The organism is Microbacterium sp. NPDC028030, assembly GCF_040637855.1.
Classification (GTDB): Bacteria; Actinomycetota; Actinomycetes; order Actinomycetales; family Microbacteriaceae; genus Microbacterium.
Map to the genome: position 1 here is coordinate 507,706 of NZ_JBEZXF010000002.1, position 112,717 is coordinate 620,422.

Genomic DNA, 112,717 nt, shown 5'->3' on the forward strand with positions numbered 1-112,717 from the left:
CACCTGCGGCCACGTCACGAACCTGATGTTCGCGGCGGACGCCGAACCGCCCCAGACCTGGGAGTGCCGCGCCTGCGGTGCAGAAGCACGTCTGAACGTCGACGGCCAGGCCGTGACGCTCGAGGCGAGCGACGAGAAGGCAGCACGAACGCATTGGGACATGCTCATGGAGCGTCGCACCCGCGCGGAGCTCGAAGAGCTTCTCGAGGAGCGACTCGCCTTCATCCGGGCCCGCCGAGGTGCCGGAGAAGACCCGACCCGCGAGAAGATCGGGGCTTAGCGCCTCCTGGCGCGCCACCACCCGACCGCCAGCGCGCCCAGCCCGCCCCACAGCAGCACCTGCTGGACCCAGGGCCCCAGAACCACACCAGCCGTGAGGCCGGAGCGGAGCTCGACATCCTCGAGCATCGCCCCGGCCTCTCCTGCGTCCAGGCTTGTCACCGTGGTGCCGTTCGCGCGGATCACCTGGCTGGTGCCGACGGTCGAGACGTTCACGACGCTGCGTCCGGTCTCGATCGCGCGCATCCGTGCGAAGGCCAGCTGCTGCAGGTTCTCGTCCGTCCCGCGGAAGTCGGCGTTGTTCGTCTGGAACACCAGCACCTCAGCGCCGTCACCGAGACCTTCCCAGATCACATCGTCGTAGATGACGTCGAAGCAGATCGCCAGTCCGATGGCGACACCATCGACTTCAACGGTCGGCGGGTTGGAGCCCGGCGTGTATTCACGCTGGATGAGACCGATCAGGTCGGGCGCCAGGGCGTTGAAGAAGGCGCGATCCGGCACGTACTCTCCGAACGGCACCGGGTGCCGCTTGTCGTGCAGTTGATCCGCTGTGCCGTCGTCCTGCCACAGCATCGACGTGTTGAAGTACAGCCCGTCCCGGCCGGTCGCCGCGTTGGCGAGCACGGGCGCGCCGATACGGTTCGACACCAGAGTCAGGCGCCGACCCATCCGCTCGTCCTGAAACGGGTCGCTGTCGAGTGATCCCTCGGGCCAGACCAGGAGATCCACATCGTCCCCGTACAGCGGAGCCGTCGCCTCGGTCTGGGCGTCGACCACAGCGAACGGCTCGCGCTCATCGAAATACCCGGTCGGCCCGTTCCCCTGCACCGCCGCGATGCGCATGGATCCTGCCGAAGCGGTGGGGTACAGCGGGGTGAGCAGCAGCACCGCCACGAGCACGGCGGGAGTCACCAGCAGCAGCGGCCGACGCCACGCGCGCAGACGCACGACCTCGACCGCCATCGCGACGAACAGCACCATGAGGAAGCTGAGTCCACTCACTCCCAGCCACGACGAGATCGGCGCGAGCGGACTCTGGGCCTGGCTCATCCCGATACGGGCCCAGGGGAAGCCTCCGTAGGGCCAGGAGCCGACGAACAGCTCTCGCCCGACCCACAGGGCCGCCACAGTCACGGGAAGCCCGAGAAGGCGTCCCGCGGTGCCGGGGAAAGCGCGGGGCAGCCAGCGGTAGGCGAGCGCGATCGGGATGAGGCCGAGCGCCGTGAGGGTGCCCTCCACGACACTCAGCGCCGCCCACGGGATCGGTCCGAGGTAACGGGAGGTCCAGGAGACCAGAAGCGCGAAGAACACGATGCCGTACGCGAGTCCGACCAGCAGCGCTCCTCCCAGGCGTCGTCCGATCAGGGCGATCAGCAGGAGCGCCGTGGCCGGGAACGCCAGCACCCAGACGGCCGCCTCCGGGTATGCGGAGTCCATCATCACGGCGGCGAGGGCCGCGCTCAGAACTGCCGCCCACAGCGGGAGGATGACGCGCTGTGGCGCGCGGGAGTCCGGCATCGTCATCCTTCTCACATCGACGAGTACGCCACGATGCCGCGCCGGACGCCGTCGAGTGCGCTGCGGGCGGTACGGGCGAGCGCTGCGTCTTCCGCGACGATCGAGAGTTGATCGAGCAGGTCGATCGTCTGCTTCGCCCACCGCACGAAGTCGCCTGCCGCCATGTCGGCGTCGATCAGCACCCGTTCGAGCATCCCGCCGCGCGCCCAGCTGTGCATAGCACCGGCGAGACCCGCTGCGAGCGGTTCACTGCCGGGAAGATGATGATCCTGCTCCAGGTCGTCGAGCTCGGCCCAGAGTGTCGTGGTCTTCTCGTAGGCGGAGCGGAACGCCCCTCGGGGAAGGCCACGCTCCCCCGTATTCGCCTCGTCGCGTCGAGGTTCGTATACCAGGCAGCACGCCATCGCTGCGAGCGACGGCGCATCGAGGCCGGCCCAGAGCCCCTGCCGAAGCGATTCGGCCACGAGGAGATCTCGCTCGCCGTAGATTCGACGCATCGTGCGTCCGGCATCCGTCAGGGTGGTCTCTCCGTCGCGCTCGGAGAGGTAGTCCAGGCTTTCGAGCACCTCCACGACGCGGTCGAAGACCCGAGCCACCGTTCCGGTCCGGGTCTCGATCTGGCGCCGCGTCCGATCGGTCTGACGCTTGAGCTTCCAGTACCTCTCGGCCCACCGGGCATGCGCCTCGCGGTCGGGGCAGCGATGACACGGGTGACGCTGCATCTGCGTGCGCAGAGTCTGTATGCGCTTCATCCGCTTGTCCCGTGCCGCCCGAGGGGCGTTCGCGTCCTGCCTGTTCTTCTTCTCGAGATCGCTCAGCTCGCGACGGATGGCCGCGTACGCGGGAAAGTCCCCATGGTCGCAGGCCATCGCGCTCTGGTAGCCGGCAAGGGACTCCTCGGCCTCGCGCACCTGTCGCGCCAGCCCGACGACCGCGCGGTCGGCCTGGAACTGCGCGAAGGACGATTCGAGGATCTGCCGTGCTCTGGCTTTGCCGAACATGTCGATCAGGTTCACGGCCATGTTGTAGGTCGGCCGGAAGCTCGAGTTCAGCGGATACGTGCGACGTGACGCGAGTGCGGCCACGGCCTGCGGGTCCATCCCCTCGGACCACTGCACGACCGCGTGGCCCTCGACATCGATCCCCCGCCGCCCCGCTCGTCCCGTGAGTTGGGTGTACTCCCCCGACGTGATGGCGACACGCGCTTCGCCGTTGAACTTCTCCATCTTCTCGAGGACGACGGTGCGTGCCGGCATGTTGATGCCGAGAGCGAGCGTCTCGGTGGCGAAGACCACCTTCACGAGCTTGCGCTGATAGAGCTCCTCGACGACCTCTTTGAATGCGGGAAGCAGACCGGCATGGTGCGAAGCAACACCCCGTTCGAGGTTGTCCAGCCACTCCCAGTAGCCGAGGACGTCCAGGTCCTCGTCCTGGAGCGTCCTGGTGCGGTCTTCGACGATCTCGCGGATCTCCGCGCGCTCCTCCGCCGAGGTCAATCGGAGGCCCGCACGCCGGACCTGCTGCACTGCCGCATCGCAGCCCACGCGACTGAAGATGAAGAAGATCGCCGGCAGCAGGTTCGCACGCTCGAGCAGGTGCACGACCTCCGGACGGTCCATCCGCTCGATGCGGCGGGCGTTGGCTGCACGGACCGGGCGCCGACCGCCGCGCGGCGGTCTCTGAGCCTGGCGCCCTGCGTGCCTCGCGCTGCGGTACGACTGCGCCTGACGGTTGTTGTCGTAGTTCGAGCCGGTCGACGACCGGATGCGCATCAACTCCTGATTGACCTGCGCGGTCGCGAGCCCGGCGCGGTCGTCGAAGAGAGGCAGCAGGTCGTCCCGCACGAGGACATGCTGTTCGAGCGGCACGGGCCTGACCTCGGAGACGATGACCTCGGTGTCGCCGCGTACCGTGTCGAGCCAGTCGCCGAACTCCTCCGCATTCGAGACCGTGGCGCTCAACGAGACGAGCCGCACCCGCGGGGGAAGGTGGATGATGACCTCTTCCCACACGGCACCCCGGAAGCGGTCGGCGAGGTAGTGGACCTCATCCATGACCACGAACCGCAGGTCGCGGAGTGCCGCCGAGTCGGCGTAGATCATGTTGCGCAGCACTTCGGTGGTCATCACCACGATGCGCGCGTTGCCGTTGATGTTGGTGTCACCGGTGAGCAGACCCACCTGATCGGCGCCGTACACCTCGACCAGTTCACGGAACTTCTGGTTCGAGAGCGCCTTCATCGGAGTCGTGTAGAACGCCTTGTCGTTCGGCGTCTGCATCGCGAGGTGGATGGCGAACTCGCCGACGATCGTCTTCCCTGCGCCCGTGGGTGCGGCCACGAGCACGCTGCGCCCGTTCTCCAAGGCGTGGCATCCGGCGATCTGGAAGGGATCGAGCTGGAACTTCTGCAGCGCGGCGAAGGCCGTCGACTCCGGATGCTCGGCTGACTGCTGCGCCTGCGCGTACCTGTCGGAAGGCGAGGTCATACCGGATCCGGCAGCAGCCCGGTCGCCTCGTCGCGCTTGCGCTTGCGTCGGTCGAAGATCAGCGAGAGCCCCGCCGCCGCGAAGAAGAGCACGATCAGGATTCCTGCGAGCATCAGCATGCTGACCACGTCGGCCGCGGGGGTCGCGAGCGCTGCGAACACCGTCGCGATGATGATCGCGATGCGCCAACCCTTGAGGATCGCGCGCCCCGACATGACTCCGGCGAGGTTCAGCGCGACAAGGAACACCGGAAGCACGAAGGAGACGCCGATGACGATCATCAACTTGAAGACGAAGTCGTAGTACTCCTGCGCATAGTAGAAGTTGGTCGCCCCGTCGGGCGTGAAGCTCCACATGAGCTCGATCACGTGAGGCATGATCATCACGCCCAGGTAGCAGCCGGCGAAGAAGAGCGGGACTGCGGCGACCACGAAGCCGATCGTGTATCGGATCTCCTTGCGGGTGAGACCCGGCATGATGAACGCCCAGATCTGCCAGAGCCAGACCGGGGCGGAGATGAACAGGCCGATCGAGAACGCGATGCGCATGCGCATGTCGAAGGCGGCCGTGACGGTGCCGAAATTCAGTGCACTGAAGTCATCGCCGCGCTTCTCGGTGATGATGCGGATCGGCTCGGTGATGAAGTGGATGACCGGATCCGCCACGATGAACGCGACGACCATTCCGACGACCAACGCCAGCGCCGCGTACATCAGGCGCTTGCGCAATTCGACGAGATGCGCGCCGAGCGACATCCGCCGATCCCGATCCGCCTTCGGCATCACGGTCGGTTCGATGGCTGCCACGGCCGGTCAGGCGCGAGGCGGAGTCTCAGGGTCTGCGCCCGAGTCCTTGACCGACGTGGGATCCACGGCGGTCGAGTCGGCGCGAGACGCGTCCTCATCCTTCATCGCCTTCATCTCGCCCTTGAAGACGCGGGCGGACTGGCCCATGCTCTTCGCCAGTGCCGGCAGCTTGGCGGCACCGAACAGAAGGAGGATCACGGCGAGCACGATGAGGAGGTGCCAGCCTTGCATTCCAGCGAACATGTCAGGATTCCCGTCGTCGGTGAGCGTTCGGTTCAGTCTACAGATCAATTCTCTGCATCGGGTCGGTGATAGAGCGCGAGTCCTGAAGCGGCCCACTCTCTCGTCGCGCAGCGGGCGATGCCAGGATCGAGGACCTCCATCGCGCCGCCGAAACGGCCGGCGAGCCGCTTGACGCCGCGCGGATCCGCGAGATGGAGTTTCATGGTGACAGCGCCGTCGACGACGTCGATCGTCTCCGTGGGTACGAATCCGCTCAGCAGCGGAGCCAGCCGCTCGGCGACGCGCACCGTGACCTCACGCTCGTCGCCCAGGCCGGCGAACGCCTCGGGGACCTGGTCGCCGCCGTGCGTGATCGGGATCTCGGTCAGCGTCGGTTCGCTGACCCGGTCGAGGTGGAACGTCCGCATGGCCTGTCGCATGTGGCACCACCCCTGCAGATACCACTGACCGTTCGTGATGAGGATCTGAATCGGGTCGACGGTGCGGGTCATCGGAGCGGCGTCAGGCGCCTGGTAAGTGAACGAGATGGCGACACCCTCATGCAGACCTCGCGCGACCGCCTCCCGGACTTCATCGACGGCGCTGGGCGCCACGACCACATCCGCGGGCGCATCGGCTGCGCCCCGGGACAGCTTCGAGATCAGCCCGGCGACGAGGCCGGAGTCCGAGACCGCCGGCACTGCTGCGACCATCTGCAGACCGGCGAGCAACGCGGCGGCTTCACGCGCCGTGAACCGGGGAACGCGGCGGAGTGCGACGTCGTTCGTGATCTCGATCACGTCTTCGAGGTCGAGAAGGTCCCAGTTGATGTCGAACATCTCCTGGGGCTGCTGCCAATAGCCCGCCTCGCCGGGGAGTCCGATCACCGTGAGCTTCTCCACCATCCCCCGCATCTCCTGCGGGGTGACGCCGAACTCCTCAGCAGCCTCGGCGAGCGACACCTGTCCGTGCTCGAGGAGATACGGCACGAGGGTCAGGTAGAGCCGGACGCGATCCGCTGCGAGAAGCGGCTTCGACTTCGTACTCATCGCGTGCCTTCCGGGTCGGTGTGCGTCTGAACGACGGCCCGGAGGCGGGCGATCACGGCCTCACGCAGAGGTTCCGGTTCCACGACACGGACCTCGGGACCGTAGGAGGCGAGCTCGTCGGCGAGGATATGCAGATCGACGAAGGCGACACGGATGCCCTGCGCCGCCGATGTGGCACGCCTGCCGAGGCGCAGCGCGGCCTCGGTGCCCGGGGTGACCTCCAGCAGCGCGGAGTTCTCGGCAGCGACACGCTCGAGACCGGAGAGAGCCCTCTCCCCCGCCCCATCCCTGAGGGCGGAGTCGAAGGGCGTCGAGGTGACCCTGACATCGCCGACGATGCGACTGAGCAAGAAGGTGCGGTCCTCGTCGATATCCACGTCCACGCCGAACACGTGCCAACGGGCTTCATAGTCGAGCAGTGCCAACGGGCGGATCCTGCGACGCCGAGGGGCGTCCTCTCCCGGCTTGAGATAGTCGAACGTGACGACTCTGCATCGCTCGATGGCGTCCTGCAGCGGTGCGAAGGCGGCGTCACGAGCAGTGATACGCGGGGCGAAGCCGATAATCGGTTCGTCGCCGTCGATGCCGAGAGCACGGATCTTGCGGACTCCCGATTGTGCGTCCCCGGAGACGGACTCCGCACTCCAGACGCTGCCGGCGAGTCGCAGCACCGCCAGTTCTGCCGGGGAGAACTCGATGTCGCTCGGGAGATCGTATTCCGCCTGGGGAATGCGGTAACGGGCTTCGCGGAGGTCATTCGGGTCGGCCGCATCCCCGATGGTCTCGATGGGCACTCCGAGGGTTCGCAACTCGTCCTTGTCGCGCTCGAACATCTTCTCGAGCGCGTCGGACCGCGTTCCGGCATCCGCGCGCTGGCGGTACCCGGAGACATTGTCGAGGATCTGCTGCTTCGTCAGCCCGATCTCCGTGGCCATCAGCGCCACGACGAGATTCGTCAGGCGCTCCTCCGCGGGGATCCGGGTGGCCATCACTGCGTCGGCGCCGTGACCGCGCCCAAGATGTCGACCACATAGGCGACGGCGGGACCGGAGTCGCCTGCGGGCGTCACGACCAGGATCTGTGAGCCGACCGTCTTGCCGACGATCGCCTCGGCGACGGTCGGAGCGGACGACAGGTCGCCCGTCGGTCCCTGGCCCCAGGTGCTCGTCACGACCTTCTTGTCGTCCCAGCCGACCGCCATGACGTTCAGCAGCGGCACCTGCCTGGCCGCCACCTCTTCGCCCTCGCCCTTGATGAGCGTCTGCTCGACCTGCTTTTCCGGAGCGGCGCTGTCGGGGATGATGACGCCTGGCGTGCCGTCGGAAGCCCGCACGACGGTGGGCATGCCCTTCGCGTCGTTGAACTGGAGAGCACCCTCAGCACGCGAGAGGAACACATCCACGACGTCGATCACGAACACGACGTTGTCGTCTGCTGCCAGGCCGAAACCCTCGAGGTTGTTCGCGCCGAAGTCGTCCGGCGTCAGGCCGACGACGATCCGGGAGCCCGCCGTCGCGCATTCGAAGACCGTGGCGAGCCCCGGCGACTGCGTGGCCCAGTAGCCGGCAGTGGAGACCTGGCCCTTGGACTCGTCATACGACGTCGCGAACACCTGCTTGCCCGTCTCCCCGCTGAAGATGGAGATCTCGGCGACGATCGCCTGGTTGTCATCCACGATCGTCCGCCCGTCGCCGACAGTGGCGTCGGCGAAGGTCGACTTCTTCAGATGCAGCGGGCTGAACACGCTGACGTCCGGGGCGGACCCCACCTCACCGTCGATCGTGACGGCGTCGCGGATCTCGGTCGAACCGTCACCGCGGTCGCAGGTCAGGCTGCTGTCGGACCCTGCGGCAGTGCACCCGGTCAGGGCGAGAACGGCAAGGCTGAGGGAGGCCAGAACGGCGGACGTTTTACGCACGCGCTCCAGTCTATTCCGTCGTGTGCCTCGAATCGCGCGCAGCGGCTGCCAGGCGCGCCCCCTCCGCGGCCTTCTCCGCCTCCCGTGCGCGCTTGCGCAGGTTCTTGTCGCTGATCTCACGGTCACCGACAGCCCCTGGAGTCCACGCCTCCACATCCTCGTCGCCGTAGCTGCTCTTGGAAGCACGGCGCTTCACCGACGGTGCGACTGCACCCGGCGCGAGCCTCCGCGCCGTGAGCAGGAAGCCGGTGTGGGCGACCATCCGGTGATCGGGCCGTACCGCGAGTCCTTCCACATGCCAGCCGCGGACCATCGTCTCGGAGGCGTCGGGGTCGGTGAAGAGGCCGGTGCCCCGGATGTACTCGGCGACTCGGGAGAGCTGGGTGGCTGTCGCCACGTAGCAGAGGACGACGCCCCCCGGCGTGAGCGCCTCGGCGACGACGTCGATGCACTCCCACGGGGCGAGCATGTCGAGCACGACGCGATCGACCGAGCCGACGCCGACCTCTTCCGGGAGTGCGGCGACCAGGTCGCCGACGACGACGCGCCACGTGTCCGGCTGCTCGCCGAAGAAGGTCTCGACGTTGCCACGTGCGACGTCGGCGAACTCCTCGCGTCGCTCGAAGGAGATCAGCGACCCCGCCGACCCCACGGCGCGCAGGAGTGCGAGCGAGAGCGCACCGGATCCGACCCCGGCCTCGACGACGACCGCTCCGGGGAAGATGTCGGCCTGCATCACGATCTGGGCCGCGTCCTTCGGGTAGACGATCGCCGCGCCGCGGGGCATCGACATCGCGAAGTCCCGCAACAGTGGGCGCAGAGCCAGGTACTCGTGACCCGAGCTGTTGGCGACGACGGAACCGTCCGGGAGCCCGATCAGGTCGCGATGACGAAGGACCCCCTGGTGCGTGTGCAGCTCGCCGTCCTCACGGAGGGTGACGGTGTGCAGGCGCCCTTTCGGCCCGGTGAGCTGGACGCGATCGCCCACACGGAAGGGGCCGCGCGGGCCGCGCGTGGCGGAATCACTCATCGATCGGCTCCTGTCTGGGTGGTCACCCGGTCGAAGAGGCCGGTGAGATCTTCGGCGCCTCTCCCGGCGAGGGTGGTCCAGAGCTCGTGCGCTCCCAGGTGCTCCAGCGGCAGGATGTGCGGCACCGCCAGGGTGAGCGCTCCCGAGGCGATGCCGGCACGGACACCGGTCGGCGAGTCCTCGATCACGATCGCCTCCGTGATGTCGATGTCGAGGAGCGCGGCACCTTGGAGGTACGGCTCGGGGTGGGGCTTGGGATTGTCGACGTCGTCACCCGCCACCACGATGTCGAAGGCCTCGAACTCGATCAGGTCGACCACGCTCAACGCCATCCGGCGGAGGGACATCGTCACGAGGCCTGTGGGTATGCCCTCGTCGCGCAGATCGCGCAGCAGCTCCCGCGCACCCGGTCGGAACGGCACGCCCTGAGTGCGCAGCGAATCCTGCACCGCATCCGTCAGGTGCGACACGATCGCCACGGCGTCCATCGTGACGCCCGCCTTCTGCAGGATCGCGGCACTGTCGAGCAGCCCGCTGCCCACCAGTTGCAGAGCATCCTCGTGGCTCCAGGTTCCGCCGAAAGACTCGACGAGTGCCGTTTCGGCGGCCATCCAGTACGGCTCGGTGTCGACGAGTGTTCCGTCCATGTCCCACAGGACTGCGCTGGGCTTTCTGCTCACTGAACCCATGCTAGCCGGGGCACCGCCCGCATCCCGCCGTCGCGGACTAGCCTGGAAGGATCACGTCCGCGATCTCGAAGGGAGCCCTCGATGGATGTTCTCGGTCCGCGCATCGTCATCGCCGCCTTCGACGGCTGGAACGATGCAGGGGAAGCAGCCAGCGGTGCGGTCGAGGCACTTCGTGCCGCGTCGGATTACGACCTGGTGCACTCGGTCGATCCCGAGCTGTACTTCGACTACCAGTACACGCGCCCCTCGACCCGCATGGATGCCGAGGGCCGGCGTCAGTTGAGATGGCCGGAGGCCGGACTCTGGCGACCACGCGATCCCGGGCCCGGTCCGGAGTTCTGGCTGCTGACCGGCGCCGAGCCTGCGCGCACCTGGCAGGCGTTCGCCTCCGAGTTCATCGATGTCGCGCTCCGCGACGACATCACCGGGTTCGTCACCCTCGGCGCCATGCTCTCCGACGTCCCCCACACCCGCCCGATCTCGATCTTCGCGTCCAGCCAGAACGAGCAGGTTCGCGAAGCCCACGGCCTCGAGCGCTCGCTCTACGAGGGTCCGGTCGGGATCCTCACCGTCTTCGAGCACTTCGCCGAGAACGCGGGAATCCCCACGGCGAGTCTGTGGGCGAGCGTGCCGCATTACGTCGCCTCGGCGACGCCCTCTCCGAAGGTGACGCTCGCGCTTCTCGACCGCCTCGAGGAACTCACCGGGGTCGACGTCGACCGCCACGCGCTCCGCACCGAGGCCGCCGCGTGGGAGGCCTCGATCGACGCCGCGGCGTCAGAGGACGAAGACATGGCGGAGTACATCCGTCAGCTGGAACGGACACGAGACACGTGGGACTCCCCCGAAGCTTCGGGTGACGCGATCGCCCAGGCGTTCGAGCGTTACCTCCGTCGGCGCGACGACGGTCCGGGCGACCGCAAGCGCTGAGGGGCCTCAGGCCGCGATGACGCCGGTGCCGAGCAGAACCAGCAGCACCGTGCCGAGCAGGATCCGGTAGATCACGAACGGCAGGAAGCTCCGCTTCGAGATCCAGTTCATGAAGAACGCGATGACCCCCAGGGCTACCACGAAGGCGATGCCTGTCGCCGCGAGGGTGTCGCCGAACGAGAAGAACGACGGCTCGTCCCAGCTCTTGAACACCTGGTAGAAGCCGCTGCCGAACACCGCGGGGATCGCGAGCAGGAAAGCGTAACGGGCGGCGGCGGCGCGCTCGTAGCCGAGGAACAGCCCCATCGTGATGGTCCCGCCCGATCGGGAGACACCGGGGATCAGCGCGAGCGCCTGGGCGAACCCGAACGCGATGCCGTGGGGGTACGTCAGGTCGTCGAGTTTGCGACGCTTCGCCCCGACGTAGTCGGCCACCCCGAGCAGGATGCCGAACACGATCAGCATGATCGCCACGATCCACATCGAGCGGAACACGGTCTCGATCTGGTCCTGGAACAGCAGCCCGAGCACGACGATCGGGATGCTGCCGATGATGATCATCCACCCCATCCGCGCATCCGGGTCGGTGCGCGGCGTCTTCCCGACCAGGGAACGGAACCACTGCGTGATGATGCGCACGATGTCACGCCAGAAGAACACCACCACGGCGGCCTCGGTGCCGATCTGCGTGATCGCCGTGAACGCTGCTCCCGGGTCTTCTCCCAAAGGGAGGAAGGTGCCGAGGATGCGCAGGTGCGCGCTGGACGAGATCGGGAGGAACTCGGTGAGTCCCTGGACGATGCCCAGGATCAGTGCTTCGAGCAGGTGCATGGAGAGGCCTTCGGTGTTGTGGCAGCGCGGAGCGGTCGCGCTCAGTACGTGCGCAGCAGATCGGCCAGCACACGCTGGCCGAAGACAAGCGATTCTACGGGTACTCGCTCGTCGACTCCGTGGAACATGCCTGTGAAGTCGAGGTCGGCCGGAAGGCGCAGCGGTGCGAACCCGTAGCCGGTGATCCCCAGCGCGGCCAGCGCCTTGTTGTCGGTTCCCGCCCCGAGAAGGTATGGGATCACAGGGACACCAGGGTCGTGACGCCCGATGCTCGCGACCATGGCCTCGACGAGCTCGCCCTCGAAGGGCGTCTCCATGCCGATGTCGCGGACGACGGTCTGGATCTCGATGTCGTCCCCGACGACGCTCTGCAGCTCCGCGAGCACCTCGTCTTCGGTGCCGGGGATCACACGGACGTCGATGAGCGCCTCGGCGCGCTCCGGGATCACGTTGTGCTTGTAGCCAGCGGTCAGAGCAGTCGGGTTGGTCGTGGTGCGGAAGGACGAACGCAGGAACGCCTCCGCAGGACCGGCAGCGGACGCGAGAGCGTCAGGGTCATCGGTGCTGCGGCCGCTGAGCGCCCGGAGCCCTTCGAGGAGAGCCTCGGTGGTGGGCGTGAGCCGGAGGGGCCAGCGGGTCCGCCCGATCGCCGCGACGGCCTCAGCGAGTCGCGTCACCGCGTTGTCCTCGTGCAGACGGCTCCCGTGTCCGGCGCGCCCCCGCGCGACCAGGCGGATCCAGATCAGCGCCTTCTCACCCACCTGGAGCAGGTACGCGCGTCGGTCGTCGACCGTGATCGAGTATCCGCCGACCTCGCTGATCGCCGCTGTGGCACCGGCGAACCACTCCGGACGCTGTTGGACGACGAGCGCCGACCCCTCGACACCGCCGTTCTCCTCATCGGCGAAGAACGCCACGATCAGGTCTCTCTCCGGCTGCTCCCCCGCGCGGAGGATCTCCGCCACGGCGGTGAGGATCATCGCGTTCATGTTCTTCATGTCGACGGCGCCGCGCCCCCAGAGCATCCCGTCGGCGACGGTGCCGGCGAACGGGTCGACGCTCCAGTCCTCCGCCATGGCCGGCACGACGTCGAGGTGTCCGTGTACGACGAGCGCCGGCTTGTCCCGATCACGGCCGGCCACGCGCGCCATGACGTTCGTACGGCGCGGGATCGGCTCGAAGTACTCGACCTCCAGACCGAGTCCTTCCAGGTAGGCGCCGACGTACTCTGCGGCTTCGCGCTCCCCCTTGGCATTGCCGCCGCCGAAGTTGGAGGTGTCGAAACGGATGAGGTCGCTCGCGATGCGCGCGACCTCCGGCAGCGAGGGATCGATCATGTGCTCCAGGCTATCGAAACCAAACGCCACGCCCGGGCGTATGCCTCGGTTCGAGAGGCTGCTGAGGACGTGGTAATGTCATTCTTCGGTCGGCAACGATCATCCAACACCTGCGCGGGTGGCGGAATGGTAGACGCGCTACGTTGAGGTCGTAGTGCCCGTAAGGGCGTGGGGGTTCAAGTCCCCCTCCGCGCACAGGTAATGAGAAGGCCCCGGATCTGAGGCTCCGGGGCCTTCTTCGTCGTGTCCGTCGATGTCAGACCGCGCCGACGCCGAAGAGCAAACCGAGGGCGTAGGTGATCGCAGCGGCGCCGAAACCGATCGCGAGCTGACGGAGCGCGCGGCGCAGGGGCGGACCACCCGAGAGGACGCCCACCATGGCGCCCGTGCTCAGGAGCGCGACTCCGACGAGCACGAGCGCGACGATGATCGCCGTCGCCCCCTGCAGGCCGAAGATCCAGGGCAGCACAGGGATGATCGCCCCGGAGGCGAACAGCAGGAAGCTCGAGATCGCCGCCGTCCAGTCGCTGCCGACGATCTCATGGTCGTCGCCGCCCTGGACGTCGACCGGTCCCGTCGCCGCGCGCCGCACCCCGGCCCGCGCCGCCGTCACGATCCGTCGAGCGCGGGCCAGGGACTCCTCCTGCGCCATCCCGCGCGCTCGATACACGAGCGCGAGTTCGTTCTCATCGATGTCGAGATCCCCTGCCGCGGCGGCGGCATCTTCGTTCGCCTCGGTCGCGGCGAGCAGCTCCCGTTGGGATCGGACCGAGACGAACTCGCCGGCCCCCATGGAGAGCGCACCCGCGAGGAGCCCTGCGATACCGCTGAACAGGACGAAACCGGAACTGACCCCCGTCGCACCGATGCCGAGGACCAGCGCGAGGTTGCTCACCAACCCGTCGTTCGCACCGAACACCGCTGCGCGGAACGACCCGGAGAGCCGTCTCCTCCCCCGGGCGGCGAGCCCGCGCACGACCTCGTGGTGGACCTTCTCGTCGGCCCGCATCGCCGGTGTCGCGTACTGCTCCGCATCGTAAGGGGATCGCGCCTCTGCGCTCTGCGCGAGCGCGAGAACGAAGATGGAACCGAACCGGCCGGCCATCCACGCCAGCATGCGCGAGCGGAGTCCCGCGCGGGGCAGCCGTGCAGGTTCCGTGCCGAGCAGGTCGAGCCAGTGCTGCTCGTGTCGACGCTCGGCATCGGCGAGGCTGAGCAGGATCTGACGCTCTTCCCCTTCGCGGCGCATGGCCAGGTTCTGGTAGACCGCACCCTCGGCGCGCTCCTCGACGAGGTAACGGGCCCAACGGCGGCGATCGGCGGGTGTGGGGGCGGCAGCAGGCGCTGTCATGGGTCCTCCAGGAAATGATGGTGCCCGATGCGCGGGCAACCGTTCCACGCTATCCGCGCACGACCACGCGAGCCCTCCTCAGACGCGGATTGACAGCATTTCGGGAATCCTAAGCGCGTCCTCGAAAGGTGCGCGCACGGCGGAGGTTCCCGCGCTCAGGAGCGGACGCGCTTGCGCAGGACCTCGATGCGCGACTGCAACTGCGTCACCGTCGCCTGAGCCACCGCTGGTCCGCCGCAGATGCGTCGCAGCTCCGCGTGCACCGCCCCGTGGGGTTCTCCGCGTTGACGCGCGTAGAGCCCCACCAGGCTGTTCAACAGCTGGCGTTGCTCCTTGAGCGTGCGGTGCAACGGCGGCGGCAGGGTGGTCGACTCGGTCGGTCCCGCCGACGCCTCCCTCGCTTCGCGCAGGCGGGATTGGCGGCTCTGGCGTTGCATGAGCAGCTCGTGCACATGTTCGGGCTCGAGCAGGCCGGGGAAGCCGATGAACTCCTCCTCCTCGGGGGTGCCCGGCTCGGCCAGTTGTCCGAACTCGTGACCCTCGAACACGACGCGATCGAAATGCGCGACGGACGAGAGCGCCTGATAGCTGAACTCCTGCGTCAGGGCGTCGGAGGTCTCCTCCTCACGGTTCGCGCTCTCCAGCAACGAGTCGTCGAGCCCGTCGTCTTCCTTCGACTGCCTGTCGAGAGCGTGATCGCGCTGCTTGTCCATCTCGTTCGCGAGGCCCATGAGCACCGGTACCTGCGGCAGGAAGACACTAGCTGCTTCGCCGCGCCGACGAGCCCGCACGAATCGGCCGATGGCCTGCGCGAAGAACAGAGGCGTGGACGAGGAAGTGGCGTACACCCCGACAGCGAGCCGCGGTACGTCGACGCCCTCCGACACCATGCGCACGGCCACCATCCACCGCGCATCGCTCGCGCTGAACTTCTCGATGCGCTCCGACGCCGTCGCGTCGTCGGACAACACGATGGTCGGCTGCTGGCGCGTGATGCTGTGGAGGATCTTGGCATATGCACGAGCGACCGTCTGATCGGTGGCCAGCACGAGGCCGCCCGCGTCCGGGACGTGGTGACGGATCTCGGTCAACCGGCGATCGGCCGCCGACAGCACGGCGGGCATCCAGTCGCCCTCGGGGTCGAGTGCCGTCCGCCACGCCTGGGACGTGACGTCTTTGGTGTTGTCCTGCCCCAGATGAGTCTCGAGTTCGTCACCCGTCGTCGTACGCCAGCGCATCTTGCCCGCGTACATGTGGAACAGCACCGGACGGACGACGCCGTCGGCCAGTGCCCGACCGTACCCGTAGTTGTAGTCGGTGCGCGAGATGCGCGCACCGGACTCGTCGGGGTGGTACTCGATGAACGGGATCGGCGCGGTGTCGCTGCGGAACGGGGTGCCGGAGAGCAGCAGACGCCGCTTCGCCGGCCCATAGGCGTCGCGGATGGCGTCGCCCCAGCTCAATGCGTCTCCGCCGTGGTGCACCTCGTCGAGGATCACGAGGGTCTGCGCGTCTTCCGTGAGGTGCCGGTGCACCGAGGACTTCGCCGCGACCTGCGCGTAGGTGACGACCGCTCCGTGATAGTGCCGCGCCGGAGCCCAGTCGCTGTTGCGGAAACGAGGATCGAGGCGGATGTGAACCCGCGCCGCGGCATCGGCCCACTGGGTCTTGAGGTGTTCGGTCGGGGCCACCACGATGATGCGATTGACCTCGCCGATGCGCATCAGTTCGACCGCGAGGGTCAACGCGAACGTCGTCTTGCCTGCACCGGGGGTCGCGGCGACGAGGAAGTCCCGCTGATCGTCGCGGAAGTACTGTTCCAGCGCCTCCTGCTGCCAGGCACGCAACTTGCTCGCGGTTCCCCAGGGGGCACGTTGAGGAAAGGACGGAGAGAGCATCGAGTCAACGATAATCGGTGCCGGCGACACCGGCTCACCCGCCACGACTCCCCCGCGCGCCCCTCCCTCGTGCACGCCGCTGCGGGTAGGCTCTGTCACTGCGTCGCGGCCACCGCCGCGACGCGCACGTTCGCGAAGGAGAGCTGGATGACCGACCAGGATTCGACTCGGACCCCGTACGTACCGAACGAGAGCTCGCACCCCTGGCGCCGTTTCGTCGCGGTCGGCGACTCGTTCACCGAGGGCATCGGCGACCCCGATCCCGCCAACCCCGGGAACCACAGAGGCTGGGCCGATCGGGTGGCGGAAGTCCTCGCCTCTCAGGTCGACGACTTCGCCTACGCGAACCTCGCCGTCAGGGGCAAGCTGATCGCGCAGATCGTCGCCGACCAGATCGAGCCCGCGGTCGCCCTGCGACCAGACCTCGTGTCGATCTGCGCCGGCGGAAACGACGTGATCCGACCTGGTACCGACCCCGACGCGATCGCGAGCCAGCTGGAGGACGCCGTCGCGCGGCTGTCATCGACGGGGGCGGCCGTCGTCCTCTTCACCGGAATCGACACCGGATTCACACCCGTGTTCCGTGCATTCCGAGGCAAGGTCGCCATCTACAACGAGAACGTCCGCGCCATCGCAGAGCGCCACGACTGCATCGTCGCGGACCAGTGGGCGCTCAAGGTCGTGCAGGACATGCGGTTCTTCGACGACGACAGGCTCCACTACAACGCGCTCGGTCACCACGAAGTCGCCCGAATGGTCCTCCGTGCCTTGAATGTGCCGAACGACCTCGAGGCCATGCAGCCGGAACCGCTCCCCCTGCGCACCTGGAGGGAAGCGCGCTCCGAAGACCTCGGCTGGGCGCGCGAGCACCTGGTGCCGTGGGTTCTGCGCCGGCTGCGCCACCAGTCGTCCGGTGACAACGTGATGGCGAAGAGGCCCGACCCTTCGCCGATCATCCTGCCGGGCAAGGACTGAGGGCGTCAGCGACCCACCGCCCAGAGCGCCACGGCCGCAGCCGACGCGACGTTCAACGAGTCGACCCCACCGGACATGGGGATGGTGACGACCGTGTCCGCGCTGTCGATGGCCATGCGGGAGAGGCCGTCGCCCTCTGAGCCCATGACGAGGGCCACGCGCTCCGGTCTGTTCGCGACGTAGGCGTCGAGCGTCACGGCGTCATCGCTCAGCGCGAGTGCAGCGATGTCGAACCCCGCATCGTGCAGGTCGGCGATGGCGGCGTCCCAGTCGACGATGCGGGTCCACGGCACCTGGAAGACGGTTCCCATGCTCACGCGAACGCTCCGTCGATACAGCGGATCCGCTCCACGAGGAGCGACCAGGACGGCATCCGCTCCGAGTCCTGCCGCCGCACGGAACGCAGCGCCGACGTTCGTGTGGTCGCCGATGTTCTCGAGGATCAGGACGACCGATGCCCCCTCGATCACGTCGCGGACGCTCGGGAGCTCCGGCCGATGCATCGACGCGATCGTCCCGCGGTGAACCGCGAAGCCCGTCACCGCTTCCGCCACGTCATCGGGGACGACGTACACGGGCACGTCGAGCTCACCGACGATGGCGCGGATCTCGTCCACGCGACGCTCCTGAACCAGAACCGAACGCGGCAGATGGCCTGCCGCGACAGCGCGGGCGATCACCTTGGTCGACTCGGCGATGTAGAGTCCGCGCCCGGGGTCTCCGAGCGATCGCAGGGCGACGTCGGTGAGTCCGCGATAGTCGTCGAGGCGTCGGTCCGCGGCATCGGTCACAGTCTGCAGGTGCACGGCATCCACTCTGCCACCGGCTCGACGGTGCTGCGACCGCGAGTGACGACGATGAGGGCCGGCGTCGTCCCCACGCCGTAGACTCGCTCGAGGAGGTCCTGTGAGCGTGTCGAACACCGCCGAGCTGTCGGGCACCATCGCCCACGCCGCCGAGCTGCTGCGAGAGAAGCGCATCGCCCTGCTGACCGGAGCCGGGATCTCCACCGACTCCGGCATCCCCGCCTATCGCGGAGCGGGTGCACGCACGCGCAGCGACCCGATGACCATCCAGACCTACTTGGGCGACGAGGCGGCTCGCAGACGCTACTGGGTCGGTGGACATCTGGGCTGGCGCGCATTCGCTCAGGCCGCTCCGAATGCCGGTCACATCGCCCTCGCCGAGCTCGAGGCGGCAGGGCGCGTGTCGGGAGTCATCACCCAGAACGTCGACGGCTTGCACCTCCGCGCCGGGAGCTCCCACGTGATCGAGGTGCACGGCACGATGCGTCGGGTGCTCTGTCTCCAGTGCGGACAGGTCTTCGACCGCCGCGACGTCGCCGTGCAGATCGAGGAGCTCAATCCCTGGATCACCGTTCCCGAGAACGTGGCACTCGCGCCGGACGGCGATGTCCTCCCCGAGACCACAGACGGATTCGTGGTCCCCGTGTGCACGGTGTGCGGCGGGATGCTGAAGCCCGACGTCGTCTTCTTCGGCGAGTACGTCCCTCAGGATCGCTTCCGTGCGGCCGAGTCGCTGCTCCGCTCCAGCTCTGCGCTCATCGTCGCGGGTTCATCGCTCGTGGTGAACTCCGGCGTGCGTCTGGTTGAGCGCGCGCGTCGCCGCAGCATCCCTCTGATCATCGTCAACCACGAGCCGACGCGCGCGGATGCCTGGGCGGATGTCACCATCGCCGCAGGCACCAGCCATGTGCTCCCCGCCCTTCAGGAACTGCTCACGTGACACATCTCACTCTCGTCCGCCATGGTCAGACCGACTGGAACCTCGCCCGCCGCATTCAGGGGTCCACCGACATCCCGCTGAACGCGACAGGTCGCGAAGACGCCGCGCGGGCTGCCGAGCAGCTCGCGACGAGCACCCATCACGCCGTGTACACGAGTCCCCTGCTGCGCGCCAGGGAGACTGCGGAGATCATCGCCGACCGACTCGGACTCGAGGTCGCCGGTGTCGTGCCCGACATCCGCGAACGAGAGTTCGGCGAGGGCGAAGGCATGCTCGTCGAGGACTACATCGGCACGTACGGCGACTGGCACGCCGAGGTCCCCGGCGCGGAGAGCCTGCAGCAGGTCGGAGAGCGCGCGATCGCCGCGCTGCATGCGATCGCCCGGCAGGCACGTCGGCGGTCGGCCCCCCGAGCGGAATCCGTCCTCGTGGTCGCGCACGGAGGCGTTATCCGCGCAGTCATCGACCATGTCTCCGGGGGCACGCTCCCTCGAGAGGGCGACGTGCTGCGCAACGGATCGGTTCATCGCTTCGTGGCGGCTCCGGGCTATCTGCGGCTGCTCGAGGAATCCCCGGTCGGCTGACACCCTCGGCCGGTCCGATGGCGCGGTCCGCTGACGGCGAACTCGCCGAGATCCCCGGCCACGACGGCATATCGTCGATGCCATGAACGGCGACGCGTTGACGGAGTGGCTTCGGCTCGACGCTCATCCTCTCGCCGGCGACGACCCCGAGGATGTGTCCGACGCCGCTCTGGCGCCTGTGCTCGACATCATCGGCGACAGCCGTGTGGTCGCCCTCGGTGAATCGATGCACCGCACGCACGAGTTCCCGGCGTGGCGTCGGCGCCTGTTCCGATTCCTCGTCGAGAACGCGGGGTTCTCAGCGATGGTCATCGAGAGCGGGTTCCCGGAAGGCGCCCTCGTCGACCGATGGGTGTCGTCCGGGACGGGGTCGCTCCGACGTGCCCTCACCGAGGGGATCACGTATCACTTCGGCAAATGCCAGGAGGCGCTCGACCTCGTCGTCTGGATGCGCGAACACAACGCCACCGCGGCCGCTCCGCTGCACTTCTACGGCATGGACATCCCTGATTCGGCCGCCTCTCCCCTGCCGGCGCTCATCACGGTCGCCGACGCCCTCGACGGCATGGATCCCGCGTACGCCGAACACCTGCGCCGCACGTTGATCGCGGCGCACGACTTCCTCCCCGCCGACCGTTCCGGGCTCGCGCGCGCCGCCCCCGCGATCCACAGCTATCTGGCTCTCGACGCCCCGCGGCGTCACACCATCACGGCGGGTATCGCCGCCCTCGTCGAACGGCTACGAGCGCGCCGCACCGACTACCTCGCAGACGGCGCCGATGCAGACACCGTCGATCACATGATCCGTGTGGCGGAGACCGCACGGGGTGCGGACGCGTTCCTCTCCGCCATGCTCGACGGGGCGACCCGCACCTGGCCTGCGGCGAACATCCGCGACCTGACCATGGCCGATACCGTGCAGTGGATCCTGGAGAGGGAGACGCGGATTCTCGTTTTCGGCGCGAACGGACACGTGCGCAAGACGCCCTACGTGGCGCCGCCCTTCGTGACGCAGCCCCTGGCTACGGTCGGCACGCACCTGCATGCCCGTCTGGGCGACGACTACACCGTGATCGGCACCACCTTCGGCGAGGGCGAGGTCTGGTTGCACAGGCCATCGCCCGATGACCTTCCCGGGCACTCAACGCCGTTCCTCCAGGAGGTCGGCACCCTCCGTCCGGAGAGCCTCGACGCGCATCTCGCGGGATCCGGACTCGGCGCCTTCCTCGTGGATCTGCGAAGAGCATCCCCCGCGGCTTCGGCAATCCTCGACCGGGCCCACGGAACACACAACGGACCGGAGCTGGAACCGGCCGACATCAGGCGATCGTACGATGCGATTCTGCACGTCGAACGTGTCTCCCCGTGGCACACGTGGGTAGACGAGCGCGGACGCTGGAGCTGATGCCGTCAGGTTCCGCGCGCGACCACGGATCGTGCGTGGCGGAGGACGGGTTCGTCGATCATGCGCCCCTGGAACCGGAACACGCCGCGCTCGTCAGCGGCCGCTTCGAGCACGGCAGTCGCCCAGGCGACCGTCTCTGCGTCGGGGCGGTACGCGGCTCGGATGACCCCGACCTGATCAGGATGGATGCACGCCGTGGCGTGGAATCCGGAGGCGGCGGCATCCGCCGCCTCCCGCCGAAGTCCGTCGAGGTCGGCGATATCGATGTGCACCGCGTCGATCGCCGCCTTCCCGTGCGCGCCGGCCTCGAGTAGAACGCGCGACCTGGCGTAACGCGCGATGTCGCGGTAGCCGCCGTCGGCGTTTCGAGACGAGGTTCCGCCGAGGGACGCGACGAGGTCTTCGGCGCCCCACATCATCGCTGAGACCAGCGGATGGGCGGCGATGCTGTCCGCCTCGTGGACGCCTCGGGCGGTCTCGCACAGCGCGATCAGCGTGTGGCGTTCGTCGAAGACCGAGAGAGAGTGCGCGCTCTCGGTCTTCGCGACCATCACCGTGCGGAACCGGGTGCGGGCGAGCGCATCGAGATCGGCGGCGAACGCCTCGCTGGAAGGAGCGTTCACGCGCACGACGACACGCTCGGGGTCGAGATCCGCACGGACGATGTTCTCGCGGGCGGCGGCTTTCGCGTCGGGGAGGACGGCATCTTCGAGATCGAGGATGATCGCATCCGCCCGCTCGAGCGCCTTGTCGAAACGCTCCGGCCGGTCCGCCGGACAGAACAGGAGTGCGGGTCCGAGACTGAAGGTCATGCGGGCGATCCTTCCGGAAGACAGTGCACGAGAACCGACCGCACAGCGGTGGCGACGACCATGTCGTCCTGATTGCGGCCCGTGTGCCCGATCGTCACGATCCCCTGCCCCGGCCGCGACGATGACAGACGCTTGTCCGCCACGACGCTCTCGGTGTACAGCGTGTCCCCCGCGAACAACGGGTGCGGGAAGGCGATCTCGCCGAAGCCGAGCTGCGCCACCAGAGTCCCCTGGGTCAACTGCGCGACCGATGCCCCCACCATGGTCGACAGCGTCCACATCGAGTTCATCAACCGCGCGTGGAACGGTGCCTGCGCGTCTGCGAAAGCCGCATCGAGGTGCAGCGCCTGTGTGTTCATCGTGAGGGTCGTGAACAGCACATTGTCCGCCTCGGTGGCCGTCCGGCCGGGCCGATGCAGGTACCGGGCGTCGACGACGAACTCCTCGTAGTACAACCCCCGTTGAAGGATGTCGTGCGTGGTCATGGGGCCCACGCTACCCGGCGAGTCCGAGCCCGCGCGCGATGACGAGGAGCTGCACCTCGGTCGTGCCCTCGCCGATCTCGAGGATCTTCGAATCACGGAAGTGCCTCGCCACGGGGAACTCGTTCATGAAGCCGTTGCCCCCGAAGATCTGGGTCGCGTCGCGCGCGTTGTCCATGGCCGCTTCACCACCGACGAGCTTCGCGATGGCTGCGGCCTCCGCGAAAGGCCTGCCCGCATCGCGCAACCGCGCGGCGTGATGCCAGGCGAGTCGTGCGGTGTGCACGCGTGCCCGCATGCGCGCGAGCGTGAACTGGGCGTTCTGCCTCGTACTGAGCGCCGCCCCGAAGATCGTTCGGCTCTTCGCGTACTCCACGGCCGCCTCCAGGCAGCCTTCCGCAGCGCCGGTCGACAGCGCCGCGATCGCGATGCGACCTTCGTCGAGGATGCTGAGGAAGTTGGGGAACCCGGTCCCTCGCTCGCCCAGGAGATTCGATGCGGGCACCCGCGCGCCGTCGAAGGTGAGCGGGTGGGTGTCCGACGCGTTCCATCCGACTTTGTCGTAGGGAGCCTCGACCGTGAAGCCGGGAGTGCCGTTCGGCACGATGATGGTCGATATCTCCTTGCGACCGTTGTCGTTCCCGGTCACGGCGGTGACCGTGACGAAGCGGGTGATGGGCGTTCCCGAGTTCGTGATGAACTGCTTCGAGCCGTCGATCACCCACTCGTCGCCGTCGAGGCGCGCCGTCGTCCTGGTCGCGCCCGCGTCACTACCCGCCTCGGGCTCGGTCAGTCCGAACCCCGCCAGTGCCCGCCCCGCGAGCAGGTCGGGAAGGAATTCCTGCCGCTGGTCTTCGGTGCCGAAGCGGTAGATCGGCATCGCGCCGAGGCTCACCCCTGCTTCGAGCGTGATCGCGATGGACTGGTCGACCCGGCCGAGCGCCTCGATCGCGATGCCGAGCGCCATGTAGTCCCCGCCCTGACCCCCGTACTCCTCCGGGAAAGGCAGACCGAACAGCCCGAGGTCGCCCATCTGCGCCACGACGTCCATCGACAGCGTGTGCGTGCGATCGGCCTCGTACGCCTGCGGCGCCACGACGGTGTCGGCGAACTCGCGCACCATCGCCGCGAGGTCACGCTGCTCCTCTGACAGGTCTTCCATCGTCACTTCTCCTCCGTGGTCACTCGGGCGACCGGCTGGTCGCGCCGCACCTGATCGCCCACCGCGACCAGCAGTCTCACGACCCCGTCGTGCGGGGCGAGCACCGGGTGCTCCATCTTCATCGCCTCGATCGAGACGAGCGGCTCCCCCGCAGACACGGAATCCCCGTCCGACACATGCACTGCGACCACGCTGCCCGGCATCGGCGCCCGCCCCTCCGGCTCCGTCGTCGCCGATCCCGCGTCGCGCGCAGAGAGTCGGAGCCGCATCCGCTGCTTCCTGTCGAGGGGACGCAGCCGTACCGTACGACCATCCTCAGCGACCCACACCGCCCCGTCGCCGTCACGAGCGGAGTGCACAAGAGAGAGCGGCCGCGTAGCGGAGGGGTCGTCGAGCTCGACGAGTTCGTCGGCATCGGTGAGCGCCGTGAAGGGCGCGCGGGCCGCGGCGTCGGCTCCCAGACGCCAGCCGGGAAGATCCCGCCACAGCGCACCGGCGTGTGTCGGCTCCCCGGTCGTCGCTGCAGCGTCCCGAGCCGCGGCGAGCTGCGCGGGCGACGGCCGCTGAACTGCGAGGGGAAGCAGCGACTCGATCAGCCCCGTATCCAGGTCGCCGCGGATGACGCGGGAGTCCTGGCAGAGGGTTCGCAGGAAAGCGATGTTCGTCTCGACGCCCAGTACGACCGTTCGCGCGAGCGCCTCATCGAGCCGTGCGAGCGCCGTCTCACGGTCGTCCGCGAAGGCGATGATCTTCGCGATCATCGGATCGTAGAACCCGGTCACCTCGCTGCCGCTCTCGATCGCCGCATCGACGCGGACTCCGGGCGGCGGATCGAACAGGAGCACCGTTCCCGTGGACGGAAGGAATCCGCGCTCCGGCGATTCGGCGTATACCCGCGCCTCCACCGCATGGCCGCGAAGACGCGGTGTGACATCCAGGGGAAGCCCGTCCGCGACGCGGAGCTGCAGCGCGACCAGGTCCAACCCTGTGACCTCTTCGGTGACGGGATGCTCCACCTGAAGACGCGTGTTCATCTCGATGAAGAACACCTCGTCGGGAGCATCCGCGTCGATCAGGAACTCGACGGTGCCCGCACCGACGTAGTGGACGCTCTCCGCGGCGAGCACAGCCGACGACAGCAGCCGTTCCCGCGTCTGCGCGGGGATTCCGGCCGACGGTGCCTCTTCGATGACCTTCTGGTGACGCCGCTGCAGCGTGCACTCGCGCTCCCCCAGGGCGATCACCGTGCCCTCCACATCTCCGAAGACCTGGACTTCGATGTGTCGCGGGCGTCTGATCAGGCGTTCGAGGATGAGCGCGTCGTCTCCGAAGGCTGCAGCAGCGATGCGACGGGCCGACGCGAGAGCCCCGGCGAGACCGGCGGCGTCCGCGACGACCTCCATGCCTTTGCCGCCTCCTCCGGCGCTCGGTTTGACGAGGAGCGGGTAGCCGACGCCGTCCGCCTCCTCCGCGATCTCGATGTCGGACAGCCCGTTGGCGTCGAACCCCGGGACGACCGGGACACCGTATCGGAGCACGTGATCCCTCGCGCGGGCCTTGTCGCCCATCACCTCGAGGGCCTCGACGGACGGCCCGATGAACACGATGCCACTCTCGGCACACGCCTGCGCGAGTCCGACGCTCTCCGAGAGGAAACCGTACCCGGGGTGGATGGCGTCCGCCCCTGTGGCGCGGGCAGCGGCGATCACCGCATCGATGTCGAGGTAGGACTCGGCCGCCGGCGCAGGACCGATCCGCACCGCAGTGTCCGCTTCGCGGACATGGGGCGCGTGTGCGTCGGCGTCGCTGTACACCGCGATGCTGCGGATACCGAGCGACCGCAAGGTCCGGATGACCCGGCGCGCGATCTCACCACGATTGGCGACGAGGACGGTGCGGAAGGAGATGGTGCTCGAAGACATGGCGATCACATCCGAAAGAGGCCGAACCGTGGTTCGGGAAGAGGGCTGCGCGAGACGACGTCGAGGGCGAGTCCCAGAAGATCCCTGGTCTGTGCGGGATCGATGATCCCGTCGTCCCAGAGCCGGGCGGTCGCGTAATAGGGCTCACCCTGGGTCTCGTACTGGTCGCGGATCGGCGCTTCGAACTCGGCACGAGCCTCGGCGCCCCAGGACTCGCCTCTGGACGAGAGCTGATCCTCCTTGACGGTTGCGAGCACGGAAGCGGCCTGCGCGCCTCCCATCACCGAGATGCGACTCGCCGGCCAGGTCCAGAGGAAGCGCGGCGAGTATGCGCGCCCGCACATGGAATAGTTGCCTGCGCCGAACGACCCGCCGATGATGACGGTCAGCTTCGGCACCCTGGTGCTCGCGACGGCGGTGACCATCTTCGCTCCGTCCTTGGCGATTCCCCCGGCCTCCGCGTCCGAGCCGACCATGAATCCCGTGATGTTCTGCAGGAACAGCAGGGGGATGCCCCGCTGATCGCACAGCTCGATGAAGTGCGCGCCCTTGAGGGCTGATTCGCTGAACAGGACTCCGTTGTTCGCGACGATGCCGATCGGATGCCCATGCAGACGTGCGAATCCGGTGACCAGGGTCGTGCCGTACTCGGGCTTGAACTCGAGGAACGAGTCTGCATCGACAAGGCGCGAGATGACCTCGTGCACGTCGTACGCGGCGTTCACGTCGACCGGCACCACGTCGTACAGGGACGAGAGGTCGGACGGCGCGCGGCTGCTCAGCATCTCCCAGGCAGGAGACGCGGGAGGAGGCAGGGTGGCGACGATGTCGCGGAGGATCTCGAGCGCGTGCTCATCGTCCTCGGCCAGGTGGTCGACGACCCCACTGCGCCGCGCGTGGAGTTCTCCCCCGCCGAGCTCTTCCGCGGTCACGATCTCACCGATCGCCGCTTTCACGAGCGGCGGTCCGCCGAGGAAGATGGTCCCCTGACCGCGGACGATGACAGTCTCGTCGCTCATCGCGGGAACGTAGGCCCCACCCGCGGTGCACGACCCGAGCACGGCTGCGAGCTGCGGGATGCCCTCGGCCGACATCCGCGCCTGGTTGAAGAAGATGCGTCCGAAATGCTCCCGGTCCGGAAACACCTCGTCCTGCTTGGGGAGGAACGCGCCGCCGGAGTCGACGAGGTACAGACACGGCAGCCGGTTCTCCAGAGCGATCTCCTGCGCGCGCAGGTGCTTCTTCACCGTGAGCGGATAGTAGGTGCCGCCCTTCACCGTCGCGTCGTTGCACACGACCATGACGTGACGCCCGTGGACCAGTCCGATGCCGGCGATGACTCCCGCGCCCGGAGCCTCTCCCCCGTACAGTCCGTCTGCGGCGAGGGGCGCCACCTCGATGAACGGGCTCCCCTCGTCGAGGACTCGGGCGACCCTGTCTCGTGGGAGCAGCTTCCCGCGCGCGACATGGCGTTCGCGAGAAGCCTCCGGTCCCCCGCGTGCTGCCGTCGCGAGTCGCTCTCGCAGCTCCTCCGCGAGAGTCTCCTGGGTTGCGGCCATCGTGACGTCCTCCTCGACTCACGTTCGCGCGGGCGAAGCCCTGGCGCGGTGCAGGCATTCTCGGTTAGTGTTCACTAACCCGTTGATTCAGGTTAGCGAGGATTAACTGAGATGACAAGCCCGGTCACCGCCCGAGACCGCGCCAAAGCCGAACGGTCCGATGCGATCCTGCACGCCGCCGCGCGGCTCTTCGCCGCGCGCGGCTACAGCGGAGTCAGCCTGGAAGACATCGGCGCCGCTGTCGGGGTCTCAGGACCCGCCGTCTACCGACACTTCGCGGGAAAACAGGCTCTGCTCGGCGCCGTGCTCGTCAAGGTGAGTGAAGACCTGGTCAGCGGAGGGCGTCGCGTCGCGGCGGCCGCCGACGACCCCGGAGAGCGGATGCGCGCGCTGATCGAGTTCCACGTCGAGTTCGCCCTGGGGAACGCCGAGGTCATCCAGGTGCAGGATCGCGATGTCGCGTTCCTCTCCGAAACGGATCGCGCGGAGGTTCGCCGGCTGCAGCGGACCTACATCGACCTCTGGATGGACACGCTGGCGCCCCTGCATCCGATGCCGGAAGGCCCGGATCAGGACGAGTTGCGCCTGCGCGTCCAGGCCTGCTTCGGGCTGATCAACTCGACGCCGCACAGCACCCGCACCGCAGTCAGACGACGCGCCGCCACCGCGGCCGTGTTGACCGCGATGGCAGATGCGGCGTTGCGGGCGACTATCTGAGGAGCATCGCGCGACCGGGTTCCTCAAGGACATCGGCGACGTCCTTGAGGAACCGTGCGCCTTCTGCCCCGTCGACCAGCCGGTGATCGAACGAGAGGCTCAGGGTCATCAGCTGCCGCAGGGCGATCTCGCCGCGGTGCTCCCACGGCTGCCGACGCACGGCCCCGACGGCGAGGATGCCGGACTGTCCGGGCGGGAGGATGGGAGTACCGGCGTCGACGCCGAACACACCGATGTTGGAGATCGAGAACGTGCCGCCCGCGAGCTCCGCTGGCGAGGTCTTGCCGGAACGCGCGACCTCCGCCAGCGACCTCACGGCGTCCGCCAGACCGACGAGGCTCAACCCGTCCGCGTCTCGGATCATCGGCACGATGAGTCCGCGATCGGTCGCCGCGGCGATGCCGAGGTCCACGTAGTTGTGCTGGACGATCTCACCGGCCGCCTCATCCCACCGCGAATTGAGACCCGGCGTCCGGGCGAGAGCGAGACACACGGCCTTCGCCACCACCGCGAGCGGACCGATCCGGTGCTCCGCGAGTGCGCGATCCTCGCGCAGGTTCGCCAGCAGGTCCATCGTCGCCGTCACATCGACAGTGTGGAAGACGGTCACGTGAGGAGCGGTGAAGGCACTCTGCACCATCGCCGCCGCCGTGTGCTTGCGGACACCACGGATCGGGATGCGTGTCTCCCGTTCTCCGTCGCCGAGGGCGGCCGGACTCGAGGGCACCGGGCTCGACCCGGACCGGTTCGCGGCCGTGGTCGATTCGATCGTCGGGCGCCCCACGTCGCCTCGGCCTCCGACGCGTTCCGCATACGCGTCCACATCGCCGCGCGTGATGAGCCGGTCGCCCACTTCCGCAGCGACGAGCACCAGGTCGATGCCGAGACGCTTCGCGTGCGCGCGCACCGGCGGAGTGGACCGGGGTCGCTCCATCACCGCGTCGACGGCAGCAGACGACACGGCGTCGTGTGGCGCCGCCTCGAGAACCGCGGTGTCCGCCCCCGCCTGGGGTCCTCGGGTTCGACGCACGCGCCGCGCAGGCTTCCCCGCGGTCGAGGGTGCGGCACCGTATCCCACGAGGTTCGGCTGCGCCTGCTCGCCGGTGCCGGACGTGGGCGCCGCCGTGTCCTGCTCCTCGCCGATCACATCGAAGGCGATCAATGGGGCGCCGACGGCGACGGTCTGGCCGGCTTCGGCGTGCAACGTCGACACCGTCCCCTCATAGGGCGAGGGCAACTCCACGATGGCCTTGGCGGTCTCGACCTCTGCGAGGGTCTGATTGAGGGCGACCGTGTCGCCGGGTGACACGAGCCAGGTCACGACCTCGGCCTCGGTCAGCCCTTCCCCGAGATCGGGAAGCCGGAACTCCGCGATCATGCTTCTGCTCCCGTCAGACTGTTCGGCCGGTCCAGCACCCGATCTACCGCGTCGAGCAGCCGATCGAGGTCCGGAAGGTGATACTTCTCGAGCTTGGCCGGCGGATAGGGGATGTCGTGACCCGTGACCCGCAGCGGAGCGGACTCGAGATACTCGAAGCAGCGCTCGGTGATGCTCGCGATCACCTCCGCAGCGACGCCGGCTTCACGGGACGCCTCGTGGGCGACCACGACCCGCCCGGTCTTGCGCACCGACGCGGCCACCGAGTCGTAGTCGACGGGCGAGAGCGAACGGAGATCGATCACCTCGAGGGAGATCCCCTCGTCTTCCGCGGCTTCCGCGGCCTGCAGGGCGGTGGCGACCATCGCGCCGTAGGTGATCACAGTGGCGTCCGTCCCGCTGCGGACCACACGCGCCAGCCCCATCGGTGGCGCATCCGCGAGCGGGGCATCCAGGTCGACATCGCCTTTGTGGTGGTAGAGCCGCTTCGGCTCGAAGAAGATCACCGGATCGTCCGAAGCGATCGCCTGCCGCAGACTGCGATACGCGTCCTCGGGGTTCGAGACCGCGATCACGCGCAGACCTGCGGTGTGCACGAAGTAGGCCTCGGGCGACTCCGAGTGGTGCTCGGCAGCCCCGATCCCGCCCGCCCACGGGATCCGGATGGTGATCGGCATCTTCACCCGGCCCTGGGTGCGGTAGTGCAGCTTCGCGACCTGAGCGACGATCTGATCGAAAGCCGGATACACGAACCCGTCGAACTGGATCTCGACCACGGGCCGGTATCCGCGGAACGCGAGGCCCACCGCGGTGCCGACGATCCCGGACTCGGCGAGGGGCGTGTCGATCACGCGCGCTGCACCAAACTCGTCGAGGAGCCCGTCTGTGATGCGGAAGACGCCGCCGAGCTTGCCGATGTCCTCGCCGAGCAGGACGACCCTGTCATCGTCGCGCATCGCCTGGCGAAGCCCCGCACCGAGTGCCTTCCCGAGAGTCATCTCGGTCATGATCAGGCCTCGCTCTCGAAGCTCGCGAGGTACGCGGCGTACTCGCCGCGCTGGCGCTCGAGACCCGTGTGGGACTCTGCGTAGACGCCGTCGAACACGGCGAGCGGCGGGCGCGTGACCATCCCGAGGCATGCAGCGCGCATCTCCTTCGCCACGGCGTCCGCCGCGGACTGCGTCTCGGCGAGATGTTCTTCCGTGAGGTCGCCGGTTGCGCGCAGGTGCGCTTCCAGGCGCGCGATCGGGTCGCGTCGACGCCAGGATTCGAGTTCGGCCTCGTCGCGGTAGCGCGTCGGGTCATCCGCCGTCGTGTGGGGTCCCATGCGATAGGTGACGGCCTCGATGTACGCGGGCCCCTTCCCCGATCGCGCGTGCTCCAGCGCCCAGCGCATCGCTGCCATGCAGGCGAGGACGTCGTTGCCGTCGACCCGGACGCTGGGGATGCCGAACCCGGGCGCTCGTCCGGCGATCGGGTACTGCGACTGCACCGTCACCGGCTCGGAGATCGCCCAGTGGTTGTTCTGGCAGACGAAGACCACGGGAGCCTGGTAGGAGGCGGCGAAGATCATCGCCTCGTTGACGTCACCCTGACTCGTCGCTCCGTCGCCGAAGTAGGTCACCGCCACTTCGTCGGCACCATCGTGCTGGATGCCGAGCGCGTAACCCACCGCATGGAGCGTCTGCGCCCCGATGATGATCTGCAGCGGCGCGACACCCAGCACCGCCGGGTCATAGGCTGCGCCCTCCTCACCGCGCCACATGCGGACGTAGTCGCCCGGCTCGGCACCTCGTGCATAGATGACCCCGGTCTCGCGGTAACTGGGGAAGATGTAGTCTCGCTGCGCGATCGCGCGAGCGGTGCCGATCTGCGTGGCCTCCTGTCCCTGACAGGGTGCCCAGAGCCCGAGCTGACCCTGGCGCTGGAGCGCGACGCCCTCGGCGTCGATCCGGCGGAGGATGACCATGTCGCGCAGCAGCGAGCGCAACTGCGCGACATCGACGTCGCTCACGAAAGGATCGAGCCGGGGGTTGGAGATGCGACTTCCATCCGGAGCGAGCATGCGCTCGGACAGCTCCAGGTCCTGGGCGGTGTCTGCGATGGGGGTGATCTGCGGTGACATCGTCGTCCTCCTCCTCGGCGGCCCTCGTGAGGCGCCGCGCGGTGGCACCGGCGTCATCGCCGGCATGGTCTGAGAGTACGTCCGCTCAGCACCTCGCTCAAGCATTCTCAGACGCCTTGAGCATGTTGCTCAGTTTCGGCCGATCACGTGCTGCTAAGGTTTGGCACTATGCCAGGACTGGACCGCATCGATCTCGAGCTTCTCGCCGCGCTGGCGGATGATCCGAGGACCACCATCGTCGCGCTCGCCGAGAACCTGGGGCTGTCGCGGAACACGATCCAGGCGCGGATGGCCCGACTCGAGCAGAGCGGGATCTTCCTCTCCTACGAGCGGTCGTTCTCCCCCGACGTTCTCGGCTTCCCCCTTCAGGCATTCGTGAGCATCGGTGTCCGCCAGACCGAGTTGCCGCGCATCATCAACGAACTCGCCCGCATCCCCGAGGTCGTGCAGGCGCACGGGCTCAGCGGCTCGATCGATCTGCTCGCTCGAGTGGCCTGTCGTGATGCGCGTCACCTCTTCGACACGGACGCCCGCATCCTCTCGATCGAGGGAGTCGAGCGTACGGAGACCTCGCTCGCGATGGGCGAGGTCATCCCGTTCCGGGTCGCCGGCCTCATCGGCCTCGCGCGACGGGAATCCTGAGGAACTGGCGGATCGCGCCCGCCGCTTCGGCAGGCGTCTCGTAGTGGATGAGGTGCCCGACGTGGGCGATCTCGACCAGACGGGCGTCCGGAAAGAGCTTCGCGAGCTCCCGTTCCGCCTCGATGGGTGTGATGTCATCGCGCTCAGCGGCTACGAGCAGCGTCGGTACATCGATGTCCGGCGCGAACTTCCGCACGTCGTTGGACACGCTCGCGACGAAGGCATCGCGAAGCACGTCCCGATCGGAGAACCGGGAGAAGTACGTGTCGTGCTGGTCGTGGATGAAACGACGAAGCTCGGGGTCCTTCGTCTTGGCCATCGTCACGCTCATCACTCTCACGATGATGCGGTTGCGGAGCAGCGCCGTTCCGAGCTTCTCCGGGAGGCGGGCACCGAGCGCGTAATAGAGCACGGCGAGACGCGTCATGAGCCCCTTGGGACCTTCGAGCGCAGGAGCTCCGATCGGGTTCAGCAGGACGAGTCGAGGCGTCTGCAGACCGCGCGCGACGGCCGCGGCGGTGACGATCGACCCGAAGGAGTGCCCGAGGATGACAGCGCCGGGCGCCACGGCCGTCGCGAAGTCGGTGAGCCAGTCGGCGTACTCGTCGAGGTCGTGCCGCCGTCCAGGCAGCGGACCCGACTCTCCGAAACCGGGAAGGTCAGGGGCGATCACACGGACTTCGGGAAGGTAGGCCAGGACGGGTTCGAGCCCGTGGTGCTCACCGCGGAAGCCGTGCGACGCGATCACCGTCGTCTCTGCATCCTCTGGTCCGTACACCCAGTACGCCGTCGACGCGCCCCGCAGCTCGATCTCTCGGCGCTGCACGGGGAGTCGACGAAGACGGTCCTCGTAGGGGGAAGGCACGGTCATGCTGCCAGTCTACGAGCCGCCATGCGCCGTGTCGGAATGTCGGAGGGCGACCGTAGCCTGGGTTCCAGCCGCCATTCGCGGAGTACTACCGCGCGCAACCGCGATTCAGACGTGGTGAGGTAGCCTCACGAAGAGATGCTGTCGGTGCGAGAACAAGGAGCAGCGTATGCAGTTCACGTCCGCCGACGTCAATCAGGTGGAGGCCACGTGGCAGCAGTTCGTCCCTTCGGCCTCACTCCAGAACGCAGACCCTCACCGCTTCCGATTCGACTGGAGGTCCGAGGAACTCGGCAACGTGGCACTGGTGAACTATCGCCTCGCCGCTCAGGTGCAATGCCTCGCCGAACCGCACGACCAGCTGCTCGTGTGCCGCGTCGACGCGTCGGACGCACACGTCTGGTCCTCGCGCCAGAACTTGGATCCGCGTGTCCCGTGGATCTCCGACGGGACGCAGGTCGAGGCCACATGGGAGCGCACCGCTGACGTGCGCGCGTTCGTCATCGATCGTCGCGCGGCCGAGATCAGGGCCCGTCAGCTGACGGGCGATGACGACATGGAATTGCGGGTGAACGGGCTGGCGCCGCACTCGGCGGACGACGCGCGCCGCTGGGAGGCCGCGTTCTCCTACCTCATCGACGCCGCGGGAACGGCGGGGGCGAACCCGCTCGTGGTCGCCGAATTCGAGCGACACGCCGTGATGATGACCCTCGCGGGGTTTCCCACCACGTTCACCGATTCGCTCCAGCGTCCTCCGCAGCGCTCGGGGGCGCCCGCGTCCGTCCGGCGTGCCCTCTCCTATATCGATGAGAACGCGCATCGCCCCATCACGATCGACGATGTCGCCGCGGCATCGTTCATCTCGACGCGCGGCCTGCAGTACGCGTTCCGTCGCGCCCTCGACATGACGCCCGCCGATGCCCTGCGTCGTGCGCGGCTGGACGGAGCGCACCGAGACCTCCGCGCCGGCAACGGCCGCAGCGTCGCCGAGGTGGCACGGCGATGGGGCTTCAGCAACTCGTCACGCTTCGCTTCCGCGTACCGAGAGGCCTTCGGCGCGCCACCGACGCTGCACGCAACGTGACAGCGCGCGAAGACCTCTGTTCGCCCCCGACGGCGGGTCGTTGCCCGACGGCGGGTTCCTGTGACTTCTTTGGCTAGAGTTCGAGTATCCCGGACCGCCTTCTCGGTCCTTCGAGCATTCCATCGAGGAGCACCATGGTCCACGCCGTCTTCACCGCCGAATCGCGCACTGACTGATGGGGAGCCTCTACTACGGCGACGCTCAGACGCCCATCCAGATCGAGGACCGCGCACTCGCACACCTCAAGGTCGTGATCGCGACCAAGCTTCGTCGCAATGAGAGCTTCACCCTGTCGTGGCGGCATCCCGACGGCGAAGCGCCCGGACGCTCGACGTTGTGGCTGCACCCCTCGATTCCGCTGCGATTCGTGTTCCAGGAGCCGGAGTCTCCCGAGTTGAGCAGAAGGTGGATCGAAGAGCTCGCCCACTCGGCCAGTTCCACCGGAGGCATCACCCTGGTCGAGGAGCACCTCGAAGCGGGCGCCGCAGACTGATGGCCTGCAGGCGGCGCGCGTGCAGGCCATCAACTGAGTTCACACGGACTCGTCACCACTGGAGCTGACCGAGCGACGGGTGGTCGGATCCCCGGTCGCGGGGTCGACATACGTCCGTGAGACCGTCTCAGTTCGACGACGTCGCGCCAAGAGCACGATCCCGATGAGGAAGATCACGACTCCCGCCCCCATCAGGATGTAACCGACCATGTCGAGGTTCACCCAGGGCACGTCCACGTTGACCGCGAAGACGAGGATCGCTCCGATCACGAAGAGTGCGATTCCGCTGCCGATGCTCATGATTCCTCCCGTTCCGCGACACGGTGCCGCCTCATCGGAGGATGACGCGTCTCCCATCGGCCCGCGAGGGGCTTGACAGGCGCCGGTCAGAGGAAAACGCGACCTTGAAGGTCAGGCTGCTTGCGAACCCGACCCGTGCGACCACAGGTCGGGGCCGAACACCTCGTAGGAGATCAGCTCCGCGGGAACGCCTCGCGCCATCAGGGTGGCCCGCGCGTCCCGCATGAAGGCGAGGGGTCCGCACATGAACACCATGGCGCCGTCCGGCAGATCCACCTCGGAGAGATCCATCCGGCCGGGCAACGCAGGATGAAGGGTGGGAGCGTCTTCCGCATCCTTCGTGTACCAGTTCTGCGCCCTCGCGTCATCCATCGCGAGCACCTGCCGGCGAAGCGACGCGTACAGCGCATGCGTGTCGTGGGCACGGTCAGCGTGGAACAGTCGCACCGTACGGCCCGGCGATCGACGCGACAGATCCTCGAGGATCGCGGCGATCGGCGTGATGCCTATGCCTGCCGACACCAGGACGAGAGGGCGGTCCGAGTCGTCGAGGATGACATCCCCCGATGGTTGCGACACGTCCAGTACGGTGCCGGGCTGCGCGTGCTCGTGCAGCCATGTCGACACCTGACCGTCCGGTGTCCCGTCCGCACCCCGGACGCGCTTGACCGTCACGCGCAGCGCATCGCCCCGCGGGCCCGAGGAGATCGTGTACTGACGGGGTTGCCGTGAACCATCGGGAAGGTCTACCGCGATCGCCACGTACTGTCCGGTCCGATGAGGAGCGACGGGTCCGGACACGGGCGCGAGGACGAGGGAGACGATGTCTTCTGCCTCCTCGATCCGCTCCACCACACGGTGCGCTCGCCACGGGTGTTCTGGATCGGTTCCCCCAACGCGTACAACCGAGACTCTTCCGCGATCAGCGCGCAGCCGAAGAGCCAGTACACCTCTTCCCACGCTGAACGAACCTCGGGGGTGACTGCGTCGCCGAGAACGGCCCCGACAGCGGCAAGCAGATGACGTTCCACGACGGTGTACTGGCGCGCGCGGACGCCCAGAGACACGTGCTTGTGGGCGATCCGACGCATGATCGGTGAGAAGTCAGGCGCATCCGGATCGATGAGATGAACGGCGAAGGCGACGATCGATGCCGCAAGCGCTTTCGGCTGTTCACCGATGGCCTGATTCGCACGATTGAACACTCGGAGCAGTTCCGGGTGCGCGGCGAACATCTGCCGATAGAAGAGGGTGGTGATCTCGTCCGCATGCGCGGCGACCGCGCCCGAAGTGGCACGAACGACGGCTTCGGATTCCTGTGAGAGCTTCATGCTGTTCCTTCCCGACGAGTGTCTACGTATCTCTCACCTTCGCCGAAGTCGCCCGCCAATATGTTGCGTTCTATCGCGTTATTCCCGGCAGAACGGCGTGCACGCTCGGAACCGGCCCCTCTACGCTCGCCCCATGCCACGCCAAGCACACGACTTCCGTGGGTTGACGCAACCCCGTCGGCTCCGGCTGCTTGACGCGATCCAACGCAACCCCGGACGCGCAGCCGGAATGTTGTCGGCGGAGACGGGCATTCCTCTCAACACCGTGCGCGACCACCTCCGTGTTCTGGAGGACGAGGGCCTGATCCGGAGGGAGACCCAGCACACCGGCGGTCGCGGCCGCCCTGCCATCGTCTTTCATCCCGTCGGCGCCGGGGCATCGAACCACGTCGCGCAAGCACGGGTCGAAGGCGCCAGCAAGAGGGGACGGTTGCTGCGCGCGATCACACGCGAGGCGCCGGCCATCCTCGACGACGCGGCCCTGAGGCAGGTGGACGTCCTCTTCGAACACCTCGACGACGCGGGACTGAGCCCCGTCGTGGACGAACGCGAGCTGAGGTTCGACCTGACGCCCTGCCGCTACCATCGCCTCATCGAGGAAGACCAGGAACTCGTGTGCGGCGTGCACGAGCGCCTGGTGCATGACGTGCTCCTTCACAGCGGAGGGCCGCTCGTCGTCAAGAGCCTGGAACCATTCGTCACGGCCCACGCGTGTCGTCTGCATCTCACGTTCGTGACACCCTCCGACGGGACGGAGACGGGGAACGCTCAGTCATGACGCGACGCACATGCGGCATCCCCGACTCCCTCGGCAAGCGCTCCGGCCCGGATCGCTTGACTGGCGACAGAATCACCCCACGAACGCGCGACGTTGCGCTACGGTTCTGGGCTAGGACGTACCCAGGAACGGGGTGGTGGCGATGTTGCTTTCCGGCGGACCACTGGAGCGACGGTCCATCAGCGATGAGGTCTACGCTCGATTGCAGGACGCGATCGTCAGCGGTGAACTCGCTCCTGGCCAGCTCCTGAGGGACTATGAACTCGCCGAGCGCTTGGGAACGTCGAAGACTCCTATTCGCCACGCGCTGGACCGGCTTGCCGACATCGGATTGGTGCAGATGCAGCGCAACCGGTACACACGGGTTGCTCCGATCGAGGTGGACCGCGTCCGCAATGCTGTCGACCTCTTCGGCGACATCTGGATCGGCTCAATACGTCATGTGATGCCTCTCGTCGAAGATGACGACGTCGCCTACCTGATCGACCTGTCGGACGACCTCGCCGCCTCCGCCCGGGCCGAGAACGTCGGCGCGTTCGGGACCGCACTGCGCACCATCGCGACGGGGTTCGCTCGGATCGAAGGAAACGGTGCACGAGTGACAGTCATCGATCTGCTCAGCCCCCAGATCCGTCGTTTCGGTCAGCACGCGCGAAGCGCCATCGAATGGGCGTCCGTCGAGAGCTTCGCCTCCGAACTGCGCCGCACCCTCATCGACAGGGACGCGGTCGCCATCCGCGCCTGCCTCGTCATACTGTTCGATGATCTGCTCCCGGCCGCGATCGCGAGGGCCTCCCTCCCTCCATCCGCAGAATGAGTCGCGGCGTTCGTCCGTCGGGATCCTCGACGAGCAGACCCGCCGTGATCGTTGCTGCCCGAGCGTACTCTCAGAGCTTCACTCGTCGGGCGGTGATCAATAGAGTTCCACGAGCGCTCGCGCATCGAAGTCGCCGATGTCGCGGTACCGCTCAGACAAGATCTTGGCGGCCCATTCCGGATCGCCGAGCAGCGGTCGCCCCACCGCGAGGAGGTCGAACTCGCCGCTCTGCAGACCTGCGATCGCATCCGACGGGGACGCGCCCTGAGTGCCGCGACCCAGGAATACCGAGTGGAAATCCGGTCCGTCCGTGCCGATGGATCCGACGGCGATGGCTGGTCTCCCCGTGAGCTGTCTCGTCCAGCCTGCCGCAGTACGGCGCGAGCCTGGAAAGAGCGGCTCCCACCAACGTCGCGTCGAGGCATGCATCAGATCGACTCCTGCGTCGGAGATCGGTCTCAGGAAGCGCTCGAGGTCGCGGGGCGTCTCGGCTATGCGAGCAGCGTGGTCATGCATCTTCCATTGCGACCAGCGGAAGCTCACGATGAAATCGGGTCCGGTCGTCGCGCGGATCGCGCGGACGATGTCTACGGCGAATCTCGACGGTTCGCCGTATGCGTCCCGGCGAAGGTTCGTCCTGCCCCACATGAACTGATCGATGAGAAAGCCATGTGCGCCGTGAACCTCGACGCCATCGAAGCCGAGGTTCTCTGCGATCGTCGCGGATCGAGCGAAGGCCTGGATGACTTCGTCGATATCGGAGCGATTCATCGTCTCCCCGAGAGGTCGGCCCTCGTGATCCACGCCACTCGGACTGAGCACACGGGCGGTGGGTTCGAGCGACATGCCGGGGTCGCGGTCGACACCTGCGTGCACGAGCTGGAGGAGTATCGGCGCGCCCGCTCCGTGGACGTCGTCGACGGTGCGCTGCCAGGCCGCTTGCGCGGCGTGCCCCGCGATCGTGGGAAGCAGCACGTGATTCGAAGCGCTCGGATGATCGATGAACGTGGCGCCGGTTACCAGAAGCCCGACGCCGTTCTCAGCCCTTCTCCGGTAGAACGCTCGGAGATCGTCATCAGGAACGCCGTTCTCGCAATGCCCGACCCCCATCGGCGCGAGGACCACACGGTTGGCGAGTACGGTGTTTCGGACGGTGAACGGTGTGCTCAGGTCGATGGTCATTTCTCACGACTCCGCACAGTGTTCTGGAGAAGGAACCCCGCGAGGGCTGCGCTGGCGTATCCGATGACGCTCAAACCGAACATCACCGGTACCGCGGCCGCAGGACTCGCCATCGTGGACAGCAGAGCCGCAGCGACAGCAACGCCCACGAGTGAGCCCATCTGGCGGTTCACGTTCAAGACAGCGCCGGCCAGGCCGGTGTCGCGTGAGTCCACGCTGTTCAACATCGCCGCGGTCATGGCCGGCGACGCGATGCCGAGCCCGAGATGAGCAACAGCCAAGCAGACCGCGAGCCACGGGTACGACACACCGCCGAGCGAGACCAGTGCAAGGATCGCCACAGCGACAGCCGCCGCACCGGTGCCCATGATGATCGCCTGACGAGCGCTGAGCACCTTGCCCAGGCGAGAGAAGGCGAGGTTGCCGACGACGAACACCGCCATCATGGGTAGGAGTTGGAGGCCGGCGATGAGCGGACCGGATCCCATCGCCTGCTGGAGGACGATGGAGACCAGGAAGACCCCGCCGAACAGACCGACGTTCATGAACACGCCCACCACGTTCGCGAGGCTGAACTGAGTGTTGCGCAATACCCTGAGCGGGTAGACCTCGGCCCCACTGACGCGCTGCCACCACACGAAAACGACGAGACCGACAACGGCAGCGGCGATGCCGGCCAGCGGCAACGGGGCCGTCCAGCCCTGCTCGGGGCCTTCCATGAGCGCTACTGCGGCACCGGACACAGCGAGTGCGAACAAGCCGTGTCCGAGCAGAGGAACACGGGCGATGCGTCCCGGAACCGCAGGAAGCACCCGCAAGGACATCCAGACCGCGACAAGGCCGATCGGAAGGTTCACCCAGAAGATCCATCGCCATCCGAGTCCGGCAACGACGAAACCGCCGATCATCGGACCCAGCGCGGCTGCGGCAGCTCCCATCGCCGCCCACAGCCCGATCATGCGCTGACGCACCCCTGCCTCCGGGTAGCAGGCTGCGAGCAGCACCAGCCCGGCGGGTTGGAACAACGCTGCTCCGAACCCCTGCATCACGCGTGCGCTGATGAGGAGTGACGGGTCTGTCGCGATGCCGGCGAGCAGGCTTGCGAGGGCGAACAACACGATCCCACACACGTATATGCGACGGGCCCCTAAACGACCGGCGAGGTCTCCCGCGAGGAGGAGGAGCCCTGCGACGGCGAGAACGAATCCGTTGACGATCCACGCGACCTGCGCGGTAGACGCACCCAGATCCGCGCCGACCTGAGTGGTGGCGACGTTGACGACCGTCGCGTCGAGATTGCCGACGAAGAAGCTGAGCCCGATCGCGAACACTGGGGCGAGGCGCACGGTCGTCTGCCCGGATACTTCGACGCTACTCACCGGCGATCGCCTCCATCCGAGTTGTCTCATCTCGGGTGTCCAAGGCCGACATGTCTTCGCGTGCTCGTTCCACCGCTTCATCGATGCTCATGACCTGCGGCAGCGCCAGCGTGGAGACGATCGCAGACAATCGCGACGTCAGATCTCCGCCGACGACGTGGACCGGCAGGGCGAGCTCCCGCAGCGTGTCGAGGAGAAGATCGCTCGAACGTTGTCTGAACTCCTCGGAGACGGGGCGGTGGCCATCAGCGACGAGAGGGAACTCGATGGGCAGATGGACGAAGACGTCATATGACCGCGTGGCGTGGCGCTTCACGACCGCGCCGATCGCGGCCATCGAGATATCCAGCGCCTGTGCTTCCCCGCTCTCGCGCGACGGCAGGCTCGTCGGATCCTCCGGGTTGATCCCGACCTCAGCGCGGATCATCCCGTACGACCATTCGTGCAGGGAAGATCCGTCGGAGATGAACCCTTCCGGTAGGCGGCCTTCGTGGCTGTACCGCTCCGAGAACCGCAGTATTCCGAGCTGGACCAGTTCCGCCACCCCGCAGTCTTCGAGTCGGCGGCCGGGGGCGACGTCAGGAAGAAGCTCTCGCATGGTTCTCGCGTGCGTCCGTGGGACGCCCGTGAGATGAGACAGCGCGTGAGAAGTGGTGGTCTTGCCCGTGGAGTATGTACCTGAGATTGCGATCTTCATGGGTTCCCGGTGCCTTTCGATGCGGGGAGAGCGTGAGCGAGGTTGTACCGCGACGAGATCGGACCGAAGCGACCGACGAAGTCTGTGACTCGCCAAGGCCGCTCTCCCAAGGGCAGCAAACGAGTTCGGGCGACGCGTACGGTCGAGTCGAAGTCGCTCTCCGGGTGGCACTGTGGACCCTGAGAGACCATCTCGACCTGACGCATCCAGAGGTTCTCAGACATTGATCTGTCCATGTCATCCAGGGAATAGAGCAGCAGCTGACTGATCTGCGCCTGTCCGAGCACGCAGTTCACGAACGTCGGTATCGATGCGTATGACGAGCCGATATCGACGAACTCCTGATGACTCGTCTTCGACACCGGCACCCGGATGGTGAACTCGTCGATGAGCAAGCCGTCACCGATCACGATCTGGTCTGATTTGAAGCCTTCTCCGAAGTAGCGATCGGCCCTGCCCCCGAGCACCTCCTCGACATCGTGATGCGTGCGGGTGAGACTGCATGCCTGGGCTTGCAGCGCGACGAGTTCCAACTCGACGCGGAGTGCGCCGACGGTGAACCGCATGGTGAACAGCGCGCTGCTCGACAGGAGCGGGTTCTCATGTTGACGCACATCCGCGAGCTCGCCCCTGATCTGGATGTCCTCGAGATCGTTGACGGCGCTGGTGCCGGCGCGGATGACGACCCGGCGCAGCCATACCCACGGACGTGCTGCAGGCGGCAAGTGCAACACGTCCAGCAACATCACCTCCGCGAGCTGCACCGCAGCCAACAGCGCGTCGACCGTGGAGAGGTGCGGCAACCGGCTCGCCTGTCCGCTCTTCGCCGACCAACCCTCCGGATACGTCACGCTCAACGCGGCTCTCACGGTCGCCCCGCCACCTGCAGCACCCTGGACCGCGATGCGATGCAGGCGCTGCTGCACCCCTCGGAATCCGCCTCCGAGATACCGCTGCTCTGCATCGCCCAGCACCTCAGAAACCGAAACGCGACGCACACCGACCATCTCGATCAGCCTCCTAGGGCATCAGCTCATGTCTTCGATCAAAGACTAACGCGTGACACGTTACCTGGCTGGGTACTACCAGCTATCCGCAGTTCGACGTTTGGGCTGAGGACGTGGAGCCAGTGGGAAACGCACGAGAGAAAACGCGGAAGGCCCCACAGACAACGCGGGGAACACGGTTCCCCGAGGGATGGTACGGGTGACGGGCCGTCCAGCGTCCACGATGTGGTGCGATCGGGGCAAGACATCGCCTTCGCGGCCGATCGGATCTAGGCGTGACCTTCGTGCCGGCTTTCTTCTTGAAATTCCACGGCGACCCTTCTTCGTGTGTTCCCGCGTGCATCTGCTGTTGTCCGGCGACCCGGTCGAGTACATCCGCCGGTTCAATGAGTTCGTGGCATCCGCTGATGGTCTATGTGGGGATGTGGTCCAGGTGGGGTGTCCTGTAGCTTCCCTCCCCTCTCAGGACACCCCACGCTCGAACCGTCAGCGCTGTTGCGGCGGTTCTCAGTCCGTGACGGTCCCCGCTCTCGGTTATCGCGACTGGTGCCGTCGTGTGGGCTGCGACTCAGCTCGTAGCCGCATGCTCAGCTGTCAGATGTGGCATGGGTGGTGGTGAGCGAGTGCAGTTCCGCACCTTCTCGGCGCCATCGCCGACCGTGACCATCCGTGAATTCCATGCGTGTTACTGCCCACCGATCACGTCGTGTGATCGGGCTCACGGGACCGTGGATCTCTTCGATGGGTTTGGGGATCGTCCAGTGATATCTCGTGTGGCGAAGAAGCACGTACTGGCCTGGGGGAAGGACGGTCACTGTTGCCACCGGCAGCGGGGTACCTGTCCGATCAGCACTCCAGACTCGGACGTCGAAGAGGGGCGTATCTGAGGCGTTGCGTACTGTGAAGCCGCTGTCTTGCTCACCACTGTCGAAGGTGTGCGCTCGGCATTCGATGGCCCACGCGGATACACGGCTCGCTTGCCATCGAGCGACTTCCTCGCGTGTCCGGTCGTCGCGGGCGACTTCGACGGCGCGCAGACGTCTGGACTCCCATGCCGTCCACAGCGCCGCGGCTACGGCGACTACGGCAGCGATTGCACTCATGACCTGGGCGATCTCGCTCATTTGTTCCTTTCAGGCGGAGAGAGTGCTTGGTGCGCCACCTACATCGCGCCGGCCGAATGTGCTCGCGGCGTTCGAGTTGCTCCGCTGCGACGGGGTTGCTCCGACAGGCTATGTGCGGTCGTGATCCGCTGGATGTGCCGGATTCTAGGATCCTGGGATGGCGCAGATTGGGTTCGGTTTCTCTTCTTTGACGGCCGTGCTCTGCACCATCCTCAGATGTGAGCAGCGGAGGACGTCGCGAGGGTTCCCGCTAATGTGGTGTGTTCGACAGGTCGAGGGAGCCAGACAGCGGTGAAGACGCGTAGTGACCAGGATCCGCTGTGGTGGACGATCGTCTCCGTGGCCGTGCAAGTGGTTGGCGTGTTCGCCGCTTCACAGCTCATCGCGTGGGCGTTCCGTGAACCGGAGAAGAACGGACTCCTGAAGGGTGTTCTCTTCTCGGGCGCCGCGGTGGTCCTGATCATCGCCGTCGGGTTCGCTGTCACCGGCAAGGTGCGTGAGCATGCCAGGGCGAAGAAGGTCAAGAGCGTGCGTGAGGAGCAGCGGACCCTCCTCAGCGACAACCTGATGCCGGTGGCCGCGACGATCGCGAATATGGCGCGGCTGCCGCATAGTGCCCGTCGCACCGCCTTGCGTAATGTCGCACAGGCAGGGGCCGGCGCACTCAGCGGCATCATCGACAGCGAGGTGTCCCGGGCACGTGCCGTCGTCTACGAGATCGATATGGACAGCACGCCGATCCGGATGGTTCCGATCGGGCACGCGGGCCGCGGAGACCGCCCCCGCCCGTTCGTGGCACGTACCGAGCGCGGTGATGGGGCGTTCGATTTCATTGCCGCACTCGAGACCGCGTTCTATCCGGACCTGACGAAGGAGAAGCCGGCCGGGTACAAGGGCACTGCGCAGGGGTACAACACGTTCATCAGCGTCCCCATCTACACCGAGACGGGTACGTATGGCATGGTCACCCTCGACGCGCTGAAGGCGGACACGCTGAACAACGGTCATGTCGCGCTCGTCAAGCTGCTCGCCGAAACCATGTCGATCGCTTACGAGGTCGGACAGGACGAAGACAGCGCGGACGAGGACGACGACACCGGCGCCTGCCCTCCCCCTGTTGTCGGAAGTGAGGCGTAGACTGTGGCCATGGAGAAGCGCAACTGGCAGGCCGTGAAGACGTCCGGTGGCTATGGCGTCCTGAAGATCAACGGCGAGCAGATCAAGAAGGCCATCATCGTGCGTAACGCCGAGGCGAGCCAGGTTAAGCCCTCAGGTCGAGTCAACGCCGCGACCGCGAACTGACCACAACCGAGCGTGCCATCACGGCGCGCTGGCGTCCCCGGTGCGCAGGAGGCCAGTCGTGGCCAATTCGCTTATCTGAACACCGTCGACAGACACAAGTGCAACCTTCTAGATCCGCGGAGTTATGCGGATCCGAGAGCTTTGAACGGTAGGGCGGGTCGGACTTGAACCGACGATCGTTGGGTTATGAGCCCACTGCCTTAACCAGCTTGGCCACCGCCCCGTACACCCTCAAGCCTAGCGTCAGGGGCGGTCAGGCCCGTGTCGCAGACTCGTGGGTTCCGAGGTGTCCGAGATACGCATCGGCGTTCGCGATCAGTCCCGAACGTTCGTCGTCGCTGAGCGTTCGGCGGACCTTCGCCGGCACGCCGGCGACCAGGGAGCCGGCGGGGATCTCGGTGCCGCCCAGCACCACCGCACCTCCGGCGATCAGGCAGCCGGCGCCGATCACCGCTCCGCTGAGGATCACAGCTCCCATGCCGACGAGAGAGCCTTCGCCGATCGTGCACCCGTGCACTACCGCGTTGTGTCCGATCGACACCTTGGCGCCGACCATGACGGGGTGCCCGGAGTCCACGTGCACCGAGACGTTGTCCTGGACGTTCGCGCCGGGACCGATGACGATCCCCGCGGAATCTCCCCTGAGCACCGCGTTGTACCAGACGCTGCTGCCCGCTCCCAGCATCACGTCCCCGACGATGCGCGCGCCGTCGGCGACGAACGCCGTGTCGTCGATGGAGGGAGTGCGGTTCGGGAGGGCGAGGATCGAGGCTCCGGAGGCGATGCTCATGAGGCGAGACTACCCTCACTTCCGCGGAATCACGCGGAAGTGAGCCGAGCCTCAGCTTGCTTGCGGAATGTCTCAGGCTGAGTAGCGTTGTCTCCATCAGATACGAGAATCCGTTCCGGAGGAGCACAAGATGAGCAAGGCACAGACCGTTTCCACCACCGCCATCGACCCGACCGTGGCTGCAGGGGCGGCCCAGTTCCTCTCCCCTGTCGTGCTCGGTCTGCAGGCATTGACCATCAACGGGAAGCAGGCGCACTGGCACGTGCGCGGCGCCAACTTCGTCGGGGTCCACGAGCTTCTCGACACGATCGTCGCGCATGCCGGCGACTTCGCCGACACAGCGGCAGAGCGGATCGTCGCGCTCGGCCTGCCGATCGACGCGCGCGTGAGTGCGGTCGCCGAGAAGTCCGGCGCGACCACCGTGCCCGCGGGCTTCACGCAGTCCGATGAGCTGATCCGTGCCGTCATCGCCGACATCGACGCGATCCTGACCGATGTCAAGGCGGCCGTCGACGGCCTGGACGAGGTGGACCTCACCAGCCAGGACGTCGCAATCGAGATCCAGCGTGGCCTCGAGAAGGACCGCTGGTTCCTGGTGTCGCACATCGCCGCCTGAGCACCTTCTTCAGTCGGGCCGGTTCTCCATCGCGGAGGACCGGCCCTTCGCCTGTCGGCGACCGCTAACTCGCGTGAGTGACGCGCCCTGCCAGCAGGGTCGCTCGCACCGGCATGCTCCGGAGCTCCGCGCCGTTCGCCGTGCGGGGATCTGCACTGCAGAGCGCCATGTCGGCCGGCGCACCGGGGCGGAGGGACGTGCGCACGCTCGCCGCCAGAGCCTGGTCGAGGGTCAGGCGCTCCTCCGGGTGCCACGGAGCACGATCGTCGTCCGTCCGGGACACGGCTGCCGAGATCGCGTGCCACGGATCGAGCTCGGACACCGGGGCGTCCGATCCGAAGCGAAGTTCGGCACCGGCATCCCGCAACGATGCGAGCGGGTAGCCGATCGCCGTCTGCCCGCGCCAGTGACGCTCCACCAGGTCGCGGTCGTCGACGGCGTGCTGCGGCTGGACGCTGGCGACGACACCCAGACGTGCGAACCGCGCGAGATCGGCGTGCCGAACGAGCTGCACGTGCTCGATCGAACCGACAGCACCGGTGCTCGTGAAAGCGTCGAGTGCCGATGTCACTGCCCGATCACCGATCGCGTGCACAGCGACGGACAGGCCCGCCCCGGTCGCGCGAGTCAACAGCGCCACGAGCTGGTCGGAGGGCACGGTCAGCATGCCGAAGTTCTCCGGATCACCGGGATAGGCATGAGAGCATGCCGCTGTCCGCGTGCCGAGCGAGCCGTCGGTGATGACCTTCAACGGTCCCACGTGCACGAGCCCGCGACCGGCCTCCGGCGTCTCAAGCGACTCCCGTAACTCTCCGGTGCGCAGCCCCGCCGCGATGGCGCGGTCGAGGTCGAACGGATACACCGCGAACTCGACCCGGTGGGATGCGAAGCCGCCCTCGACCCGCCGCGGCCACGCCTCCGCGCTCCATGCCATGTCGAAGTCGACGAGGCCGGTGACACCCCGTGCAGCCGCCTGCTCGCCGGCGCGGGACATCGCGCGGTCTCCATGGGCGGCGTCGACGGCGTTCAGGCGACGCGAGATCTCGAACGCCTCGGTTTCGCGCAGGATCCCGTCGTCGCCTCGGAACCCCTCACGGGCCAGCGCAGCGCTGTTGAGCCAGACACTGTGCACGTCGGCGTTGATGAGATAGGTCGGAACATCTCCCGTTGCCGCATCCAGCAAGGCGAGCGTGGGTCGATCCGTCCACAGGGCGTCTCGGAATCCGGTGCCGACGCGACGTCCGTCCGAGAGCGGATCGACCCCGCTCATCGTGCGCGCAGCCTCGGCCGCGGAATTGACATGCCCGAGGGCTGCGCGCTCCGACGTCAGTGCCCACTGGACGGTGTGGACGTGGTTGTCCCAGAGCCCTGGAACAACCCACCCTCCGTCGGCTTCGAGCACCTCACCACGGGCAGAGAGAGCTCCCGTCGGCGCGATGTCGGCGATGCGACCGTCGACGATGTGCACGTCGACCGGCTCATCGTCGATCAGGAACTCACGCCCCGGTCCGGCAAGCCTGACGGCGCGGACGGTGCCGATGAGCGACCCACGGCCGATCACTGCTGCACGCCCCGCCGCGCGTCCTGTGCACGGCGCATCTCCGCCGCCAGCTCCGGATTCGTGTACGGCCCTGGAGCGGAGAGAGACGCGATCACGGTCTCGATCGTCTCCTGAGGCTTGTTCTGGCTGAGCTTGCGCTTGGCGACGACGCGTGTCGGCGTCAGGCGGAAGCCCACGGTCCCGGCGGCGAGTCGCTGGACGAACGCGGAGTCGTTCGGCCGCTCCCACATCATCCGCGGATCCGGCATGCGCGATTCGAATCGGGCCACCAGCTGGTCGAGAACGGCGAGGTTCTCGTCCTCGGACAGGATCTCGGGCACGCCGCTCAGATGCACGGCGGTGTAATTCCAGGTCGGCACTGCGGGCACGTCGCCGTACCAACCGGGCGACACGTAGCCGTGGGGCCCCTGGAACACGACGAGCAGTTCGCGCACCCCCAGGCCATGGATCAGGTCGTCGGGGCGCCCGACATGACCGACGACCGACAGGTCGTCGCGCGAGCCATCCAGGAGTACCGCATAGTGCGAGGCGACGAGTCCCTCATCGCCTGCGCTCGTGATCATCGCCCAGGGATTCCTGTCGATCACCCGTCGCATCTCGGTCACGTCGGCCAGCGTGAAGCTGGGGTTCTGTCGCATATGAACAGCCTAGGGCCGCGATGCCGGCCGGCTCCGCGTCTCAGCCACGGCGGCGTGGGACAACGGGAACCGCCTGTGTCTTCCACTCCTCCCAGCCTGGTGTTCCCGCCATGAACGACTCGATCTGATCGCGATCCGCCCGCAGTTTCGGGTCGTTGTCCAAGTACTTCTTCGTCTCCCTGGCGACGAGGCCGGAGAGGATCAGCAGTCCGATCAGGTTGGGAAGCGCCATCAGACCGTTCATCGCGTCCGAGAACGCCCAGACCACTCCGAGCTGGACGGTGCACCCGACGAAGACCACGAGAGAGAACAGGATTCGGAAAGGCATCACTGCGCGTCGTCCGATGAGGCGCTCGATGTTCCGCTCGCCGTAATAGGACCAACCCAGAATGGTCGACCCCGCGAACATCACCAGCCCCAAGGTCACGATGATGTGCCCCCAATCCCCTGGAAGCCCGTGGGAGAAAGCAGCGCCGGTCATCAGCGCCGGGCTGAGCTGCTCCCCCGTCTCCGGATCGATCTCCTTCCAGGTGCCCGTCGAGATGATGACGAGACCCGTGCAGGTGACCACGATGATCGTGTCGATGAACGTCTGCGTCATCGATACCAGGCCCTGCCTGACCGGGTGGCTCGTCTTCGCTGCGGCCGCTGCGATCGCAGCGGATCCCATTCCCGACTCGTTGGAGAAGATGCCTCGGGCCACACCGAACTGCACGGCGACGATGATGGCCGAGCCGGCGAACCCGCCGACCGCGCTCGTCCCGGTGAACGCCTCGGAGAAGATCTGCGCGAAGGCGGCGGGAAGCGCACCGACGTTCGCGATCAGGATGTAGAGCGCCCCGAGGACGTAGAAGATGATCATGATCGGAACGAGCCCCGCCGTGACTCGGCCGATCGACTTGATCCCACCGACGAGGACGACCATGGCGAAGGCGGTGAGGACGATGCCCGTCACCCAGGTCGGCACATCGAAGCTCGCCTCGAGGTTCTGGGCGATCGAGTTCCCCTGTGTCATGTTCCCGATGCCGAAACAGGCGATCACGGCGAACACGGCGAAGGAGAGCGCCAACACCTTGCCGAACGGTCCGCGGATCCCGCGCTCCAGGTAGTACTGGGGACCGCCGGACTTCTCGCCCGCGTCATCGGTCTTGCGGAACCGCACGCCGAGGAAGGCCTCCGAGTACTTCGATGCCATTCCGAGGAGTCCGGTGATCCACATCCAGAAGAGCGCACCCGGACCGCCGATGCCGATCGCCGTAGCGACGCCGACGATGTTGCCGGTGCCCACTGTGGCGGCGAGTGCCGTGGTCAACGCCTGGAACTGGGAGATGTCGCCGTCGGCGCCCGGATCCTTGCGAGTGAGGAGCCCGAGACGCAACGCCGAGCCGAGACGCACGAACTGCAGTCCCCCGAGTCGGATAGTGAGGTAGAGCCCCGTGCCCAGAAGCAGCGGGATGAGGAAGAACGGGCCCCAGATGAACCCGCTGACATTCTCGAGGATGGTCTGGAGGGCAGTGAGATCCATATCGGCTCCTGTCGGTGGCGGCGCATGAAACGCTGTCACCATATTCACAGGAACCGGAATACCACGCGCCAATCGTCGCGCGTGTCCGATGAACCGACGTCAGGCTTGGCAGCGCGGGCACCAGTACAGCTTGCGCGCGCCGATCTCCTCGAGAGCGATCTCCGTGCCGCAGACACGACACGGCAGACCGGCCCGGTGATACACCCAGTGCCGGTCGTCACGGTTGGCCATCGCCGCCCGATAGTCCTCACCGGTCAACCAGTCCATCGTCATCATCTGTCCGGTCTCGACACCCACGGCGAGCAGCCGAACCCAGTCGTGCCAAAGCGCGCGCACGACGTCCTCAGGGACGTCTCGGCCCGGGGTGTGCGGGTTCAGGCGCTGCCGATACAGCATCTCGGCGCGATACACGTTGCCGATGCCGCTGACGACGGACTGATCCATCAGCAGCAGCGCGATCACCGTCGACTTCTTCCGCACAGCGCGGACGAATCGCTCCTCGTTCTCGACCGGGTCGCCCACGAGCGGGTCCGGTCCCAGCTTCGCGATCGTGGCGAGCATCTCGTCAGGCGTCTGCAGCACGCACGCGGTCGGTCCCCGAAGGTCGGCGGCGGTGATGTCGGTCATCAGGCGAAGACGGACCTGTCCGACGACCGGCGGCGGCCACTGCGCACCCTCGTCAGCCAAGCCCTTCGTCTGCTCGGACATCCGTACGTGCACGCGGGTGCGGCGCGGTGCGCCGATCGAGGCGAGGGAGTTCTCTCCCGCATCGTCGAGGATCGGCTCCTCGAGCACCGTCCCGCGCTGATTCGTCTGCCCCATGCGGCCGTTGGCCGAGGCGATCGTGGGGTCGACGAGAATCTCACCCGCGAAGTCCCATGCACCGTAGAGCCCGAGATGCACTCGCAGCCAGAGGTCGCCCTCGGCCTCGAGGAACATCTGCTTTCCGACGGCCTGCACGCTCACAGCGGTCCGCCCGTCGAGAAGAGCCGCCCCTTCAGCGAAGCGTCCCTGCGGACTCGAGGCGCTGAGCGTCTTGCCGACGAAGTTGCGATCGAACTGCCGCGCGATCCGATGGACGGAGTGGCCCTCGGGCATGTCAGGCCCGCGGGTCCGGGAGCAGGGAGCCGTCGCGCTCGAAATCCGCGATCTGACCGATGCGGCGGACGTGGCGCTCATCGCCCGAGAACGGCGTCGCGATGAATCGGTCGATGAAGGCGGTGACCTCGTCGTAGCTGTGCTGGCGTGCACCGATCGAGATCACGTTCGCGTCGTTGTGCTCACGTGCGAGCTCGGCTGTCGAGAGGTTCCAGACGAGCGCGGCCCTGATGCCTTCGACCTTGTTCGCCGCGATCTGCTCGCCGTTGCCGGAACCGCCGAAGACGACACCCAGCGCCTCCACTCCTGCACGCTGATCGGCGATCACCGCCTGCGCGGCCCGGATGCAGAACGCCGGGTAGTCGTCCACCGCGTCGTACTCGATCGGGCCATGGTCGACGACGTCGTGTCCAGCCCCGCGCAGATGGTCCTGGAGCTTCGTCGAGAAGTCGAGACCGGCATGATCGGTGGCGATGTGGATGCGCATGACTCCTATCCTAGAAGTCGCTGATCGCGGGCTGCGCCTCAGGGTGCGACGCCGGCTGCGGCGGGCTTGAACCCGGCGCGGACGTTCTCGCAGCACCCCGGACGGCAGACGTCGAATCCGCCGGGCAGCGACGTGACGTGGGCACGCTCCTCATTCGTGCGGCCCTGAAGGCGCTCTTCGATCAGATCGACGATGCCCGAGACGAATGCCGGCCGCACACCCGGCGTCGGTGTGCGGGTGAACGCGAGCTCCGCCTCTTCCGCGGCTTCGGCCGCCTCGGTGTCGAGATCCCACAGGACCTCCATGTGATCGCTCATGAATCCCACCGGAACGACGATGACGGCCTTACGGCCGCGGGCGGGCAGTTCCCCGATCACGTCGCACACATCCGGCTCCAGCCACGGCTGCGAAGCGGGGCCGGAACGCGACTGGTAGACCAGCTCCCACGGCACGTCCGCTGCTGCGGGAAGAGCAGCGCGCACCTGGTCCATGGTCCATTCCGCGACAGCGAGGTGCTGTGCGGCGTAGGCGCCGCCCTCCCCTCCCCAGTCGATGTCGCGGGCGCCCGAGCGTTCGGCGTCGGCGGTGGGAATGCTGTGCGTGGAGAAGAGGACCTGGATCTCGGTCGCCGCGATGCCCTGATCGAGGTACCCCTGCACGGACTCGCGCACGCCGGCCTCGAACGCCTCCACGAACCCGGGGTGGTCGTAGAAGGGGCGGATCTTGTCGATCGTCACGCTGTCTCCGAGGCCCGTCTCGGTGAGCACGCGTGCGAAGTCCTCGCGGTACTGGCGGCAGCTGGAGAAGGAGCTGTACGCGCTGGTCGCGAATGCGAGCAGGGTCGTGTGGCCGTTCGCCGCAGCCTCGGGAACGACATCCTCGAGGTAGGGTCCCCAGTTGCGGTTGCCCCAGTACACCGGGAGGTCGATGCCACGCTCGACGAGAGCGTTCTCGAGCGCTTCCTTCAGCACCCGGTTCTGGCCGTTGATCGGACTCACGCCGCCGAAGTGACGGTAGTGGTGCGCCACCTCCTCCAACCGCTCGTCCGGGATGCCGCGACCTCGCGTGACATTCCGCAGGAACGGGATCACGTCTTCCTGCCCCTCGGGTCCGCCGAAGCTCGCCAGCAGGATGGCGTCGTAGTCGACCGGCGTCGACACGAAGGGTGCGCCGTCCGCGGCGGCAGGCGAAGCAAAGGGAACGACATTCGGCTCGATCGCAGTCACCCTCTCATCTTCCCACCTCCACGGAGGGCCGACGTCCGCCTGTCCCGTTTCCCGACAGCGGAATCGGGACGTGAGCGCATCCGTCGCTCTGGCGTAGGCTGTCATGGTTGCCGTCGGCGCCAACTGCGCCCAGCCTCGGTGACATCCCCTCACCCCTGGGAGTACAGCTGTGCCTGGAGAGAACCTCACCCGTGTCGAAGCGCAGGAGCGCCGCAGCGTCATCGACACGCAGTCCTACGAAGTCGCCCTCGACCTGACCAAGGGCGCTGAGATCTTCGGCTCCCGCAGTGTCGTGCGCTTCACCGCGACGCCGGAGAGCTTCACCTTCATCGACCTCATCGCCCGCGACGTCCGGGAGATCTCGCTCAATGGCGAGCAGCTCGACCCGAACGAGGTCTTCGCCGACTCGCGCATCGCGCTCACGGGGCTCCAGGCGGAGAACGTCCTGGTGGTCGACGCCGACTGCCTCTACACGAACACCGGTGAGGGCCTGCACCGCTTCGTCGACCCAGTCGACGGCGAGGTCTATCTGTACTCGCAGTTCGAGGTACCAGACTCCCGACGTGTGTTCGCGGTCTTCGAGCAGCCCGACCTGAAGGCGACGTTCCAGTTCACCGTCACGGCGCCTGCCGCGTGGAAGGTCGTCTCCAACTCCCCCACCCCCGAGCCCATCGTGCACGACGACGACGTCACGGCGACCTGGGGTTTCGAGCCGACGCCGCGCATCTCGTCGTACATCACGGCTCTCGTCGCAGGACCGTACGAGTCGACGTTCTCGGAATTGACGAGTGCCTCCGGGCGCGTGATCCCGCTCGGCGTGTACGGCCGCAAGAGCCTGTGGCAGCACCTCGACGCCGACTACATCTTCGACAAGACCCGCGAGGGCTTCGCGTACTTCGAGTCGAAGTTCGGCGTCCCGTACCCGTTCGCGAAGTACGACCAGCTCTTCGTGCCCGAGTTCAATGCGGGCGCCATGGAGAACGCGGGCGCGGTGACGTTCACAGAGACCTACGTCTTCCGCAGCAAGGTGACCGACGCCGTCAAGGAACGTCGCGTCGTCACGATCCTGCACGAGCTGGCGCACATGTGGTTCGGCGACCTCGTCACCATGAAGTGGTGGAACGACCTCTGGCTCAACGAGTCGTTCGCCGAATGGGCCTCCACCATCGCGACCGCCGAGGCGACCGAGTGGACCGAGGCGTGGACCACGTTCAACGCGATGGAGAAGACCTGGGCGTATCGCCAGGACCAGCTCCCCTCCACGCACCCGATCGTCGCGGAGATCAACGACCTCGAAGACGTGCAGGTCAACTTCGACGGCATCACCTACGCCAAGGGCGGCTCCGTCCTGAAGCAGCTCGCCGCCTGGGTGGGCATCGAGGCGTTCTTCGCCGGCGTCTCGCAGTACTTCCAGAAGCACTCCTGGGGCAATACGGAGCTGACGGACCTGCTCACAGAGCTCGAGGCGACCAGCGGTCGCGAACTGAGCACCTGGTCGAAGAAGTGGCTCGAGACCGCGGGCGTCAACACGCTCGAGCCGGTCATCGCCGAAGACAACGACGGCGCGATCTCACGCTTCGCCATCACGCAGACCGCCCCCGCCGACTACCCCACGATCCGTCCGCATCGCCTCGGCATCGGCTTCTACACCTTGACCGACGGCACGCTCACGCGTTCGCACTATCTCGAGGTGGACGTCGACGGCGATCGCACCGAGGTCCCCGAACTGCACGGCATCGCACGCCCTGATCTCGTCCTCCTCAACGACAACGACCTCGCGTACACGAAGATCCGCCTCGACGAGAAGTCCCTCGCCACCGCGATCGCCCACCTGGCGGACATCCACGACCCGCTGGCGCGCTCCCTGGTGTGGGGTGCCGCGTGGGACCAGACGCGCGACGCCGAGACCGGCGCCTCCGCATACATCGACCTGGTGCTCGGGAACATCGGGCGCGAGTCCGAATCCACGACCGTCCGCACCACTCTGGCGCAGCTGCGCACCGCGGCGACCCTGTACGTCGCGCCCAACCAGCGCGAAGCCGCGCGCCTCAAGATCGCCGACGGCCTCTGGGCGCTCGCCGAGTCGGCCGAACCCGGCAGCGACAGCCAGCTGCAGTTCGTCACCGCGTTCGCCAACGCCCTCGTGACGCCTGAGCACGCCGGCGTCATCGGGCGTCTGCGGTCCGGCGAGGAGACGCTCCCCGGCCTCGAGATCGACGCCGACCTGAACTGGCAGCTGCTCGTCGGCCTCGCCACGATCGGTGCGACCGACGCCGCCACGATCGATAACGCTCTCGCGGCCGACAACACCGCCAAGGGCGCCGAGTTCGCCGCGCAGGCTCGCGCCGCCTTGCCCGACTCCGCATCGAAGAACGCCGCCTGGAACTCGCTCATCGAGCGCGACGACGCACCGAACACGATCGTGCGTTCCGCGGCACTCGGCTTCGTGCACCCTGCAGGAGCGACCGTCCTCGGCGAGTTCGTCCCGAAGTACTTCGACATGCTCGTGCCCGTCTGGGAGTCGCGCAGCTACCAGATCGCGCAGTACCTCGTCGTCGGCCTGTTCCCGACCGCGCTCGCAGACGTCGCCCTCCGTGACGCCACGCGCTCGTGGCTCGCTGCGAACCAGGACGCCCCGCCCGCGCTCCGACGCCTCGTCCTGGAGAACCTGGCAGACGTCGAGCGGGCCCTCGCAGCACAGGCGCGCGACGCCGAAGACTGAGCGTCCGAGGCATCCGAGACGGAGACCATCCGCCCTGTCGCAGGGGTGTTGCAACACGACGCCACGCGATGTCGGAGCGGAGGGTCTCCGTTTCGGCGCTGACACCGTCCAGCCGACGCAGAGACCCGATCGATAGGATCGTGAGCGATGATCCTTCCCTTCGATGTCACTGAACCGCCGACTGAAACCCCCCTCCCCGACTGGCTGGTCGGCCTGCTCGACGTGCTCGGCAAAGTCGGGATGAAGGCTCTCGCGGTCGCCCTGATCATCATCAGCTGCGTCGTGATCGGGCTCATCCTGCGACTCGTCATCCGCCGCGTCGTGCACCGCATCGTCGACAGCGCGAAGAGCAAGGCCTCAGTCGACGACACGCAGGCCCTCGAGCGCTCGCCACTCGCCGACATGCGTCTGGTGCAGCGGACTCGAACGCTCGGCACGATCCTGCAGAACATCGTCAACGTGATGCTCGTGGTGATCGCGATCGTCCTGATCGTCAATGCCCTCGATCAGAGCCTGCTCGGCTCACTGACCCTGCTCACAGCAGCCGTGGGCGCCGGACTCGGTTTCGGCGCGCAGAACATCGTCAAGGACGTGCTCAATGGCATGTTCCTGGTCGCGGAGGACCAGATCGGCATCGGCGACGTGGTCGACCTCGGTCTCGCGAGCGGTGTCGTCGAATACGTCAGCGTCCGCATCACGCAGGTCCGTGACGTCAACGGCACCCTCTGGTACGTCCGCAACGGCGAGGTCACCCGCATCGGCAACATGTCGCAGGGGTGGGCGCGATCGATCATCGACATCGGCGTCCCCGCCGACTCCGATCTGGAGCAGGTCGAACACATCATGCTCGAGACCGCACAGGGTCTCGCGAAGGATCCCAAGTGGCGCACGCGCATCATCGAGAAGCCGGAGCTGTGGGGACTCGAGTCGGTCGACGGCGACGCCCTCGTCGTACGGATCGTGATCAAGGCGCGGGCGAACGCGAAGGACGACGTCGCGCAGGAGCTCCGCCGCCGCCTGCGCGCTGCACTCCTGGAGAGGGAGATCGGCGTTCCGCGGATGACCGACGTCGTCCCGACGGGCCTCGATGGAGCACGCCGGGTCCGGGGCGCGAATCCGCCGAGGACGAGACCGAACGCGGTCACCGGGGTACCCGTGATCCCCGACCGCGGCATATGGCGTCGCAAGAAGCCGACCGACGACGGGAGCCCGCAGAAGTGACGTTCTACGACGAGATCGGAGGGCACGAGACCTTCCGGAAGATCGTGTCGGTGTTCTACCGTGAGGTCGCGCTCGACCCCGTGATGAAGCCGATGTACCCCGAGGAGGACCTCGGGCCTGCAGAGGACCGGCTTCGGATGTTCCTCGAGCAGTACTGGGGAGGGCCGACCACCTACGGCGACACCCGCGGTCACCCTCGACTGCGCATGAGGCACATGCCCTTCCACATCGACGCGGACGCGCGCGATCGTTGGCTTCGTCATATGCGCACGGCTGTGGACGAGGCCCAGTTGTCGCCCCTGCACGAATCGACGCTCTGGGACTACCTGGAGCGCGCCGCCTATGCCATGGTGAACACATTGGAGCCATCCGGCATCGGCGCCGCGCCAGGTGGTCGACCGACGCTCGAGACCCGATCACGTCAGGAATCAACGGAGAACCCATGACGACACAGCCCCTGTCCGCAGATGTCCTGGTGATCGGGTGGGGGCTCGCGGGGCTGGTCGCCGCTGCCGAGGCGCTCGATGCGGGAAAGCGCGTCATCCTGCTCGATCAGGAGCCGCGGACGAACCTCGGTGGTCAGGCGTGGTGGTCGTTCGGGGGTTTGTTCCTCATCGACTCCCCCGAGCAGCGGCGGTTCGGGATCAAAGACTCCCTGGAGCTCGCGACACAGGACTGGTTCGGCAACGCCGGTTTCGACCGTCCTGAGGACGAATGGCCTCGGCGCTGGGCGGAGGCGTATCTGCAGTTCGCAGCGGGCGAGAAGCGCTCCTGGCTGCGCGAACGCGGCGTCGGGTTCTTCCCGGTCGTCGGCTGGGCGGAACGCGGCGGCTACGGTGCGATCGGCCCCGGCAACTCCGTCCCGCGGTTTCACATCACCTGGGGCACCGGCCCCGGTATCGTCGCGCCCTTCGCCGCCGCGGTGGAGCAGGGAGAACGCGAAGGTCGGCTCACGGTACTCCCCCGGCATCGGGTGACGGGCCTCATCGTGACCGACGGCGCTGTCGTGGGTGCACAGGGCCGCATCCTCGCGAACAGCGGCGCGAAGCGGGGAGTCGCCTCCTCCCGCGACCCCATCGGCGAGTTCGAGATCACGGCACGGTCCACCATCGTGTCCTCCGGCGGGATCGGCGGAAACCACGACCTCGTACGTGCGGCGTGGCCGGCACGTCTCGGCACGGCGCCGACGCACATGCTCACCGGCGTTCCCGCGTACGTGGACGGCTCCATGCACGCCGTGAGCGAAGCCGCGGGCGCCCGCCTGATCAACGGCGACCGGATGTGGCACTACGTCGAAGGCATCACGAACTGGGACCCGGTGTGGCCGTCGCATGGCATCCGCATCCTCCCCGGGCCTTCTTCGCTCTGGCTCGATGCCACAGGCGTACGGCTGCCGGTGCCGCTGTTCCCTGGATTCGATACGCTCGGCACGCTCGAGCATCTGCGGAGGACGGGTCACGATCATTCCTGGTTCGTCACGTCGAGACAGATCGTCGAGAAGGAGTTCGCCCTCTCCGGCAGTGAGCAGAATCCGGACCTCACCGGCAAGGACGTGGGCCTCCTTCTCCGGTCACGGTTGGCGAAGGGTCCGACCGGTCCCGTGCAGTCGTTCCTCGACGAAGGCGAGGACTTCATCGTGGAGAACGATCTCGAATCGCTCCTGGAACAGATGCAGCGGCATCCGGGCGGTGAGCTCCTGGACATCGACAACGTCCGCCGCGAGGTCCTCGCCCGCGATAGGGAGATCGACAACAGCTTCACCAAGGACGCGCAGATCGGCATGCTGCGTTCCATGCGCGAGTACCGCGGCGACAAGCTGATCCGCACGGCGGTGCCGCACCGTCTGCAAGACCCGTCAGCGGGCCCTCTCGTCGCCGTCAAGCTGCACGTGCTGACACGGAAGTCGCTCGGCGGCATCAACACCGATCTCGACGGACGCGCTCTCGATGCGCACGGACACCCGATCCCCGGTCTCTACGCCGCAGGTGAGGCGAGCGGGTTCGGCGGCGGCGGGGTGCACGGGTACCGGGCGTTGGAAGGCACGTTTCTCGGAGGATGCTTGTTCTCCGGACGCACCGCCGGACGAGCGGCCGCAGCCACGAGCTGACCGGTCGCACGTTCCGCGCGTCTCGCGACTCGCCAGCAGCAGAGCGGAAGAGGTCCCACTGCGCAGGAGAGCGTCGACCCTGCGGCGTCGAACCCGGGCGACGCCTTTCAGCCCGAGGCGCCGGTGTCTCGGACGCCGGTCAACCCTGAGGCGACGGGGCCGCGGGCCAGCACGTGGCCTCGACGGAACGCCAACCGCGTCCACCGTCCGGACCGCGTCACCGGCACCTGCTCCTCTCCGGAGATGAAGCCCATGGCATCGGCGGCGAAGGCGATACCGCGCGGCAACCCGCCGAGGTCAGCATCCGGCTCGCCCCATACCGCCGCACGAAGGGCACGAACCGCCTCCTCCCCCGATCCGACGCCGGCACCGCGCGCCACGGCGGAGATCCCCCATTGTGCGCGCTGAGCGATGACCGATGCGGCCAGGGTCGCCTCCGGCAGCCACCCGCCACGGGGAGGGGCCATCCCTGCCCATGCCGGCGACAGTCCCGTGTCCGGAAGGACCAGCTGGTCGGCTGCATCGGTCGTCGACAGCTGATCCACGACGATGTCGCACTGAAGTTCGGGGTCGGCGTGCACGATGCGCATCGCGAGGACCGTCGGCGTCTGGTCGAACAGTCCGTGCGGCGCGAGGGCTGCGGTCGTCAGCGCCAGCACGCCGCTCGCCGCCTGCAGCCGCACGCCTTCGTCGGTGATCCTGGTCGCCCGCCCGACGAAAGTGAGAACGTCCTTCGCGGTATCCGGGTCGGCGAGGAGGAGGTGATGCGGCACGCGTTCTAAACTACCAATCGAGCGGCATCTGCGGTCGCGGGGAGGAACACATGAGCGCGGCAGATCACGCCACCCGTACCGTCGAGCGACTGCTCGAGGTCCTCGATCTCGATGCGACGCAGGCCAGGACGACGGAGGACATCTTCACGGGCGCCTCGCACCCGATGCCGAGCGGTCGCATCTACGGCGGCCAGGTGCTCGCCCAGACCCTGCTCGCCGCCGAGCGCACCCTCCCCGAGGACCGAGCGGTGCACTCCATGCACGGCTACTTCTTGCGGCCCGGCGACGCGAGTCACGGCATCACGATCGCCGTCGACCGCATCCACGACGGACGTTCGTTCTCGACGAGGCGGACGCAGGCGTATCAGAACGGTGTGCCGATCTTCTCGATGATCGCATCGTTCCAGGACGGCGACCCCGGCGTCGAGCACGCCGAGCCGATGCCGCAGGGCATCCCCGATCCGGAAGAACTCGCTCCGGACGAGGAGCGCGTGCGAGGCCTCGCAGAGGCCACCACCCGCATGCTGGCCGAACGCGCCGCCGACATCCGCCACGTCGGCTCTCCCCTGTATGGCCCGAGCACGGATGAGCGCGTCGCCCGGCAGGCGGTGTGGATGCGCCTTCGCGCGCCTCTCCCCGACGACCAGCGCCTTCATCGCGCCGCTCTCGCGTACCTCAGCGACATGACGATCCAGGAGTCGATCCTTCGCGCGCACGGCGTGCACTGGGCGCTGCCCGGCCTGAAGGTCGCCAGCCTCGATCATGCGATGTGGTGGCATCGACCCGCGCGGGTGGATGACTGGCTGCTCTACGTGCAGGAGTCTCCGAATGCGCGCGGTGGTCGCGGACTCGCGACGGGACGGATCTACGCGCGCGACGGCGCTCTGGTCGCGAGCGTGGCGCAGGAGATCATGATCCGCGTCCCGGACGAACAGCCCTGATTCATACGCCGCCTCCGAGGCAGCGCTTTCACCGGTGGGCGTACTCCATCGGCGGACCGACGAACGGCTCCCAGGCGTCACGCATCTCCTGCGTGAGCCGGGTTGGTCGGCCGGTCTGCGCGTCGACCAGGACGATGATCGCCGTCGATCGGGCGTAGAGCTGTCGGGGTTCTGCCGTGGGGTCGTTGTGGACCTCGTAGCAGACTTCGACGCTGGAGCCGCCGAGCTTGCCGAACCACATCTGCACTTCGAGCGGGCGTCGCTGGTACGGCACCGGCGCGAGGTACTCGATCTCCTGACGTGCGATCAACGTGAGGATGCCTTCGTCGATACCGGAGTCGAGCACGGCCGTCGATGGTGCCGCTTCGCCCGGCCCTGCCCGCCAGAAAGCCCGGACACGACCCTCCTCGAGGAGTTTCAGCATCGAGGTGTTGTTCACATGGTTGAAAGCATCCAGGTCACCCCAGCGGAGGTGGATCGGGATGTGCAGGCGCGACCCGGTCGAACTCGACACCTCAGCCTCAGTCGCGCGTCAGCTTGCGGTGCGTGGACCGATGCGGCTTCGCAGCGTCCGGGCCGAGGCGCTCGATCTTGTTCTCCTCGTACGCCTCGAAGTTGCCCTCGAACCAGTACCACTGGTCGGGCTTCTCGTCGGTGCCTTCATAGGCGAGGATGTGCGTCGCGATGCGGTCGAGGAACCACCGGTCGTGCGTGATGACCACAGCGCAACCGGGGAACTCGAGCAGCGCGTTCTCGAGCGAGCTCAGTGTCTCGACATCGAGGTCGTTCGTCGGCTCGTCGAGAAGCAGCAGGTTGCCGCCCTCTTTCAGCGTCAGTGCGAGGTTGAGACGGTTGCGCTCACCACCGGACAGGACGCCGGCCTTCTTCTGCTGGTCGGGTCCCTTGAATCCGAACTTAGACACATAGGCACGCGACGGGATCTCGGTCTTGCCGACCGTGATGTAGTCGAGTCCGTCGGACACGACCTCCCACAGCGTCTTGTCGGGATCGATGTTCGAGCGCGACTGGTCGACGTAGCTGATCTTGACCGTCTCGCCGATCTTCAGGTCGCCGCCGTCGAGCGGCTCCAGCCCCACGATGGTCTTGAAGAGCGTGGTCTTACCCACACCGTTCGGGCCGATGACGCCGACGATGCCGTTCGGCGGCAGGCTGAAGCTCAGTCCGTCGATGAGCGAGCGGCCGTCGAACCCCTTCTTCAGGTTCTTGGCCTCGATCACCACGTTGCCGAGACGCGGACCCGCGGGGATCTGGATCTCCTCGAAGTCGAGCTTCCTGGTGCGTTCCGCCTCGGACGCCATCTCCTCGTACCGGGCGAGACGGGCCTTCGACTTCGTCTGGCGGCCCTTGGCGCTGGAGCGGACCCACTCGAGCTCCTCTTTGAGGCGCTTGGCGAGTTTCGCGTCCTTCTTGCCCTGGATCTCGAGGCGCTCGCCCTTCTTCTCCAGATATGTGGAGTAGTTGCCCTCATAGCCGATGAGGCGACCACGGTCGACTTCGGCGATCCACTCGGCGACGTGGTCGAGGAAGTACCGGTCGTGGGTGATCGCGATGACAGCACCCTTGTACGCCTGCAGATGCTGCTCGAGCCAGAGCACGCTCTCGGCGTCGAGGTGGTTGGTCGGCTCGTCGAGGAGCAGCAGGTCCGGCTTCTGCAGGAGCAGCTTCGCCAAAGCGACGCGACGCTTCTCACCACCCGAGAGAGGTGCGATCGCTGCGTCTCCCGGAGGCGTGCGGAGCGCATCCATCGCCTGCTCGAGCTGTGAGTCGAGATCCCAGCCGTCGGCCGCGTCGATCTCCTCCTGCAGCGAACCCATCTCGGCGAGCAGGGCGTCGAAGTCTGCCTCAGGGTCGGCCATGAGTGCGGAGATCTCGTTGAAACGGTCGACCTTGGCCTTGATCGCGATCCCGTCCTGGATGTTCTCGAGGACGGTCTTGGTCTCGTCGAGCTCGGGCTCCTGCATCAGGATGCCGACGGTGAACCCGGGCGACAGCTTCGCCTCGCCGTTGGAAGGGGTGTCGAGTCCGGCCATGATCTTGAGGATCGTCGACTTGCCCGCGCCGTTCGGACCGACCATGCCGATCTTGGCTCCGGGCAGGAACGCCATGGTGACGTCGTCGAGGATGAGCTTCTCGCCCACTGCCTTGCGCGCACGCACCATCGAGTAGATGTACTCAGCCACCGAAACCGCTCCTTCTGTTGGCGTCGAAGATCGACACTCCAGCCTACCGGCCTCGCGTCGTGTCACCAGTCGATCGGTCGCGTGGTGCCGACGAGGCAGCGCCCTTCCGCGAGCTGCGGCAGGACCTTCGCGACCACCTGGCCCGTGGAAGGCCCCACTTGTCCGACAAGACACTCGGTCTCTCCCCAGCGCACCGAGAACTGCAAGCTCTCGGCCGGATTCCCGACCGTCGACCGGTCCTGCGTCACCTGCATCGCCTCGCGATCGAAGCCGGCCCCGATCAGAGCATCGATGTAGGCGCGCCCCGACCCTCGCTGATCGGTCGTCCAGATCCCCTCGGCGATCGCGGTGAACAACGGGAGGTTCTCCTCCGCGGTGCCGTCGGGTACCAGCACCGGTCCAGCGGGCGCGGAGGGTGCTGGGCTGGGCGACACCGCGGACGTCGGCGAGGCCGAGACGGACGGCTCCCCCGATGTGCAGCCGGACAGCAGAGCGAGGGCGGCGACCGAGACGGCGAAGACACCGACCGTACGCGCCGGCGAGAAGACCGATCGACGAGGCACGAGCCGAGTCTACGTCGGCGCTGTGGCTCGGATGCAGGGAGGGGCTGTCGCATGTGCTCGTCGCGGGTGGAATCCCCGGCACCTCACCGCGATTCCGTGATCGGCGCCGGATGCTCCCACGACAGGGCGAGCGGCGTGGTATCCGGTTCCTCGCCCTCGGGCCTCTGCGTGTCGTCCGCGGTCTCCTGAACCGCGACGGTCGCTGCGGAGCTCCGTGCGGCATCCGGCTCGCTGTTGGTCGATCGCGGCCGCGGTCGATAGGCCGTCGTACCCCACCGCAGATCATGCCCGATGGCGTCGGCCTCGATGTCGACGCTGGTGCCGTGTCTGCCGTTGCTCTCCCAATCGCGGATCTTCAGCCGCCCGGTGACGATCACGCTGTCTCCCGTGCGCAGCGAGGCCTTCGCGTTCTCGCCCAGCTGCCGGAACGCGGCAACCGAGAACCAGTTGGTCCCGGAGTCCGACCATTCCTGGGTTGCGGCATCGAATCGTCGGTGCGTGCTCGCGACGCGGAAGTTCGTGACGGGCACGCCTCCCGCCGTCTGCGCCTGCGTCGGGTCCGTGGCGACCCGTCCCACGATGGTGAGGGTGTCGATCATGTCTTGTCCTTTCGGTGACCGGAGCAGCAGTCGTCCGGGTCGCCCCAGCCTGCAGCACACGAGAGCGACCGCGGCGGCTGTTTCCCGCGTTCCGTGGACAGTCCGTGGGAGCGCCGAACGGTGCAGAAAAGGAAGGTCAGCGCGCGTGTCGAGGAGAACGCCCCAATGTCGGTGGTCGGTCATACGTTCGAACCAGGAAAGGAGTTCCGATGTCCGACAACCTGATCACGTCTCTCCCTGAGGTGCCCTACGCCACGCCTCGCCTCGCGACCGCCGGCGAGCACCTCGTCCGCGCGGCTGATCACCTCTGGCGAGTGCAGGACAGGAGGGAGCACGTGCTGGGGCACCTGCGCATCGTCGCCCACCCCCTGGGGCTCCGATACCGCGCAGAGCGTCTGCATCTCGCCACGAGCCGCTTCCGCGTCATCGGCGAGTTCTGGAACGCCGACGATGCTGTGGCCGCCCTCCGCTACTGCTGAGGCTGTCACGTCTTTGCGGTACCCCGGGGCGCGCAGCGAGTGTCGGTCCGCTCCGGGTTCCGGAGACATGGAGGAGGCGGGTACCCTAGATGCCGCCCCCTCGTAGCTCAATGGATAGAGCAACGGCCTTCTAATCCGTCGGTTGCGCGTTCGAGTCGCGCCGAGGGGACACTCCACGCAGGTTGTGCCGGTCACGTGGGATCCCCTCGATGTCCGAGAGCCGTCGGGGGGACTCTCATCCGCCGCAGCGCTCCTGTCCCAGCCACCGCCTCCACCGGAATGACTCTCGCGTCACTTCTCCTCCCCCTCTGACTCCTTTCTCGTGGACGACGTCTGGGTCGTCCGGAACGAGAGGAAACGTGATCCGGTGGTAGACAACAATGCGCAGCATTCTGGCGTGAGCAGGAGGACGATCGTCAAGGGGGCCGCATGGTCGGTTCCCGTCGTAGCTCTGGCTGTCGCGACGCCGCTTGCCGCCGCGAGCGGGCCCATCCCGCCACAGGCAGCGCCCGGTGGCGGTCTATCGGAGTGGCAGGGGTCGACATCCGTGGGAACGTGGACGGTCTCGCAGCCGAACCGGGTACAGATCAACGTCGCCCAGAGCGTGGGGTTCAACGTTCTCGACCCCGACACTGGCGATGTCGCGGACGCCGGAAAGTACACGTCGGGCGTCGTGAGCGTCACGATCCAGTGGGGCGCGGGCAGCGGAGTGAGCACTCCGACGAGCTACCGCATCGAGGAGCGGAATCTGAACGGCTGGGTTCGCGTGGGACCGCTGCCCGCAGAGGGGACGTCCGGCATCGTCGAGTACACGCACGCGGGGATCCTCAACGGCGCAGCGAACATTGCGCAGCTCCCCGTCGTGTGGCTCTATCCGAGCGCGGGCGGGGCGCTCACGCCCACCTACGTCAACACGACGCTGTCGGCGGAGTTCCTCAGCGAGAAGACCTCGGGAGCGCGCGTTCCCTGAGGCGCTTCCTCGAACTCGCGGGATGCCGCGCACATGCGTTCGACCCCTGCCCGGCCCCGGCGGCCAGGTGGGGGTCTTCCGCGTCCCTGAGCGTGCCGCGACCGAGACCGACCGGCGTGCGGGCCGCGTGAGCACTGCAGCCACGGCGGTCGATGTCGGAGCCGTCGATAGTATGGCGAGATGGTATCTGCGTCCGACAATGATCGTCTCGTCTGGATCGACTGCGAGATGACGGGGCTCGATCTGGCAGTCGACGAGCTCGTCGAGATCGCCGTCGTCATCACGGACTTCGAACTCCGCCCCGTCGATCCCGGTTTCCAAGTGGTCATCCGCCCCAATGACACCGCACTCGCAAACATGAACGACTTCGTCACGAAGATGCACGAGACGTCGGGACTGATCACAGAGATCCCGCACGGGGTCTCCCTCGAAGAGGCAGAAGCGGAGACGCTCGCCTACATCCGGCGTTTCGTACCCATGGAGCGGAAGGCGCCGTTGGCGGGCAACACGATCGGCACTGATCGCATGTTCCTCGCCAAGTACATGCCGAAGATCGACCAGTGGCTCCACTACCGGAACGTAGACGTCTCCAGCATCAAGGAGTTGTCTCGACGTTGGTACCCGCGGGTCTTCTTCCAGGCGCCGCTCAAAGACGGAGGGCATCGCGCTCTCGCCGATATCCTCGAGTCGATCCGCGAACTGCGCTACTACCGCGAAGCCGTGTTCGTCGACGAGCCCGGTCCCTCGAGCGACGACGCACGCGAGATCGCCGCGCGCACGGTGTCCGAGTTCACTCCGAACATGTAATAGACTCGTATGGTTGCCTGCTCCGGCGGGCACATGGTGGGTATAGCTCAGCTGGTAGAGCGCTGGCTTGTGGTGCCGGATGTCGCGGGTTCGAGTCCCGTTACTCACCCTCTCAGAGAAGGCCCGAATCGCAAGGTTCGGGCCTTCTCCGCACCCAGGGCGATGAAGGGCCCGGCCCTGCCGCTCCCCTAGACTTACGAGGTGTCACTTGCGGTCTGGTTCTCCCTGCTGACCGCGAGCGTCGTGATCAGCTTCACCCCCGGCGCGGGTGCGATCAACACCATGTCCAATGCCCTGAACCAGGGATGGCGCCGCTCCATCTGGGGCATCATCGGACAACAGATCGCCCTCGTGGTGCACGTGGCGATCGTCGCTGCCGGAGTCGGGCTTCTCGTATCGCGCTCCGAGTTCCTCTTCAACGCGATCCGTTACGCCGGCGCCGCCTATCTCGTGTTCCTCGGCATCCGCCTCATCCTCACCCGACCCGTCGCCGACGTGGACGACGGTGACGTTCCCATCGACTCCAGGGAGAGCCACTGGTCGATGATCCGCAGAGGATTCTGGGTCAACCTGCTGAACCCCAAGGCGATCGTCTTCTTCCTCGCATTCATCCCGCAGTTCATCCGCCTGGATCAACCGCCGGTCCCCCAGTACCTCACCCTGATCGCCACGGTCATCGTCGTGGACGTGATCGTGATGTGGGGATTCTTCGCCGCTGCAGCCCGTCCATTCCGTCGACTCACCCGCTCCGCGCGCGGTCAGCGGATACTGAACACCGTCTTCGGCGTTCTGTTCATCGCCGTTGCGGGCATCCTCGTTCTTCTCCACTGAACAGTCACGATGTCGAGTGTCCGGCTCTAGGCTGGGAGAGATGGAGATCGATACCGCCGCCTTCGAGGAAATCGTGATCGACGAACTCGACCGCTTGCCCGATGACATGGTCGAAGGGTTGGAGAACGTCGTGTTCGTCGTCGAGGATCGCCCGGAGGACGGAAGCCTGGATCTGCTCGGACTGTACGACGGCCTGGCGCTCACGGAACGGACGCAGTACGGCATGGGAGAGCTCCCTGACCGGATCGTCGTCTATCGCGAACCCCACCTGGCGCAGTGCGAGACCGAGGACGAGCTCAGGGACGAGATCCATACGACGCTGGTCCATGAGATCGCTCATTTCTACGGTATCGACGACGAGCAGCTGCACGAGATGGGCTGGGCATGATGTCGCCGACGGCCGTCCCGGACCTCTCCGAGCACACAGATCTCAGCGCGGCGCCGCTGGAGCCATGGCAGGTCGTCGTGTGGAACGACCCCGTCAACCTCATGAGCTATGTCGTCCGCGTCTTCCGGACCTACTTCGGATACTCCCTCGATCGAGCCACCGCCCTGATGCTCGCCGTCCATCATGAAGGCCACGCGATCGTCGCCTCGGGACCGCGAGAGACCATGGAGGTGCATGCTCAGGCGATGCACGACTTCGGCCTCTGGGCGACACTGCGAAAGGCGCCGCAATGACCGCGGGCACTCTCGTCACGCGCATGACGTTGATCGAGGAGATCCACCTGGCGCGCCTGATCGACGACTTCATCGAGCTGGTCGACGGGTCGCGGGAAACGGACGACCCGGCCATCGGACGGTTGACCCCGAGCCCGTATCCGGAGGACTCCGAGGCCGCGAGCCAGTTCGCGGACGCGACGCGCGATGATCTCCTCGATCGCCGTCTGGCTGACGCCCGCGAGGCACGGGCCGCACTCGATGACTTCGCGTCCGGCGTCGACCAGCTCACGGAGAAGGAGGCGATGAGCGCACGCGAGGTTCTGATCTCCCCCGCCAGCATCGACGCCTGGCTTCGGACACTCACTGCCATTCGCCTGGTGATCGCCACGCGGCTCGGGATCACGGATGACGAGGACGCCGGAGAATCCGGGCCCCATGAGGTGTACGAATGGGTGGGCTACCGCCTGGAGATGATCATCCAGGCCGCTGACGAGGCAGATGGCCTCGGCAGTGAAGACCGCTAGGGAACCTCGACGATCCTCGTCGCCAGCGCCCGCGGATCGTCGCGCTCGATGTGACGGCGTTCCTGAGCCGCCCACCTTTCCCAGTGCGGGCGGTAGGTGTCGCCGTCTCGTGTGAGAGCACGTGCCTTGCGAGACTCCTCCGCAGACTCCACCCACACGCGGACATCGGCGAGGGCCGCCGTCGATGGACGCAGGATGCCGCTGCCCTCGACGATCACTCCGAGGGCAGGATCGACGGCATGGCTCTCCGCCTCCTCGTGTGCCTCCCAATCCCAGCGCCGCCACGTGCCGAGGTACCCTCGACCGTGCGGACGCAGAATCCATTCGAGGGCGCGCTCCGCACCATCGTCCAGGCCGTCCCAACCGGGGTAGAGCGAATCGAGAGCGATCAGCTGCACGTGCCCGAGGACGGGCCAGCGGCGCACGAGCCGCGCAGCAAGCGAGGACTTTCCGGCCCCGCTGCCCCCGTCGATCAGGACGACGGGGTTCGCAGCGGCGACCGCGCGGACGTCCTGCTCGATCAGCGCGGCAGCATGCTCGAGCGCCGTCGCGACCGGGTCGTCACTTCTTGAGGGCACGGATGATGCGTGACAGAGCTCGCCCGGCGACCCAGACGAACGGCACAGCGACCACGAGCAGCGTGACGATGTTGGGTTCGAAGCGCAGGCCTTCTTCCCGCCGGACATACACCCCGACCGGGACGGAGACACCGCCACCTCCGCCGCCTTCTCCGCCCTCACCGCTTCCGCCGCCGAACCCGGAGTACGTGAACGCGACCGGCGTCACGCTCACCCCGTCGACGTCTTGAGGCTCTCCGTATGCGCTCTTCACGCCGAAGGCCGCGGCCTGCTGTCCGAGTTCCAGTGCAATGTTCGGCATACCCCCACGGTAGTCGAGGAACGCAGCCCTCGGGGGATCAATCCAGACCGTGCGCCTTCGGATGCTGCGCCGCGCCCCGGCCGTCTCCGCGGCCGATGTGCCGCGCGCGACTGATCGTCGCGGAGCCGAATCGGGCGACGGCCTCATCGACCGCACCCTCGACCCTGCGCCAGTCCTCGTCATCGTCCCAGAGTCCCATCCCGCCACCGCCTGCCGGACGCAGATTCTCGGCGCGGACGCCGACCAGGCGCACCGGATCACGCCTGTCGATCTGCTCGAAAAGGGATTGCGCGGCCTCTCCGATGCGCTGACCGACCGCCGTCGGCTCGCTCAGTGTCTGCGATCGACTGAGCGTGCGGAAGTCATCGAAACGGATCTTGATGGCGACAGTCGACGTCTCCCACTCCGCCCGCCTCAGCCGCGCGGCCACACGATCAGCAAGCCGGAGAAGCTCGGCGCGGAGGAACGTGCGATCGACGACGTCCTGATCGAAGGTCTCTTCATGGCCGATGCTCTTCTCCACCCTCTGGGTGTCGACGACGCGAGCGTCCTCTCCCCGCGCGAGCTGCACGAGACGTGCGCCGAGCGCCGGGCCCACGGCGCGATCGATCATGTCACGCGGGGCATCACGAACGTCTTGCACCGTGCGGATGCCGCGCGCGTCCAGAGCCTCCGCCGCCTTCGGCCCCACTCCCCACATGGCTCGGACCGGTCGAGGCGCCAGGAAGTCGAGGGTCGCACTCCCCGCGACGACGAGCATCCCGTCAGGCTTCGCGATCGTCGAGGCCATCTTCGCCACGTGCTTCGTCGCCGCGACGCCGACACTGCAGGTGATCCCGACCTCGTCGCGCACCCTTTCGCGGATCAGCTCCGCGATACGAGCCGGACTCCCCCACAGCCGCCTCACACCCTGCACGTCGAGGAACGCCTCGTCGACAGACAACGGCTCGACCAACGGCGTGAACGATTCGAAGATCGCCATCACCTGCTGCGACACCTCCTGGTAGCGGTGGAAGTGCGGAGGGACGACACGAGCGGAGGGACACAGCCTCAGCGCCTGCGAGACGGGCATCGCTGCGCGCACCCCGTAACGCCGCGCTTCGTAGGACGCACTGGAGACGACCGACCTGCCGTCGGGCGCACCGATGATCAGGGGCAGACCGCGAAGCGTCGGATCGTCGAGGACCTCGACGGCCGCATAGAACGCATCCATGTCGACGTGCAGGATGCGGGTACCGGCGTCATCGGCGTCGGCGACGGAGACTATCCGCCCGCGTCCGTCACCGTGTCCCATCGGACCATTCTCCCCCGGGCCTCGGACATGAGGCCCGGGGTGGCGCGCTACTGGGCGGCGCGCTCGAGAATGAGCTCACGCACGCGGGCGGCATCCGCCTGACCCTTCATCGCCTTCATGACCGCGCCGATGACGGCCCCGGCCGCCTGCACCTTGCCGTCCTTGATCTTGGCCATGACATCGGGCTGTGCCGCGAGTGCATCGTCGATCGCAGCGATCAGTGCGCCGTCGTCCGAGACCACGGCCAGACCACGTGCGTCCACGACCTCCTGCGGAGTCCCTTCGCCCGCGATCACACCTTCGAGGACCTGACGGGCGAGCTTGTCGGTCAGCGTTCCTGCCTCGACGAGCGTCTGCAACGCCGCGACGTTCTCCGGGCTGATGAGGTCGGTCGCGTCCTTCTCCTGGGTGTTGGCCAGACGACTGATCTCTCCGGTCCACCACTTGCGCGCGGTGGCCGGGGTCGCACCGGCGAGGATGGTGGCCTCGACCACCTCGAGCAGTCCGCCGTTGCGCACATCCTGGAACTCCAGGTCGGTGAAACCCCATTCGGTCATCAGACGGCGTCGACGAGCGACAGGCTGCTCCGGAAGGGCCGCGCGCAGCTCGGCGACCAGTTCGGCCGGCGGCTCGACCGGCAGCAGGTCCGGCTCGGGGAAGTACCGGTAGTCGTCGGCATCCGACTTCGGGCGCCCGGGAGAGGTCGTGCCCGTGTCCTCGTGCCAGTGCCGCGTCTCCTGCGTGATCGTGCCGCCGTCCGCGAGGATCTGCGCCTGACGCTGGATCTCGTACCGTACGGCGCGCTCGACCGAGCGCATGGAGTTGACGTTCTTCGTCTCGGTCCGCGTTCCGAGCTTCTCCTGCCCGCGGGGGCGCAGCGAGACGTTCGCGTCGCAGCGGAGGTTGCCCCGCTCCAGACGCGCTTCGGAGATGCCGAGACCGCGCACGATGTCGCGGATCGCCTGCACATAGGCCTTCGCGACCTCCGGGGCTCGGTGCTCGGTGCCGAAGATCGTCTTCGTCACGATCTCGACCAGTGGGACGCCGGCACGGTTGTAGTCGACGAGCGAGTACTCGGCGCCCTGGATGCGTCCGGTCGCGCCGCCCATGTGGGTCAGCTTGCCGGCGTCCTCCTCCATGTGCGCGCGCTCGATCGGGATCGTGATGAGCGTGCCGTCCTCCAGCTCGACCTGGACGGAGCCCTCGTACGCGATCGGCTCGTCGTACTGCGAGATCTGGTAGTTCTTGCCGAGGTCGGGGTAGAAGTAGTTCTTCCGGGCGAACCGGCTCGACTCCGCGATCGAGCAGCCGAGCGCGAGGCCCAGGCTGATCGATGAGCGGATCGCGGTCTCGTTCACCACGGGCAGCGAGCCGGGCAGGCCGAGGTCGACCGGAGCGATGAGGGTGTTCGGCTCAGCCGCGTGATACGCCTCGTTGGCCGGGTTCGGCGCGTCGGAGAACATCTTCGTGTTGGTGTTGAGCTCGACGTGCACCTCGAATCCGAGGACCGGCTCGAACAGCTCGAGCGCCTTGTCGAAGTCCATGAGCTTGGCGGCGGCCATCAGCGGTTCCCTCCTGCGAGCTGCGGTGCACGGGTGAGCAGCGGCGCACCCCACGAGTCGACGAGCAGCGTCTCGAGTGCGGCGCCGACCCTGTAGAGACGGGCATCCTCACGAGCCGGAGCGATGAACTGGATACCGACAGGCAGGCCGTCCTCCTCGGCGAGACCGCTGGGAATCGAGATGCCCGGCACGCCGGCGAGGTTCACAGGGATCGTGGTGATGTCGTTGAGGTACATCTGCAGCGGGTCGTCGATCTTCTCGCCGAGCTTGAACGCCGTGGTCGGTGCCGAGGGCGTCGCGATCACGTCGACCTCGGCGAAGGCGTTCGCGAAGTCCTGCTGGATGAGCGTGCGGACCTTCTGGGCGCTGCCGTAGTAGGCATCGTAATACCCCGCGGAGAGGGCGTACGTGCCGAGGATGATGCGGCGCTTGACCTCGTCGCCGAAGCCGGCGTCGCGCGTCGCGGACATGACGTCCTCAACGGTCGGGTTCCCCTCCGGTGTGACCCGGAGGCCGAAGCGCACGGAGTCGAACTTGGCGAGGTTGCTCGACGCCTCCGCGGGCAGGATCAGGTAGTACGCGGCCACTCCGTACTCGAAGTGCGGTGCGCCGATCTCGACGATCTCGGCTCCCTGCGCCTCCATGAGCGCCAGGGCACTGCGGAAGGATGCCGCCACACCGGGCTGGAACCCGCTGTCCGGGAGCTCGCGGATCACGCCGACCTTGAGTCCCTTGAGCACGTCTCCGCGCGCTCCCTCACGAGCAGCTTCTGCGAACGACGGCCAGGCGTCGGTGAGCGACGTGGAGTCCTTCGGGTCGTGCCCGGCGATCGCGTCATGAAGCAGTCCGGAATCCAGGACGGTTCGCGAGACCGGGCCGACCTGGTCGAGGCTGGAGGCGAGTGCGATCGCGCCGTAGCGGCTCACGCCGCCGTAGGTGGGCTTGACGCCGACGGTTCCGGTGACGTGGGCGGGCTGACGGATGGACCCGCCCGTGTCGGAGCCCAGCGCCAGCGGAGCCTCGAACGCCGCGACCGCGGCAGCAGAGCCTCCGCCGGAACCGCCCGGGATGCGATCGAGATCCCACGGGTTGTGCGTGGGGCCGTAGGCGGAGTGCTCGGTCGAGGACCCCATGGCGAACTCGTCCATGTTGGTCTTGCCGAGAGGGATCATGCCGGCGGCACGCGACCTCGCGACGACGGTGGCGTCGTAAGGCGAACGGTAGCCCTCGAGGATGCGCGAGCCGCTCGTCGTCGGCTGATCCGTCGTGACGAGGACGTCCTTGATCGCGAGCGGCACACCCGCGAGCGGACCGAGAGCCTCACCGGCTGCGCGGCGGGCGTCGATGGCAGCGGCGGCGTCGAGCGCCCCTTCGTTGACGTGGAGGAACGCGTGGACGTCACCGTCGACGGCGGCGATGCGGTCGAGGTGCGCCTGCGTGGCTTCGACGCTCGACACCTCGCCGGCAGCGAGCTTCGCCGCCAGGTCGGACGCGTTCAGCCGGATGATGTCGCTCACTGCTCTTCTCCCAGGATCGCTGTCACACGGAAACGGCCGTCGGCGGCATCCGGGGCGTTCTGGAGCACCTGCTCGTGCGAGAGCGTCTGGCCGACCACATCGGGCCGGAACACGTTGCTCAGCGGGATCGGATGACTCGTCGCTGCGACGTCGGCGGTGGCGACCTCCGACACCTTCGCGATGTTGTCGACGATGGCGTCGAGCTGGCCCGTGAGCCGCGTCACCTCGTCGTCGTTCAGCTGGATGCGCGCGAGCACGCCGAGATGGCGCACAAGATCAGGGGTGATTTCAGACACTCCTCCAGTCTAGTTGGCGTGCCCCGAACTCCCGAGTCCTCATCACGGTCGTCCTATGCTGGGCGGGTGAGCACGTTCCACCCCCCTCGCCCCTGGATCGCCAGCTACGCCGCCGGAGTCCCCGACGACCTTCCACCTGTCGAGGGGTCGCTGGTCGACATCGTCGCCGCCTCCGCACGCGACTACCCCGATGCGCCTGCGCTCCAGTTCTTCGGACGCGAGACGACCTACGCCGAGCTCCAGGCCGCGATCGACCACGCTGCGGCGGGCCTGCGCGACCTCGGGGTCCGCCCAGGCGACCCGGTCGCCATCGTGCTGCCCAACTGCCCGCAGCACATCGTGGCCTTCTACGCGGTGCTGCGCCTCGGCGCGGTCGTCGTCGAGCACAACCCGCTGTATACGCCGCGCGAACTCCGCAAGCAGTTCGAAGACCACGGCGCGAAGCATGCGATCGTCTGGAACAAGGTCGTATCGACCGTGCAGGAGTTCCCGACCGACCTGGCCGTGACGAACCTGATCTCCGTCGACGTGACGCGCGCCATGCCGTTCCTCACGCGCTTCGCGCTTCGTCTTCCGCTCGCCAAGGCACGAGAGTCCCGTGCAGCGCTCACCGAGAAGGTACGCGGAACGATCGCCTGGGACTCCCTGCTGTCGACCCCACCGCTGCCCGCGACACATCCGACACCGCACACCGATGACCTCGCGATCATCCAGTACACCTCCGGCACCACCGGCACACCGAAGGGTGCGGCGCTCACGCATCGCAACCTGCTCGCGAACGCCGCTCAGGCGCAAGCCTGGGTGCCGTCGATCCAGCGCGGCAAGGGATGCGTCGTGTACGCGGTCCTACCGATGTTCCACGCCTATGGACTCACTCTCTGCCTCACCTTCGCGATGTCGATGGGGGCGCGACTCGTGCTCTTCCCCAAGTTCGATCCCGACCTCGTGCTCGACGTGGTGAAGAAGCACCCCGCCACGTTCCTCCCGCTCGTGCCCCCCATCGCCGATCGTCTCCTCTCGGCGGCGAAGACGAAGGGGGTGTCGCTCGAGGGCATCGAGGTCGCGATCTCCGGTGCCATGGCGCTGCCGCACGAACTGGTGATCCCGTTCGAAGAGGCGACGCACGGCTACCTCGTCGAGGGTTACGGGCTGAGCGAATGCTCGCCCGTCCTCATGGCGAACCCGGTCGCCGACAACCGTGTGCCTGGCACCGTCGGGCTCCCCCTGCCGGGCACCGAGTGCCGTGTCGTCGATCCGGAGAACCCGAGCGAGGACGTTCCGGCGGGATCAGCCGGCGAACTCGTCGTCCGAGGCCCGCAGGTCTTCTCGGGCTACTACGGGAAGCCCGAAGAGACCGAGGCGGTCTTCATCGACGGCTGGTACCGCACCGGGGACATCGTCACGATCGATGAAGCCGGCTTCGTGCGGATCGTCGATCGCATCAAGGAGCTCATCATCACCGGCGGCTTCAACGTCGCTCCCACCGAGGTCGAGAACGTGCTGCGTCAGCATCCACAGGTCGTGGACGCGGCGGTCGTCGGCCTGCCCAACGAGCATTCGGGCGAAGAGGTCGTCGCCGCGATCGTGGTGGATGCCGGGACCGACGTCGACGTGGAAGCGATCCGCGAGTTCGCCCGCGGCATCCTGACGCCCTACAAGGTCCCCCGACGCGTGTTCGTCGTCGATGAGCTCCCCACGTCGTTGATCGGCAAGGTGCTCCGACGGCAGGTGAAGGAGAAGCTGGTCTCCCTGACGACAGGCGCCTGAGGACGCCCTCACAGGCATCGATCGCCGCCGCGCGCTACCCTTGGGAAGTGACCCCTGAAGATGCAGTGCTGACCGACTCCCCCGCGACCCCCGGATTCGAGGAGCTCGGCATCACCGGGCCCGTCCTCAAAGCCATCAAGGATCTCGGCTACGAGACCCCGTCGCCCATCCAGGCGGCCACGATCCCCACGCTCCTCGCCGGCCGCGATGTCGTCGGCATGGCGCAGACCGGAACCGGCAAGACCGCGGCGTTCGCACTCCCCGTGCTCGAGCGCCTCGACGTCTCGCAGAAGACGCCGCAGGCCCTCGTCCTCGCCCCCACCCGCGAGCTCGCGCTCCAGGTGTGCGAGGCCTTCGAGTCCTACGCCTCCAAGATGAAGGGCGTGCACGTCCTCCCCGTATACGGCGGGCAGGGTTACGGCGTGCAGCTGTCGGCCCTGCGCCGCGGGGTGCATGTGATCGTGGGAACGCCGGGTCGCATCATGGACCACCTCGCCAAGGGCACCCTCGACCTGTCGCAGCTGCAGTATCTCGTGCTCGACGAAGCCGACGAGATGCTGAAGATGGGGTTCGCGGAAGACGTGGAGCAGATCCTCGCTCAGACGCCCGAGGAGAAGCAGGTCGCCCTCTTCTCCGCGACGATGCCCCCGCAGATCCGCCGCCTCGCGCAGAAGTACCTTCGCGACCCGGAAGAGATCAGCATCAAGTCGAAGACCGCGACCGGCACGAACATCACGCAGCGCTACCTCGTGGTGTCGTATGCGCAGAAGGTCGATGCGCTCACCCGCATCCTCGAGGTCGAGAACTTCGACGGGATGATCGTCTTCGTCCGCACGAAGAACGAGACCGAGACGCTCGCCGAGAAGCTGCGTGCACGCGGGTACTCCGCCGCTGCCATCAACGGCGATGTGCCCCAGGTGCAGCGCGAGCGCAGCGTCAACCAGCTCAAGGACGGCAAGCTCGACATCCTCGTCGCGACCGATGTGGCGGCCCGAGGCCTCGACGTCGAACGCATCAGCCACGTGGTCAACTTCGACATCCCCACCGACACCGAGTCGTACGTGCACCGCATCGGCCGCACCGGACGCGCGGGACGCTCCGGCGACGCCATCAGCTTCATCACCCCGCGCGAGCGCTACCTCCTGAAGCACATCGAGAAGGCGACTCGGCAGCAGCCCACTCAGATGCAGCTGCCCAGCACCGAGGACGTGAACACCACACGTCTGAACCGCTTCGACGACGCGATCACCACCGCCCTGTCGGAGACCACCCGCATCGAAGCCTTCCGGGACATCGTCGCCCACTACGTCCGTCACCACGACGTCCCCGAAAGCGACGTGGCTGCTGCGCTCGCGGTTGTGGCGCAGGGCGACAAGCCGTTGCTCCTCGACCCCGCGGACGACCCCCTGTCGAAGGCGGTCGAGGCCGACAACCGGCCCCCGCGAGAACGCGCCGCCAGGGACTCCCGCGAGCCGCGCACGGAGCGCCGCGGACGCGGTGACTACGCGGCCTACCGCATCGAGGTCGGCCGCCGTCACCGCGTCGAGCCCCGTCAGATCGTCGGGGCACTCGCCAACGAGGGCGGGCTCGGACGCGACGACTTCGGCGCGATCAACATCCGACCCGACTTCTCCATCGTCGAGCTTCCCGCGAACATGGATCGCTCCGTGCTCGAGAAGCTGCGGGACACGCGCATCTCCGGACGACTGATCGAGATCAAGCCCGATCGCGGCCCCGGCGGTGCACGCCGGAGCGGTCCGCGCGACGGCCGTGACTCCGGCGGACGTGGTGACCGTTTCGAGCCACGCGACCGTGACGACCGCCCGACCCGCGACAGCCGCGACGAGAAGCCGTTCCGCAAGCCGCGCCACAAGAACTGACGACGCCTCGCGGAGCGGACGTGCCTGCTCCGCGCGGCCGGCGGCGTGCGCTCGGTCAGCCTTTGACGACGATCACGCCCCGTCGGTGACGGGCGGGAGGGCGTCGGGCCCTTCGGTCACGAGGATGTGGAACTGCGCCGCGTCGAGGATGCGAAGCCCGAGCTCCTCGGCCTTCGCGAGCTTCGAACCTGCCCCCGGACCCGCTGCGACGTAGTCGGTCTTCTTCGACACGCTGGAAGCGGCCTTTCCGCCGGCGTTGATGATGGCCTCCTGTGCGCCGTCTCGGGTGTACCCGTCGAGGGAGCCGGTCGCGACGACGGTGAGCCCCTCGAGCACCCCTCCGGCGGCGACCGCGGCACCGGGCCCGGGGTGGCCGGGCGTCGCCCATTGCACACCCGCGTCGGCCCACCGCTGTACGATGTCCTGATGCCAATCGACCTCGAACCAGGCGAGCAGCGAGTCCGCGATGATGCCGCCCACGCCCTCGACCGCGGCGAGTTCCTCTCGGGAGGCCGTGCGGATCGCGTCGAGCGAGCCGAACCACTGGGCGAGAGCCCGCGCGGCGACCGGGCCGACGTGACGGATGTTCAGGGACACGAGCAGACGCCACAGATCCTTGGTCTTCGCCTTCTCCAGCTCGGCGAGCAGCGTGAGCGCCTGCGACGACGGCTGCGGGCCCTCGAGACCGGCCTTCTTCTCGGCGGCAGTGGGGTTCCGACGGAAGGGGGCTCGCGTCTTCACGAGGCCGTCCTCGTCCTCTTTGGGCAGTCCGGTCTCGGCGTCGCGGACGAACAGCTCGATGGGTACGAGCTCGTCGAGGGTCAGCGCGAACAGTCCTGCCTCCGTCTCGAGGGGAGGCACCGCGGGAGACGTCGGCTGCGTCAGCGCGGCTGCGGTCACCTCGCCGAGCGCCTCGACATCGAGGGCGCCCCTGGAGCCGATGTGCTCGACGCGTCCGCGGACCTGCGCAGGACAGGACCTGGCGTTCGGACACCGCAGGTCGATGTCACCCTCCTTCATCGCCCGCAGGGGGGTGCCGCACTCGGGGCAGTCGGCAGGCATGACGAACTCCCGCTCGCTGCCGTCGCGCTTCTCGACGACCGGACCGAGCACCTCGGGGATCACGTCGCCTGCCTTGCGAAGCACGACCGTATCGCCGATCAGGACCCCCTTCGCCTTGACGACGTCCTTGTTGTGCAGGGTGGCCTGGCGGACCACTGATCCCGCGACGTGTGCGGGCGCCATGACGGCGAAGGGCGTCGCGCGACCGGTACGCCCGACCGAGACCACGATGTCGAGCAGCGTGGTCTGCACTTCCTCGGGTGGATACTTGAACGCGATCGCCCAGCGGGGCGCTCTGCTGGTCGCGCCGAGCTCGTCGTGCAGCTCGAGTTCGTCGACCTTGACGACGATGCCGTCGAGCTCGTGTTCGATGTCGTGCCGGTGCTCGCCGAAGTACTCGACGAACTCCACCACCTCGTCGATCGTGCGGCACACCTTGGTGTGTGGACTCGTGGGCAGACCCCACTCCGCCAACAGGTCGTACACCTCGCTCTGCGCGGCGACAGGAGGATCGGCCCACGCCCCGACGCCGTGCACGTAGAGCGCGAGCGACTCGATGCGCAGCAACCCGGCCTCGAGCTCGAGGCCGTTCTTCTTGTCGATCTGCTGACGAAGACCACCGCTGGCCGCATTGCGAGGGTTCGCGAATGCAGGGAATCGGCGAGCGGCCGCCGTGCGCGCCTTCTCCTCGTCGAACGGCTTCTTCACGCCGCCGCGCGACTCCCACCGCTCGAGCGCATCGGCATAGGCGCGGTCGCGGAAGGCCGCCTGCGCCGCGTTGAGCCGCTCGAATGCAGCCACGGGGATGAACACCTCGCCGCGCACCTCGACGATCGGGGGGTGACCCTCTCCGCTCAGACGCTGAGGGATCTCGGGGAGGCGCAGCGCGTTCTCGGTGACGATCTCGCCGACGCGTCCGTCGCCACGGGTCGCGGCCGAGGTCAGGACCCCGTTCTCGTAACGGAGGTTGATCGCGAGCCCGTCGATCTTCAGTTCCGTGAGCCAGGCGACCTCTCGCCCCGCCGACGCCTTCGTCTTGGCCGCCCACTCCCGCAGTTCATCGATCGAGAAGACGTTGTCGAGGCTGAGCATGCGCTCGGCGTGCTCGATCGTCGCGAGGCCCGTCGCCTCTGCCGCTCCGACCATCTGCGTCGGCGAGTCCTGCCCCTGGAGTTCGGGGTGCAGCCGCTCGAGCTCCTCCAGGCGGCGCATCCACCCGTCGTACGTGAAGTCGTCGACGACCGAGGTGTCGCGACCGTAGTAGGCCTCTTTCGCATCGAGGATGCGAGTGGTCAGCTCGTCGGCTTCGATTCGGGCGTCTTCCAGCGAGATGTTCTCCGGCACTCCGCCAGTCTACGAGCGGGCACGGACACTGCAGAGGATCTACGCGCCGACGGGCACAGCCGACACCGTCGTGTCGATCGTGAACTGCCCGAGGACGCGCGTGCCGATGTAGAGGACCGCGGTCTGCCCCGGCGCCACACCGTCGAGCGGCACGTCCGGAGTGACCCTGACACCCGAGGCCGATACCACTGCCTGCGCGGCCACCGGCTCCGCATGAGCGCGGATCTGCACATGACAGTCGAAGGACGACTCCCTCGGCGCCGCTCCAGCCCAGCTGAACCGCTCCCCTGCGATCTCGGCGATCGCGAGCGCCTCCTTGGGTCCCACGACGACGGTGTTCGAGACAGGGCGCACCTCGAGGACGAACCGCGGCTTGCCGTCGGCTGCGGGAACGCCCAGCTTGAGACCGCGACGCTGACCGACCGTGAACGCGTGCGCGCCCTCGTGCTCACCGACGACCTGACCGCTGCGATCGACGATCTCGCCCGTGGCCGTTCCCACCTTCTCGGCGAGCCAGCCGCGCGTATCGCCGTCGGGGATGAAGCAGATGTCGTGGCTGTCCGGCTTCTGCGCGACGCTGAGACCACGCGCTTCGGCCTCCGCGCGCACGAGGGCCTTCGAAGGAGTGGTTCCCAGCGGAAAGTACGTGTGTGCGAGCTGCTCTGCGGTCAAAACGCCCAGCACGTAGGACTGATCCTTGGCGTTGTCCGAGGCGCGGTGCAGCTCGAGGCCGTCGACCCCGTCGATCAGGGTCGCGTAGTGTCCGGTGCACACGGCGTCGAACCCGAGTTCGATGGCCCGCTCGAGCAGCGCGGCGAACTTGATCTTCTCGTTGCAGCGCATGCAGGGGTTCGGGGTGCGACCCGCCTGGTACTCCGACACGAAGTCCGCGATCACATCGTCACGGAACCGCTCCGAGAAGTCCCACACGTAGAACGGGATGCCGAGCATGTCGGCGGCACGACGGGCGTCGAGCGCGTCCTCGATCGTGCAGCATCCGCGGCTTCCCGTGCGCAGGGTTCCGCCGGCCCGGGAGAGCGCGAGATGCACGCCGACGACATCGTGACCCGCCTCCACGGCCCTGGCAGCCGCGACGGCGGAATCGACACCACCGCTCATGGCTGCAAGGATCCGCATGACACCAGTCTACGAGCGTGCGCCTGTGACGGCGCCGGATGCGCGAGCGTAGGTGTCCGCGATCACGGCGAGCACAGCATCGACGTCGGCGTCGGTCGAGGTCCTGCCGAGCGAGAACCGGAGCACGCTGCGCGCGTCCCGTTCGCTTCGTCCCATCGCCATGACCACATGCGAGGGCTCGGCCACGCCGGCTTGACAGGCCGACCCGGTCGACGCGGCCACACCCGCGACATCGAGCAGGAACAGCAGGCTCTCCCCCACCGCACCGGGGAACAGCATGTGCGCGTTCCCCGGGAGGCGGTCGGTCGGGTCGCCCAGGAGCACGGCGTCGGGCACCGAGGAGAGGATGCCGCTCACGAGTCGGTCGCGCAGGGTGCGCAGTCGACGCCCCTCCTCCTCGCGCTCGACCTCGGCGAGTTCGAGCGCGGTGGCGAAGGCCGCGGCACCGGCGACGTCCTGCGTTCCGGCACGCAGTCCTCGCTGCTGTGCGCCGCCGTGCAGCAGTGCCGTCAGGCGCGCCGTCCGCGCGGTCACCAGCGCACCGACGCCGACGGGAGCGCCGATCTTGTGGCCGGCGAGGCTCATCGCGACGAGTCCGACGCCCGGGCCTGCTTCTCCCCGCAGAGCACGGAACGACAGCGGGACGTGTCCGAGAGCGGCGACCGCATCGAGGTGGAACGGGACATCTGCCTCGGCGGCGACCCGAGCGAGCGCGGCCGCGTCGTTGATCGTGCCCGCTTCGTTGTTCGCGACGAGTGCGGTGGCGAGGGCCGCCCCCGCGAGCTGCCCCTCGAACGGCGCCGGGTCGATCCGCCCCTGGTCCGTCACCGGGACCCGCCGCAATTCCGCGCCGTCATCCACGAGACCCGCCGCGGTGTCCATCGTCGCGTGATGCTCGGCGTCCGGCAGCACGATCGCCGATGTGCCGTCCGGGCGTCCGTGCCACAAGCCCTGCAGCGCGAGGTTGATCGACTCCGTGCCACCCGACGTGAACACGATCTCGATCGGCTCGGCGTCAAGCACCGCTGCGGCACGCTCGCGTGAGTCCTCCAACAGGCGCCGGGCGTCCTGACCCGCGGCGTGCGTCGATGAGGCGTTGCCGACGGTCTCGGACGCGTGCAGCCAGGCATCGCGCGCTTCCGGGCGCAACGGCGTGGTCGCCGCGTGATCGAGATAGTGCCGCATCCTTCGATTCTCTCGCGAAACGGCGGCGTGGGGGGTCGCACGACGGGAACCGGGTACCGGCTGTCATGAGACTGCAACACATCGCGCCTAGTGTGTACTCATGCCCGTGTCCCGAGACCTCGCCGCGCCCGGCGGCTCAGCCCTCGACAACCTCGGCGTCCGTCTTCACGACGGCGTCGGAACGCTGCGCGTCTGGTCGCAGAACGCCTCCTCCGTGGAGTTGGTGGTCTTCGACGCCACCGACCTCGATTGGGCGACGGACGAAGTGCCGCTCGAACGCCTCGCAGGCGGCGTCTGGGAGGTCACCACGGCACTGCTCCAGCCCGGGGTCCGCTACGCCGTCCGCGTGGGCGGCCCGCATGGACCAGGCAACACCTTCAACCCTGAGACCCTGCTCCTCGACCCCTACTCCCGCGGTCTCGCCCAGGGCGACGGCTACGAGGAGTGGCGGTCCGTCGTCATCGTGGACGGCTTCGACTGGGGAGAATCGAGGAAGCCGCGCGTGCCCCTCGACCGCACCGTCATCTATGAAGGACACCTCAAGGGACTCACCAAGCGCCACCCCGACGTGCCCCCGGCGCTGCACGGCACCTACGCCGGTCTCGCCCACCCCGCGATGATCGAGCACTTCCACTCGCTCGGGATCACGTCGATCGAGCTCCTCCCCGTGCATGCCTTCGTCCCGGAGCCTCGCCTCCTCGAGCGTGGGCTGACCAACTACTGGGGGTACAACACCCTCAACTTCTTCACTCCGCACACGGCCTATGCCACAGAGGAGGCCCGCAAAGAGGGCCCGGAGGCTGTGCTCGCCGAGTTCAAGGGCATGGTGCGGCTGCTGCACGAGGCCGGGCTCGAGGTGATCCTCGACGTCGTGTACAACCACACTTCCGAGGAGGGCATCGGCGGCCCCCGCTCGAGCCTGCGAGGCATCGACAACGCGAACTACTACCGGCAGGACGAGTCCGGTGTGTACGTCGACACCACGGGATGCGGGAACACCCTCAACACCGCTACCGATGCCGGGGCCCGACTGGTGCTGGACTCGCTCCGCTACTGGGCGCAGGAGATGCAGATCGACGGCTTCCGCTTCGATCTCGCCACGGCAATCGCGCGGGACGGCACTCATACCTACACACCGGACCACCCGCTCCTCGCCGCCATCGCGGCGGATCCGATCCTCGCCGAGACCAAACTCATCGCCGAACCGTGGGATGTCGGCCTCGGCGGTTGGCAGACCGGTAACTTCCCGGCGGGCTGGCACGAGTGGAACGACCGGTACCGCGACCGGGTGCGCAACTTCTGGCTGAGCGACATCGACTACGCACGACGGGCATCGGCACCCGTGGGCATCGGCGGGTTCGCCACTCGCCTCGCCGGCTCTTCGAACACGTTCAGCGAGGATCGCGGCCCGCTCGCGAGCGTGAACTTCGTCACCGCTCATGACGGCTTCACCCTGCACGACCTCGTGTCGTACGACGTGAAGCACAACGAGGCGAACGGAGAACAGAACCGCGACGGCGCCGACATGAACCGCGCCTTCAATCACGGCATCGAGGGACCGACCGACGATCCGACGATCCTGGCGGCGCGGCGGAAGGCCATGCGGAACCTCCTCGGAACGCTCCTGCTCTCGGCAGGCATCCCGATGCTGACGGCAGGAGACGAGGTCGGGCGCACGCAACGTGGGAACAACAACGCCTACGCGCAGGACTCCGCACTGACGTGGCTCGGCTGGGAGTTCGAACCGTGGCAGGAAGACCTCCGCGCTCACGTCTCCCGCCTCATCCGGCTCAGGCAGGACAACCCGGCGCTCCGGCCCAGCCGCTACGCGCGTCTCGGCGAGCACATCCCGAACGCCTCCGTCATGGACTGGTACGACCAGAACGGCGAGACGATGGAGCAGGGACAGTGGGCGGATCCCGGCAACCGCACCCTGCAGTACGTCGCCGCATCCACTCCCGATACCGAGGCGTACAACCGCATCCTGCTCATCGTGCACGGCACAGAGTCGCCGATCGATGTGCGTCTGCCCGAGGAGATCGAGGATGCGACGCGCTTCGTGTCGTTGTGGTCGAGCGCTCTGGAGCGCCCGTCCGATGAGGAGGAGGTCTTCGCGCCGGGTGACGTCCTCCCGGTGTCGGGCACCTCGATGAGACTCTTCCGGGTCGAGTGAGACCCGCACCGACGCACCGCGTCGCGCGCTACCCGTGATCCCCTCCGCGCGGTACATTCGGGATGTGCCTGCACGTGCTGGAACTCGGTCCACGACTCTCCGGAGTCCCTCTCAGATCCCGCCGCGCGCTGCGGATGACGCCGATACGCCCGGTCCACTGCGGACGACGCGCATACCCCTCCTGCAGCCTTCGCCCGCGGTTCCCGGCGGGTTCACCCCGAAGGCCTTCGTCGGCGAGGTCGTCCCGTTCAGCGTGACCTCCTTCCGCGAGGGGCACGACATCATCGGTGTGCACGTCCGGCTCACGTCGCCGTCCGGGGAAGAGACTCTTCATCGACTCTCGCCGCGTGACGACGGCACCGACACCTGGTCGACGAACATCGCGCTCGACGAGCAGGGCGCGTGGAGCTTCCGGTTCGAGGCCTTCTCGGATGACTTCGCGACCTGGGCACACGCCGCCGAGCTCAAGGTCGGAGCGGCGGTCGACGTGCCCGTCATGGCGGCACTCGGCGCCGACCTGCTCGCGCGCGCTGCCGCCGAGCGGGATCGTCCCGCGGCACAACGGAAGCACTTGGGCGACGTCGCGCTGGCGTTGCGCAGCGGCGATGCCGACACGACGCTCGCCGTCTCGACGGATGCGCGACTCGTGCAGATCTTCCGCGAACGTCCTGTGACGAGCCTGCGCTCGGCCTCCCCCGATCAGACGGTGAACGTGGATCGCCTCGCGGCGGGCACGGGCGCCTGGTACGAGTTCTTCCCGCGGTCGGAAGGCGCCCGCCGCCTGAAAGACGGCACTGTGAAGAGCGGCACCTTCCGCACGGCGATGAAGCGCCTCCCCGAGGTCGCGGCGATGGGGTTCGACGTCGTCTACCTGGTGCCCGTCCACCCGATCGGCACGACCCATCGCAAGGGGCGCAATAACACTCTGGTCGCCGAACCCGGTGACCCCGGCTCCCCGTACGCGATCGGATCCGCAGCGGGCGGTCACGATGCGATACACCCCGACCTTGGCACGCCGGCGGACTTCCGCGCCTTCGTCCGTGCAGCGCGGAAGGAGGGGCTCGAGGTCGCCCTGGATCTCGCGCTCCAGGCGTCCCCGGACCACCCGTGGGTCAGCGCACATCCCGAATGGTTCACGACGCTCCCCGACGGCACGATCGCGTTCGCGGAGAACCCCCCGAAGAAGTACCAGGACATCTACCCCCTGAACTTCGACAACGACCCGGAGGGGATCGCCGCGGAGATGCTGCGGATCGTGCAGCACTGGGTCGGACAGGGGGTGAAGATCTTCCGCGTCGACAACCCGCACACCAAGCCTCTGCAGTTCTGGGAATGGCTCATCGCCGAGGTGAACGCGGCCGATCCCGACGTGATCTTCCTCGCCGAGGCCTTCACCCGACCAGCCGTGATGCGTGCGCTCGCTGCCGTGGGCTTCCAGCAGAGCTACAGCTACTTCACCTGGCGCAACACCAAAGCAGAGCTCGAAGAGTTCCTCACCTCCGTGTCGCACGAGACAGCCGACTACATGCGTCCGAACCTCTTCGTGAACACGCACGACATCCTGACCGAATACCTGCAGTTCGGTGGAAGGGCCGCGTATCGCATCCGTGCCTGCATCGCGGCGACGGCCGGCCCGGTGTACGGCGTGTACGCCGGCTACGAGCTGTTCGAGAACGTGGCGCGTCCCGGCTCCGAAGAGAACATCGACAACGAGAAGTACGAGTACAAGTTCCGCGATTGGAACGGCGCAGAAGCGAGGGGCGAGTCCCTCGCGCCGTTGCTCCGCCGTCTCAATGAGATCAGGCGGGACCACCCGGCGCTGCGGCAGCTCCGTACCTTCTCGACGCACTGGAGCGACGACGACGCCGTGCTCGTGTACAGCAAGCACCTCGATGCGCCCTTCACCGGGACCGGGCGCGCGGACACGATCATCGTGGTGGCCAACGTCGATCCGCACTCCGTGCGCGAGACGACCGTCCACCTCGACACCACCCGATGGGGTGTGCCGCTCGGCGAGCGGTTCGAGGTGGAGGATCTCCTCACCGGCGCGGTGTGGACCTGGAGCGACCACAACTACGTGCGACTCGACGCCTTCGCCGAGCCCGTGCACATCCTGAAGGTGAGGGAGCGATCATGAGCTATGCGGAAGACGTCGCGGCATCCACCGAGTGGGAGGCGATCGCCGCGGGGACACACCACGACCCGCACTCCGTTCTCGGTGCACACGCCCGCAAGGACGCCGCCGACCGCACGGTCACGGTGATCCGCGTACGACGCCCGCTCGCCGAAAGAGTGGCTGCGGTGTTCGGCGACGGCAGCAGGCTCGAGCTCGCGCACGTCGCGCACGGGATCTGGGAGGCGCAGCATGTCGGTCCCCCGCTGCCCTACCGGGTCGCGACCAAGTACGCGGATCACGAGGAGACGCTCTCGGGCGACCCCTACCGTCATCGCCCCACGCTGGGCGACCTCGACCTGCACCTGATCGCGGAAGGAAGACACGAGCGGCTCTGGGAGGCTCTGGGAGCACACCCGCGAACGCTCGACGGCGAGCAGGGCACCTCGTTCGCGGTCTGGGCGCCCGACGCCACCGCGGTCCGCGTCGTCGGCGACCATGACGACTGGAGCGGCGAGGCGCACGCGATGCGCTCGATGGGAGTGAGCGGCGTCTGGGAGTTGTTCATCCCCGAGCTCCCGATCGGCACGCGGTACAAGTATCAGATCCGCACGCGCGACGGAGCGTGGATCCTCAAGGCCGACCCCATGGCGCACGCCGCCGAGGTACCGCCGAACACGGCATCCGTGGTGACCGCATCGTCGTACGCCTGGTCGGACGGGGCATGGATGACCCGCCGCGCGGCGACGCACGCCGTCGCCCAGCCCCTGTCGGTCTACGAGGTCCACGTCGGGTCATGGCGCGAGGGACTCGGCTATCGGGAACTCGCCACGCCGCTGATCCAGCACGTGACGGAGGCAGGATTCACGCACGTGGAGTTCATGCCCCTGGCCGAGCACCCGTTCGGCGGATCCTGGGGCTATCAGGTCAGCGGGTACTACGCTCCCACCAGCCGCTTCGGCTCCCCGGACGATCTGCGTTACCTGATCGATCGCCTCCATCAGGCCGGCATCGGCGTGATCATGGACTGGGTGCCGGGACACTTCCCCAAGGACGCCTTCGCGCTGGCCCGCTTCGACGGCCAGGCATTGTACGAGCATCCGGATCCCCGCCGCGGCGAGCATCAGGACTGGGGAACGCTCATCTTCGACTATGGGCGACCGGAGGTCCGGGGCTTCCTCGTCGCCAACGCCCTCTACTGGCTCGAGGAGTTCCATGTCGACGGGCTGCGCGTCGACGCCGTCGCCTCGATGCTCTACCTCGACTACTCCAGGGCCGCCGGCGAGTGGGAGCCGAACATCCACGGCGGCCGCGAGAACCTCGAGGCGATCCGCTTCCTGCAGGAGGTCAACGCCACCGCGTACCGACTGCACCCGGGCATCATGATGATCGCGGAGGAGTCGACGAGCTTCCCCGGGGTCACCGCACCCACCGACCACGCCGGTCTCGGCTTCGGGTTCAAGTGGAACATGGGCTGGATGAACGACTCGCTCCAGTACATCGCGCGCGACCCGATGTACCGTTCGCATCATGAGGGCGAGATGACCTTCTCGTTCGTCTACGCATTCGGCGAGAACTACCTGCTTCCCATCAGCCACGACGAGGTCGTGCACGGAAAGGGAAGCCTGCTCGCGAAGATGCCGGGCGATCACTGGCACAAGCTCGCGAACACACGTGCGTACCTCGCGTACATGTGGGGACACCCGGGAAAGAAGCTCCTGTTCATGGGCCAGGAGTTCGGTCAGCTCGCCGAGTGGTCGGAGGCGCGCCAACTGGACTGGTGGCTGCTCGACCAGCCGTCGCACGCACAGCTTCAGGACTTCGTCGGCGCGTTGAACCGCACCTATCGCTCCCAGGCGCCGCTCTGGGAGCGCGACAACGAGGCCTCGTCCTTCAGTCGGCTCGGCGCACCGACCTGGGATCCGTCCGTGATCGCCTTCGAGCGACGGGACGCGCACGGAGGTCGACTCGTCGTCGTCAGCAACTTCGCCGGCACGGAGCTGACGGCACACCCGCTCGAGCTCCCCCGCGAGGGCGTCTGGCAGGAAGTGCTCAACACCGACGCTGCCGAATACGGGGGCCGCGGGTCAGGGAACCTCGGCATGGTCTACGCCGGGGCCGCAGACGGCGGGCGTCCGACGGCCACCATCACGCTGCCCGCCCTGACGACGCTGTGGCTGCGCCACCAGTCGGACCCGCACGTGCCGACCGTGAATCACGGCTGAGGCCCCTCTTCCACGCCGCACGACGCGGTCTAGAACAGCAGCGACGACAATCGGTTGCGGGCGGACACCACGCGCGGATCGGCGGCGCCGACGAGCCCGAACAACTCGATCAGCCGTTCACGCACGGGCGTGCGCTCATCAGACGGCAGCTGCGCGAACAGGTCGAGCAGACGGGCGAAGGCGTCTTCCACATGTCCACCCGAGAGGTCGAGGTCGGCCACATCGAACTGCGCCTGCACGTCGAGGGGTGCCGCAGCCGCCGCATCGCGCGCGGCCTGGAGGTCGAGACCCTGGACGCGGTCGAGCAGACGCACCTGACCGAGGCCGGCGCGAGCATCCTCGTCCCGCGGGTTCTCGGCGAGAGCCTTCTCGTACGCGCGGATCGCGGCCGCGTAGTCGCCGGTCTCGATCGCTGCGAACGCCTCTGCATGCAGCGGCGGCAGCTCGGGCTCGGCGGGAGCGGCCGGAGCTTCACCCTGCTCCGCGACGGACAGCGAACCGGTGACGCCGTTCTGCGCAGCCACCTGGAGCAGCTGGGCGAACACGTCGCGTACCTGCTGCTCCGGCACCGCACCCGTGAACATCGGCACGGGCTGGCCTGCGATGAGCGCCACGACCATCGGGATGGACTGCGCGCGGAAGCTCTGCGCGAGCTGCGGGTTCGCGTCGACGTCGACCTTGGCGAGCAGGACGCGCCCCTGGAGCTCGCGCGTCACCTTCTCGATGATGGGGCTGAGCTGCTTGCACGGCCCGCACCATTCGGCCCAGAGGTCCACGACGACCGGCACGGTGCGGGAGAGCTCGAGGATCTGACCGAACGTCTCGTCGGTCGCATCCACCACGACGTCCACGACACTCGGCGCCGGGGAGGACTCGGCCGAGGACGCCGGACGATTGCGCAGGCTTGACAGGTCGACCGCGCCGCGCAGCGCAGAGGGGGAGATTTCACTCATTTGATCACCTTCACCGAGAGGAGGTCCTGGTGCACAGCCAGGAGCCTGATCTGCTCCGTCGATCCCTGTGCGGGGACCGAGAAGAAGAGCTGGAATTCGTAGGTCGTCTCGACGCCCTTGGCCGACTCGGTCGCACCCGTCAGAGCCTTGGCCTGCGCGTTGTCCCCGAACCGGATCACCACATCCGACCCGGTCGGCGTCACCGTCTCGGTGTCGGTCATCGAGATCGCCACGATCGCGCCGCTGTCCAGGGTCGTCATGGAGATCGGCTCGGCCGTCGTCGGAGCCATGTCGAACGCGGCCTTGGAGGTCTTGGACGCGCCCTTGTCCGCGAGCCCCTGCACGACGGCCTGGCGACTGTCCTTGATGGATTGCGCGAGGTTGAGCGAGAGGTCGTCGAACAGACCGTAGAACTCGCTCGACTCCCCCGTGTCGACGACATCGGCGAAAGCGGGAGCGAGCTCTGCCGGGGGAACCGTCAGGAAGGCGGAATCCGAGGGCACGAGAGATGTCCCGAGCCAGGCGGCGGCCACATCGGGGAACACGGCATCCGCCGACATCTCCGCCATGTTGCTGACCTTGTAGTTCGACCACGGATCAGCCTGGGTCATCATGAGCAGCACAGGGGGAACGGTGTCGTCGCCCGTGCTCTTCGAGAGCATGAGCACGGTCCGCGGCCAGCGATCGGTCGCTTCTGGCAGCACGACCTCGAAGTCGTCCGTCGGAATCGCCGAGGGGGGAGCCGTGTCCGGCAGCTTGGTGCGGAGCGCATACTCGGTGGTTCGCGCCGCGAGCGCCGGGCCGTCCAGTCGCGTCGCCGCAAGGTCGGCGTCGAGAGCGGTGTCGGCCTCGATCAGAGTGTCGGACACCGTCTGGAGGATGCGCTTTGCCTGCGCTTCCGTGACGGCAGGCGGCTTCTGATTCTCCGGCGCGATCACCGTGGGACTGGGCGAAGGAGATGCCGAGACGTCGCCCAACTGGGGCCACGATTCGGCGGAGCAGCCCGCGGCGAGGAGAGCCGTGAGGCCGAGCGCGGGAATCACGAGCAGTCTGCGGCGCTGGGCCGGCCGTACTGCACGCATGGCGTTCTTCGAATCGGACCCCTTGGCGTCGTCCACGATCTCCGCGTCCTCGATCTCGGTGTCTCGCGCTCGATCGCGCTCGGCAGGAGCCGGCGCCTCGGGCTTCTCGTCCGGGGCCTCGATCGCCGCCCGCTCTTCCGGCGGGAGCACGGCCACGTCGATGGGCTCGGTCACCGGAAGCGGGCCGGGGCCCTTGCGGCGGGGACCACGTCCGCGGCGCTGATGGCGGATCGCGAGGACGTACAGGATGAGACCGATGAGCAGCACGATCCCACCGCCGACCATGAGCGGCCCTGCCCACGGAGTGCTGTTGTCCAGCGGCCAGGACACCACGATGTCGTCGGGCGCGTCCTGGGTTCCGTCATAGGCGATCAGCATGCTGGTCCCCTCGGGGAGCTGCATGTTGTCTGCGACGAGGCGGTTCTCCTTGTCGAAGGAGTCCAGCCACAGATCCGAGCCTCGAGGATCGCGTCCAGCGGCCTCATCCGTCGGTGTATCGCCGTCACCGCCCTCGGCCTGATCCGAGGACTCCTGCGCCGGGACGTGCTCGACGACGAACTCTCCGTCGTCATCGACGGTCACGTGGTTGTAGTCGGAGTCGGCGAGCCACGCTTCCATGTCTGCGGTGCGTCCGTAGCTGCCGAAGACGTCGCCCTCACCGCGGACGATGAGCGTCTGCGCGCCCGGGTTCGTCCTGAGCACGTCGCCGTCCAGGAGGACGAAAGGCGCCGGTTCATCGATCTCGACTTGCGTCTGCTGCGAATCGGGCCCGATGAACAGGGTGCGCTGGGCGATCCCGGCTCCGATGAGCACCGCAGCCAGCACGAAGGCCACCACGGCCCATACGAAACGCACGAATAGTCTCCTCACGCATCACGGACATCCACCCGCGACGCAACACTCGACATTTCAGACTAGCGAAATCACCTGTGTGTTGCCCACAAGCAGATGCAGTGCGGGCAGGATCGGCACGTCGCCCGTCTGGCGGTGGGGCACCTCGATACCCTTGCTGAATCCGTTTCAAGGAGCCGACAGATGAAGATCCACAGTCCCTTCCGCACTGCCCTGGTGGCGACTCTCGGCGTGGGATTGGGCATCCTGCTCATCAGCAGTGTGCAGACACTGTCGAGCGTCCTGCTCTACGTCGGCACAGCGCTGTTCCTGAGTCTGGGACTCGACCCCCTCGTCTCCTTCCTCGAACGTCGCAGACTCCCCCGCTGGCTGGCCGTGCTGGTCACGATCCTCGCGGTCCTCGCGGTGTTCGGAGGGATCGTGCTGATCATCCTCCCGGTGCTCGTCGATCAGATCTCGCAGTTGATCGCACAGATCTCGGCGATCGTGTCTCGAGGGAACCTCATCCCCGATCTCAAGGAATGGATGCAGGACACCTTCCCTAACCTGCAGGTGGACGTTGTCTTCACCTCCGTCACCGACTGGTTGACGATCAACCTCGCAGACATCGGCGGATCCATCGGCCAGGGAGTCCTCGTCGCCAGCGGAGCCCTGCTCAGCGGACTGTTCGGGGCGTTCATCGTCCTCATCCTGACGATCTACCTCACAGCCTCCACCCCGTCGCTCAAGCGGGCCGTGTACCAGCTGGCGCCGGCGTCGAAACGCGACCGCTTCATCGACCTGTCGGAGCAGATCACCGACTCCGTGGGCTACTACGTCATGGGCCAGGTCACCCAGGGCGTGATCAACGGCGTGCTCAGCGCGATCTACCTCACGATCATCGATGCCCCGTTCCCGGCGGTCCTGGCGATCATCGCGTTCTTCTTCTCGCTGATCCCGCTCGTCGGCACCCTCACCGGATCGACGATCATCGTCCTGGTGTGCCTGATCCCGGGTCTGGGTTCTCCCGGGATCGCGATCGCCGCAGCCATCTACTACCTGATCTACATGCAGATCGAGGCGTACGTGATCTCCCCGCGCATCATGAGTCGGGCCGTCGCCGTGCCCGGCGCCGTCGTCGTCGTCGCGGCTCTCGCCGGCGGAAGCCTGCTCGGACTCCTGGGCGCGCTCATCGCGATCCCCGTGGCAGCGAGCATCCTGATCCTCTACCGCCAGGTGCTCATCCCCCGCATGAACGAGTTGTGAACCGGGAACTGCTCAATCGACCGGCGGCCAGTACGTGGCCAGGGGCAGCGCCGAGGGGTTGACCGCCGCGACGATCTCGGTGAGCACCCGCCGCGTCTGCGACTCCCCCACCCACAGGTGCTTGCCACCTTCCACCGCGATCAACTGCGCGTGCGGGATGGATGCGAATCGCCGACGCGCTTCGTCGGGGCGGAGGTAGTCGTCCAGTTCAGGGATGAGCACGACGACCGGCACGTCACTGTCCGCCCATGCGGCGACCTCGGCTTCGGTCGCCCGGTGCAACGGCGGGGACAGGAGGATGATGCCCTCGATGGCGTGCTCCCGGCCGTACTTCAGCGCAAGCTCCGTGCCGAACGACCACCCCAGCAACCAGGGGCGCGGAAGAGCGCGCTCCGCCACGAAGTCCATCGCCGCAGCGACATCGAACCTCTCCGCAGCGCCACCGTCGAACGCTCCGTCGCTCGTACCGCGCGGAGACGTCGTCCCCCGGGTGTTGAACCTCAGGACCGCCAGGTCAGCGAGCGCAGGCAGCCGGGCTGCCGCCTTGCGGATGATGTGCGAGTCCATGAACCCGCCCGCCGTCGGGAGCGGGTGCAGGGTCACCAGCGTCGCAGCGGGAGCCGTGCCTTCCGGCAGAGCGAGTTCCCCGACCAGGGTGAGACCATCCGCCGTGACCAGCTCGATGTCCTCGCGCACTGCCGGGAGCTCCAGCGGTCCTCGGATCTCCATGCTCACGCCATCCTCCAACAGTGTGTGTGCCAGTGCCGTCGAGCGGCGAGGTCCGCCGCATCACCCAACACCCCGTCAGCCCGCCACGCCACGAGGTGAGCCGTGCCTGCCTCGATGTGCCGCCCGCACCCCGGACACAGATAGTCCTTCTGCGCCTGCGCAGCGGAGACGGGCTGCACCGTCCACTCAGTGCCGCGTCGAGTCTCGGATCGCTTCCATCCCGCGAGCAGTCGGTCGAACGAGTCGTCGGCGTCAGGGCGCGCCGGAGGCCGTCTGCGGGAGCGTGGCATCGCGCCTGCTCACCACCAGTGGTTGTTGGTCCAGAAGTTGTACGCGCCGGCCCAGCTGCCGTACCGACCCGTGGCGTACCCCGTGGCCCACCGCAGGTTGTCGACGGGGTTGTACCCGTTGCCGGGCACCTTGCTGCACGGCAACGCCTGCACGAGCCCGCAGGCGCCGGACGACGAGTTCGTCGCGTTCGGGTTCCACCCGCTCTCGCGCGACACGATGTAGTCGACGTACTGCCAGTCGCTCTGCGCGATACCCGCCGCGGCCATCCACTCCGCGGGTGCTCCCCCGCCGGAGTACGGCGGCAGCGACGAACCGCCGGACGAGCCGCTCTTCGAACTCGACGCCACCGTCGGCGCGGGCTTCGGCTTGGGCTTCGGCTTGACGTACACCTCGAAGGTTCCGCGCTCGACCGGGGTGATGGCCGCCCCGCTCACGGTGACCGTGAGGTTCTGCGTGTCGGCGAGGGCCAGCGAATAAGCGGAATCGGGAGCATCCGCCTGCACGGGCTCCGCGAGTGCCACTCCCGTCGGTGCGACGAGCGCGCCTGCGAATCCGACGACGGCTAGGGCGCTGAACACACTGACGACTCCGCGGCGGCGTGACCACCGACGGGCATCGGAGCGCGCCGAACCGACCTTCGCTGCGGGCACCGGCGAAGAGACGCTTCTTTCGAGATTCATGTCGTTTCGGGAGTTCACGATGAGGGACAGTCTACGCAAAGTCAGCTGGATCGACCATCAGGAAGCTCAACGCACAGCGAGAATGACCTCGATGGTGGCGTCCAAGAGCGCGTCGACCTGCTCCTCGCGGTACCCGCCGCGCTGCATCCTGAACGCCGCAGAGCGAAGTTGTTCCGCACTCAGCGCATCGCCGTCGCGGAGGTAGCGCACGATCCGCGTCGACACATGGTCGACTTCATCCATGCGATAGCCGAAGGTGAGGACGCCGGTTCGAGCGAAACGGTGCCGCTGTGGCCGAGCAAGATGATCGAGGATGACCTGCGCGTCCACTCGCGCCTGCTCGACCCAGGCACCCGCTCCCCGAGTACGCACCACGCGCTCTCGCTCCCGCGCTGCGAAGGCGTCTTCCACCCGCCCGAGAGCCGCATCCACGTCGGCGACGACGTAGCCTCCCTTGACGAGCGGGAACGACGCCGTGCGTACATCTTCAGCACCGAGTTCGTCGTTCCCGGCTTCGAAAGCTCTCCGCGCGGAGGCGAGGAACGCGTCCACCGCCGCGCGGTGATATCCCCGCTCACGTCCCGACGTCAGCGCGAACGCCGGTGGCGTCTGCGTCGCGGGCTCCACGAGTCGATCATCGGTCATCACAGCACCACCCAGGGAGAGAGGAGGAAGTAGAGGCAGAGCGCAGGGATCGTGGAGGGAAGGATGCTGTCGAGCCGGTCGAGAAGACCGCCGTGCCCCGGCAACCACGAGCTCATGTCCTTGATGCCGAGATCGCGCTTGAGCATCGACTCGCCGAGGTCGCCGAGCGTCGCCGACAGCAGGATGGAGGCGCCGAAGATCAGACCCGCCCACCAGGGGAGCTCGAGGAGGAAGATGGCCAGGAGCACGCCCGCGACGAGTGAGGCGACCACGGCACCACCGAAGCCTTCCCACGTCTTCTTGGGACTGATCTTCGGAGCCATCGGATGCCTGCCGAAAGCGAGTCCCGCTGCATAGGCGCCCGTGTCTGCTGCGACCGCGATGGCGATGAAGCTGAGCACCCACCACTGACCGCCCTCCTGCTCGAGGAGGATCAGTGCGACACCCGCGAGGAACGGCACGTAGACCTGCACGAAACCGCTGATGACGGCGTCAGCGAGCACATCGCCGTAGGTGCGACCGTCTTTGGCGACCATCTGAGCGATGAGGCGCCACACGATCACGAAGGCGACTGCGACGAACAACATCACCCAGGAGAGCCACGGCTCCGCGAAGTACGCGGAGAGCACGAGGAAGGCGGCTGCGATGAGTTGCGGGACGACATCGACCCGTCGCCCGGACGCCCGCAGCGCCCGAGACAGTTCGTACACGCCCAGCAACGCAGCAGCGAGGGCGAACGGCACGAAGAGCGCCTTGATGAACAGCAGCGAGCCGAGCAGCGCCGCCCCGAAGGCGAGACCGATGAGGATCGCGAGAACGAGGTCTCGTCCCGTGCGCTCCTTGATCCGCTCGTTAGCCTGGTCGATCTGGTCGCGGGCATGCGAGACGTGGGTGCCCAACTCGTCCCTCGCCGCACGCCACTGCTCGCGGATCGCGTTGTGGTCGGCGGTGTCGAGAGGTCCGACGGCCACCGCCGGTGCGCCGGCGGAGGTCGGCAGAGGCGGACGCGGCGGGATGGCTTCCGCGTCGAACGACGGGAACGCCTCGTCCGCGAGCGGGACACCGTCGGGCAGCGCCTCGTCACGCGCCTCGCGACGCGTCACCGGCCTGCCGTCGTCGGCATCTCGCGTTTCGTCAGTCATCCTGACTACACCTCGAGGAGTTCGGCCTCTTTGCGCTTCAGCGCGTCGTCGATGAGGTCGACGTGCTGACGCGTCAGGCCGTCCAGCTCCTTCTCGCCGCGGGCGATCTCGTCCTCGCCGACCTCGCTCTTGAGCGCGTCGAGGTCGTCCTTGGCCTTGCGCCGGATGCCCCGGACGTGGACCTTGGCGTCCTCCGCCTTGGTCTTGACGAGCTTCACGTACTCCTTGCGCCGCTCCGCAGTCAGTTCCGGCATCGTGACGCGGACGAGGTTGCCGTCGTTCGTCGGGTTCGCGCCGAGGTTCGGCATGTCACGGATGGCCTGCTCGATCGCCTTCAGCGCCGACTTGTCGTACGGCGTGATGATGAGCGTGCGAGCCTCCTGATTGGCCAGCGAGGCGAGCTGAGCGATCGGCGTGGGGGTGCCGTAGTAGTCGACGAGCACCTTCTGGAACATCTGCGGGTTCGCACGACCGGTGCGCACCGTGGAGAAGTCCTCCTTGGCAGCTTCGACCGCCCTGTTCATGCGTGTGGTGGTTTCAGCGAGGACGTCCGCGATCACGGTGACTCCTATCGTCGGGGTGTTCTGCAAATTCTATCGGGCGAAGTGGTCTGCGCCGTGTCACACGCTCAGGCGGTGACGAGGGTGCCGATGGGCTCGCCGAGGAGCGCACGGGTGACGTTGCCTGCAGGCTCCATGCCGAAGACCCGCATGTCCATGCTGTTGTCCATGCACAGGCTGAAGGCGGTGGAGTCGACGACCTTGAGGCCACGCTGCAGGGCATCTCGATAGGTGACGCGCTCGATGCGTTCGGCGTCGGCGTGCTTGTTCGGGTCGGCGGTGTAGATCGCGTCGACGCCGTTCTTGGCCACGAGCACCTCGTCCGCGCCGATCTCGAGCGCACGCTGTGCTGCCACGGTGTCGGTGGAGAAGTACGGAAGCCCCGCGCCGGCACCGAAGATGACGACCCGACCCTTCTCGAGGTGACGCTCGGCACGACGCGGGATGTAGGGCTCGGCGACCTGCGTCATCGAGATGGCGGACTGCACGCGTGTGGCCGCTCCGGCCTGCTCGAGGAAGTCCTGCAGGGCGAGCGCGTTCATGACGGTGCCCAGCATGCCCATGTAGTCGGCCCGGCCGCGGTCCATGCCACGCTGGCTCAGCTCGGCGCCGCGGAAGAAGTTGCCGCCTCCGACGACGATGGCGACCTCGACGCGATCGACGGCCGCGGCGATGTCACGGGCGATCTGAGAGACCACGTCGGGGCTCACACCCAGCTGTCCGGCTCCGAAGGCCTCGCCGGAGAGTTTGAGAAGGACGCGGCGGCGTCCGGTGCGTTCAGTCATGGGTGGGTGTCCTCTCGTCCCGATTCAAGATAGTGCCTCGTGGGCATGAAGAAGGGGTTCGGATCTTGACGATCCGAACCCCTTCGACCTTGCTACGCGCCGACCTTGAAGCGCGCGAAGTCCGTCACGGTGATACCGGCGTCCTTCGCCACCTGGGCGACAGAGAGCTTGTTGTCCTTGGCGTAGTCCTGCTCGAGCAGGGCGACCTGCTTGATGAACGCGGACACGCGACCTTCGACGATCTTCGGCAGAGCCGCTTCCGGCTTGCCCTCGTTGCGGGAGATCTCGGTGACGATCTCGCGCTCCTTCTCGACGGCGTCGGACGGGACGTCTTCGCGGGACAGGTAGGACGGGTTCGCGAACGAGATGTGCTGCGCGATGCTGCGCGCGGTCTCGGCGTCGTCACCCGAATAGGCGACGACGACACCGATCTGCGGCGGCAGGTCCTTGCTGGTGCGGTGCAGGTAGACCTCGACCTTGTCGCCGGCGATCGTGCGCACGCGGCGCAGTTCGACCTTCTCGCCGATGATGGCGGCCTCTTCCGAGATGACCTGCTCGACGCTCTTGTCGCCGGCGGATGCGGCGAGGGCGGCGTCGACCGAGTCGGCCTTGACCGCTGCGGCGGCGTCGGCGACCTTGTCGGCCAGCGCGATGAAGCGATCGTTCTTCGCGACGAAGTCGGTCTCGCAGGCGAGTTCGATGAGCGTCACGGCACCGTCCTGCTCGCGAGCGACGATCAGTCCCTCGCTGGTGGAGCGGTCAGCGCGCTTGGCGTTGCCCTTCGCACCCTTGAGACGCAGGATCTCGGTGGCCTTCGCGACGTCTCCGTCGGCCTCCTCGAGCGCCTTCTTGGTGTCGACCATTCCCGTGCCGAGCTGCTCACGCAGCGCCTTGAGGTCAGCGATGGTGAAGTTGGCCATGTGTGGTGGCTCCTTGCTTCGTTATGTATGTGTGTACGAGGGATTACTTGGCGTCTGCAGCCTCGGTGGCGGCGACCTCAGCGGTCTCCTCACCGGAAGCGGCTGCGATCGCCTCGTCGTGAGCCTTGGCACCGGCCTCGTCGGCGGCGGTCTCGTCGGCGGCCGGCGTCTCGACGACAGCAGCTGCGTCCTCTGCGGTCACGGTCTCGGCGGCGTCAGCGGACTCCTCGACCGGGGTCTCGAGCAGCTCCTTCTCCCACTCGGCCAGCGGCTCTGCGTCGCCCGACTCCGGGTTGTGCTTCTGCTGCAGGCCCTCGGCCGCGGCGTCGGCGATGATGCGGGTGAGCAGCGAGACGGAACGGATCGCGTCGTCGTTGCCGGGGATCGGGTACTGGAAGTCGTCCGGGTCCGCGTTGGTGTCGAGGATGCCGATCACAGGGATGCCGAGCTTCTTGGCCTCGTCGATGGCGAGGTGCTCGCGCTTGGCGTCGACGACCCAGATGGCCGACGGCGTCTTCGTGAGGTTGCGGATACCACCGAGCGACTTGTGCAGCTTGTCGAGCTCGCGCTTCTTGAGAAGCAGCTCCTTCTTCGTGAAGCCGCTGTTCGCCGGGGTCTCGTAGTCGAGCTCCTCGAGCTCCTTCATACGTGCGAGACGCTTGGAGATCGTCTGGAAGTTGGTGAGGAGTCCACCGAGCCAGCGCTGGTTCACGAAAGGCTGGCCGACACGGGTGGCCTGCTCTGCGAGGATCTCCTGCGCCTGCTTCTTCGTGCCGACGAAGAGAATCGTGCCGCCGTGGGCAACCGTCTCCTTGACGAAGTCGTAGGCCTTGTCGATGTAGCCGAGCGACTGCTGGAGGTCGATGATGTGGATGCCGCTGCGCTCCGTGAGGATGAAGCGCTTGACCTTCGGGTTCCACCGACGGGTCTGGTGTCCGAAGTGCACGCCGCTGTCGAGCAGCTGGCGGATGGTGACCACAGCCATGGTCGTCTCCTGGTTCTGGCGCGAGTCTGCGCCGTTGAGGTTGTCAAGCCGATCGGGTGATCGGACTTCCTGGTGCCCGGCGCACACCCGCCTTCTCGGAGAGAAGGACCTGTGGATGTGGATGCCGCGAGTGAATCGCTGTGGGCACGCGTAGTCACCCCGATATCGAGGTGCTCCCCCAGCATACAGGATGGGCGTGGCTTCACTCCCCCTGCACCGCCCGTTGCACGCGGGTCTTCTTCCTCCGCCCCGTTCTCGGCCCGCCGTCGACGGATCGGTCGCTCCCCCGGCGCCCGAGGATGACCTCGTGCCTTCTCTCGTTCGAGTGCTGTCCACCTGTGCGATCGCCATCGTGCTGTGCTTCACCGCGCCCACCCCTGCGTCCGTCGCGGCGGCCGGGTCCGGGACGCTCCCGCGATGGGAGTGGCCGCTGGCAGGAGCGCATGTCGTCACTCAGCCCTATCGCGCCCCCGCGAGCGAGTATGGAGCAGGTCACCGTGGCATCGATCTGGGCACCTCGATCGGGGCGGAGGTGCGCGCCCCCTCCGAGGGAGTCGTGGCGTTCCGCGGCACAGTGGTGGATCGGCCTCTCCTGACCATCGCCCATGCTGGCGGACTCGTGTCGACGTACGAACCACTGGGATCGTCGCTCGAGCCCGGCGACCCCGTCGCTGCCGGCCAGTACATCGGGACCGTCGAGGTGGGCGGCCACACCTCATCGGGTTCCCTCCACGTCGGCGTGAGACGGGACGGCGTGTACATCAATCCGATGCTGCTCTTCGGCGGGGTCCCTCGGGCGGTGCTGCTCCCCTGCTGCACCTGACCTGGGGCAGACGGGCGCGCGTCACGCGCGCGGGTGGGCCAGCCGGTACGTCGCCGTCAGACGCTCTGCGGAGACATGGGTGTAGATCTGCGTGGTCCCGAGACTCGCGTGTCCGAGGATCTCCTGCACCGCTCTCAGGTCCGCACCGCCGTCGAGGAGGTGGGTCGCCGCGGTGTGTCTGAGCGCGTGGGGCCCGATCGTCTCGGCGCCGACGATCGGCGCGAGGACACGCGCGACGAGCTGATAGACCGTGCGCGGGCCGATCCGCGCCCCGCGGCTTCCCAGGATCACGGCAGGTGTGAAGCTCCTCGACCGGACGACGAGAGCCGGCCTGCCTCGGCTCAGGTACGCACTCAGTGCATCGCGCGCGGGCACACCGAAGGGGACGATGCGCTCCTTCGCGCCCTTGCCCAGCACCCGTGCCGTTGCGCGATCGAGGTCGAGGTCGTCGATGTCGAGACCGCAGAGTTCTGAGACGCGTACGCCGGAGCCGTAGAGCACCTCGAGGATCGCATGATCGCGCAGAGCGATCGGGTCTCCGTCCTCTGCCGCTGCCCGATGCGCATCGAGCAGGGTCGACATGGAGTCGCGGGAGGCGATCGTCGGCAGGGCATGCCCCTTCTTCGGGGCGATGAGCCGCAGACTCGGGTCGTGGGCGATCAGCCCCTGTTCCTGCGCCCACCGGAAGAAGGATCGTGCCGCCGCGGAACGCCGCGCGAGCGTCGATCTCGCGTCTCCCCGTTGCGTCGCACGCCACAGCCAGTCTCTGAGAGTCTCGAGGTCGATGTCTTCGAGATGCATGCCGTTCGCCGCGGCATGCAGGTCACGCAGGTCGGACCGATACGCCTTCGCGGTCGCCGGAGAGAGCCGACGCACCCTCTCGAGGTGATCGACGAACGCCTCGGCCGCGACCGTGAGATCCATGACTCCAGCTTGCCTCGCGACTGTTTCTCATCGCCGCAGCCTCGCCGCAGTGGAGGGCGGACACCCGGGGTCATTGCCCCGGGTGTGATCGGGCGCGATGCCAGCCCCCATCGTCGAGCGCCACATCTCCCTCGAGGTGCAGCAAGCCCAGGAGCGAGCGCACACGATCCGGCGACATGCCGGACCGCCGGGCGATCTCCTCGACAGAGACCCTCGATCTGGCGCCCATCACATCGAGTACGCGCGTGCGGTCCGGGTTGCTTGCCGAGTCGACCGTGTCGGAGGCCTCGACCCCTACCGGCGCCCACAGCTCTCTCACTTCACTCGCGGACGTCACGCATTGCGCGTCGTACTCACGGAGCAGTCGGTGACATCCGGCTGAGGACGAGGAGGTCACCGGTCCGGGAACGGCGCCGAGCGGACGGCCGAGCGACGCGGCGTGCCCTGCCGTGTTCAGCGAGCCGCTGCGCCAGCCGGCCTCCACGACGACCGTCGCCTGACCGAGCGCCGCGATCAGGCGGTTCCGCGCCAGGAAGCGCCACTTCGTCGGCGCAGTACCGCAGGGCGGTTCGCTGACCACCGCGCCATCGCGCGTGATCTGCTGCAAAAGCTCCTGGTGGCCGATCGGATAGGCCCGGTCGACCCCGACGGCGAGGAAGGCCACGGTCGTGCCGTGAACGCCGAGCGCCGCACGATGCGCGGCCCCGTCGATGCCGTAGGCACCTCCCGACACGATGACAGCACCAGCGGATGCGAGATCTCCCGCGAGTTCCGCTGCCACATGCTCCCCGTACCCGGTGGCGGCGCGGGCACCGACCATCGACACACGCGGCTCGCGGGAGAGGGCGTCGGCGTGACCACGCACCCATAAGGCGATCGGCGCATGAGGTCCGAGATCGTCCAGGGAGGCGGGCCACTCTTCGTCACCCGGTATCAGTAGACGAGCTCCGACCTCGTCGGCGCCGCGGATCGCCTGTCGCAGGGCGTCGCCTCGCGCCCGCGGTCGCCACCGGGCACGCCCCTCTGCGAGGACGCGCGACGCCCGTCCGGTGGCGCTCCATCCCATCGGCTGTGGACCCGTCCCCAATGCGACCGCCAACGCATCCTCGGGTCCCAGCGCCTCGATCAGCGCGCCGGCGGCTGCGTCTCCCGGCTCGGCGATCACCGTCCATGCCGTCCTCGCGAGACATTCGGCGACGGCATCACCCGGGTGGATGCGGTGAACTGCGGCCACGGTGTCCATGTCTCGCAGCGCCTCGTCGATCATCGGAGCAACCCTCCCCGCAGGTGCAGCGCGAGGCCGATCTCATCGCTCCCCGGCCTGTCGAGCCCCGCGAGGTCGGCCATCGTCCATGCCACCCTGAGCACGCGGTCGTAGCCCCGGAGGGTGAGCGCTCCACGTTCGAGAGCGCGATCCAGCGGAAAACGTGTCGCCGCGGGGAGACGCAGTTCCCCTTGGCGGAGCCATGTTCCCGGAACGTCGGCATTGCGCCGCCATGGCGTGCTCTTCCACCGCTGCGCGGCACGTGCACGAGCGGCGACCACCTGCGACCTCGCCTTCGATGTCGTCGTGCGTCCGACTCCCGCGGCCCGGGATGCGGCGACGCGATTCACCTGCAGGTCGATGTCGATGCGGTCTCGGAGCGGCCCCGAGAGACGGCCGGAATAGCGACGGATCGCCATCGGTGGGCAGGTGCACTCGGCGCCCCTGACGCCATGATTGCCGCACGGGCAGGGGTTCATGGCGAGAAGCAATTGGAAGCGCGCGGGGAAATGAGCCGTGAACCCCGCGCGGTTGACCTCGATCACACCGGCCTCGAGCGGCTGACGCAATGCGTCGAGCGCGACGCGTGAGAACTCCGCGGCTTCGTCGAGGAACAGCACACCGCAGTGGGCTCGTGCGATCGCCCCCGGTCGTGCCGCACGAGAGCCACCGCCGACCAGCGCGGCGACGGACGCACTGTGATGCGGCGCCTCCAAGGGTGGCACTCGATCGAGCGTGGCCACGTGCTCACCGCTGAGAGACTTGACCGAGGCGACCTCGAGCGCGTCCTGCTCATCGAGAGGCGGCATGATCCCGGGCAGCCTTCGGGCGAGCATCGTCTTGCCCGCTCCCGGCGGTCCACTCAAGAGGAGGTGGTGGCCTCCCGCTGCGGCGACGGTGAGCGCGTCGACGGCTTCCTCCTGCCCCACGATCTCGGACAGGTCCAGATCGGACCCTTCCCGCATCGCCACAGTCGGCGGGTGGACGGTCGCCACCTCGGGCACCTCCACGTCGGCCCCGTGCCATACGGCGACCTCGGCGAGAGACGACGCACCCCGCACTTCGATACCTTTCACCAGCTTCGCCTCCGCCTCGTTCCCCCGTGGAACGATCACCGCGTCGAAGCCCGCACGGGCGGCTGCGAACACCGCGGGGAGCACACCGGGAACCGGTCGGACCCGACCATCCAGACCCAGCTCGCCGATGTGCACCGTCGCGGCGATGGAACGAGCCGCGATCGAACCGCCGGCTGCGAGCGAAGCCACGGCGATCGCCAGGTCGAAGCCCGCTCCCTGCTTGGGCAGGCTCGCGGGCGACAGGTTCACCGTGAGCCTGCGTCGTGGCAGGTCGAGGCCCGTATTCTTGCACGCGTTGTGGACCCGCTGGACGGCCTCTCCGAGCGACTTGTCCGGCAGCCCGATGATCCTGAACTCCGGAGTCTGATTCGACAGATCGGCCTCTACCTCCACGAGATGCCCGTCGACGCCGGTGAGAGCGACTGCCCAGGTCCGCGCCGTGCTCACGCGATGTCCTCGAGATGCTCGAGCGTGCCGGTGGCCGGATCCGCGCCGATGATGCCGATGACGTCGATGCGCACGACCAGACCACGAGCGGCTTCCGGATTCTCGGCGATCCAGGCCTGGGCGAGCTTCCACAGGCGACGACGCTTTCGACGGTCGACCGCCTCGAACGGATGCCCGAAGGCCATCGACCGACGAGTCTTCACCTCCACCACAGCGAGATGTCCGCCTCGCGCCGCGATGATGTCGAGCTCGCCCTGCGCACACCGCCAGTTCCTGACGAGCACACGATATCCGCTGTCTGTCAGGTGCAATGCCGCTCGGGCTTCACCTGCCCTGCCGAGTTCATCCTTCTCTGCCATGCCTTCAGCATCATGCGGAGGGACGACGGGATCGTGAGGGCGTCAGTCGCTTGGGCGCACCCTGGGGAGAATCGAGGGAATCGAACAGATGTGGAGGGCAGCAGTCGGCCTGCTCCGGAGCCTCAGGTCACTCTCCGTCGAGGGAGAGCTCCTGCGGCAGTTCGAACTCGCGCCGCTGCAGCTCCTCGACGTTGACGTCCTTGAACGTCAACACCCGGACGGCCTTCACGAAGCGGTCGGCACGATAGATGTCCCACACCCACACGTCGCTCATCGAGATCTCGAAGTAGAAGTCGTGTTCGGTGTCGCGGCGGACGACATTGACCTCGTTCGCCAGGTAGAAGCGGCGCTCGGTCTCGACGACGTACTGGAACTGGGAGACCACGTCCCGATACTCCCGGAACAGGGCCAGCTCGAGTTCGCGGTCGTAATCGTCGAAGGCTTCCTCATCCATGATGTGTCCATCCTAGAGTCGCGCGCGGTGCGGCGCGGCATCGACGGGTGCTCGGGCCCTCAGAACAGGGTGGGAGCGTCCGTGATGGCCCAGGACGCCCGATGAAACGGCGACAGACCGTTCTGGCGGATCGCGTCGCGATGCTCGAGGCTCGCGTATCCCTTGTTCCGATTCCACTGATACGCCGGGTGGCTGTCGTGGAGCTCGGCCATATACGTGTCGCGTGCGACCTTCGCGATGACGGATGCCGCGGAAACCGAGGCGCAGTCGCGGTCGGCCTTGATCACCGGACGGACGCGCAACGGCTCGGGGTGCACCCTCGACACGTAGTCGTGGTTGCCGTCGAGCAGCACCAGGGCATCACCCAGAGCCGCACCCTGGTCGGCGATCGCCTGCACCGCTCGGGAAGCCGCGAGGCCGAGCGCCCGCATGATGCCGACCTCGTCGACCTCCTGCGCACTCGCCCACCCGACCGCGGACGCTTGCACCCATGCGGCCGCACGTGCCGCGATCTGGGGCCGACGCTTCTCCGTCACCAGTTTGGAGTCGCGGAGCCCCTCCGGGACCCGTCGACGCGCACCTGCGGCATCCATCATGGCCGCGCCGACGGCGACAGGGCCCGCCAGCGCACCCCTGCCGACCTCGTCGAGCGAGATGATCAGCTCGCACTCCCCCAGGAGTCTGCGCTCCAGGGTCAGCTTCGGCGTGATGACGGTCATTCCGCGTCCGGGACCCCGTTGAAGATGTCATGGTGCCCGTCGATGAGTCCCAGCCGGTTCAACGGCCACGTCGTGAGGAACGCCTTGCCGACAATGTTCTCCATCGGTACGAATCCGCCACTGGGAAGCTCCTGATGCGCCCGTGAATCACGCGAACGGTCGCGGTTGTCTCCGAGCAGCCACACCGAGTCCTCCGGCACGACGACGTCGAACGGCTCGTTCGACGCGGCCGTGTCACCCTCGGGGAGGTTCAGGTAACTGAGTTCGTCGATCGGCGCACCGTTGATCGTGATCTGTCCGAGCGCATTGCAGCACACGACGTGATCGCCCGGAAGACCGATCACGCGCTTGACGAGGTGGTCCTGCGAATCGGTCGCGGAGATGCCGACGAAGTTCAGCACCCAGTCGACGGCCTGGATCAGCGGAGGCTGTGGTGGCGTCTGCGGCTGGGCATCGAGCCATCCGCCCGGGTCCTTGAAGACGACGACATCGCCGCGCTCGTAGTCGGTCCAGCGCGGGGTCAGTTCATCGACGAGGATGCGGTCCTTGACGAGGAGCGTGCGCTCCATGGATGCCGACGGGATGTAGAACGAGCGGACGACGAAGGTCTTCACCACGAAGGACACCAGTGCGGCGATCACGATGATCACCAGCACGTCTCGGAGGAAGATCAGGAACCCGCGTCGTCGTCGGGAAGTACGCGCGGTCGGCGATTCAGTCATCAGGTTCCTTCTCGAGTCGTACACCGCTCTGGCGCGACCGTATCAAGGGTCGCACACCGGGGAGAGAACACAGCACCCCGGGACATCGTGTCCCGGGGTGCTGTGGAGCAGCTGCGACTCAGCGGTCGCGCTTCTCCTTGATCTTCGCCTTCTTGCCACGGAGCTGGCGGAGGTAGTAGAGCTTCGCGCGACGCACGTCACCGCGGGTGACGACCTCGATGTGGTCGATCACCGGGGAGTGCACCGGGAAGGTACGCTCGACGCCGACCTGGAAGCTGATCTTGCGGACCGTGAAGGTCTCGCGGACGCTGTCGCCCTGACGGCCGATGACGACACCCTGGAAGACCTGGATACGGGAGCGGCTGCCCTCGGTGATGTTGACGTGCACCTTGACGGTGTCGCCGGGAGCGAAGTCGGGGATGTCGGAACGGAGGGAAGCCGCGTCAACGGCATCGAGGATCTGCATGATCGTCTCTCTCTGCACTCGCCTCAGGTCGGATGCATGATTTCGGAAGGAACAAGAAAGGGGGTGTGCCGTACGGCGCTGATGCGTCCGCGGGTTCCCCTGAGGCAGAACCGGTCACGGCACAAACACCCATTCTGCCACGGATGCTCGGCGCGGCCAAAACCGCGGCCTCAGTCGCGGATGTCCGTCTCCCGGACGACGATGACCTCGTGCGCGCGCGTCGGCGGCGCCTGCTCGCCGGCTGCCGGGATCGTCGACCACGAGATGGTCTCGCGCAGCCTCGTTCCGCTGCCCTTCGCCTCGTTCCACAGCTGCCACAGCTGCAACCAGATGAGACCGATGCCCGCGACGATGGCCCCGGTGAGCAACCACGGGAAGGCCCCGTCGATGAAGAACCCGACCGCGATCGTCAAGCCGTTCCAGATGGTGAAACCTCCGACATCCCACCACGACACAGCGCGCTCGATGCGGACGGAGGGTCGGGAGCGGGTGAGGAGAGTGAGAAGCAGCTGCCCGAGGAAGACCGAGGGCATCGCGATCAGGAGCACCCAGAGGATCGACCAGCCGCCCTGGAAGACGCCCCAGCCGATCAGCAGCCACAGCGGCAGCAGGAAGGCCGCCGGGAGGAGCCAGCGGAAGAAGGCCTGTCGCAACCACATGCTCAGATCGTACGTCGTCGGCTCCACCCGAGGTGCCGTGTTCGCTGAGAGCGGGCCGCGGAAACCCGGCCCCCGAGATCAGGGAGAATGGGAGGGACGAGAGGACACCCGATGATCGAATTGCGCACCCCTGCCGAGATCGATGAGATGCGCGCTGCCGGACGTTTCGTCGCGGAGACGCTCGCTACGCTCCGTGACGACACGAAGGTCGGGACGAATCTCCTCTCGATCGATCGGCGCGCACACGACATGATCCGCAAGGCGGGTGCCGAGTCCTGCTACATCGACTACCACCCGTCCTTCGGCGCCAGCCCGTTCGGCAAGGTCATCTGCACATCGGTGAACGACGCCGTGCTGCACGGGCTCCCTCACGACTACACCCTTCGCGACGGCGACCTCGTGACTCTCGACTTCGCAGTCGCGGTCGACGGGTGGGTCGCCGACTCCGCCGTCTCCTTCGTCGTCGGAACCCCCCGCGAGGAGGACCTCCGCCTCATCGACACGACGGAGCGAGCTCTCGTCGCCGCGATCGACGCCTCGACGGTCGGCAACCGCATCGGGGATATCTCGGCAGCGGTCGCCGCGGTGGCGCACGGCGAGGGGTATTCGATCAACACGGACTTCGGCGGGCACGGCGTCGGACGCACGATGCACGGAGACCCGCACGTGGCGAACGACGGGCGACCGGGACGGGGCTTCCCGCTCCGCGCCGGACTCGTACTCGCGCTCGAGCCCTGGTTCCTCGCGACCACCGACGAATTGGTCACCGACCCCGACGGCTGGACACTGCGCAGCGCCGACGGCTCCCGGGGTGCGCATTCCGAGCACACCATCGCGATCACCGAAGAGGGACCGATCATCCTGACGGACCGGTCGTTCCTCGGCGTCGACTGACGGCCCGTCGCGGAGCTCGTCGGCGGGACTCAGTCGCTCCGATAGATGTAGACGTCTGTCACCTGCGGAAGGTCGAACTCGTTCCGACCTCGTGTGTCGACGTCATCGTCCAAGATCGCCTCGATGGCACTCAGCATCCGGGCAGCGGTCTCGTCGTCGGCGGTCAGAAAGGTGCTGACGGTCGACCAGCGGCGAAGGTAGTGCTCGCGCGTGAGGCGCTCGACCCAACGCACCTCTTCGTGCCGGGTGAGCAGGAAGCCGGGGAGGGCGCTGTCGGCGCTGTCGGTGGTGGCGTCGGTTTCGGTCACGGCGGGATGTGCGATGCGGTGGCACGCCCGGTCCCACGCGCATGTGGGGTCCGCGTGATTCCACACGAGTCCGAGCGTGCCACCCCGAACCAGGACCCTCTTGATCTCCGCGCAGGCGATGTCGCGCTCGAACCAGTGGAATGCCTGTGCGACCGTCACGACCTGCATCGAGGCGTCCGGCACCGGGATATGCTCCGCCGTGCCGATCGACGACTCGACCTCGGGGAGCTTCGACCGGAGCACCTGGATCATGCGCGCGGACGGCTCGACCGCGACGATGCGTTCCGCCCTCCGCACGAGCGTCTCGGTGAACTTGCCCGTCCCCGCTCCCAGGTCGAGAACCGCAGGGACACGCTCGGGGATGATCGTCACCGCGGCGGCCTCGGGGAATCCGGGCCGATAGCGGTCGTAGTCGGCCCCGATCCGCTCGAAGGATCTGGCCAGCACGTCATCAGGCATGCGTCGACGCTATCAGCGGTCGGACGAACAGCCGCGCGACCGACGGCGCCAGGTGTGCCATATTGAGTCCATGATTCCGCAGGACCGTCACGTGCCGGAGCGACTGCTCCTGGCTCGCCACGGCCAGACGGCCTGGAACCTGGAACGGCGGCTGCAAGGTCAGCTGGACTCGCCGCTGACCGCAGAGGGCATCGATCAGGCGCGCGCGCTCGCGGAGCGTCTCGCCGGCGCCGGCGTCCTCAGCGTGTGCTCGAGCCCCCTCGGCAGGGCCTGGCAGACCGCGATCATCATCGCCGACCACATCGGTGCCGACCTGATCGAGGTTCCGGAGCTCGCAGAAGTCGATCACGGCGAGTTGGCCGGTATGACCTGGGCGGAGATCGACGAGGCCTATCCCACAGCCAGGGCGGAACGCGCCGCCAACCGCTATGGATGGGCCTTCCCCGGCGGGGAGAGCTACGCCCAGGCACGTGCCCGTGCCCGAAAAGCGCTCAGCAGTTGCGGGTGGGCGTCGACGGGGGTCCCGCTGCTCGTGACCCACGAGATGATCGGTCGCATGCTCAGAGCCGAGCTGCGGGGGCTGGACGCGACGAGCGCACTGGCGCTACGGCACCCGCACGGCGTGGTCTTCGAGATCGACCGGACCTCGGAGCGGATGCTCTGAACTGGCGGTCGCGGCGACTCCTCGTGCCTCCGATCAGGACTGTGCTGCGTCGTCGCTCGGCAGGAGATCGGGGCGACGACGGCGCGTGCGTTCGAACTGCTGGTCCCGGCGCCAGGCGGCGATCGCCGCGTGATTGCCGCTCAGGAGCACATCGGGAACCGTGCGTTCCCGCCACGAGGCCGGCTTCGTGTACGAGGGGTACTCGAGCAGACCGTCCTCGTGCGACTCTTCGACGAGGCTCTCGGGGTTGCCGACGACACCAGGGATGAGTCGCCCGATCGCTTCGATCATCGCCATCGTGGCGACCTCTCCCCCGTTGAGGACATAGTCCCCGAGGCTGATCAGACGTACTTCGCCGAGCTGAGACGCGTACTCGAAGACGCGCTCGTCGATGCCCTCGTAGCGGCCGCAGCCGAAGATCAGGTGCTCACGGGTCGCAAGATCGCGCGCCGTCCTCTGCGTGAACACCTCACCGGCCGGGGACGGGAAGATGATGGTCGGCGGTCCGGCCTCTCCTGCAGCGACATCACCCGCGATCTCATCGAGGGCGAGGCCCCACGGTTCGGGCTTCATGACCATACCGGCGCCGCCACCATAAGGCGTGTCGTCCACGGTGCGGTGACGATCGAACGCCCACTCCCGAAGGTCGCGCACGCGGAGGTCGAGGATTCCCGCGTCCTGCGCCTTCCCCAGCAGGGAGAGGGTCAGGCCGTCGAAGTAGGACGGGAAGATGGAGAGGACGTCGATGCGCACGGGGGAACCGTATCAGCGGTCACTCGGACGCTTCAGCATCCGACGTGTCCTGCGGTTCGTCGTCGCCGGAGTCCGCGAGATCTTCGAAGAGACCCGGGGGCGGAGTCACGATCAGCCGCCCCTCAGCGACATCCACGGTGGGGACGATCGCCGAGACGAAGGGGACCATGACCTCGCGATCGCCGCTCTTCACGATGAGGAGGTCTTGCGCGGGGAAATGCTCGACGCGCACGACCCGACCGATGACGAGGTCGTCGCGGACGACGTCGAGCCCGACCAGCTGATGGTCGAACCACGCATCGTCTTCGACCTCGTCGACGTCCTGGTCGATCCACAGGATCGCTCGGACGAGGCTCTCCGCAGCGTCGCGGTCGTCGACGTCCTGGAAGAACACGACGGGGTTGCCGTTCATCACGCGGTACTCGCGGACGGTGACATCCTTGCCGTGCCACGGAGATGCCTCGGGCACCTGCAACGTGAAGCCGGCTCCCGGGACGAAACGCCCCTCTGGGTTGTCGGTGTAGAGCTCGAGCTTGAGTCCGCCCTTGAGTCCGTGCGCCTTCACGAGACGCCCGACACGCAGCTGGTTCTTGCCCTGGTTGCGGTCCTTCGGCACCACGTCAGTCGTCCGCGACATCGACGCGGACCCGACGCCCGTCAGCGAGAGCGCTGACGAGGGTGCGAAGGGCCTTCGCGGTGCGGCCGCCGCGCCCGATCACGCGTCCACGGTCATCGGGGTGCACACGCACCTCGAGGAGGTCGCCTCGCGGCGAAGTGGATTCGTTGATGCGCACATCTTCGGGGTGATCGACGATCCCCTTGACGATGTGTTCGAGCGCGGCGGCGAGCACGACGGATTACTCTGCGTCTGCTGCGGGAGCCTCGGCGGCCTCCGCGTCGGCCGCGGCGGGAGCCTCCTCAGCGGGAGCCTCCACCTTCTTCTCGACCTTGGGCTTGACGACGGACTTCTTGGACGCGTCGATCTCGAAGGGGACCTTCGGCTCGGCGACCTTGAGCGTGGACTTCGCGTCCTTGTCGCCCTTGAACTTGCCCCAGTCGCCCGTGATCTTGAGGATGGCGGCGACCTGCTCGGTCGGCTGCGCGCCGACGGAGAGCCAGTACTGCGCACGCTCGGAGTCGACCTCGATGAACGAAGGCTCCTCGGTGGGGTGGTACTTGCCGATCTCCTCGATCACGCGACCATCGCGCTTGGTCTTCGAGTCGGCGACGACGATGCGGTAGTACGGCGCGCGGATCTTGCCCAGGCGCTTGAGACGAATCTTGACAGCCACGATTCTCCTGAATTGTGTGGAAGGAAACGAACTGATCGCCTGGAGAGTGGGGTGCACACCCGGCGGAAGCTCAAATGAGTGTGGACGAAAGCTGGATAGAGGGTCGAGCAGCCGTCCGACCCTCTATTCTGCCAGATGCGAGCCTCGGGCGCGAAACGTGAGGCGACGACGTTGTCGTGTCGCGCCCCACGCGTGTCAGACTGTGCGGGTGAAGCTCGAGTTCGCCTCTTCCGCCCGCTCCACCGTCGGTCTCGAATGGGAGATCATGCTCGCGGATCCCGTGAGCGGTGACCTCGTCGGACGCGCCCCGGAACTGCTCGCCGCACTGGAAGCCGAGAGCGAGGACGAGCGACACACCGTCACGGGCGAACTGCTGACGAACACGATCGAGGTGACGAGCGGCATCGGAGACTCGGTAGCGCACGCCGTCGATGACATCGCGAACGCCATCACCGCCGTGCGATCCGCGACCGACCCCGCCGGCATCGAGTTGCTCTCGGCGGGCAGCCACCCCTTCGCCCAGTGGTACGACCAGCAGGTCACCGACAAGTCGCGCTACCACACCCTGATCGAACGCACCCAATGGTGGGGCAGGAACATGATGATCTGGGGTATCCACGTGCACATCGGCGTCGAGGATCACCGCAAGGTGTTCCCGATCATCAACGCACTCTCCGCCTTCCTCCCCCACCTGCAGGCGCTCTCCGCATCGAGCCCGTTCTGGGCGGGAGAGCGCACGGGGTACGCGTCGAACCGGGCGCTGGTGTTCCAGCAGCTCCCCACCGCGGGTCTCCCCTGGCCACTGCGCGACTGGTCCGAGTACGAGTCGTACCTCGACGACATGGTCCGCACCGGGGTCATGGCGGACGCCACCGAAGTGCGCTGGGACATCCGACCGGCGCCGCGCTGGGGAACCATCGAGGTCCGCGCGTGCGACGGGCTCTCGACGTTGCCCGAACTCGCCTCCGTCGCCGCCCTGGTCCAGGTGCTCGTCGAGCACTTCTCCCGCATGCTCGACGAAGGCAGGCGACTCCCCGAGCTCCCCGCCTGGTTCCACCGTGAGAACAAGTGGCGCGCGGCACGCTATGGGCTCGACGCGCGGATCATCGTCGACGCCGGGGGAACGCAGCGGCCGGTGCGCGACCACCTCTCGGAGGTTCTCGAGGAACTCGCTCCCGTCGCGGTCGAACTCGGCTGCGTCCGGGAGTTCGGCGGCAACGCCGAGACACTGGAGCACGGCGCCAGTTACGAGAGGCAGCTCGTCATCGCCAATGCGACGGCAGGCGATCTGACGGCGGTGGTGCAGCACCTCATCCGCGAGTTCCGATCCGGCCCAGAATCGTCCACTGAGGGGTCGTAGCGCGGGGCAAGATCCGCCTCAATCCTCGATCAGACGCCTGGCGAGGCCCTCGTCGAGCACAACGTCCGTGATGAGCCCCGCCGACAGCGCCGCGCGAAGACTCACGAGTTTCGGGATGCCCGACACGATGCACACGCGGCGAGGGACGCGTCGGAGCCGGTCGAGCCCCGGGCCCGTGGCACGTGCATTGACGCGGATGTCGCGCCAGGAA

General features: G+C 67.4%; 115 protein-coding genes and 4 tRNA genes (2 of these 119 running past the window's edge). 40 read left to right on the forward strand and 79 right to left on the reverse strand.

The features are described from left to right. On the forward strand, nt 1-280 hold the 3' portion of the coding sequence (locus tag AB0E56_RS11285) for an RNA polymerase-binding protein RbpA (protein ID WP_029263398.1). It extends 104 nt beyond the left edge of the window; 280 of the gene's 384 nt are visible here — the last part of the coding sequence; its start codon lies beyond the left edge, outside the window; it ends in the stop codon at nt 278-280. Here the strand turns inward: AB0E56_RS11285 and lnt are convergent. Genes lnt through AB0E56_RS11330 form a run of 9 tightly spaced genes read right to left on the reverse strand, consistent with a single transcriptional unit; the run spans nt 277 to nt 9,991 of the window. Beyond that, complete coding sequence (gene lnt, locus AB0E56_RS11290; protein ID WP_359798970.1) at nt 277-1,800, reverse strand: apolipoprotein N-acyltransferase; 1,524 nt, start codon at nt 1,798-1,800, stop codon at nt 277-279. The two genes, AB0E56_RS11285 and lnt, sit on opposite strands and share 4 nt — an antisense overlap. 11 nt (nt 1,801-1,811) lie before the next feature. Then, a complete protein-coding gene (locus tag AB0E56_RS11295) occupies nt 1,812-4,286 on the reverse strand; it encodes a DEAD/DEAH box helicase (protein WP_359798972.1) in 2,475 nt (824 codons plus the stop codon). Next, nucleotides 4,283-5,041: a twin-arginine translocase subunit TatC gene (gene tatC / locus AB0E56_RS11300; RefSeq protein WP_359800054.1), complete on the reverse strand. Its 759-nt coding sequence runs from the start codon at nt 5,039-5,041 to the stop codon at nt 4,283-4,285. The genes AB0E56_RS11295 and tatC overlap by 4 nt, the downstream gene beginning before the upstream one ends. 57 nt (nt 5,042-5,098) lie before the next feature. Continuing rightward, complete coding sequence (gene tatA, locus AB0E56_RS11305; RefSeq protein ID WP_359798973.1) at nt 5,099-5,335, reverse strand: twin-arginine translocase TatA/TatE family subunit; 237 nt, start codon at nt 5,333-5,335, stop codon at nt 5,099-5,101. Between the two features lie 44 nt (nt 5,336-5,379). Next, entirely contained in the window at nt 5,380-6,363 is a 984-nt protein-coding gene (locus AB0E56_RS11310) for a WYL domain-containing protein (RefSeq protein WP_359798975.1), read from the reverse strand. After that, a complete protein-coding gene (locus AB0E56_RS11315; protein ID WP_359798977.1) occupies nt 6,360-7,352 on the reverse strand; it encodes a WYL domain-containing protein in 993 nt (330 codons plus the stop codon). The genes AB0E56_RS11310 and AB0E56_RS11315 overlap by 4 nt, the downstream gene beginning before the upstream one ends. Further along, nucleotides 7,352-8,281, reverse strand: coding sequence for a hypothetical protein (locus AB0E56_RS11320; RefSeq protein WP_359798978.1), 930 nt, complete (start codon nt 8,279-8,281; stop codon nt 7,352-7,354). The genes AB0E56_RS11315 and AB0E56_RS11320 overlap by 1 nt, the downstream gene beginning before the upstream one ends. Before the next feature lie 10 nt (nt 8,282-8,291). Continuing rightward, the gene (locus AB0E56_RS11325) at nt 8,292-9,311 is read right to left on the reverse strand and encodes a tRNA (adenine-N1)-methyltransferase (RefSeq protein ID WP_359798979.1); all 1,020 of its coding nucleotides are present in this window, start codon (nt 9,309-9,311) and stop codon (nt 8,292-8,294) included. Beyond that, nucleotides 9,308-9,991, reverse strand: a complete 684-nt coding sequence (locus tag AB0E56_RS11330) for an HAD family phosphatase (protein ID WP_359798981.1) — start codon at nt 9,989-9,991, stop codon at nt 9,308-9,310. The genes AB0E56_RS11325 and AB0E56_RS11330 overlap by 4 nt, the downstream gene beginning before the upstream one ends. A gap of 90 nt (nt 9,992-10,081) precedes the next feature. Here AB0E56_RS11330 and AB0E56_RS11335 point away from each other — a divergent pair, with 90 nt between their 5' ends. Continuing rightward, complete coding sequence (locus tag AB0E56_RS11335) at nt 10,082-10,930, forward strand: PAC2 family protein (RefSeq protein ID WP_359798983.1); 849 nt, start codon at nt 10,082-10,084, stop codon at nt 10,928-10,930. A gap of 6 nt (nt 10,931-10,936) precedes the next feature. On the opposite strand, the gene AB0E56_RS11340 is transcribed toward AB0E56_RS11335, so the two are convergent. Further along, on the reverse strand, nt 10,937-11,761 hold the full coding sequence (locus AB0E56_RS11340) for an undecaprenyl-diphosphate phosphatase (protein WP_359798985.1): 825 nt from the start codon (nt 11,759-11,761) through the stop codon (nt 10,937-10,939). Between the two features lie 41 nt (nt 11,762-11,802). Next, the gene (locus tag AB0E56_RS11345) at nt 11,803-13,098 is read right to left on the reverse strand and encodes a M20/M25/M40 family metallo-hydrolase (RefSeq protein ID WP_359798987.1); all 1,296 of its coding nucleotides are present in this window, start codon (nt 13,096-13,098) and stop codon (nt 11,803-11,805) included. 112 nt (nt 13,099-13,210) lie between these two features. Between AB0E56_RS11345 and AB0E56_RS11350 the strand changes: the two genes are divergently transcribed. Further along, nucleotides 13,211-13,293, forward strand: a tRNA-Leu gene (locus AB0E56_RS11350). Nucleotides 13,294-13,354: 61 nt separating this feature from the next. On the opposite strand, the gene AB0E56_RS11355 is transcribed toward AB0E56_RS11350, so the two are convergent. Then, entirely contained in the window at nt 13,355-14,449 is a 1,095-nt protein-coding gene (locus tag AB0E56_RS11355) for a VIT1/CCC1 family protein (RefSeq protein ID WP_359798989.1), read from the reverse strand. Nucleotides 14,450-14,604: 155 nt separating this feature from the next. Next, nucleotides 14,605-16,347, reverse strand: coding sequence for a DEAD/DEAH box helicase (locus AB0E56_RS11360; RefSeq protein ID WP_359798990.1), 1,743 nt, complete (start codon nt 16,345-16,347; stop codon nt 14,605-14,607). Between the two features lie 147 nt (nt 16,348-16,494). On the opposite strand from AB0E56_RS11360, the gene AB0E56_RS11365 reads away from it, so the two are divergent. Further along, nucleotides 16,495-17,322 (forward strand): SGNH/GDSL hydrolase family protein, encoded by an 828-nt coding sequence (locus AB0E56_RS11365; RefSeq protein WP_359798992.1) that lies wholly within the window; start codon nt 16,495-16,497, stop codon nt 17,320-17,322. A 5-nt stretch (nt 17,323-17,327) separates the two neighbouring features. On the opposite strand, the gene AB0E56_RS11370 is transcribed toward AB0E56_RS11365, so the two are convergent. Further along, entirely contained in the window at nt 17,328-18,128 is an 801-nt protein-coding gene (locus AB0E56_RS11370) for an RNA methyltransferase (protein WP_359798993.1), read from the reverse strand. Nucleotides 18,129-18,228: 100 nt separating this feature from the next. Between AB0E56_RS11370 and AB0E56_RS11375 the strand changes: the two genes are divergently transcribed. The 3 genes from AB0E56_RS11375 (at nt 18,229) to AB0E56_RS11385 (ending at nt 21,057) form a co-directional block, all read left to right on the forward strand. Further along, nucleotides 18,229-19,068 carry a Sir2 family NAD-dependent protein deacetylase gene (locus AB0E56_RS11375; protein ID WP_359798995.1) on the forward strand — a complete coding sequence of 280 codons (840 nt, stop codon included), beginning with the start codon at nt 18,229-18,231 and terminating at the stop codon, nt 19,066-19,068. Beyond that, nucleotides 19,065-19,652 carry a histidine phosphatase family protein gene (locus AB0E56_RS11380; protein ID WP_359798996.1) on the forward strand — a complete coding sequence of 196 codons (588 nt, stop codon included), beginning with the start codon at nt 19,065-19,067 and terminating at the stop codon, nt 19,650-19,652. Before AB0E56_RS11375 ends, AB0E56_RS11380 begins: the two co-directional genes overlap by 4 nt. Before the next feature lie 82 nt (nt 19,653-19,734). Continuing rightward, nucleotides 19,735-21,057, forward strand: a complete 1,323-nt coding sequence (locus tag AB0E56_RS11385; protein WP_359798998.1) for an erythromycin esterase family protein — start codon at nt 19,735-19,737, stop codon at nt 21,055-21,057. 5 nt (nt 21,058-21,062) lie between these two features. Here the strand turns inward: AB0E56_RS11385 and AB0E56_RS11390 are convergent, their stop codons facing one another. From AB0E56_RS11390 to AB0E56_RS11410, 5 genes are read right to left on the reverse strand one after another with little or no spacing between them, the layout of a single operon-like run. Further along, the gene (locus AB0E56_RS11390) at nt 21,063-21,869 is read right to left on the reverse strand and encodes a CoA ester lyase (RefSeq protein WP_359799000.1); all 807 of its coding nucleotides are present in this window, start codon (nt 21,867-21,869) and stop codon (nt 21,063-21,065) included. After that, the gene (locus AB0E56_RS11395) at nt 21,866-22,354 is read right to left on the reverse strand and encodes a MaoC family dehydratase (RefSeq protein WP_359799001.1); all 489 of its coding nucleotides are present in this window, start codon (nt 22,352-22,354) and stop codon (nt 21,866-21,868) included. The genes AB0E56_RS11390 and AB0E56_RS11395 overlap by 4 nt, the downstream gene beginning before the upstream one ends. 10 nt (nt 22,355-22,364) lie before the next feature. Beyond that, complete coding sequence (locus AB0E56_RS11400; RefSeq protein ID WP_359799002.1) at nt 22,365-23,513, reverse strand: acyl-CoA dehydrogenase family protein; 1,149 nt, start codon at nt 23,511-23,513, stop codon at nt 22,365-22,367. A 2-nt stretch (nt 23,514-23,515) separates the two neighbouring features. Continuing rightward, nucleotides 23,516-25,435 (reverse strand): biotin carboxylase N-terminal domain-containing protein, encoded by a 1,920-nt coding sequence (locus AB0E56_RS11405; RefSeq protein WP_359799004.1) that lies wholly within the window; start codon nt 25,433-25,435, stop codon nt 23,516-23,518. A 5-nt stretch (nt 25,436-25,440) separates the two neighbouring features. After that, nucleotides 25,441-26,994, reverse strand: coding sequence for a carboxyl transferase domain-containing protein (locus AB0E56_RS11410; protein ID WP_359799006.1), 1,554 nt, complete (start codon nt 26,992-26,994; stop codon nt 25,441-25,443). Nucleotides 26,995-27,105: 111 nt separating this feature from the next. Between AB0E56_RS11410 and AB0E56_RS11415 the strand changes: the two genes are divergently transcribed. Then, nucleotides 27,106-27,711: a TetR/AcrR family transcriptional regulator gene (locus AB0E56_RS11415; RefSeq protein ID WP_359799008.1), complete on the forward strand. Its 606-nt coding sequence runs from the start codon at nt 27,106-27,108 to the stop codon at nt 27,709-27,711. Here the strand turns inward: AB0E56_RS11415 and AB0E56_RS11420 are convergent. From AB0E56_RS11420 to pdhA, 3 genes are read right to left on the reverse strand one after another with little or no spacing between them, the layout of a single operon-like run. Further along, the gene (locus tag AB0E56_RS11420; RefSeq protein ID WP_359799009.1) at nt 27,704-29,089 is read right to left on the reverse strand and encodes a dihydrolipoamide acetyltransferase family protein; all 1,386 of its coding nucleotides are present in this window, start codon (nt 29,087-29,089) and stop codon (nt 27,704-27,706) included. The two genes, AB0E56_RS11415 and AB0E56_RS11420, sit on opposite strands and share 8 nt — an antisense overlap. Further along, on the reverse strand, nt 29,086-30,096 hold the full coding sequence (locus tag AB0E56_RS11425; RefSeq protein ID WP_359799011.1) for an alpha-ketoacid dehydrogenase subunit beta: 1,011 nt from the start codon (nt 30,094-30,096) through the stop codon (nt 29,086-29,088). Before AB0E56_RS11425 ends, AB0E56_RS11420 begins: the two co-directional genes overlap by 4 nt. A gap of 2 nt (nt 30,097-30,098) precedes the next feature. Then, on the reverse strand, nt 30,099-31,214 hold the full coding sequence (gene pdhA, locus AB0E56_RS11430; RefSeq protein ID WP_359799013.1) for a pyruvate dehydrogenase (acetyl-transferring) E1 component subunit alpha: 1,116 nt from the start codon (nt 31,212-31,214) through the stop codon (nt 30,099-30,101). A gap of 168 nt (nt 31,215-31,382) precedes the next feature. Between pdhA and AB0E56_RS11435 the strand changes: the two genes are divergently transcribed. After that, nucleotides 31,383-31,856, forward strand: coding sequence for an Lrp/AsnC family transcriptional regulator (locus AB0E56_RS11435; protein WP_028501915.1), 474 nt, complete (start codon nt 31,383-31,385; stop codon nt 31,854-31,856). On the opposite strand, the gene AB0E56_RS11440 is transcribed toward AB0E56_RS11435, so the two are convergent. Further along, nucleotides 31,828-32,727 (reverse strand): alpha/beta hydrolase, encoded by a 900-nt coding sequence (locus tag AB0E56_RS11440; protein WP_359799016.1) that lies wholly within the window; start codon nt 32,725-32,727, stop codon nt 31,828-31,830. The genes AB0E56_RS11435 and AB0E56_RS11440 overlap by 29 nt on opposite strands. Nucleotides 32,728-32,893: 166 nt before the next feature. Between AB0E56_RS11440 and AB0E56_RS11445 the strand changes: the two genes are divergently transcribed. Together AB0E56_RS11445 and AB0E56_RS11450 are read left to right on the forward strand one after the other, a co-directional pair. Next, nucleotides 32,894-33,808: an AraC family transcriptional regulator gene (locus AB0E56_RS11445; protein WP_359799018.1), complete on the forward strand. Its 915-nt coding sequence runs from the start codon at nt 32,894-32,896 to the stop codon at nt 33,806-33,808. A gap of 175 nt (nt 33,809-33,983) precedes the next feature. Next, nucleotides 33,984-34,301 (forward strand): hypothetical protein, encoded by a 318-nt coding sequence (locus AB0E56_RS11450; RefSeq protein WP_359799020.1) that lies wholly within the window; start codon nt 33,984-33,986, stop codon nt 34,299-34,301. A gap of 39 nt (nt 34,302-34,340) precedes the next feature. Here AB0E56_RS11450 and AB0E56_RS11455 read toward each other — a convergent pair whose 3' ends face one another. The 3 genes from AB0E56_RS11455 to AB0E56_RS11465 all read right to left on the reverse strand — a co-directional run bounded on the left by AB0E56_RS11455 (nt 34,341) and on the right by AB0E56_RS11465 (nt 35,932). Then, entirely contained in the window at nt 34,341-34,601 is a 261-nt protein-coding gene (locus tag AB0E56_RS11455; RefSeq protein WP_359799022.1) for a DUF6458 family protein, read from the reverse strand. Nucleotides 34,602-34,712: 111 nt separating this feature from the next. After that, nucleotides 34,713-35,453, reverse strand: coding sequence for a hypothetical protein (locus tag AB0E56_RS11460; RefSeq protein ID WP_359799023.1), 741 nt, complete (start codon nt 35,451-35,453; stop codon nt 34,713-34,715). Next, nucleotides 35,348-35,932 (reverse strand): globin domain-containing protein, encoded by a 585-nt coding sequence (locus AB0E56_RS11465; protein ID WP_359799025.1) that lies wholly within the window; start codon nt 35,930-35,932, stop codon nt 35,348-35,350. Before AB0E56_RS11465 ends, AB0E56_RS11460 begins: the two co-directional genes overlap by 106 nt. Before the next feature lie 133 nt (nt 35,933-36,065). Here AB0E56_RS11465 and AB0E56_RS11470 point away from each other — a divergent pair, with 133 nt between their 5' ends. Together AB0E56_RS11470 and AB0E56_RS11475 are read left to right on the forward strand one after the other, a co-directional pair. Further along, a complete protein-coding gene (locus AB0E56_RS11470; RefSeq protein WP_359799027.1) occupies nt 36,066-36,710 on the forward strand; it encodes a helix-turn-helix domain-containing protein in 645 nt (214 codons plus the stop codon). Between the two features lie 142 nt (nt 36,711-36,852). Beyond that, nucleotides 36,853-37,527: a GntR family transcriptional regulator gene (locus AB0E56_RS11475; protein WP_359800056.1), complete on the forward strand. Its 675-nt coding sequence runs from the start codon at nt 36,853-36,855 to the stop codon at nt 37,525-37,527. Between the two features lie 96 nt (nt 37,528-37,623). Here the strand turns inward: AB0E56_RS11475 and AB0E56_RS11480 are convergent, their stop codons facing one another. The 5 genes from AB0E56_RS11480 to AB0E56_RS11500 all read right to left on the reverse strand — a co-directional run bounded on the left by AB0E56_RS11480 (nt 37,624) and on the right by AB0E56_RS11500 (nt 42,916). Beyond that, nucleotides 37,624-38,709 carry a 12-oxophytodienoate reductase gene (locus AB0E56_RS11480; RefSeq protein WP_359799029.1) on the reverse strand — a complete coding sequence of 362 codons (1,086 nt, stop codon included), beginning with the start codon at nt 38,707-38,709 and terminating at the stop codon, nt 37,624-37,626. Next, complete coding sequence (locus AB0E56_RS11485; protein ID WP_359799031.1) at nt 38,706-40,088, reverse strand: MFS transporter; 1,383 nt, start codon at nt 40,086-40,088, stop codon at nt 38,706-38,708. Before AB0E56_RS11485 ends, AB0E56_RS11480 begins: the two co-directional genes overlap by 4 nt. Continuing rightward, nucleotides 40,081-40,785, reverse strand: coding sequence for an ATP-binding protein (locus AB0E56_RS11490; protein ID WP_359799033.1), 705 nt, complete (start codon nt 40,783-40,785; stop codon nt 40,081-40,083). Before AB0E56_RS11490 ends, AB0E56_RS11485 begins: the two co-directional genes overlap by 8 nt. Next, nucleotides 40,782-41,759, reverse strand: coding sequence for an AvrD family protein (locus AB0E56_RS11495; RefSeq protein ID WP_359799035.1), 978 nt, complete (start codon nt 41,757-41,759; stop codon nt 40,782-40,784). Before AB0E56_RS11495 ends, AB0E56_RS11490 begins: the two co-directional genes overlap by 4 nt. A gap of 620 nt (nt 41,760-42,379) precedes the next feature. Next, on the reverse strand, nt 42,380-42,916 hold the full coding sequence (locus AB0E56_RS11500) for a hypothetical protein (RefSeq protein ID WP_359799036.1): 537 nt from the start codon (nt 42,914-42,916) through the stop codon (nt 42,380-42,382). A 291-nt stretch (nt 42,917-43,207) separates the two neighbouring features. Here AB0E56_RS11500 and AB0E56_RS11505 point away from each other — a divergent pair, with 291 nt between their 5' ends. Together AB0E56_RS11505 and AB0E56_RS11510 are read left to right on the forward strand one after the other, a co-directional pair. Further along, complete coding sequence (locus AB0E56_RS11505; RefSeq protein WP_359799037.1) at nt 43,208-44,053, forward strand: GAF domain-containing protein; 846 nt, start codon at nt 43,208-43,210, stop codon at nt 44,051-44,053. A 9-nt stretch (nt 44,054-44,062) separates the two neighbouring features. Next, nucleotides 44,063-44,218: a hypothetical protein gene (locus tag AB0E56_RS11510; protein ID WP_359799038.1), complete on the forward strand. Its 156-nt coding sequence runs from the start codon at nt 44,063-44,065 to the stop codon at nt 44,216-44,218. Nucleotides 44,219-44,367: 149 nt separating this feature from the next. On the opposite strand, the gene AB0E56_RS11515 is transcribed toward AB0E56_RS11510, so the two are convergent. Continuing rightward, a tRNA-Ile gene (locus tag AB0E56_RS11515) sits at nt 44,368-44,441 on the reverse strand. Between the two features lie 30 nt (nt 44,442-44,471). Further along, a complete protein-coding gene (locus AB0E56_RS11520) occupies nt 44,472-45,008 on the reverse strand; it encodes a gamma carbonic anhydrase family protein (protein ID WP_359799040.1) in 537 nt (178 codons plus the stop codon). Nucleotides 45,009-45,138: 130 nt separating this feature from the next. Between AB0E56_RS11520 and AB0E56_RS11525 the strand changes: the two genes are divergently transcribed. After that, nucleotides 45,139-45,624, forward strand: a complete 486-nt coding sequence (locus AB0E56_RS11525) for a DNA starvation/stationary phase protection protein (protein ID WP_359799042.1) — start codon at nt 45,139-45,141, stop codon at nt 45,622-45,624. A gap of 64 nt (nt 45,625-45,688) precedes the next feature. Here AB0E56_RS11525 and AB0E56_RS11530 read toward each other — a convergent pair whose 3' ends face one another. The 6 genes from AB0E56_RS11530 to AB0E56_RS11555 form a co-directional block, all read right to left on the reverse strand. After that, nucleotides 45,689-47,185, reverse strand: coding sequence for an amidohydrolase family protein (locus AB0E56_RS11530; RefSeq protein WP_359799044.1), 1,497 nt, complete (start codon nt 47,183-47,185; stop codon nt 45,689-45,691). Beyond that, entirely contained in the window at nt 47,182-47,823 is a 642-nt protein-coding gene (locus tag AB0E56_RS11535) for an FMN-binding negative transcriptional regulator (protein ID WP_359799046.1), read from the reverse strand. Before AB0E56_RS11535 ends, AB0E56_RS11530 begins: the two co-directional genes overlap by 4 nt. Nucleotides 47,824-47,863: 40 nt before the next feature. Beyond that, complete coding sequence (locus AB0E56_RS11540) at nt 47,864-49,348, reverse strand: sodium:alanine symporter family protein (protein WP_359799048.1); 1,485 nt, start codon at nt 49,346-49,348, stop codon at nt 47,864-47,866. Between the two features lie 99 nt (nt 49,349-49,447). Beyond that, nucleotides 49,448-50,446 carry a DNA-formamidopyrimidine glycosylase family protein gene (locus AB0E56_RS11545; protein ID WP_359799049.1) on the reverse strand — a complete coding sequence of 333 codons (999 nt, stop codon included), beginning with the start codon at nt 50,444-50,446 and terminating at the stop codon, nt 49,448-49,450. 1 nt (nt 50,447) lies between these two features. Continuing rightward, nucleotides 50,448-50,933, reverse strand: a complete 486-nt coding sequence (locus AB0E56_RS11550) for a ribose-5-phosphate isomerase (protein ID WP_359799051.1) — start codon at nt 50,931-50,933, stop codon at nt 50,448-50,450. A gap of 38 nt (nt 50,934-50,971) precedes the next feature. Further along, nucleotides 50,972-52,159, reverse strand: a complete 1,188-nt coding sequence (locus AB0E56_RS11555) for a ferrochelatase (RefSeq protein WP_359799053.1) — start codon at nt 52,157-52,159, stop codon at nt 50,972-50,974. A gap of 169 nt (nt 52,160-52,328) precedes the next feature. On the opposite strand from AB0E56_RS11555, the gene pepN reads away from it, so the two are divergent. The 4 genes from pepN to AB0E56_RS11575 all read left to right on the forward strand — a co-directional run bounded on the left by pepN (nt 52,329) and on the right by AB0E56_RS11575 (nt 58,209). Then, a complete protein-coding gene (gene pepN, locus AB0E56_RS11560; RefSeq protein ID WP_359799055.1) occupies nt 52,329-54,881 on the forward strand; it encodes an aminopeptidase N in 2,553 nt (850 codons plus the stop codon). A 147-nt stretch (nt 54,882-55,028) separates the two neighbouring features. Beyond that, on the forward strand, nt 55,029-56,102 hold the full coding sequence (locus AB0E56_RS11565; RefSeq protein ID WP_359799057.1) for a mechanosensitive ion channel domain-containing protein: 1,074 nt from the start codon (nt 55,029-55,031) through the stop codon (nt 56,100-56,102). Beyond that, nucleotides 56,057-56,548 (forward strand): globin, encoded by a 492-nt coding sequence (locus AB0E56_RS11570; RefSeq protein WP_359799059.1) that lies wholly within the window; start codon nt 56,057-56,059, stop codon nt 56,546-56,548. Before AB0E56_RS11565 ends, AB0E56_RS11570 begins: the two co-directional genes overlap by 46 nt. Beyond that, nucleotides 56,545-58,209, forward strand: a complete 1,665-nt coding sequence (locus AB0E56_RS11575; protein ID WP_359799061.1) for an FAD-binding dehydrogenase — start codon at nt 56,545-56,547, stop codon at nt 58,207-58,209. Before AB0E56_RS11570 ends, AB0E56_RS11575 begins: the two co-directional genes overlap by 4 nt. A 107-nt stretch (nt 58,210-58,316) precedes the next feature. Here the strand turns inward: AB0E56_RS11575 and AB0E56_RS11580 are convergent, their stop codons facing one another. Then, complete coding sequence (locus tag AB0E56_RS11580) at nt 58,317-58,982, reverse strand: hypothetical protein (protein ID WP_359799063.1); 666 nt, start codon at nt 58,980-58,982, stop codon at nt 58,317-58,319. A 50-nt stretch (nt 58,983-59,032) separates the two neighbouring features. On the opposite strand from AB0E56_RS11580, the gene AB0E56_RS11585 reads away from it, so the two are divergent. Continuing rightward, nucleotides 59,033-59,923, forward strand: coding sequence for an acyl-CoA thioesterase II (locus AB0E56_RS11585; protein ID WP_359799065.1), 891 nt, complete (start codon nt 59,033-59,035; stop codon nt 59,921-59,923). Nucleotides 59,924-59,951: 28 nt separating this feature from the next. Here the strand turns inward: AB0E56_RS11585 and AB0E56_RS11590 are convergent, their stop codons facing one another. The 4 genes from AB0E56_RS11590 to AB0E56_RS11605 form a co-directional block, all read right to left on the reverse strand. After that, the gene (locus tag AB0E56_RS11590; protein WP_359799066.1) at nt 59,952-60,437 is read right to left on the reverse strand and encodes a thioesterase family protein; all 486 of its coding nucleotides are present in this window, start codon (nt 60,435-60,437) and stop codon (nt 59,952-59,954) included. Between the two features lie 7 nt (nt 60,438-60,444). After that, on the reverse strand, nt 60,445-62,124 hold the full coding sequence (gene ettA / locus AB0E56_RS11595; RefSeq protein ID WP_359799068.1) for an energy-dependent translational throttle protein EttA: 1,680 nt from the start codon (nt 62,122-62,124) through the stop codon (nt 60,445-60,447). A 62-nt stretch (nt 62,125-62,186) separates the two neighbouring features. After that, nucleotides 62,187-62,687 carry a hypothetical protein gene (locus tag AB0E56_RS11600; protein ID WP_359799069.1) on the reverse strand — a complete coding sequence of 167 codons (501 nt, stop codon included), beginning with the start codon at nt 62,685-62,687 and terminating at the stop codon, nt 62,187-62,189. Between the two features lie 83 nt (nt 62,688-62,770). Then, nucleotides 62,771-63,286, reverse strand: coding sequence for a single-stranded DNA-binding protein (locus tag AB0E56_RS11605; protein WP_359799070.1), 516 nt, complete (start codon nt 63,284-63,286; stop codon nt 62,771-62,773). Between the two features lie 209 nt (nt 63,287-63,495). Between AB0E56_RS11605 and AB0E56_RS11610 the strand changes: the two genes are divergently transcribed. The 9 genes from AB0E56_RS11610 to AB0E56_RS11650 all read left to right on the forward strand — a co-directional run bounded on the left by AB0E56_RS11610 (nt 63,496) and on the right by AB0E56_RS11650 (nt 67,560). Beyond that, entirely contained in the window at nt 63,496-63,765 is a 270-nt protein-coding gene (locus tag AB0E56_RS11610; RefSeq protein ID WP_359799072.1) for a hypothetical protein, read from the forward strand. A 96-nt stretch (nt 63,766-63,861) separates the two neighbouring features. Next, nucleotides 63,862-63,934 (forward strand) — tRNA-Arg (locus AB0E56_RS11615). A gap of 228 nt (nt 63,935-64,162) precedes the next feature. Further along, a complete protein-coding gene (locus AB0E56_RS11620) occupies nt 64,163-64,735 on the forward strand; it encodes a hypothetical protein (RefSeq protein WP_359799074.1) in 573 nt (190 codons plus the stop codon). Nucleotides 64,736-64,915: 180 nt separating this feature from the next. After that, a complete protein-coding gene (gene orn, locus AB0E56_RS11625; RefSeq protein WP_359799075.1) occupies nt 64,916-65,542 on the forward strand; it encodes an oligoribonuclease in 627 nt (208 codons plus the stop codon). 36 nt (nt 65,543-65,578) lie between these two features. Further along, nucleotides 65,579-65,651: transfer RNA gene (locus tag AB0E56_RS11630), tRNA-His, on the forward strand. A 92-nt stretch (nt 65,652-65,743) separates the two neighbouring features. Continuing rightward, nucleotides 65,744-66,373 carry a LysE family transporter gene (locus AB0E56_RS11635; protein ID WP_359799077.1) on the forward strand — a complete coding sequence of 210 codons (630 nt, stop codon included), beginning with the start codon at nt 65,744-65,746 and terminating at the stop codon, nt 66,371-66,373. 40 nt (nt 66,374-66,413) lie between these two features. Then, complete coding sequence (locus AB0E56_RS11640) at nt 66,414-66,761, forward strand: metallopeptidase family protein (protein ID WP_359799079.1); 348 nt, start codon at nt 66,414-66,416, stop codon at nt 66,759-66,761. Beyond that, complete coding sequence (clpS, locus tag AB0E56_RS11645) at nt 66,758-67,054, forward strand: ATP-dependent Clp protease adapter ClpS (protein WP_359799080.1); 297 nt, start codon at nt 66,758-66,760, stop codon at nt 67,052-67,054. Before AB0E56_RS11640 ends, clpS begins: the two co-directional genes overlap by 4 nt. Continuing rightward, on the forward strand, nt 67,051-67,560 hold the full coding sequence (locus AB0E56_RS11650; RefSeq protein ID WP_359799082.1) for a DUF2017 family protein: 510 nt from the start codon (nt 67,051-67,053) through the stop codon (nt 67,558-67,560). Before clpS ends, AB0E56_RS11650 begins: the two co-directional genes overlap by 4 nt. Here AB0E56_RS11650 and AB0E56_RS11655 read toward each other — a convergent pair. Genes AB0E56_RS11655 through gatC form a run of 6 tightly spaced genes read right to left on the reverse strand, consistent with a single transcriptional unit; the run spans nt 67,557 to nt 73,108 of the window. Further along, on the reverse strand, nt 67,557-68,138 hold the full coding sequence (locus AB0E56_RS11655; RefSeq protein ID WP_359799083.1) for a hypothetical protein: 582 nt from the start codon (nt 68,136-68,138) through the stop codon (nt 67,557-67,559). The genes AB0E56_RS11650 and AB0E56_RS11655 overlap by 4 nt on opposite strands. Next, nucleotides 68,122-68,439: a hypothetical protein gene (locus AB0E56_RS11660; protein ID WP_359799084.1), complete on the reverse strand. Its 318-nt coding sequence runs from the start codon at nt 68,437-68,439 to the stop codon at nt 68,122-68,124. The genes AB0E56_RS11655 and AB0E56_RS11660 overlap by 17 nt, the downstream gene beginning before the upstream one ends. A gap of 37 nt (nt 68,440-68,476) precedes the next feature. Next, a complete protein-coding gene (gene dinB / locus AB0E56_RS11665) occupies nt 68,477-69,733 on the reverse strand; it encodes a DNA polymerase IV (RefSeq protein WP_359799086.1) in 1,257 nt (418 codons plus the stop codon). A gap of 47 nt (nt 69,734-69,780) precedes the next feature. Then, on the reverse strand, nt 69,781-71,295 hold the full coding sequence (gatB, locus tag AB0E56_RS11670) for an Asp-tRNA(Asn)/Glu-tRNA(Gln) amidotransferase subunit GatB (protein WP_359799088.1): 1,515 nt from the start codon (nt 71,293-71,295) through the stop codon (nt 69,781-69,783). Continuing rightward, on the reverse strand, nt 71,295-72,812 hold the full coding sequence (gene gatA / locus AB0E56_RS11675; RefSeq protein ID WP_359799089.1) for an Asp-tRNA(Asn)/Glu-tRNA(Gln) amidotransferase subunit GatA: 1,518 nt from the start codon (nt 72,810-72,812) through the stop codon (nt 71,295-71,297). Before gatA ends, gatB begins: the two co-directional genes overlap by 1 nt. Then, on the reverse strand, nt 72,809-73,108 hold the full coding sequence (gene gatC / locus AB0E56_RS11680; RefSeq protein ID WP_359799090.1) for an Asp-tRNA(Asn)/Glu-tRNA(Gln) amidotransferase subunit GatC: 300 nt from the start codon (nt 73,106-73,108) through the stop codon (nt 72,809-72,811). The genes gatA and gatC overlap by 4 nt, the downstream gene beginning before the upstream one ends. Before the next feature lie 66 nt (nt 73,109-73,174). Here gatC and AB0E56_RS11685 point away from each other — a divergent pair, with 66 nt between their 5' ends. Together AB0E56_RS11685 and AB0E56_RS11690 are read left to right on the forward strand one after the other, a co-directional pair. Further along, nucleotides 73,175-74,875 carry a long-chain-fatty-acid--CoA ligase gene (locus AB0E56_RS11685; protein WP_359799091.1) on the forward strand — a complete coding sequence of 567 codons (1,701 nt, stop codon included), beginning with the start codon at nt 73,175-73,177 and terminating at the stop codon, nt 74,873-74,875. Nucleotides 74,876-74,922: 47 nt separating this feature from the next. Continuing rightward, on the forward strand, nt 74,923-76,755 hold the full coding sequence (locus AB0E56_RS11690) for a DEAD/DEAH box helicase (RefSeq protein ID WP_359799093.1): 1,833 nt from the start codon (nt 74,923-74,925) through the stop codon (nt 76,753-76,755). Nucleotides 76,756-76,827: 72 nt separating this feature from the next. Here the strand turns inward: AB0E56_RS11690 and ligA are convergent, their stop codons facing one another. The 3 genes from ligA to AB0E56_RS11705 are packed head-to-tail and all read right to left on the reverse strand — an operon-like array spanning nt 76,828 to nt 81,483. Beyond that, nucleotides 76,828-79,161, reverse strand: coding sequence for an NAD-dependent DNA ligase LigA (ligA, locus tag AB0E56_RS11695; protein WP_359799095.1), 2,334 nt, complete (start codon nt 79,159-79,161; stop codon nt 76,828-76,830). A gap of 39 nt (nt 79,162-79,200) precedes the next feature. Next, nucleotides 79,201-80,298: a tRNA 2-thiouridine(34) synthase MnmA gene (gene mnmA, locus AB0E56_RS11700; RefSeq protein WP_359799097.1), complete on the reverse strand. Its 1,098-nt coding sequence runs from the start codon at nt 80,296-80,298 to the stop codon at nt 79,201-79,203. A gap of 9 nt (nt 80,299-80,307) precedes the next feature. Then, complete coding sequence (locus AB0E56_RS11705) at nt 80,308-81,483, reverse strand: cysteine desulfurase family protein (protein ID WP_359799099.1); 1,176 nt, start codon at nt 81,481-81,483, stop codon at nt 80,308-80,310. 100 nt (nt 81,484-81,583) lie between these two features. On the opposite strand from AB0E56_RS11705, the gene glgX reads away from it, so the two are divergent. From glgX to glgB, 3 genes are all read left to right on the forward strand, one after another. After that, nucleotides 81,584-83,656 (forward strand): glycogen debranching protein GlgX, encoded by a 2,073-nt coding sequence (gene glgX, locus AB0E56_RS11710; RefSeq protein ID WP_359799101.1) that lies wholly within the window; start codon nt 81,584-81,586, stop codon nt 83,654-83,656. A gap of 64 nt (nt 83,657-83,720) precedes the next feature. Next, entirely contained in the window at nt 83,721-85,793 is a 2,073-nt protein-coding gene (locus AB0E56_RS11715; RefSeq protein ID WP_359799103.1) for an alpha-1,4-glucan--maltose-1-phosphate maltosyltransferase, read from the forward strand. Next, the gene (gene glgB, locus AB0E56_RS11720; RefSeq protein WP_359799104.1) at nt 85,790-87,994 is read left to right on the forward strand and encodes a 1,4-alpha-glucan branching protein GlgB; all 2,205 of its coding nucleotides are present in this window, start codon (nt 85,790-85,792) and stop codon (nt 87,992-87,994) included. The genes AB0E56_RS11715 and glgB overlap by 4 nt, the downstream gene beginning before the upstream one ends. 29 nt (nt 87,995-88,023) lie before the next feature. On the opposite strand, the gene AB0E56_RS11725 is transcribed toward glgB, so the two are convergent. Further along, the gene (locus tag AB0E56_RS11725) at nt 88,024-88,947 is read right to left on the reverse strand and encodes a tetratricopeptide repeat protein (protein WP_359799106.1); all 924 of its coding nucleotides are present in this window, start codon (nt 88,945-88,947) and stop codon (nt 88,024-88,026) included. After that, nucleotides 88,944-90,884, reverse strand: a complete 1,941-nt coding sequence (locus tag AB0E56_RS11730) for a glycosyl transferase (protein WP_359799108.1) — start codon at nt 90,882-90,884, stop codon at nt 88,944-88,946. The genes AB0E56_RS11725 and AB0E56_RS11730 overlap by 4 nt, the downstream gene beginning before the upstream one ends. Nucleotides 90,885-91,064: 180 nt before the next feature. Here AB0E56_RS11730 and AB0E56_RS11735 point away from each other — a divergent pair, with 180 nt between their 5' ends. Then, nucleotides 91,065-92,126, forward strand: coding sequence for an AI-2E family transporter (locus AB0E56_RS11735; RefSeq protein ID WP_359799109.1), 1,062 nt, complete (start codon nt 91,065-91,067; stop codon nt 92,124-92,126). Nucleotides 92,127-92,138: 12 nt separating this feature from the next. Here the strand turns inward: AB0E56_RS11735 and AB0E56_RS11740 are convergent, their stop codons facing one another. From AB0E56_RS11740 to rpsB, 9 genes are all read right to left on the reverse strand, one after another. Next, a complete protein-coding gene (locus tag AB0E56_RS11740) occupies nt 92,139-92,855 on the reverse strand; it encodes an alpha/beta hydrolase (protein WP_359800058.1) in 717 nt (238 codons plus the stop codon). Nucleotides 92,856-92,857: 2 nt separating this feature from the next. Then, on the reverse strand, nt 92,858-93,145 hold the full coding sequence (locus tag AB0E56_RS11745; RefSeq protein ID WP_359799111.1) for a hypothetical protein: 288 nt from the start codon (nt 93,143-93,145) through the stop codon (nt 92,858-92,860). 9 nt (nt 93,146-93,154) lie between these two features. Continuing rightward, a complete protein-coding gene (locus AB0E56_RS11750) occupies nt 93,155-93,826 on the reverse strand; it encodes a transglycosylase SLT domain-containing protein (protein WP_359799113.1) in 672 nt (223 codons plus the stop codon). A 66-nt stretch (nt 93,827-93,892) separates the two neighbouring features. Continuing rightward, a complete protein-coding gene (locus AB0E56_RS11755; protein ID WP_359799115.1) occupies nt 93,893-94,471 on the reverse strand; it encodes a DivIVA domain-containing protein in 579 nt (192 codons plus the stop codon). Then, the gene (locus tag AB0E56_RS11760) at nt 94,471-95,613 is read right to left on the reverse strand and encodes a phosphatidate cytidylyltransferase (RefSeq protein ID WP_359799116.1); all 1,143 of its coding nucleotides are present in this window, start codon (nt 95,611-95,613) and stop codon (nt 94,471-94,473) included. The genes AB0E56_RS11755 and AB0E56_RS11760 overlap by 1 nt, the downstream gene beginning before the upstream one ends. A gap of 5 nt (nt 95,614-95,618) precedes the next feature. After that, complete coding sequence (gene frr / locus AB0E56_RS11765; RefSeq protein ID WP_359799117.1) at nt 95,619-96,173, reverse strand: ribosome recycling factor; 555 nt, start codon at nt 96,171-96,173, stop codon at nt 95,619-95,621. A 68-nt stretch (nt 96,174-96,241) separates the two neighbouring features. Further along, nucleotides 96,242-96,958, reverse strand: coding sequence for a UMP kinase (gene pyrH, locus AB0E56_RS11770; protein ID WP_017830711.1), 717 nt, complete (start codon nt 96,956-96,958; stop codon nt 96,242-96,244). A gap of 92 nt (nt 96,959-97,050) precedes the next feature. Further along, nucleotides 97,051-97,878, reverse strand: coding sequence for a translation elongation factor Ts (gene tsf / locus AB0E56_RS11775; protein WP_359799120.1), 828 nt, complete (start codon nt 97,876-97,878; stop codon nt 97,051-97,053). A gap of 43 nt (nt 97,879-97,921) precedes the next feature. Then, a complete protein-coding gene (gene rpsB / locus AB0E56_RS11780; protein ID WP_359799122.1) occupies nt 97,922-98,863 on the reverse strand; it encodes a 30S ribosomal protein S2 in 942 nt (313 codons plus the stop codon). A gap of 307 nt (nt 98,864-99,170) precedes the next feature. On the opposite strand from rpsB, the gene AB0E56_RS11785 reads away from it, so the two are divergent. Next, complete coding sequence (locus tag AB0E56_RS11785; RefSeq protein ID WP_359799124.1) at nt 99,171-99,686, forward strand: M23 family metallopeptidase; 516 nt, start codon at nt 99,171-99,173, stop codon at nt 99,684-99,686. 21 nt (nt 99,687-99,707) lie between these two features. On the opposite strand, the gene AB0E56_RS11790 is transcribed toward AB0E56_RS11785, so the two are convergent. From AB0E56_RS11790 to AB0E56_RS11830, 9 genes are all read right to left on the reverse strand, one after another. After that, nucleotides 99,708-100,610, reverse strand: a complete 903-nt coding sequence (locus AB0E56_RS11790) for a tyrosine recombinase XerC (protein WP_359799126.1) — start codon at nt 100,608-100,610, stop codon at nt 99,708-99,710. A 70-nt stretch (nt 100,611-100,680) separates the two neighbouring features. Then, nucleotides 100,681-101,877 carry a DNA-processing protein DprA gene (gene dprA, locus AB0E56_RS11795; protein ID WP_359799128.1) on the reverse strand — a complete coding sequence of 399 codons (1,197 nt, stop codon included), beginning with the start codon at nt 101,875-101,877 and terminating at the stop codon, nt 100,681-100,683. Then, complete coding sequence (locus AB0E56_RS11800; RefSeq protein WP_359799130.1) at nt 101,874-103,397, reverse strand: YifB family Mg chelatase-like AAA ATPase; 1,524 nt, start codon at nt 103,395-103,397, stop codon at nt 101,874-101,876. Before AB0E56_RS11800 ends, dprA begins: the two co-directional genes overlap by 4 nt. Next, the gene (locus tag AB0E56_RS11805) at nt 103,394-103,756 is read right to left on the reverse strand and encodes a YraN family protein (RefSeq protein ID WP_359799131.1); all 363 of its coding nucleotides are present in this window, start codon (nt 103,754-103,756) and stop codon (nt 103,394-103,396) included. Before AB0E56_RS11805 ends, AB0E56_RS11800 begins: the two co-directional genes overlap by 4 nt. Before the next feature lie 127 nt (nt 103,757-103,883). Continuing rightward, on the reverse strand, nt 103,884-104,210 hold the full coding sequence (locus AB0E56_RS11810; protein ID WP_017204525.1) for a DUF2469 family protein: 327 nt from the start codon (nt 104,208-104,210) through the stop codon (nt 103,884-103,886). Between the two features lie 59 nt (nt 104,211-104,269). Next, a complete protein-coding gene (locus AB0E56_RS11815) occupies nt 104,270-104,929 on the reverse strand; it encodes a ribonuclease HII (protein WP_359799132.1) in 660 nt (219 codons plus the stop codon). After that, a complete protein-coding gene (gene lepB / locus AB0E56_RS11820; protein ID WP_359799134.1) occupies nt 104,926-105,651 on the reverse strand; it encodes a signal peptidase I in 726 nt (241 codons plus the stop codon). The genes AB0E56_RS11815 and lepB overlap by 4 nt, the downstream gene beginning before the upstream one ends. A gap of 118 nt (nt 105,652-105,769) precedes the next feature. Continuing rightward, nucleotides 105,770-106,117 carry a 50S ribosomal protein L19 gene (rplS, locus tag AB0E56_RS11825; protein WP_359799135.1) on the reverse strand — a complete coding sequence of 116 codons (348 nt, stop codon included), beginning with the start codon at nt 106,115-106,117 and terminating at the stop codon, nt 105,770-105,772. 170 nt (nt 106,118-106,287) lie between these two features. Continuing rightward, a complete protein-coding gene (locus tag AB0E56_RS11830) occupies nt 106,288-106,776 on the reverse strand; it encodes an MFS transporter permease (protein WP_359799137.1) in 489 nt (162 codons plus the stop codon). 111 nt (nt 106,777-106,887) lie between these two features. Here AB0E56_RS11830 and map point away from each other — a divergent pair, with 111 nt between their 5' ends. After that, complete coding sequence (gene map, locus AB0E56_RS11835) at nt 106,888-107,670, forward strand: type I methionyl aminopeptidase (protein WP_359799138.1); 783 nt, start codon at nt 106,888-106,890, stop codon at nt 107,668-107,670. Between the two features lie 29 nt (nt 107,671-107,699). Here map and AB0E56_RS11840 read toward each other — a convergent pair whose 3' ends face one another. Continuing rightward, nucleotides 107,700-108,437, reverse strand: coding sequence for a class I SAM-dependent methyltransferase (locus tag AB0E56_RS11840; protein ID WP_359799139.1), 738 nt, complete (start codon nt 108,435-108,437; stop codon nt 107,700-107,702). A gap of 70 nt (nt 108,438-108,507) precedes the next feature. Here AB0E56_RS11840 and AB0E56_RS11845 point away from each other — a divergent pair, with 70 nt between their 5' ends. Further along, nucleotides 108,508-109,101, forward strand: a complete 594-nt coding sequence (locus AB0E56_RS11845; protein ID WP_359799140.1) for a histidine phosphatase family protein — start codon at nt 108,508-108,510, stop codon at nt 109,099-109,101. A gap of 33 nt (nt 109,102-109,134) precedes the next feature. On the opposite strand, the gene trmD is transcribed toward AB0E56_RS11845, so the two are convergent. The 4 genes from trmD to rpsP are packed head-to-tail and all read right to left on the reverse strand — an operon-like array spanning nt 109,135 to nt 111,146. After that, the gene (gene trmD, locus AB0E56_RS11850) at nt 109,135-109,854 is read right to left on the reverse strand and encodes a tRNA (guanosine(37)-N1)-methyltransferase TrmD (RefSeq protein ID WP_359799141.1); all 720 of its coding nucleotides are present in this window, start codon (nt 109,852-109,854) and stop codon (nt 109,135-109,137) included. Nucleotides 109,855-109,873: 19 nt separating this feature from the next. Continuing rightward, a complete protein-coding gene (gene rimM, locus AB0E56_RS11855; protein ID WP_359799142.1) occupies nt 109,874-110,491 on the reverse strand; it encodes a ribosome maturation factor RimM in 618 nt (205 codons plus the stop codon). Beyond that, nucleotides 110,475-110,705 (reverse strand): RNA-binding protein, encoded by a 231-nt coding sequence (locus AB0E56_RS11860; protein ID WP_017830729.1) that lies wholly within the window; start codon nt 110,703-110,705, stop codon nt 110,475-110,477. Before AB0E56_RS11860 ends, rimM begins: the two co-directional genes overlap by 17 nt. A gap of 6 nt (nt 110,706-110,711) precedes the next feature. Further along, nucleotides 110,712-111,146: a 30S ribosomal protein S16 gene (rpsP, locus tag AB0E56_RS11865; protein ID WP_183152608.1), complete on the reverse strand. Its 435-nt coding sequence runs from the start codon at nt 111,144-111,146 to the stop codon at nt 110,712-110,714. A gap of 208 nt (nt 111,147-111,354) precedes the next feature. Between rpsP and AB0E56_RS11870 the strand changes: the two genes are divergently transcribed. Continuing rightward, complete coding sequence (locus AB0E56_RS11870) at nt 111,355-112,506, forward strand: glutamate--cysteine ligase (protein ID WP_359799143.1); 1,152 nt, start codon at nt 111,355-111,357, stop codon at nt 112,504-112,506. 18 nt (nt 112,507-112,524) lie between these two features. On the opposite strand, the gene AB0E56_RS11875 is transcribed toward AB0E56_RS11870, so the two are convergent. Then, nucleotides 112,525-112,717, reverse strand: the end of a protein-coding gene (locus AB0E56_RS11875) for a sugar-binding domain-containing protein (protein WP_359799144.1). Its footprint extends 779 nt past the window's final position; 193 of the gene's 972 nt are visible here — the last part of the coding sequence; its start codon lies off the right edge, out of view; it ends in the stop codon at nt 112,525-112,527.

Coding starts and splice junctions, on each gene's coding strand:
- lnt (WP_359798970.1), bottom strand. CDS start 1,800: ATGCCGGACTCCCGCGCGCCACAGCGCGTCATCCTCCCGCTGTGGGCG.
- AB0E56_RS11295 (WP_359798972.1), bottom strand. CDS start 4,286: ATGACCTCGCCTTCCGACAGGTACGCGCAGGCGCAGCAGTCAGCCGAG.
- tatC (WP_359800054.1), bottom strand. CDS start 5,041: ATGTCGCTCGGCGCGCATCTCGTCGAATTGCGCAAGCGCCTGATGTAC.
- tatA (WP_359798973.1), bottom strand. CDS start 5,335: ATGTTCGCTGGAATGCAAGGCTGGCACCTCCTCATCGTGCTCGCCGTG.
- AB0E56_RS11310 (WP_359798975.1), bottom strand. CDS start 6,363: ATGAGTACGAAGTCGAAGCCGCTTCTCGCAGCGGATCGCGTCCGGCTC.
- AB0E56_RS11315 (WP_359798977.1), bottom strand. CDS start 7,352: ATGGCCACCCGGATCCCCGCGGAGGAGCGCCTGACGAATCTCGTCGTG.
- AB0E56_RS11325 (WP_359798979.1), bottom strand. CDS start 9,311: ATGAGTGATTCCGCCACGCGCGGCCCGCGCGGCCCCTTCCGTGTGGGC.
- AB0E56_RS11335 (WP_359798983.1), top strand. CDS start 10,082: ATGGATGTTCTCGGTCCGCGCATCGTCATCGCCGCCTTCGACGGCTGG.
- AB0E56_RS11340 (WP_359798985.1), bottom strand. CDS start 11,761: ATGCACCTGCTCGAAGCACTGATCCTGGGCATCGTCCAGGGACTCACC.
- AB0E56_RS11345 (WP_359798987.1), bottom strand. CDS start 13,098: ATGATCGATCCCTCGCTGCCGGAGGTCGCGCGCATCGCGAGCGACCTC.
- AB0E56_RS11355 (WP_359798989.1), bottom strand. CDS start 14,449: ATGACAGCGCCTGCTGCCGCCCCCACACCCGCCGATCGCCGCCGTTGG.
- AB0E56_RS11360 (WP_359798990.1), bottom strand. CDS start 16,347: ATGCTCTCTCCGTCCTTTCCTCAACGTGCCCCCTGGGGAACCGCGAGC.
- AB0E56_RS11365 (WP_359798992.1), top strand. CDS start 16,495: ATGACCGACCAGGATTCGACTCGGACCCCGTACGTACCGAACGAGAGC.
- AB0E56_RS11385 (WP_359798998.1), top strand. CDS start 19,735: ATGAACGGCGACGCGTTGACGGAGTGGCTTCGGCTCGACGCTCATCCT.
- AB0E56_RS11390 (WP_359799000.1), bottom strand. CDS start 21,869: ATGACCTTCAGTCTCGGACCCGCACTCCTGTTCTGTCCGGCGGACCGG.
- AB0E56_RS11395 (WP_359799001.1), bottom strand. CDS start 22,354: ATGACCACGCACGACATCCTTCAACGGGGGTTGTACTACGAGGAGTTC.
- AB0E56_RS11400 (WP_359799002.1), bottom strand. CDS start 23,513: ATGGAAGACCTGTCAGAGGAGCAGCGTGACCTCGCGGCGATGGTGCGC.
- AB0E56_RS11405 (WP_359799004.1), bottom strand. CDS start 25,435: ATGTCTTCGAGCACCATCTCCTTCCGCACCGTCCTCGTCGCCAATCGT.
- AB0E56_RS11410 (WP_359799006.1), bottom strand. CDS start 26,994: ATGGCCGCAACCCAGGAGACTCTCGCGGAGGAGCTGCGAGAGCGACTC.
- AB0E56_RS11415 (WP_359799008.1), top strand. CDS start 27,106: ATGACAAGCCCGGTCACCGCCCGAGACCGCGCCAAAGCCGAACGGTCC.
- AB0E56_RS11420 (WP_359799009.1), bottom strand. CDS start 29,089: ATGATCGCGGAGTTCCGGCTTCCCGATCTCGGGGAAGGGCTGACCGAG.
- AB0E56_RS11425 (WP_359799011.1), bottom strand. CDS start 30,096: ATGACCGAGATGACTCTCGGGAAGGCACTCGGTGCGGGGCTTCGCCAG.
- pdhA (WP_359799013.1), bottom strand. CDS start 31,214: ATGTCACCGCAGATCACCCCCATCGCAGACACCGCCCAGGACCTGGAG.
- AB0E56_RS11435 (WP_028501915.1), top strand. CDS start 31,383: ATGCCAGGACTGGACCGCATCGATCTCGAGCTTCTCGCCGCGCTGGCG.
- AB0E56_RS11440 (WP_359799016.1), bottom strand. CDS start 32,727: ATGACCGTGCCTTCCCCCTACGAGGACCGTCTTCGTCGACTCCCCGTG.
- AB0E56_RS11445 (WP_359799018.1), top strand. CDS start 32,894: ATGCAGTTCACGTCCGCCGACGTCAATCAGGTGGAGGCCACGTGGCAG.
- AB0E56_RS11450 (WP_359799020.1), top strand. CDS start 33,984: ATGGGGAGCCTCTACTACGGCGACGCTCAGACGCCCATCCAGATCGAG.
- AB0E56_RS11455 (WP_359799022.1), bottom strand. CDS start 34,601: ATGAGCATCGGCAGCGGAATCGCACTCTTCGTGATCGGAGCGATCCTC.
- AB0E56_RS11465 (WP_359799025.1), bottom strand. CDS start 35,932: ATGAAGCTCTCACAGGAATCCGAAGCCGTCGTTCGTGCCACTTCGGGC.
- AB0E56_RS11470 (WP_359799027.1), top strand. CDS start 36,066: ATGCCACGCCAAGCACACGACTTCCGTGGGTTGACGCAACCCCGTCGG.
- AB0E56_RS11475 (WP_359800056.1), top strand. CDS start 36,853: ATGTTGCTTTCCGGCGGACCACTGGAGCGACGGTCCATCAGCGATGAG.
- AB0E56_RS11480 (WP_359799029.1), bottom strand. CDS start 38,709: ATGACCATCGACCTGAGCACACCGTTCACCGTCCGAAACACCGTACTC.
- AB0E56_RS11490 (WP_359799033.1), bottom strand. CDS start 40,785: ATGAAGATCGCAATCTCAGGTACATACTCCACGGGCAAGACCACCACT.
- AB0E56_RS11500 (WP_359799036.1), bottom strand. CDS start 42,916: ATGAGCGAGATCGCCCAGGTCATGAGTGCAATCGCTGCCGTAGTCGCC.
- AB0E56_RS11510 (WP_359799038.1), top strand. CDS start 44,063: ATGGAGAAGCGCAACTGGCAGGCCGTGAAGACGTCCGGTGGCTATGGC.
- AB0E56_RS11520 (WP_359799040.1), bottom strand. CDS start 45,008: ATGAGCATCGCCTCCGGAGCCTCGATCCTCGCCCTCCCGAACCGCACT.
- AB0E56_RS11525 (WP_359799042.1), top strand. CDS start 45,139: ATGAGCAAGGCACAGACCGTTTCCACCACCGCCATCGACCCGACCGTG.
- AB0E56_RS11535 (WP_359799046.1), bottom strand. CDS start 47,823: ATGCGACAGAACCCCAGCTTCACGCTGGCCGACGTGACCGAGATGCGA.
- AB0E56_RS11540 (WP_359799048.1), bottom strand. CDS start 49,348: ATGGATCTCACTGCCCTCCAGACCATCCTCGAGAATGTCAGCGGGTTC.
- AB0E56_RS11545 (WP_359799049.1), bottom strand. CDS start 50,446: ATGCCCGAGGGCCACTCCGTCCATCGGATCGCGCGGCAGTTCGATCGC.
- AB0E56_RS11550 (WP_359799051.1), bottom strand. CDS start 50,933: ATGCGCATCCACATCGCCACCGATCATGCCGGTCTCGACTTCTCGACG.
- AB0E56_RS11565 (WP_359799057.1), top strand. CDS start 55,029: ATGATCCTTCCCTTCGATGTCACTGAACCGCCGACTGAAACCCCCCTC.
- AB0E56_RS11570 (WP_359799059.1), top strand. CDS start 56,057: ATGGCGTCGCAAGAAGCCGACCGACGACGGGAGCCCGCAGAAGTGACG.
- AB0E56_RS11575 (WP_359799061.1), top strand. CDS start 56,545: ATGACGACACAGCCCCTGTCCGCAGATGTCCTGGTGATCGGGTGGGGG.
- AB0E56_RS11585 (WP_359799065.1), top strand. CDS start 59,033: ATGAGCGCGGCAGATCACGCCACCCGTACCGTCGAGCGACTGCTCGAG.
- AB0E56_RS11605 (WP_359799070.1), bottom strand. CDS start 63,286: ATGATCGACACCCTCACCATCGTGGGACGGGTCGCCACGGACCCGACG.
- AB0E56_RS11610 (WP_359799072.1), top strand. CDS start 63,496: ATGTCCGACAACCTGATCACGTCTCTCCCTGAGGTGCCCTACGCCACG.
- orn (WP_359799075.1), top strand. CDS start 64,916: ATGGTATCTGCGTCCGACAATGATCGTCTCGTCTGGATCGACTGCGAG.
- AB0E56_RS11640 (WP_359799079.1), top strand. CDS start 66,414: ATGGAGATCGATACCGCCGCCTTCGAGGAAATCGTGATCGACGAACTC.
- clpS (WP_359799080.1), top strand. CDS start 66,758: ATGATGTCGCCGACGGCCGTCCCGGACCTCTCCGAGCACACAGATCTC.
- AB0E56_RS11650 (WP_359799082.1), top strand. CDS start 67,051: ATGACCGCGGGCACTCTCGTCACGCGCATGACGTTGATCGAGGAGATC.
- AB0E56_RS11660 (WP_359799084.1), bottom strand. CDS start 68,439: ATGCCGAACATTGCACTGGAACTCGGACAGCAGGCCGCGGCCTTCGGC.
- dinB (WP_359799086.1), bottom strand. CDS start 69,733: ATGGGACACGGTGACGGACGCGGGCGGATAGTCTCCGTCGCCGACGCC.
- gatB (WP_359799088.1), bottom strand. CDS start 71,295: ATGGCCGCCGCCAAGCTCATGGACTTCGACAAGGCGCTCGAGCTGTTC.
- mnmA (WP_359799097.1), bottom strand. CDS start 80,298: ATGCGGATCCTTGCAGCCATGAGCGGTGGTGTCGATTCCGCCGTCGCG.
- AB0E56_RS11705 (WP_359799099.1), bottom strand. CDS start 81,483: ATGCGGCACTATCTCGATCACGCGGCGACCACGCCGTTGCGCCCGGAA.
- glgX (WP_359799101.1), top strand. CDS start 81,584: ATGCCCGTGTCCCGAGACCTCGCCGCGCCCGGCGGCTCAGCCCTCGAC.
- glgB (WP_359799104.1), top strand. CDS start 85,790: ATGAGCTATGCGGAAGACGTCGCGGCATCCACCGAGTGGGAGGCGATC.
- AB0E56_RS11725 (WP_359799106.1), bottom strand. CDS start 88,947: ATGAGTGAAATCTCCCCCTCTGCGCTGCGCGGCGCGGTCGACCTGTCA.
- AB0E56_RS11735 (WP_359799109.1), top strand. CDS start 91,065: ATGAAGATCCACAGTCCCTTCCGCACTGCCCTGGTGGCGACTCTCGGC.
- AB0E56_RS11740 (WP_359800058.1), bottom strand. CDS start 92,855: ATGGAGATCCGAGGACCGCTGGAGCTCCCGGCAGTGCGCGAGGACATC.
- AB0E56_RS11745 (WP_359799111.1), bottom strand. CDS start 93,145: ATGCCACGCTCCCGCAGACGGCCTCCGGCGCGCCCTGACGCCGACGAC.
- AB0E56_RS11750 (WP_359799113.1), bottom strand. CDS start 93,826: ATGAATCTCGAAAGAAGCGTCTCTTCGCCGGTGCCCGCAGCGAAGGTC.
- AB0E56_RS11755 (WP_359799115.1), bottom strand. CDS start 94,471: ATGACCGATGATCGACTCGTGGAGCCCGCGACGCAGACGCCACCGGCG.
- AB0E56_RS11760 (WP_359799116.1), bottom strand. CDS start 95,613: ATGACTGACGAAACGCGAGATGCCGACGACGGCAGGCCGGTGACGCGT.
- pyrH (WP_017830711.1), bottom strand. CDS start 96,958: ATGACTGAACGCACCGGACGCCGCCGCGTCCTTCTCAAACTCTCCGGC.
- tsf (WP_359799120.1), bottom strand. CDS start 97,878: ATGGCCAACTTCACCATCGCTGACCTCAAGGCGCTGCGTGAGCAGCTC.
- rpsB (WP_359799122.1), bottom strand. CDS start 98,863: ATGGCTGTGGTCACCATCCGCCAGCTGCTCGACAGCGGCGTGCACTTC.
- AB0E56_RS11790 (WP_359799126.1), bottom strand. CDS start 100,610: ATGGATCTCACGGTCGCGGCCGAGGCGTTCGTCGATCACCTCGAGAGG.
- dprA (WP_359799128.1), bottom strand. CDS start 101,877: ATGATCGACGAGGCGCTGCGAGACATGGACACCGTGGCCGCAGTTCAC.
- AB0E56_RS11805 (WP_359799131.1), bottom strand. CDS start 103,756: ATGGCAGAGAAGGATGAACTCGGCAGGGCAGGTGAAGCCCGAGCGGCA.
- AB0E56_RS11810 (WP_017204525.1), bottom strand. CDS start 104,210: ATGGATGAGGAAGCCTTCGACGATTACGACCGCGAACTCGAGCTGGCC.
- AB0E56_RS11815 (WP_359799132.1), bottom strand. CDS start 104,929: ATGACCGTCATCACGCCGAAGCTGACCCTGGAGCGCAGACTCCTGGGG.
- lepB (WP_359799134.1), bottom strand. CDS start 105,651: ATGACTGAATCGCCGACCGCGCGTACTTCCCGACGACGACGCGGGTTC.
- rplS (WP_359799135.1), bottom strand. CDS start 106,117: ATGCAGATCCTCGATGCCGTTGACGCGGCTTCCCTCCGTTCCGACATC.
- AB0E56_RS11830 (WP_359799137.1), bottom strand. CDS start 106,776: ATGTGGTTGCGACAGGCCTTCTTCCGCTGGCTCCTCCCGGCGGCCTTC.
- map (WP_359799138.1), top strand. CDS start 106,888: ATGATCGAATTGCGCACCCCTGCCGAGATCGATGAGATGCGCGCTGCC.
- AB0E56_RS11840 (WP_359799139.1), bottom strand. CDS start 108,437: ATGCCTGATGACGTGCTGGCCAGATCCTTCGAGCGGATCGGGGCCGAC.
- AB0E56_RS11845 (WP_359799140.1), top strand. CDS start 108,508: ATGATTCCGCAGGACCGTCACGTGCCGGAGCGACTGCTCCTGGCTCGC.
- rimM (WP_359799142.1), bottom strand. CDS start 110,491: ATGTCGCGGACGACTGACGTGGTGCCGAAGGACCGCAACCAGGGCAAG.